This window comes from Streptomyces sp. NPDC001093, assembly GCF_040298985.1.
Taxonomy (GTDB): Bacteria; Actinomycetota; Actinomycetes; order Streptomycetales; family Streptomycetaceae; genus Streptomyces.
Map to the genome: position 1 here is coordinate 1 of NZ_JBEPBF010000011.1, position 111,572 is coordinate 111,572.

A 111,572-nucleotide genomic window follows, 5' to 3' on the forward strand; every position below is an offset into this window, starting at 1 on the left:
GCGCGGCCGGGGCGAGCAGGGCGACGCCGGCCAGGGCCGGCGTCAGCGTCGGGACACGCACGATGAGGGACCCTCTCGTCGGGGACGGGGCGGACGTCCGGCCGCTGTGCGGCGGACATCCAGCCCACTCTGGTGCGCATCCGCGCTCCCCGGCCGGACGAGCCGCTCCGAAGCGGCCGGATGGAGCAAGCATCTGACGCCCCGTGAGGGACGCCGCACAAGGAACCGCAGGTCGAACGGAGGGACATCGGCCGGGCCACGGCAGGAGCAGCGGTGGCCTTCGACAACAGGGGCCGGGGATCCGGGCCCGAGCCGGTCCGGATCCCCCGGCCGCCCGCGTCGGCGCGGGATCGGCGACGACAGCGTGTCCGCGCCACAGGGCATGAACTCCCCTGTCCTCTTGGGCAGTTCAGCCGCAGGGAGCCTCAGCATACGTAACTCCCCGGCGTGGTCACCAGCGCGGGCCCCCAACGGTCACCCGCGCGGGCTCCGATCGGTCACCCACGCGGCCTCGCGCCGGTCACTCGCGCGGCCCTCTTGCCGAGCCGTACCCGCCGCGCCATATTGGTCCGGACCTTTGCGTGATACCCATGCCGCCGTCCCGGGGGAGGCAGAGCCGTGCGACGCGTTCCATGGCCGCTCGTGCCGCTCTGCGGGGCCCTGCTGCTGGTCACGTCCTGCGGCTGGAGCCAGGCCGACGAAGGCGACGAAGGCCGGGCACCCGGCGCTCCGACCGGGGTCACCGCACAGGCGGGCAGTGCCACCAGCGTGCACGTGATGTGGAACGCGGTGCCGGACACCCCCGGTGTCCGCACCTACGAGGTGTATCGCGGCACCACAAAGGTGGAGGACGTGCCGGGTTCACAGCACATGGTGGACGTCACCAGGCTCAGGCCGTCCACCGTGTATGTCTTCACCGTGCAGGCCCGGGACACCGACGGGCGGCTCGGGCCGCCGAGCCGTGCGGTGCGGGCGCGGACACCGGCCGGGGCGCCGGCGGACCGCTCGGCGCCCACCCGGCCGTCGCATCCCGCCGGGCGGGTGCTCGGCGCCCGGGAGGTCCAGCTGTCCTGGGGCGCGTCCCGGGACGACCGGGGCGTGGCGTCGTACGACGTGTACCAGGGCGGGGCGAAGATCCACAGCGTGGGCGGGGACCAGACCGCGACCGTGGTCACCGGACTGCGCCCCGGCACCGGTTACGTCTTCACCGTGCGGTCCCGCGACGCCGCCGACAACCTCTCCCCCGCGAGCGCCCCGGTCCGCCTCACGACCCCGGGCACCGACGACGGCCGGAACACCGCGCCCACCGGTTTCACCGCGAAGACCCACCGGGCCGGCGGGGCGTACTACATCGACCTGTCCTGGGACCCGCCGCGCCTGGACGGGGTGATCACCGAGTACCAGATTCGGCTCGACGGCACCGCGGCGACGTCGCTGGTGTGGGGCGGCACACCACCGACCGGCCGGTCGCGCTACAGCTTCTACGTCGGCCGGTCCGCCGGCGAGGAACACCGGGTGCGGCTCCGGGCACGGCTGCCGGACGGCACGTGGGGCGGCTGGTCGCCGGAGCGAACGGTGACCACGGCAGCCCCGTAGAGGGCGCGGGACCGGGTCGGCAGACGGCTCCGCCATGTGGGCACCGCCCTGCGCCGGACGTGGGACACGGTCACCTGACCGGCCTCCTTCCAGGTGCGGCCGCCCCCGCGGCCACGTTGGCTGCTGCCCGGGCAGCACGGACGTTTCCCGACCCCCGGCGGCGCATGGGACGTACCGCCGACCGTGCCGCCGGAGGCCAGCCCATGCACACCTCGCGACTCCTCGTCCGCTCCGGTCTGGCCCTGGCGGCCGCCGCGGCGCTCCCCGCCGTCCTCGCCGGGCCGTCCGCCGCGGCCTCGGGCATCTCCGTCAGCACCACGGGGTCCGCCGTCTCGGTGGTCACCAGCGCGTGCTCCGAGATCAACGGCAGCTGGGGCAACGCGGCCCTGCTCACCAGCAAGCAGGCGAACTTCGCCCAGGGCCGGCAGGTGACTCTGGCGGGCACGTCCGTCAGCCAGTCCGCGGCCTGGTCGGGAGTGAGCCCGGGGACGTACACCGTGGTCGTGGTGTGCTCCAGCGGGAGCACCGCGGGCACCCAGTCGGTGACCGTCTCGTCCGGCTCCGGGCCGACGATCTCCTCGACGGCCTCACCGAAGACCTCGACGGCGACCTCGTCGACCTCGTCGACCTCGTCCACGGCCTCGCCGGCGCCCTCCCGGGGTGTGCTGGGCGGCCTGGGCGGTGCGGCCCGGGACTACGGCCCGCTGACGCTGGGCATCGGCGCGGCCCTGGTGGGCACCGGGGTCATCGCCACGGGCTGGTACCTGCGCCGGCGTTCGAAGCCGTACCGGCTCTGACGCACCGTCCGCGAACCCGGCTCAGTCGCCCTCGGGCAGTTCGGCGAACTCGGCCAGCGCGTGGGTGAGCCACTGGGTCCAGAAGGTCTCCAGGTCGATGCCGGCCCGCAGCACGAGATGGCGCAGCCGGTCCTCGGGAGCGTCCCGGTCCGGCGGGAAGTCGCGCTTCTCGATCTCCCGGTACTCGGCCAACTGCCGCCGGTGCAGCTCGAGATGGCGGCGCAGGTCCGCGTCCAGGCCCGCCGTGCCGACCACCGCCGCGGCCCGCAGCCGCAGCAGGAGCGTGTCCCGCAGCGGCTTGGGGTCCTGGGCGGCGGCGGTCCAGCGACCCAGTTCGGCACGGCCCGCGGGCAGGACCTCGTAGCTCTTCTTCTGCCCGCGGGCCGGCGCTTCCGTCGGCAGGGCGCGGATGAGGCCCTCGGCCTCCAGCCTCCCCAGCTCGCGATAGATCTGCTGGTGCGTCGCGGACCAGAAGTAGCCGATCGACTTGTCGAACCGGCGGGTCAGCTCCAGTCCCGACGACGGCTTTTCCAGCAGGGCGGTGAGGATCGCGTGCGGGAGTGACATGGCCTCATCCTAGGGATCGCCCGTACGGGGCGGCCTACAGCGCCGCCGCCAGCTCCGTGCCCTGCTTGATGGCCCGCTTGGCGTCCAGTTCCGCCGCGACGTCCGCGCCGCCGATCAGGTGGACGCTGCGCCCGGCGGCGGCCAGCTCCTCGTACAGGCCGCGGCGCGGCTCCTGGCCGGTGCACAGGACCACCGTGTCGACCTCCAGCACCGTGCTCTCGTCGCCGACCGTGATGTGCAGGCCCGCGTCGTCGATCCGGTCGTAGCGGACGCCCGGGACCATGGTCACGCCGCGGTGCTTGAGCTCGGTGCGGTGGATCCAGCCGGTGGTCTTGCCGAGCCCGGCGCCGACCTTGGTGGTCTTGCGCTGGAGCAGGTGCACCTGGCGGGGCGGGGTGGGCCGCTGCGGCGCGGCGAGGCCGCCCGGCGTCCGGTAGTCCATGTCGACGCCCCAGGCGCGGAAGTAGGTCTCCGGGTCCTCGCTCGCCTTGTCCCCGCCGTCGGTGAGGTACTCGGCGACGTCGAAGCCGATGCCGCCGGCGCCGAGGACGGCGACCCGGTCGCCGACGGTCGCGCCGCCCTGGAGCACGTCGAGGTAGCCGACGACGCGGGGGTGGTCGACGCCGGGGATGTCAGGGATGCGCGGGGTGACACCGGTGGCGACCACGACCTCGTCGTAACCGTCCAGGTCGGCGGCGGTGACCCAGGTGTCCAGGCGCACCTCGACGTCGTGCGCGTCGAGCTGGTGGCGGAAGTAGCGCAGCGTCTCGTCGAACTCCTGCTTGCCGGGGACCCTGCGGGCCACGTTGAGCTGGCCGCCGACCTCGCTCGCCGCGTCGAACAGGGTGACGGCGTGGCCGCGTTCGGCGGCGGAGATCGCGCAGGCGAGTCCGGCCGGACCCGCGCCCACGACCGCGACGCGCTTCTTCAGCCGGGTCGGGGAGAGCACCAGCTCGGTCTCGTGGCAGGCGCGCGGGTTGACCAGGCAGGAGGTGATCTTTCCGCTGAAGGTGTGGTCGAGGCAGGCCTGGTTGCAGCCGATGCAGGTGTTGATGGCCTCGGGCGTCCCGGCGGCGGCCTTGGCGACGAAGTCGGGATCGGCCAGCATCGGGCGGGCCATCGACACCATGTCGGCGTAGCCGCCCGCCAGCAACTCCTCGGCCATTTCGGGGGTGTTGATGCGGTTGGTGGTCACCAGCGGCACGGACACCTCGCCCATGAGCTTCTTCGTGACCCAGGTGTAGGCGCCGCGGGGGACGGAGGTGGCGATGGTGGGGATGCGGGCCTCGTGCCAGCCGATGCCGGTGTTGATGATCGTCGCCCCGGCGGCCTCGACCGCCCTGCCGAGAGCGATCACCTCGTCCAGGGAGGAGCCGCCCGGGACCAGGTCCAGCATGGAGAGGCGGTAGATGACGATGAAGTCCTCGCCGACGGCCTCGCGCACCCGCTTGACGATCTCGACGGGGAAACGCGTCCGGTTCTCGTAGGAGCCGCCCCAGCGGTCGGTGCGCCGGTTGGTCTGCGCGGCGATGAACTCGTTGATGAGGTAGCCCTCGGAGCCCATGATCTCCACGCCGTCGTAGCCGGCCTGCCGGGCGAGGCGGGCCGCGCGGGCGTAGTCGTCGATCGTCCGCTCGATGTCCGCGTCGGTCAGCTCGCGCGGCACGAAGGGGCTGATGGGCGCCTGCAGCGGGCTGGGGGCGACGAGGTCCTGGTGGTAGGCGTACCGCCCGAAGTGCAGGATCTGCATCGCGATCCGGCCGCCCTCGCGGTGCACGGCCTCAGTGATGACCTTGTGCTGCTCGGCCTCCGCCTCGGTGGTGAGCTTCGCGCCGCCCTCGTACGGCCGGCCCTCCTCGTTGGGTGCGATGCCGCCGGTGACGATGAGGCCCACGCCGCCGCGGGCGCGGGCCGCGTAGAACGCCGCCATGCGCTCGAAGCCGCGCTCGGCCTCCTCCAGACCGACGTGCATGGAGCCCATGAGCACGCGGTTGGGCAGGGTGGTGAAGCCCAGGTCGAGCGGGGTCATCAGATGCGGGTAACGGCTCATCGGGCCCTCCGTGCGCGGTGTCGTCGCCTCTTGTTGTAGAGGAAGCCAGAGCCTTTATGCAACTAGTTGCACAACTGGCGGGGGTGACACCGGCCACTCTGTACCTACTAGTATGTACATTCAGGAGGAACGAACCGACGCCCCCCGAGAGGACGTACCACCATGCCCTTCGTCCGCATAGACACGCTCGGCACCGACCCCGCCCGCCTCGACGCGCTCGGCCAGGCCGTCCAGGACGCCCTGGTGCAGACGCTCGGCGTCCCGCCCGACGACCGCTTCCAGGTACTGACCGGCCACGACGGCACCACCAGCACCCTGCGCTACGACGACCACCTGGGCCTGCGCAAGGACGACTCGGTGGTCTTCGTGGCCATCACCATGCGCTCGGGGCGCTCCCCGGAACTGAAGCGCGCGCTCTACCGGCGGATCGCCGAGCTGGTGCACGAGCGCACCGGCACCCCGCCGCGCGATGTCGTCGTCACCGTCACCGAGAACGCGCCCGTCGACTGGTCCTTCGGCGAGGGCGAGGCGCAGTACGCCCCGGCCGACGCGGAGCCGGCCGGGGCGTTGCCGTAGTGCGCGGGAGGGTCAGCGGCTGCGCAGGCGCAGATGCAGGTCCCTCTCCTGGTCGCCGGAGGCCGTGCAGGTCTCCTCGACGGTGAACATCGAGTCCAGGGTGTGCCGGAACCGGTCCACCGCCCAGTAGCCGCCCTGGACGTCCGCCTGGACGGACGCGTCGAGGTGGACCGGCGGGCAGCCCGGCCCCCGGGCGTCCGCGACGTCGTACGTGCCGAGCCACACCATCGGCCGGACCTCGTGGAGCTGCTGAGGGATCTCGTCCGCGCCCCGGTCGGAGGCGAAGCAGGAGCCCAGCGCGTCGAAGACGAGGCGGGCGTCCTCCTTGGAACCGCTGATCTCCACCGTGACGGTTTCCGGGTGCGACCGCTCCGTATGTGCCATTGATCGCTCCTTTCGTGCCGCGCCGCGGTGGAAGGGAGTACCCCGTCGAACCGCGTCCATCCCCAGGAAAGCACCACCGGCCGCCCGGCACACCCCAGGTGCGGTCAGCCGCGGGAGAACTTGTACGTCTTGCTGTCCGTCAGGATGCAGAAGCCCGGAGACATCACGATCACGCGCAGGATGCCGGTGCGGCGGTCGTAGTCGATGCCCTCGACCTCGAACGTTCCGGAGCAGGCACTGCGCAGCGGCAGCTGGCGCAGGGCGGTGACATGGCCGCTGACGTCTCCCGAGCCGCTGGGCGGGGCCGACAGGTCGATCTGGAGCAGCGGCTTGGTCATGCCGAAGAGGCTGCCGTCGGGGTCGTCGGAGGAGCACAGCAGGGTGGTGGGGCCGGAGAAGTCGCAGCCCTGGACGTCACGGACGGCGTGGTCCAGGTTGACGTTCGAGACCTGCGGCAGGTTCGCCGAGGGCGAGGTGGAGGGGTTGACGCCGGGGGTCGGGAAGACCAGCAGGCGGTTCATGGTCCCCCACTCGCCCGAGAGCATCCACTGGCCGTCGGGCGAGATCGCGTCCCAGGAGTTGTTCAGGGCCTCGCCGGGGCTCAGCGTGTGGACGTACTCCGACCAGGTGCCGTCGGGCGCCTGCACGCGGTACATCTTCGAGTTGCCGGAGTCCTGCTGGTAGGGCTCGATGTAGTAGCCGTTGTACGAGGCGTCGGGGTCGCCGACGTGGTTCCAGCCCCGGCTGGAGACACTGAGGGGAATGGTGCCGATACCGGTGTACCGGTTGGGGCTGTTCGCGGGGACCTCGACGGAGGTCAGTCCCTGGCTCTCGTCCAGCGGCCGGGCGCGGTCGGAGCCGGTCTCGGTCCAGGTGTCGGCCGCGGAGGCGGACACGGGCGCGGTGAGGGACACGACGGCGGCGGTGGCGAGGGTGACGAGTCCGGCGAGAACTACGTGACAACGTTGCCGGGCGGACGCGGGCATGGCCGACTCCTCGGACGGGATGGGGGCACAAGGCGGGCGGGCGGGAACACTCGGTCGGCGGACAGTCTGGCGTGGCGCGTTAGTCATGTACAGGCCAATGCAGCAACATGAGCGTGAACTCTCCCGGTCCGCCCAGGGGACGTGCAGGATGTCCGGGCAAGCGGTCGGGTCCCGGCGTGACGGCTTCGGCGGACGTGCACCGCTGTGGTGAGAGATGGTGGTGGTAACCGGCGACGGCGTCGGAGAGTCGGGTGTGAACGCGGTGGATCAAGGGGAGTCGGCACGGGGGACGTGCCGTGCGGACGGGCGAAGGCGGTGCATGGCATGAGTGCAGCCGGGGCTCCGGTGACGGCGGGTGGCGAGCCCGTGCGCGGGCCCGTGCGGCCGGGCGGCCTGCTCGACGTGCTGGGCGTGGCGTCGGTGGTGCTGGACACCACCGGCCGGATCGTGCTGTGGAGCCCGCAGGCGGAGGAGCTGTTCGGATACGGCGCGCAGGAGGCCCTCGGCCAGTACGCCGCCCGGCTCATGGTCGACGAGCGGCACTTCGAGCTGGTCGGCAAGCTCTTCGCCGATGTGATGCGCACCGGGCAGAGCTGGGCCGGCGGCTTCCCGATCCGGCACAAGGACGGCAGCACCCGTCTGGTGGAGTTCCGCAACATGCGGCTGCTGGACGACCGCGGTGACGTGTACGCGCTCGGGCTCTGCGCCGACCAGTCGACCGTACGGCGGCTGGAGCAGGACGTGGCGCTGTCCGAGCGGATGGTGAAGCAGTCGCCGATCGGCTACGCCGTCCTGGACACCCAGCTGCGGTACGTCTCGGTCAACCCCGCCCTGGAGAAGATCAACGGGGTGCCGGCCGGTGAGACCGTGGGGCACACCATGCGCGAGGTGCTGCCCATGCTGGACTCCGCGCCCGTGGAGGCCGACGCCCGGCGGGTGCTGGAGACCGGCGAGCCCGTGATCGACAACACGCTGGTCGGCCGCACCCCCGCCGACCCGGACCAGGACCACACCTGGGCGCACTCGATGTACCGGCTCGAGGACGCCATGGGCAACGTGCTCGGTGTGGCGATCTCGGTGGCCGACATCACCGAGCAGCACCGGGCCTCCCTGGAGGCGGAGGCCGCCCGGCGCCGGCTCGCGGTCATCGCCGACGCCTCCGCCCGGATCGGTACGACGCTCGACCTGGACCGCACCGCCTGCGAGCTGGCCGAGGTCGCCGTACCGGAACTCGCCGACGTGGCCGCCGTGGACCTGCTGGACTCGGTGGTGGACGGCCGGCCCAGCACGCTCGGCCCGTCGGAGTCCGCGGTGATCCGGGCTCTCGCGGTGCGCCCGCAGGACGGCTCGGACGCGGTACGGGCCGCCGACCCGCCCGGCCGGATCGCGACGTACGGGCCCGACCGGCTGATCACCGAGTGCGTACGCTCGGCCGAGGCGGTGCTGGTGCCGCAGGTGAAGGACGAGGACCTGCCGCGCATCGCCCGCTCCCCCGAGGCGGCCGAGGTGCTGGGCCGGGCGGGCCTGCACTCGTATCTCGCGGTACCGCTGATCGCGCGCGGCGAGGTGCTCGGCGCCCTGGACCTCAAGCGCACCCGCAATCCGGCGCCGTTCGACGAGGACGACGTCCTGCTGGCCCGGGAGCTGGCCGCCCGCGCGGCCGTGCAGATCGACAACGCGCGCTGGTACCAGAACGCCCGCAACACCGCCCTCACCCTGCAGCGCAGTCTGCTGCCCAGCCGTCCGCCGGTGACGACCGGCCTGGAGGTGGCCTCCCGCTACCAGCCCGCCGGGGCCACCAGCGAGGTGGGCGGCGACTGGTTCGACGTCATCCCGCTGGAGGGCGGCAAGACCGCGCTCGTGGTGGGCGATGTGATGGGCAGCGGACTCAGCGCGGCCGCGACCATGGGCCGGCTGCGCACGGCGACCACCACGCTGGCCGCCCTGGGCCTCGACCCGGCGCTGCTGCTGGAGCACCTGGACAAGACGACGTCGGCCCTGGACCACTCCATTGCGACCTGCATGTACGCCGTGCACGATCCGCATCTGCGGCAGTGCCGGATCGCCAACGCCGGCCATCTGCCGCCGGCCCATCTGCGCCCGGGCCGGCCGCCGGAACTGCTCGACCTGCCGACCGGGGTGCCGCTGGGCGTGGGCGGGATCGCCTTCTCCACCGTGACCGTGGACTTCGAGCCCGGCGACGAGCTGGTGTTCTACACCGACGGGCTGGTGGAGACCCGCCGCCACTCCCTGGACGAACGCCTGGACTTCCTGCTGTCCCTGCTCGACGACCCGGCCCGCCCCCTGGAGGAGACCTGCGACTTCCTTCTGCGGACCCTGCACCACCCCGACAACCACGACGACGTCGCCCTGCTCATCGCCCGGGCGCAGGAACTGCCGTAGCGGGGAGGGGAGTCAGGGCCGTACGCCGATCACCACGTGCGCGGACAGCTCCTCCGACACCGCCAGACGGGCCGTCAGTCCCGCGTCCGCGAAGGCCCGTACGGCGGCCGGTGCCTGGCGTTCGCTGGTCTCGGTCAGCAGGCAGCCGCCCGGTGCGAGCCACTCGGGTGCCCCGGCGGCCACCCGGCGCAGCACGCCCAGGCCGTCGGTGCCGCCGTCCAGGGCGACGCGCGGTTCGTGGTCGCGGGCCTCGGCCGGGAGCAGGGGCAGTTCGTCGGTGGGGACGTACGGCACGTTGGCGGCGAGGATGCCGACACGGCCGCGCAGTGCGGCGGGCAGGGCGTCGTAGAGGTCGCCCTGGTGGGCCCGGCCGTCGAAGGGGGCGAGGTTGCGCAGGGCACAGCGTACGGCGGCCGGGTCGATGTCGGCGGCGTGCACCTCGGCCGGGTCGAGGGCGGCGGCGAGGGCCGCGCCGAGGGCGCCGGAGCCACAGCACAGGTCCACGACGACGCGCGCCCGCGGCGCCTGGGCCAGCGCCTGGTCGACCAGGAACTCGGTACGGCGGCGGGGGACGAACACCCCTGGTTCCACCGTGACGCGCACTCCGTGGAACTCGGCCCAGCCCAGGATGTGTTCGAGCGGGTGCCCGGCGGCGCGCCGTTCCACCATGGAGGCCGCCTCCCCGGGCGTGCTGGCGGTGGCGAGGATCAACTTCGCCTCGTCCTCGGCGAAGACACACCCGGCGGCGCGCAGGGCGGAGACGAGAGCGGCGGGGGAAGAGGAGGACAGGGAACCAGGAGAGGACATGGGGGCCGAAAGCCTTTCGGAGCGCGGGGCTTCAGGGCGCTCTCGCGGTCACCGCTGCCGGTGCACCGTCCGCGACCGGACGCCCACACTACCCCACAGGGGGACGCCGGTTCCGGGCGGGAAAAACGCCTCGCGCGGTGCCGGGCGGGCGGGTACGCTCGCCCCGATGACGACTCACGCCTCGCAGAGATTGGGGGTCCCGTCCGCGCAAGGTGAGCGCTGATGCTCCCTTCCACCGCGTACGGGGATTCCCGGCTTTCCATGTGGCTGCGCGTACGGACGTACGCCGTGCCACCGTCCATGATCGAGCTCGCCACCGGCCGCCGCGCCGCCGGGGACTGGGCCGGTGCCTGCGCCGCCGCCCGGATCGACGTCGACCTCGATCTGCGTTCCGTCGCCCGCGCCCACGGCGGGGAGATCGCGGCCCGGATCCGCGCCGACCTGCGCCGTCTCGCCCCGGACCTGCTGCGCTGGCACATGCCGAGGATCGCGCCCGACGGGCTGCTGCGCCCCGGCCTGACCCTGACGCTGGCCCGGTACGAGCGGCTCGGCCGGGCCGGACCGCTGCACCTGGTGGCCCGTACCCCACCCGCCTGGGCGGACGCCGGCCAGCGGATCAGCCTCGCCCTGTTCGATCCGGCCGACGCGCCCGCCGGCCGCCATCCCCATCCTCGCCCCCACCGCCGCTACCGGCTCGATCTGCACCGGCACCTGTGGGACGCGAGCAGGGCCGGCGAGCTCCACGACCGGTCGGGCGCCGGCGGTCCCGCGCCGCCGGAGCACGATCCGCTGGGTCTCGTCCCGCCGGGACATGGCTGTGCCGTCGGCCGGTGGGCGGCCGAGGCGGGCATCCTGCTGCGCGCCGACGGACACACCGGCTCAGCCTTCGCCGTACGGCTCGGGGGCGGCCGCCGGTTGCTCCTGGCGGTGGCGGCGAACGGGGGCGGCACGCCGGAGCCGATCGAGAACCGGTGCGGAGCCCACCCGCCTGACGGGACCCCGGCCCCGGCCAGGACGCGGCACCATGGCCGACCGCACCACGTCGCCGACGGGCGCAACGCGCCGGATCCGGCCGAATACCCACGCGCGGCGCGGCCGACCGACGGGACGCCAGGCCCGGCCCGGCTCTCACACCGGGTCGCGAACCCTGATGGTGCGCCGCACCTGCGGATCGTCGACGAGTTGCCGCCGGGCGGTCTCTCCGCCGTACCGGTGCTGCCCGAGGCGGCGACCTGGGTGGCGCCGGATCTGGAGTTGCTGCGTGCCGGACTGATCGGCGCGGACCGGCTGCATCCGCTGGTCGCCGCCGCGCTGCTGCCCGGCCCCAGGGCGCCCGGTACGCTCCGCGACCCGGATCCGGTGGAGCGGGCGCGTCAGGTGGAGTGCCGGGGAGCCACGCACCGGATCGGCCTGGTCGACGGTGTCCTGGTACCGCTGGACCACGATCCGGACGAGATCCGGCGCGAGGAGCTGCTGGCCGGGCTCGGCGGACCACCACTGCCCTGTCTGCGGGTCATCGACGAGGCGCACCGGCGTCCCGACTGCCTGGCCGGTGTGCGGGAACGGCTGGACCACGGTGACACCGAAGGCGCCCTGGCCGTGGTCGAAGGGCTGCTGGGCCCCGGCGCGGTGCTGCGCGAGGGGCCGCTGCGGGACGAGCTCACGGCGGCCGCCGAACGGCGCATCGCCTACGGGCTGTACCGGGCCGGTCTGACCGGCCCCGGCGGCACCTCCAGCGGCCCGAGCCGCCGCACTCTCCGAGGCCGCCGCCCCACCCGACGGCAGTCCCGCCCCGTCACTTTCTTCTGAACCTCCCTCTGAACTTCCTTTCTCTTCCGCCCACTTCACACCCACAGGTGATCCCACGTGACTGCTGCCACCGCTCCTGCCTCCCTCGTCCCCCAACTCGACGTCGCCGACGCCCTGTTGGACCTGCTCCGCGACACGACCACCGAACCCCGCTCCGACGTCCGGCTGGAGGCGCTGACCCTGGCCGTGGCCGCCGACCTTCCGGTGCTGCTGTGGGGCGAGCCGGGCATCGGCAAGACGGCGGCGCTGACCCAGCTCGCCGGTGCCCTGGACCTGCCGTTGACCACCGTGATCGCGAGCGTCCACGAACCGTCCGACTTCTCCGGCCTGCCCGTCCTGGGAGACGATCCGGCGGTGCAGGGCGTCCCGATGGCCCCGCCGGACTGGGCGGTGCGGCTCGTGCGGGCCGGGCGGGGCCTGCTGTTCCTGGACGAGCTGTCCACCGCTCCCCCGGCGGTGCAGGCGGCCCTGCTGCGGCTGGTGCTGGAGCGGCGGATCGGCGCGCTGCGCCTGCCGCCCGGGGTGCGGATCGTGGCCGCCGCCAACCCGCGCTCCTCGGCGGCCGACGGCTGGGAGCTGAGCCCGCCGCTGGCCAACCGGTTCGTGCATCTGCAGTGGGCCCACGACCACGACGTGGTCGTACGGGGCCTCGGCGGGACCTGGCCGCATGCGACTTTGCCCCGGCTCGATGCGGGGCGGCTGCCCGAGGCCGTGGCCTTCGCCCGGCGCGCGGTGTGCGAGTTCCTCGTCGCGCGGCCGGGGCTGGTGCACCGGCTGCCGAGCGGGGAGAGCCGGCGGGGCGGGGCGTGGCCGTCGCCCCGGAGCTGGGAGGCGACCCTGCGGCTGATCGCGTTCGCGACCGCCGCGGGATCGGCGCGGGACGTGCTGTCGCTGCTGGTCCGGGGCACCGTGGGGGACGGTCCCGGGCTCGAGCTGCTGGCGAGCCTGGACCGGATGGACCTGCCCGACCCCGAGACGCTGCTCGCCGACCCGGCGGGTGCCGAACTGCCCGAGCGCGGGGATCTGCGGCAGGCCGTGCTCGACGGGGTGGTGGCCGCGGTCCGGGGGCGCCCGGAGCGGGCGCGCTGGGACGCGGCCTGGGCGGTGCTGGTGCGGGCGATGGAGACCGGGGCGCCGGACGTGGTGGTCGTGCCGGCGACCACGCTGGCCTCCCTGCGCCGGGACGACTGGGACGTACCGGCGGCGGTCGAGCGGCTCGCCGGGGTGGTGTCGCTGTCCCGGCGGGCCGACCAGGCCGCCCGGGTCGCCGGGGCACGCCGATGACGGCGGACACGCCCGGCACGCTGGACCTCGGCAAGCTGTTGGCCGCGCGGCTGCACGCGGCCCGCGTCCGGCCGTACCTGGCGACGGCCCTGTTCGCGCTGCGGCCGGTGGAGTCGCGGGAGGTTCCGACGATGGGGGTGGACCGGTACTGGCGGTGCTATGTCTCCCCGGCGTTCGTGGACCGCACACCGCTGGAGGAGCTGGCGGCGGTGTGGGTGCACGAGGTGGCGCATCTGCTGCGCGACCATCACGGGCGCAGCGAGCGGTACGCCCGCGAGCACCAGCTGTCCGGGCCCGCGGAACGGCTGCGGATGAACATCGCCGCGGACTGCGAGATCAACGACGATGTGTACGGCGACGGGCTGGTGGAGCCCGAAGGCGCCGTGACACCGGGGAGGTTGGGGCTGCGGCCGGGTGAGCTGATGGAGGACTACCTGCGGCATTTCCGGCTCGGGCCGCGGCTCGAGCGGCTGGCCTGGCTGGACTGCGGCAGCGGCGCCGACGGGCTGGACAGGGCGTGGGAGCTGGGGCCGGACGGTGCGCACGGGCTGAGCGAGCAGGAGCGGGACGCGGTGCGGTTCCGGGTGGCGCAGGGCATCAAGGGCAGCCCGGGCGACGCACCGCAAAGCTGGCGGCGGTGGGCGGAGGAGGTGTTCCATCCGCCGCAGCCATGGCGTCAGTTGCTGGGCTCGGCGCTGCGGTCGGCGGTCTCCGCGCCGGGTGCGGGCGAGGACTACAGCTACGGCCGTCCGGCGCGGCGGTCGGCCGGGCTGCCCGGTGTCGTCCTGCCGAGTCTGCTGCGACGGCCGCCCCGGGTGTGCGTCGTCATCGACACCTCGGGGTCGGTCAGCGACGCCGAACTGGGCAGCGCGCTGCTGGAGGTGGCCGCGATCTGCCGGGCCCTGGGCGGCCGGCGGGACCTGGTCTCCGTGCTGTCCTGCGATGCCGCGGCCCGGACCGTGCAGCCGCTGTGCCGGACGGAGGGCATCGAGCTGGTGGGCGGCGGCGGGACGGATCTGCGCACCGGGTTCGCCCGCGCGCTGAGGACACGGCCCGACGCGGTGGTGGTCCTGACCGACGGTCAGACGCCGTGGCCGGACGAGCGGCCGTCGTGCCGGACGGTGGTGGGGCTGTTCTCCCGGGCCGGTGGGTCGTACGACGAGGACGATCCCGACTACCTGCCGGACACGCCGCCGGCGTGGGCGCGGGTGGTGACGATCGGGTCGGCGGCGGGATGACACGGCGGGCAGGGGCCCGTCCGACGACGTGCCGGCTGGGAGCCCCGCCCGTCACCGGGCGCGCTCCCTGTCCCCGACGTCATCGGGTCAGACGCCGACCGTCTCCTCGATCTCCTCCTCGGCCTTTTCCTCGGCAGTCCGCGCCGCCTCCCGCCGGGCCGGCAGCACGGCGGGCGTGGCGGTCACCTCGGTCGCGGTCGCGGCGCCGGTGTGGCCGGCCGCGTGCCGGGCCCGGCGGGGCCGCTCGTACAGGGCGGCGATCCCGGTCACGACCAGGCCCACCAGCAGCCAGATGGCGAGGGTCCACACGTTGCGCGCAAGACCGTCCTCGCCGAAGTACAGCAGGCTGCGGACGCCCTCGACGAAGCCGGCGCCGTTCCAGAAGGCGTGCAGCGTGCCGAAGAAGCCGTTTTGCAGCTCGGGCCGGAACAACCCGCCGGAGCTGGTGAAGTTCAGCATCACGAACAGCACCATCATGGTGAGCGTGGTCCACCGCTTCAGGAAGGTGTGCAGGCCGACGCCGACGAAGAGGATGCCGGCCGAGTACAGCCAGGCCAGGCCCCACACGCCCGCGAGGTCGTGGTGGGCGAGGTGGAACACCGGTCCGGCGAGCAGTGCGCCGATGCCGCTGACCACGGCGGAGACACCGAGCGCCAGCAGCGCCCGTACCCGCATCGCGAGGGCGGCGCCCGCGGCACCGAGGGCGGCGACCGAGGCGTAGGAGCCGATGCTGAGGGCGATCAGCAGGAAGAACAGGCCCTGCCCCGTGGGGTCGTCGGCGACCGGCTCGGCCACGTCGGTGACCTTCAGCGGCACGCCCTCCTTGGCCGCGACCGGCGTGAAGACCTTCTCGACCGCTGTCGCGCCCATGTCGGAGGCGGCGCTCGCCACCAGCAGCTCGGGGGCCTTGGCGCTCGGCACGTAGGCGCCGGTCACCTCGCGGGACTTCAGCAGGTCGACGGCGTCGGCGCGGCTCGCGACCGTGCGGACGTCGAGCCTGTCCCCGGCGGTGTCCTTGACCGTCTGGGCGAACACCTTCGCCCGCGGGGCGCTGCCGACCACGGCGACCGGCAGGTGGTGCGGCTCCGGGGTCACGAAGGCCCCCATGTACGCGAGCCCCATGCCCAGGCACATCAGCAGCGGGGTGATCAGGTGCGTGAGCACATGGCGCAGTGCGGGTGACCTCATCGCGCGCGACCTCCAAGTAGTTGGCTTATACAACTCTCACATCAAGTTGTACTATACAACTAGAACGCCGGAGGAGGTATTCCCGTGAGCACAGCGGAGTCGGCCGTCGAGACGATCCAGCGCGAGATGACCATCTTCGCCCGCCGGGCCCGCGCCTCGGCGGGCCGTATGCATCCCGAGCTGTCCCTGGTGTCGTACACCCTCCTCGGCCATCTGGAGGAGCAGGACGGCTGCCGGGCGACGGACCTGGCCGCCCACTACGCCCTGGACAAGTCCACCGTCAGCCGCCAGGTGGCCGCGCTGGAGCGGACCGGGCTGATCGAGCGCCGCCTGGACCCGAAGGACCACCGGGTCCAGGTGCTCCATCTGACGGAGGCCGGCCGGGAGATCCTCGCCCAGGTCACCCGCAGCCGCCGGGCCGCGTTCCGCGAGCGGCTCGCCGACTGGCCGGAGGAGGACCTGGTGCGCTTCGCGGCCTACCTGGAGCGCTACAACGCGGGCCCGGGCGCGGCCGGGGCCGACTGAGCCCTCCGCGGTCCGGCGGCGCTCATGCCACCGGAACCGCGGCCCGCTCGCCGGCCGGCCGCTGCGGGGCGCGCGCCGCGAGGAAGGCCGTACGGCGGCGCAGCCGGAAGCCCAGCGACTCGTACAGCCGGATCGCGCCCGTGTTCCGCGCGCTCGTGTGCAGGAACGGCGTCTCGCCGCGCTCACGGATGCCGTGCGCGACCGCGAGGATCAGCCGGGTGGCGAGGCCCTCGCCGCGGAAGGCGGGGTCGGTGCACACCGCGCTGATCTCGGTCCAGCCCGGCGGGTGCAGCCGCTCCCCCGCCATGGCGACCAGCGCGCCGCCGCGGCGGATGCCGAGGTAGGTGCCGAGCGCGACGGTGCGCGGCAGGAACGGCCCCGGCCGGGTCCGCGCCACGAGGTCGAGCATCTCGGGTACGTCCGCCGGGCCGAGGCGGACCGCCTCCGCGTCCGGCGCGGCGGCGAGACCGGCGTCCACGAGTTGCACGCCGTCGACCCAGAAGGTGACCTCCCAGTCGTCCGGCACCTCGCTGTGATAGCCCGACAGCGGGATCTCCGCGCCGGGGCCGGCCAGCGCGGCCAGGTCCGCCCAGTCCCTCGCGTCCGGTTCGCCGGGCAGTGCCAGCCAGGGAGAGACGTCGACCGGGTAGCGCAGCACGCGGCCGCGCCGCTCGGCGAAGTGGGCGTGCGGACCGGTCAGGGAGGCGAGGGCGGGGTTGTCGAGGACGTGCGGGGCGCCGGCGGCGGGCCCGTCACCGACACCCGCTCCGGCTATGAGACTCACGCGCCCACCTCGATCACGATCTTGCCGAGGGCGTGCCCGTCCTCCACGGTGCGCAGCGCCCGGCCGGCCTGCTCCAGTGGGAAGGTGCGGGTGATGTGCGGCTTCAGGGCGCCGCGTACGGCGAGGTCGGCCACCGCCTCGAGGACGGCGGCGGTGCGGACCCGCTGGACGGGGGCGCCGCCGAGCGCGGTCACGGCCTCCTTCGGCGAACCCGCGGTGACCAGCTTGCCGCGGTCCTTCAGCACGTCGGCGACCGCGGTGAGCACCGGGTCGCCCACCAGGTCGTACACCCCGTCGATCCCGTCCGGCGCGGCGGCCCGCACCCGCTCGGCCAGATCGGGCCCGGAGGAGACGTGCACGGCGCCCAGCGACTCCACGAACTCCCTCTTGCTCTCGCTCGCCACGCCCACGACCCGCAGTCCGAAGGAGTGGGCGATCTGTACGGCCGCGCTGCCGACGCCGCCGCCCGCGCCCGTGACGAGCAGCGTCGAGCCACCGGGCAGGGCGAGCTGGCGGACGCCGTCGTAGGCGGTGGCGGCGGCGACCGGGAGGGTGGCGGCGTCACGGAAGGACAGCGCGGCGGGCTTGTGGGCGGTCATGTCGGCGGCGAGCAGGGCGTACTCGGCGTAGGCGCCCTGGGCGGCGCTGCCGAACACCTCGTCGCCCGCGGCGAAGCCGGTGACCCCGGGGCCGGCCTCCTCGACGACACCGGCGGCCTCGCTGCCGAAGACCGCCGGAAAGACACGCTCGCTCTCGCCTGGGCGGCGGAAGCCCTGGCGCAGCTTCCAGTCGACGGGGTTGACGCCCGCCGCGCGGACCGCGACCAGGATCTCGCCGGGGCCCGGGCGGGGGCGGTCGAGGTCGGTCAGCGCCTCGGTCTCCGGTCCTCCGTGCCGCGTGTAGACGTACGCCTTGGGCATGCTCTTCCCTCGCTTCTCTCGCGCTGTCACCGGTCTACCGGTGCCGGCATCGAGCGCAAAGGAGAAGCGCCGCAGAGCTATTCCCCTGGTCCGAAAACGTTCATACGGCCGCAATCATCCGGCGTGAGGAGCGGAGACCGGGGATGGAGCACGCGGAACGACCCCGTACCGTTGAAGGATGAACGTCACGCGAGGCTTCACGGGCCGCCCCCGCGTCCACAACCCGGGGCTGCCGCCCGGACAGTACGACGCGGGCGAGGACTGGCCCGTCCTGTCCGCCGAGGTCACCCCCGACCTCACGCCGGCCGACTGGTCCTTCCGGATCGACGGCCTGGTCGAACGGCCGCACACCTGGGACTGGGACGAGGCGCACGCGCTGCCGGCATCGGCGTACGACGGCGACATCCACTGTGTGACCGGCTGGTCGAAGTTCGGCGTACGGTTCGGCGGAGTCTCCCTCGACGCGTTCTTCCATGTGGTCCGGCCCCATGTGTCCGCCACCCATGTGGTCGCCCGCTCCCACACCGGCTACACCACCAGTCTTCCGCTCGCCGACGTCACCGGCGGACGGGCCTGGATCGTCTGGGAGTACGACGGCACGCCACTGCCCGCCGAGCACGGTGGCCCGGCCCGGCTGCTGGTGCCCCACCTGTACTTCTGGAAGAGCGCCAAGTGGATCGCCGGGCTCACGCTCCTCGACCACGACGAGCCGGGCTTCTGGGAGGGCAACGGCTACCACGAACGCGGCAACCCCTGGGAGGAGCAGCGGTACTCCGGTGACTGACACAGTGACGACGAACCCGGGCCCCCACGCCGCCCACCCGGAACCGGGACCTCCGTCCGCGCCCCGGGACCCGGCCCCCGGCACCGCGAACCCGGAGCCGACGACTCCCCTCCCGGACACGGCCGCCGGCACCACGGCACCGGAAGCAGGCGCTCGGGCACCGCAGGCGTCCGCGCTCGCCGCGGCCCCGGGACCGGCCGCCGGGACTGTACCCGGGAACCGGAACACGAACATTCCGGCCCCGGCAGCAGCCGCTCCCCCACCGAACGAGCCCGCCCCCACCAAGGCCCCCGCCCCGGATGCGGGCACGCCCACCACGGCCCCGGACCCGGCCGTCCCCGCCGCGCCCCCCAGGGCCGGCGTTCGTGTCCCGCGTTTCGCCGTGCCCGGGCGGATCGCGGTGAGTGAGCAGGTGGCGGCGGTGTGGCAGATCGCCACCGTGGCGGAGGTCAGGCGGGAAACGCCGCGCGCGGCCACGTTCCGGCTGGCGGTGCCGGGCTGGGCGGGGCATCTGCCCGGGCAGCACCTGATGCTGCGTCTGACCGCGCCGGACGGTTATGTGGCCCAGCGCCACTACTCGATCGCGTCGGCGCCGGACGACTCCGGGCACATCGAGCTGACTCTGGACCAGGTGCCGGACGGCGAGGTCTCCGGCTGGTTCCACACGGTCGCCCGCCCCGGTGACACGGTCGAGGTGCGCGGACCGCTGAGCGGTTTCTTCGCCTGGCCGGGCGACCGGCCCGCGCTGCTGGTCGGCGCCGGCTCCGGGATCGTCCCGCTGATGTCGATGGTGCGGCACCACCGCAGGCGCGGTCTCACCGTGCCGCTGCGCATGCTGGTGTCCGCGCGCAGCCCCGAGGAGCTGATCTACGCGGCCGAGCTGGGCGCGGAGACGACGCCGGTGTTCACTCGCAGTGCCCCACAGGGTGAGCCCGTGGGACGTATGGCGGCCGCACATGTGGCGCCGCTCCTGGCCGAGCGGCCTCCCGGTGGGTGGGAGGCCTATGTGTGCGGATCCAACGGGTTCGCCGAGCACGCGTCCCGGCTGCTGGTCGCGGCGGGCCAGCCGGTGGACCGGATCCGGATCGAGCGTTTCGGCTGACCGTCCGGGTCGCGCGCCGGGGCCGTACGCGCGGTCCTGGGGCGCGTGGCTCATTCCGTGCTCCAGGTGGGCTCGAAGTCGCGGCTCGCGGCGTGAGCGAGGTGCTCCGTACGGGGTACGAAACGGGTGTGGACGCTCGTGTGCGTGAGCGGCGGGGGTGACGGGCCGTCTGGACCGGCTCGTCGGCTCTCCGGCTCCGACGGTGCGAGGAGGTGGACATGCGTACCCGGGTGCGTGGCTGGCGCTGGCAGCGCAATCCGCTGCGGCGCCGCTCGGATGTCGTGGAGGCCTGGACGATGCTGATCGTGGCCGTCCTGCTCTTCGTCGTCACACCGCTGGCGGGCGCGGCCGCGGGCCTGCGCGCGCATGACACGGCCCGTGCCATCGCGGCGGCCCAGCGGGCCGAGCGCCACCGGATCCGCGCGCAGGTGATCGGCGCCCCGCCCGAGCGGCTCTCCACCGAGCAGGGCGGGCGCGCGTACGCGTACCGCGCCCAGGTCCGCTGGACCGAGCCCGGCAAGGGGACCCGTACGGCATGGGCCCGGGTGCCGGCGGGCACTCATACCGGTGACACGGTCTCGGTGTGGTTCGACGAGGGCGGCCGCAGTGTCGCGCCGCCGCCGGACGACGCGGCGGTGTGGCAGCACGCGGTGACCGTCGGCCTGGTCGCGGCGGGCGGTACGGCGGCCGTGGTGCTGCTCGGACACGCCGTGGAGCGCCGGATCGCGCTGCGCCACCGGCTGGCGGAGTGGGAACGGGAGTGGGCGCGGACGGGACCGAGGTGGACCCAGCCGCGGGCGTGAGGGCAGGTGCCCGGCCGCCGGGCGGGGGCAAACGCTTACTGGTCAGGTCTCCGGCACCCACGTACGGTGAGCTGACGCAGTCTCCCTTCGCAAAGGTGGTTGTACATGGCCTTGTTCGACCTGCCCCTGGACGAACTTCGCGAGCACCGCAGCGAGTCCACCGAGCCCGAGGACTTCGACGCCTTCTGGGCCAAGACCCTCGAGGAGGCGCGCGAGCACGAGCTGGACGCCCGCTTCGAGCCGGTGGACACCGGGCTGTCGACGGTCCAGGTGTTCGACGTGACGTTCGCGGGGTTCGGCGGCCACCCGGTCAGGGGCTGGCTCCGGCTGCCGGCCGGCGCGGCCGAACCCCTGCCGCTGATCGTGGAGTTCGTCGGTTACGGCGGCGGGCGCGGGCTGCCGCACGAGAGCCTGCTGTGGGCCTCGACGGGCCGGGCGCACTTCGTGATGGACACCCGCGGTCAGGGCAGCGCCTGGGGCGCCGGGGGCGGCACGGCGGACCCGGTGGGCGCGGCCCCGGCGTACCCCGGCTTCATGACGCGGGGCATCGACGCGCCGGAGAACTACTACTACCGCCGGGTGTACACGGACGCCGTACGCGCCGTCGAGGCGGCCCGCTCGCACCCGCTGACCGACTCGGGCCGGACCGTGGCGCTCGGCGCCAGCCAGGGCGGCGGCCTCACCCTGGCCGTCGGCGGTCTGGTCCCCGACCTGGTCGCGGTGGCGCCGGACGTGCCGTTCCTGTGCGACTTCCCGCGCGCGACGACGCTGACGGACCGGCACCCCTACCGCGAGATCGGCCTGTTCCTCAAGACGCACCGGGGCCGCTCGGCGGAGGTGCTGCGCACGCTGTCCTACTTCGACGGGGCCCACTTCGCGGCCCGCGGCCGGGCCCCGGCCCTCTTCTCGGCGGCGCTGGAGGACCAGACCTGCCCGCCGTCGACCGTGTTCGCCGCGTTCAACGCATGGGCGCACGAGGACAAGGCGATCGAGGTCTACGACTTCAACGACCACGAGGGCGGCGGTCCCTTCCACGAGGCGGAGAAGCTGCGCTGGCTGCGGTCGTACGCCTGAGGCGGCGGGCGGGCGTGAGAGCGTGCCGGACACTTCCCTCCGGTCCGACCAGTCGGTACGTTCGGGGCACCCTGGTCGCGGCGTCGCGGCCCGGGTTTCCGGCGACGACGGAGGTCCCATGTCCGCGCACGAGACACAGGTCCACGGCCACTGCGACGCGCGCTTCGCGGCGGTGCGGGAGGCGTTCGGGGACAACTTCCGGGAGCGGGGCGAACTCGGCGCCGCGGTGACGGTGACCGTCGACGGCACCACCGTGGTGGACCTGTGGGGCGGCTGGGCGGACGCGGCCGGCACCCGGCCGTGGCAGCGGGACACGCTGGTGAACGTGTGGTCGACCACCAAGGGCCCGGTGGCGCTGTGCGCGCATCTGCTCGCCGACCGGGGACTGCTCGACCTCGACGCACCCGTGGCCCTGTACTGGCCGGAGTTCGCGGCGGCCGGCAAGGAGAAGGTGCTCGTACGGCATCTGCTGTCGCACCGCGCCGGGCTGTCCGGGCTGCGCGAACCGCACTCCCTGGCGGACCTGTACGACTGGGAGCTGACGACCGCGCGGCTGGCGGCGACCGAGCCGTGGTGGGAGCCGGGCACCCGCTCCGGCTATCACGCGCTGACGTACGGCCACCTGGTCGGCGAGGTCGTCCGGCGGATCTCGGGGCTGCGGCCGGGGGCCTTCCTGGAGCGGGAGGTGACCGGGCCGCTCGGGATCGACTTCACGGTCGGACTGCCGGCGAAGGAGGCGGGCCGGGCGGCCGAGCTGGTGCGTCCGCCGACCGCCTCCCGCGGTGAACAGGCGGCGGTCTTCAGCCAGTTGGTGCCCGCCGCGCTGGCGGCGCTGGCGAATCCGTTGGTCGGCGCGGCCGAGGCGAACACGCCCGAGTGGCGGGCGGCGGAGATTCCCGCGGCGAACGGGCACGGCACCGCACGCGCGGTCGCCGCACTGTACGGCGTCTTCGCCGGGCGCGGTCGCCACGGCGAGCGGCGCCTTCTGTCGCCGGAGGCGGCGGAGCGGGTGCGCGAGGGCCAGGGAAGCTGCCGCGATCTGGTGCTGGGCGCGGGCTTCGAGCGCGAGACCGAGGCGGGGCTCGGTCTGTGGCTGAGCGGTCCGCAGGGATCGTACGGCCCGAATCCGCGGGCCTTCGGTCATGACGGGTTCGGCGGCTCGTGCGGGCTCGCCGACCCGGAGGCGGGCGTGTCACTGGGGTACGTGATGAACCGCATGGGGCCGCGCATCGCCGACGACCCACGGAAGATGGCGTTGATCGACGCCCTGTACAGCGCCCTGTGACGGCGTGATCGCGCGGGCGGGTTTCGGCCGAACCGGCAGACCGCTCTTCCCTCGTGGTTTAGACCAATGCTAAGTGTGGTCGCGCAACGAGCCCGCACGACTACGTCTTGTCACAACAGGAGGGCGCGGCATGGCCCGCACCACCCCGCACGAACCCGCCCTGAGCGACGACCGGCCCCTGTACGGAAGGATCGCGGCGCTGCTCCTCGACGAACTGCGCGCCGGCACCATCCCGCCGGGCGAACGGCTGCCGGGCGAACGGCACTTGGCCGCCTACTTCCAGGTCAGCCGGGAGACCGTCCGGCAGGCGCTGGAGGTGCTGCGGCGCAGCGGTGCCGTCTCCACCGACCGCCGGGGCAGCCATGCCACGCTGCCCGCCCGGCCGGTCGCGACGCCGGGGACGCCGGCCTTCCCGCTGGGCGCCCGCTCGGCGGACCCGTCCGCGGTCGACCGGGCCACGGTGACCTGGGAGGCGCCGCCGGAGGAGCACGCGCGGGCGCTGGGCCTGGCCCCGCACCGGCCCACGCTGGTGCACCGCTACCGGTCGGCCACGCCGGACGGCCGGTCGCTGCGGACGGCGGTGTCGTCGTTCTCGGCGGTGGCCCTGGCCGAGGTGGCGGAGCTGGCCCGCTACCGGGGCCGGGCCGACGGCACCACTCCCGCGCAGCTGCGGCGGGCCTACGACTGGATGCGCAAGGCGGGCCTGTCCCTGCACCACCGCGATTCCATCACCCAGGTCGACGGCGCCTCCTCGGTGCGGGTGACCCGGCGGGTGCACGACCAGTACGCCCGGCCGCTGGAGATCACGGATCTGGTGGTGGACGCCGAACGGGACGCGCTGGTCTACGAGTTCACGCTGCCCGCGGCCGGCTGAGTCCGCCGGGCCACCACCAGCCGGGCCCGTGGGCTGCCGTCGCCGCGCCGCCCGAACTCGGGCAGGGGGTGCAGCTCGACGCTGAACCCGGCCCGGCCCAGCTCGCCGAGCACGCCACCGAGCCGGAAGGCCCGGTAGTACATGACGAACGGCGGCCGCCACAGCGCGTTGCGCACCCGCATCACCGCGTCGAAACCGAGCAGCAGCCAGAAGCCGGCCTGCGTCGGACGGGGCGGGGCGAGCACCGGGAAGGCGAACCGGCCGCCCGGCCGCAGCACGGAGTGGACCTGGGCGAACAGACCTGGCAGTTCGCGCGGCAGGAAGTGACCGAAGGCCCCGAAGGAGACGACGAGATCGAAGGCGGCCGCGAACGGCAGGGCTCGGGCGTCGCCGCGCACCCAGGCGACCTCGGGCCCGCCGCCGGGCCGCACCCGGTGCCGGGCGACGTCCAGCATGCCCGCGCTGAAGTCGACCCCGGTGACGCTCCGGCGGCACAGCCCGGTGAGCACCTCGGCGCCCGCGCCCGTGCCGCAGCACAGGTCGAGTCCGTCCTCGAACGGGCCGAGCGGGGTGAGCGCCTTCGCCACGGACTCCAGGACGTCGTCGGGCGTCCGGAAAGGCGTGTGGTCGAACTTCGGGGCGAGCAGGTCGTACCCGTGCTCGACGGACGACAGCGCCTGTACGGCGAGTTCACGCAGGCCGGGGCCTTCGGGACCGAACATCCCCTCAGCCTAGGGCCACGCGCTGCGCCAGGACCGCGAGCACCCGCTCGCACCAGCGCAGGTTCTCCTCCTCGAAGCCGATCCCGGCCATGAGGGTGAGGTACGGGCCGACCCGGTCGGCGTCGCGGAGGTACTCGTCCTCGGTCCGGCCGCCGAGGAGGCGGCGCTGCACCCGCCGGTAGCGGTCGAGCTTTCCGCGCGCCCAGCCCATGCGCTCCTCGATCAGCGCGCGGGTGATCTCCGGGTCGCCGCCGTCCATCGCCTGGATCTTGATGAGGAGTTCGTCGCGGATGGCGGTGGGCCGCTTCGGCGGCTCGGCGGCGAAGGCGTCCAGCTCGGCCCGGCCCGCCTCGGTGAGCGTGAACATCCGCTTGTTCGGCCGGCGCTCCTGCTGCACCGTCCGGGCCTGGACCAGTCCGTCCTGCGCCAGCCGTTCCAGCTCCCGGTAGAGCTGCTGCGGGGTGGCGGGCCAGAAGTTCGCGAGCGAGACGTCGAACGACTTCGACAGCTCATAGCCCGAGGCCTCGCCCTCCAGCAGGGCTGCGAGGACGGCGTACTTGAGCGACATATGGACAAGGCTAGCAGCCGTTGATTAATCTCATCCGCACCTATTCAATTAATTGACTAAGCTCATTGACTCTGCGAGGTGATCCGATGCACGCGTTCCGCGCCGCGGTCGAGGCCGGCGACATCGATGCGGTCGAGGCGCTGCTGGCCGAGGACGTCGTCTTCACCAGCCCGGTCGTCTTCAAGCCGTATCCGGGCAAGGCGATCACCGCGGCGATCCTGCGCGCGGTCTCCCAGGTCTTCGAGGACTTCCGGTACGTCCGGGAGATCGGCGACCCGGCCGCGCCCGACCACGCGCTGGTGTTCACCGCCCGGGTGGGCGACCGCGAGCTGACCGGCTGCGACTTCCTCCATGTGAACGAGGACGGCCTGATCGACGAGCTCATGGTCATGGTCCGCCCGCTGTCCGGGGCGCACGCCCTCGCCGAGGCCATGGGTGCGCGGTTCGACGAGATCGTGAAGGAGGCGGAGGCACGGTCGGCGTGAGCACACTCCAGGGCGGCGGCCCCGGAGCCGGCCTCCGCGAACCCGGCGTTCGTCCGTCACGAACGCGCCGGGCAGGACCTGAGGGTCAGCCCTTGAGCTGCCCCAGCGTCGCCTTGGCGTCCTTCTTCAGCCAGTCGTCCACGTCGCCGAGCGCGGGCGGGTTCTTGTCCTGGTCGTACGAGGTGAGGTAGGCGCTGTAGCTCATCGTGTACGTCACCCAGCCGTCGCGGACGGCGAGCGTGGCATAGCGGGAACCGCTGCCGGACGAGCCTCTGGTGGTGTCCTGGCTGACCAGGTAGGCCTCGTCGCCGATGCCGCTGACCGGCGAGACGTCGTAACCGGTGTGGCTGTCACCGTAGTTCTTCCACAGGGCCGTGAACTCGGGCCCGGGATCGGTCTTCTTGTGCAGGTCGAGCTGCATGGACAGAAAGGCGTCGGCATACGAGGAGCCCGTCTTCTTCAGGTCCACGTAGCAGTAACCCTCGTCCAATGCCGCGTTCTTGAGGGAGCTCTTGGTCGGCGAGGAGCCGTCCTGGGGGTACTCGTCCTTGAAGGAGGAGTAGTCGGCGCTGGAGCAGAGGTTGGCGGGCGCCGAGTAGCCACGCAGATCCGCGCTGTCGCCCTTGCCGCCGATGAGGAGGACACCGCCCGCCCAGGCGGCGGAGGCGACGACCGCACCTACCGCGGCCCACAGCAGCGCCTTGCCCGCCCCGCCGCCACCGGACGGAGGGACGGGCGGCATCGCACCCCCGAACTGAGCGGCCTGGGCATAGGGGTTCCCCGGCTGCGGCTGACCCGGCTGACCGAACTGGCCCGGCTGTCCCGGCTGACCGAACTGGCCCGGCTGTTCCAGCTGTTGCTGGTCGGTGGGCCGGCCGACCAGCGTGGGCTGGGCGTAGAAGTTGCCCGGCGGCGGCGACTGCGGGTTCGGGTAGGGGTAGGCCGTCGGCTGCGGCGGGACGGCCGGCGCCTGCGCGGGCTGCTGGGGCTGCGGAGCCGGCCGGCCGGCCGGCTGCGGGGGCTGCGGTGGCGTGGACATGTCTTGAACATAGTCTCAGGTTGACGGTCAAGTCCCCCGACGTCCGGGATCGTTATGGTCTGGGGACATCTGATGCGGTTCCATGACCTGACGGACCTGCGCGGAGGGCCAGGGGGACGGTTCCGGCCCCCCCATGTCCACGGCGGCTCGCACCGACGGGCTGGGCGCGGGGTCATGCCGGGGGCCATGGCGTTGACCCGGATGCGATGCGGGGCGCCGGCCGCGCGCAGGCGCTTTCCTGCTCATCACCACCGCGGGCGCGATCAGGTACGCAGTGGCTCAACTTCCCGCTCACGGACTGCAGTTGAGCGCTTCGGCGTTATGGAAGCGCGCCCCGCCAGGGACCGCGGTCGCCGGACGAGCCGTGCGGCCCGGGCGGGAATGGACGCGGGCGGCGTCATGTTGACCGAAGCGAGCGCACGGGTATAGTGCGATCAGCGCGTGTGCGTGTCCCGTCGTACGGACACCGATGCCGCTGTTCTCTCCATCAGCCCCTCGGCCGAGGCTTCCGACCGGCCCGGGCTTCTTCTCTGCACCACCTCGTGACCAGGGCGTTTCCGCCGTACCCGAGGTGCCGTTCCCGCCGCCCGGAGGCAGCTGTCCAGCCTCCCGTTCGCGGCCTCTCCCCCCCCTTCCCACCTCTGCTTCGTTCCGTCCGCGAAAGGACACCCACCATGACCACCACACTCGAACACCCTCCCGTGGCCCGGCAGGCCCCGGCCCCCCGGCTCGTCACCGGCGTCCTCGACATCGACACGCAGGGCAAGGGGCACCTGAGGGGCCCGAGCCTCCTGCCCGCCCCCGCCGACCCGCAGCTCTCCCCGGCCCTGATCCGGCGCCACGGGCTGCGCAAGGGCGACCTCGTCGAAGGCGTACGGGGTGACCGGCGCGCCCTGACCGAGGTCACCCGCGTCGACGGACACGCCCCGGCGGACCTCCGCGGCCGGCGCCACTTCCGCGACCTCACCCCGCTCCACCCGCACGAGCGCATCCGCCTCGAACACCCCGCGTCCGGAGTCGCCGGGCGCGTCACCGATCTGTTCGCGCCGCTCGGCAAGGGCCAGCGCGGACTGATCGTGGCCCCGCCGAAGAGCGGCAAGACGGTGCTGCTCCAGCAGCTGGCCGCCGCCGTGGCCGGCAACCACCCCGAGTCCCGGCTGATCGTCCTGCTGCTGGACGAGCGTCCCGAGGAGGTCACCGAGATGGGCCGTTCGGTGCGCGGCGAGGTGTACGCCTCCACCTTCGACCGGACGCCCAAGGAGCACATCGCTCTGGCCGAGCTGGTCGTCGAGCGGGCCAAGCGCCTGGTGGAGGCCGGCGAGGACGTCGTGATCCTGCTGGACTCGCTGACCCGGCTGTGCCGGGCGCACAACAACGCCTCCGCCGCCGGCGGCCGCACCCTGAGCGGCGGTGTCGACGCGGGCGCGCTGATCGGCCCCAAGCGGTTCTTCGGCGCCGCCCGCCAGGCCGAGGAGGGCGGCTCCCTGACGATCCTCGCCACCGTCCTGGTGGACACCGGCTCCCGCGCCGACGGCTACTACTTCGAGGAGCTGAAGAGCACGGGCAACATGGAGCTGCGCCTGGACCGGGAGGCCGCCGCCCGGCGTCTCTTCCCCGCCGTGGACCTCGACGCCACCGGCACCCGCCGCGAGGAACTGCTCCTGACTCCGGCCGAGTTGACGGCCGTACACGGTCTGCGCCGCGTCCTGCGCTCCCGCGAGGGCGGGCCGTCCGGTCTGGAGACCCTCCTGGAGCGGCTGCGCGCCACCCCCGACAACGCCGCGTTCCTGCGGCAGATCCGGCCCACCCTGCCCGCCGGCTGAGCCCGCCCGGAGGCGGCCGGGTGCGGCTTACGGGTTGCTCGCGTGGGCCGAACGGCCCTTCCAACGCGAGGGATGGCCAACTCGTTCGTACGTTGATCACATGATCAGCGGACTTTCTCATCGGGTGGCCGTTTCGGCCTGTTCCCTGTGCGTGGCGGGCGTGCTGGCACTCACCCCGGCCACCGCCTCCGCCGCTCCCCGTGCCGGGCAACCCGCCCCGCCCGGGCCCGGGGCGGCGATGCCCGGGCCGAACCAGCTCTACCGCTCCGGCACCCTGGTCCGGCCGCACCCGGACGCGCCCGAGCTGCCGGACGTGTCGGCGCTGTCCTGGGTGGTGGCCGACGCCGGCAGCGGGGCGGTGCTGGCGGCGAGCGACGCGCACCGCAAGCTGCCGCCCGCGAGCACCCTGAAGACCCTGTTCGCCCTCACCGTGCTGCCCGCCCTGCCCGCCGGGATGCGGCACACCGTGCGCAACGCGGAGCTGGCGGACATCGGCCAGGGCAGCAGCCTGGTCGGCGTCAAGGAGGGACTCACCTACCGGGTGGCCGACCTGTGGCGCGGGGTCTTCCTCAACTCCGGCAACGACGCCGTGCATGTCCTCGCCTCGCTGAACGGCGGCTGGGAGGCCACGGCCGCCCAGATGCAGGTCAAGGCGCGCTCGCTCGGCGCCATGGACACCCATGTCGTCTCCCCCGACGGCTACGACGCCGAAGGCCAGGTGTCCTCCGCCTACGACCTGGCGGTCTTCGGCCGGGAGGGCCTGCGCAATCCCGACTTCGCCCGGTACTGCTCCACCGCCGAGGCGTACTTCCCCGGTGACGGCTCGACGTACGGCATCAGGAACACCAACCGGCTGCTGACCGGCGCGAACGGCGTGAGCAAGTACCCCGGGCTGATCGGCATCAAGAACGGCTACACCACCAAAGCGGGCAACACCCTGGTGGCCGCGGCCCGCCATGGCGGCCGCACGCTGGTGGTGACCGTGATGAACCCTCAGGTGGGCGGCGGGTTGGCGGTGTACCAGGAGGCGCGCGAGCTGCTCGACTGGGGCTTCGCGGCGGCCGGCCGGGTGGACCCGGTCGGCTCGCTGGACGGGCTGCGCGTCAGGCCGCGGCCCGCGGTGCCGGCCAAACCGGTGGCCGCGGCCACGTCGCAGGCACCGGACGACGGCTCGGGCTGGCCGGGCCCCGCCGTCCTCGCGGGGCTCTCGGGACTCGTCGCCGGCACCGCGGTCGTGGCGCTGCGCGGCGCCGTGGTGGTGGTGCTGCGGGCCCGGGGCAGGCGCACCCCGCGCGACTGACCCGTCGGCAGGCCGAGCAGCAGGCCCAGCGTGATCCAGGTGTAGGTGTTGCTGCCGAGGAAGCCGCCGATGCCGGAGGCGTCGTCGAACCACAGCCAGACCACGCTCGTGCACAGCACCGCGTACAGGGCGCCCGCGATCCGCGGGTGCCCGGCGCGCAGCAGCACGGCGAACGACGGCAGCAGCCACACCAGGTGGTGCACCCAGGTGATGGGGCTGACCAGGCAGGCCGCCGCCCCGGTCAGCGCGAAGGCCGCCGTCCAGTCACCGGCCCGCACCGCCTGACGGGCCCGCCAGGCCCAGACGCACAGGGTGAGCAGGACCGCCGTCGCCCACAGCGGGCGGCCCGGCTCGCCGAGGCGGGCCAGCACACCCTGGAGCGACTGGTTCGACACATAGCCGAGCCGGCCGACCCGGCCGGTGTCCCAGAGCGCCTCGGTCCAGTAGAACCGGGACGCCGGGGGGTCCGCCCAGGCGGCCAGCGCGGTCGCCGCGGCGGCCACGGCCGTCGCGACGCCGGCCGCCCGGCGCCTACCGGCGAGCAGCAGCAGGCCGATGAACAGGGCGGGGGTGAGCTTCACGGCGGCGGCGAGCCCGATCCCGGCGCCCGCCCAGCGCTCCCGGCCGGTCGCCAGCAGCAGGCAGTCCCCCAGGACGAGGGCGAGCAGCACCAGGTTCACCTGGCCGAAGCTGAAGGTGTCCCGCAGCGGCTCGAACAGCGCGAGCAGGCACAGGCACAGCGACCAGCGGTACCAGCCGTGCCGCCGCCAGTCGGGGCCGGCCAGGATCCGCAGGATCACCGCCAGCGCGGCCAGGTTGACCAGCAGGGACGCCGCGATCGCCGACGTACGGTCCAGCAGCGCCAGCGGCAGCATGGCGACCGCGGCGAACGGCGGATAGGTGAAGCCGTACGAGGTGCCCGGCACCTGGTAGTCGTAGATCCGTCCGCCGTGGTGCGCCCAGGTGTGCACGGTGCCGTAGTAGACACGCAGGTCGAAGAAGTCACGCAGCAGGGGCACGGTCGCCGTGAAGACGGTGACCGCGGCGCCGAGGACGAGGACCAGGAGCAGACGGCCCCTGGTCGTACGCGGCCCCCTCACGCCATGCGTCCCGGGGCCGGGGCCTGAGCCGCCTGGTGGGCCTGCCACAGCACGACGACGCCGAGGACCCCGCCGGAGACGGCGAGCACGAGTTGCCCGAGGTCGGCCGGGCCACCGCTCGGCAGCACGGCGAGGGCGAGGACGCCGGCCAGGGCCGCGACCCGGTGCCGTACCGAGGTGCTGGGCGCGGCGGCGGCGATGAGGAACAGGCCCCACAGCACGTACCAGGGGCGGATGGCCGGGCCGAACACGGCGACCGTCAGCAGGCTGAGCCCGAGCGCGTACACCGGCCTGACGCGCAGTCGGAGCCATATCAGCGCTACTGCGACGGCGGTGGCGGCGAGGCCCAGCAGATGCCAGGCCGGCACGGCCAGCGGGGCCAGGCTGCTGCCGAGGTGCTCCAGCAGGGCACCGGTGGCGCGGCCGAGCAGGCTGGTCAGGGCCCAGTTGTGGGGGGAGACCGGGGTGGCCAGGGCGCCGATCCAGCCGTACCCGGTGCCGGCGACGGCCGTGGCGGCGACCGTCGTCACGGCGGAGGCGGCCGCCGCGGTCAGTACGGCCGGCAGCGGGCGGCGGCCGGAGCGGGCCTGGAGGGCCACGACCGCCAGCAGGCCGAGCGCGGCCGGCGCTTTGACCAGGGCGGCCAGGGTCACGAGGACGGCTCCGAGGACACCGTCGGCCGGGCGGTCACCCCGCGCTGCGACCAGGCCGAGCCCCAGCAGACCGAGCATCAGGGCGTCGTTGTGGGCGCCCGCGACCAGGTGCAGCAGGACGAGCGGGTTGAGGGCGCCGAGCCAGAGGGCGGCGGCCGGGTCGGCGCCGCTGTGCCGGGCGAGGCGGGGCAGTGCCACCGCCATCAGGGCCACGCCGAGCAGGGCGACCAGGCGCATGCCGAGCAGGCCTTCGGGCAGTTGGCCGCGGGTCAGTCCGGACAGCGCGGAGGCCAGGGCCAGGAAGGCGGGGCCGTAGGGGGCGCCGGTGTGCTGCCACATCGGGGCCACCTCGTCGGCGAGCGGGCCGCCGAGCTGGGCCGGGCCGTGGGCGTAGACGTCGATGTGGGCGTCGACCATGGCGCCCTGCGCGAGATAGCTGTAGACGTCCCGGCTGAACAGCGGCGGTGCGAGCAGCAGCGGTGCCGTCCACACGGCGAGCACCAGCAGCAGGGCGCGCGGGGTGGGCGGCTGGGGGCCGCGCACCAGGCGGCCGAGGAGCACCCAGGCCGCTATCAGCAGGACGACGCCGAAGTACACGCCGACCAGGCCGAGCGCGGCCTGCGCCGAGGCGGGCGCCAGGAGATCCTGCACGGGCAGGGCACCGGCCGTCTCACCGCCCAGTGCGAGAAAGGCGGTGCCGGCCAGCCCGAGCACCTGGCAGCGGCGGAGATCGACGGGGAATGCCATGGCCAACACTGCTTCAGCGTGTCAACGCCGGGTGGCCGAAAGGCGACGACAGCCCTGCCGGGCGGGGGCGACGATGTAACCGGTAGGTGGGGCGCGTCGGCTGCGGGTGCCGTCAGAACACCGACAGCCCGGTGAGCGTCGTGAAGCGGTCCAGGGCCGCCACCCCCGCCACCGAGTTGCCGCGCTCGTCCAGGCCCGGGCTCCACACGCACAGGGTGCACCGGCCCGGCACGACCGCGATGATCCCGCCGCCGACGCCGCTCTTGCCGGGCAGCCCCACGCGGTAGGCGAAGTCCCCGGCCGCGTCGTACGTCCCGCAGGTCAGCATCACCGCGTTGACCTGCTTGGCCTGGCTGCGGGTGAGCAGCCGGCTGCCGTCGGCGCGGATGCCGTGCCGCGCGAGGAAGCCAGTGGCGAGGGCCAGGTCGGCACAGGACGCGGCGATGGAGCACTGCCGGAAGTACTGGTCGAGCAGGACGGGAATGTCGTTGTCGATGTTGCCGTAGGACGCCATGAAGTGGGCGAGTGCGGCGTTGCGGTCGCCGTGCGTGGTCTCGGAGGCGGCGACCTCCTTGTCGAAGTCGAGTTCGGGGTTGCCGCTCTCGGCGCGCAGAAAGGCCAGCAGCTCACCGGCCGCGTCTCCGGTGCGGGTCTGCAGCCGGTCGGTGACGACGAGGGCGCCCGCGTTGATGAAAGGATTCCGCGGGATGCCGTTCTCGTACTCCAGCTGGACCAGGGAGTTGAACGGGTTGCCGGACGGCTCGCGGCCCACGTGCTCCCAGAGTTCGTCGCCCTCGCGGGCCAGGTCCAGAGCGAGCGTGAAGACCTTGGTGATGGACTGCGTGGAGAAGGGGCGGCGCCAGTCCCCGACCCCGTACACCGTGCCGTCCAGCTCGGCGACGGCCATGCCGAAGCTGCGGGGATCGCAGGCGGCGAGGGCCGGGATGTAGTCGGCGGCCCGGCCGCGGCCGGGCGTGCGCTCGATCTCCTCGGCGATGCGCTCCAGGACCGGCAGGAAGGTGAGGGACGACGTCGTTGTCATGATCACCATTGTGCCTCCGGACCGGCCCTGGGGCCCACTCGCGAACTGGTTGACATCTGCCCGTAACCGCAGGTCAGGCAGCAGGTGCCCCGCTGCCTGCGACGACCTCGGGGCGCAGCAGCTCGGCAAGCCGCTCGGCCGGCAACAGGCCCTTCTCCAGGACCAGTTCGGCCACGCCCCGACCGGTGACGAGAGCCTCCTTGGCGATGTCGGTGGCGGCGGTGTAGCCGATGTGCGGGTTGAGGGCGGTGACCAGGCCGATGGAGTTCTCCACGGTGGCGCGCAGCCGCTCGGTGTTGGCGGTGATGCCGGACACGCAGCGCTCGGCGAGGGTGAGGCAGGCGCGCTGCAGGTGCGTGATGGACTCCGACAGGGAGTGCAGGATGATCGGCTCGAAGGCGTTGAGCTGGAGCTGTCCGGCCTCGGCGGCCATGGTGACGGCGACGTCGTTGCCGATCACCTCGAAGGCGACCTGGTTGACCACCTCGGGGATCACCGGGTTCACCTTGCCCGGCATGATGGACGATCCGGCCTGCACCGGCGGCAGGTTGATCTCACCGAGGCCGGCGCGGGGCCCGGAGGACAGCAGCCGCAGGTCGTTGCAGCTCTTGGAGAGCTTGACCGCGATCCGCTTCAGCACTCCGGACATCTGCACGAAGGCACCGCAGTCCTGGGTGGCCTCGACCAGGTTGGCGGCGGTGACCAGCGGCAGCCCGGTGATCGCGGACAGGTGCCGGCGGGCGGCCTCCGCGTACCCGGCCGGGGCGTTGAGGCCCGTACCGATCGCCGTGGCACCGAGGTTGATCTCATGGATCAACTCGACGGCCTCGGCAAGACGGCTGCGGTCCTCCTCGATCATGACGGCGAACGCGGAGAATTCTTGACCGAGCGTCATCGGCACTGCGTCCTGCAACTGTGTACGGCCCATCTTGAGCACGTCACGGAACTCGACGGCCTTGCGGGCGAAGGCGTCCTGCAGTACGGCCATCGCCCTGAGCAGTCCATGGACCGCGAACACCGTCGCTGTCCTGACGGCGGTCGGGTAGACGTCGTTGGTCGACTGACCGAGGTTGACGTCCTCGTTGGGGTGCAGATACATGTACTCGCCCTTGGCGTGACCGAGCAGCTCCAGCGCCCGGTTGGCCACGACCTCGTTGGCGTTCATGTTGGTGGACGTGCCGGCGCCGCCCTGGATGACGTCCACGACGAACTGGTCGTGCAGCTTGCCCGCCCGGATCTCCTGGCAGGCGGCGACGATCGCGCGCGCCTTCTCCGGCGCCAGCAGGCCCAGTTCCTCGTTGGCGAGAGCGGCGGCCTCCTTGACGGCGGCCAGGGCGTCGATCAGATGCGGGTAGGCGGAGATCGGGGTGCCGGTGATGGGGAAGTTCTCCGTCGCGCGCAGGGTGTGCACACCCCAGTAGGCGTCGGCGGGTACGTCACGGTCGCCGAGCAGGTCGTGCTCACTGCGCGTGGTGGCGGCGGTCATGAGGGTACGGTCCTCTTTCTGAGGTACGGAGGTGAGAGCGCCCCGTAAAGGGCGCGGGGAACTGCGCGATCAACCACAGATGGCCGGCAGCCCGGCGACGACCCGCAGTCCCCATTGGTATGCGGCGAACTACGCGCAGGCAGTGAACGGAACCGGATCGAGCGCACGCACCGCACGCACACAACCCACCGGCTCCCCACCCCCGAGCAACGGCTCTCCGGCGAACTCGGTCAGCAACTCGGGGTCCACGCCCGCACGGGCGAGCGCCGCGGCCGCAACCGGAATCCGCGCCCGATTCGCCCCGTCGGCGATCTTCACCGCGATGGCCCGGCCATCAGGCAGGGCAGCGACCTGCACGCCCTCGAAGCCGTCCTTGGCCAGCAATCCGGGCACGGCCCGCATCAGCGCGGCGACATCGCGCCCCGAGCCGGAGGCCATCTCGGCGTGTGAGCGCATCGCGTCGGCGACCCGGGCCTCGGGCGTGCCGGGGGCGGCCGAGGTGATCCGGGACAGGGCGCGGGCGAGGCCGTGCAGGGAGATGGAGAACAGCGGCGCGCCGCAGCCGTCCACAGTGACCCGGGCGACCCGCTGGCCGGTCAGGTCCTCGACGATCTCCTGGATCGCCTGCTGGAGCGGGTGCCGCGGGTCGAGGTAGTCCTCCAGGGACCAGCCGTTGAGCTGTGCGGTCCACAGCATGGCGGCGTGCTTGCCGGAGCAGTTCTGGGCGAGGCGGGAGGGCATGCGGCCCTCGCGCACCCAGGCGTCCCGGACGACCGGGTCGAACGGCATGTCGGGGACGTTGCGCAGGTGGTCCTCGGTGAGCCCGGCGAGTTCGAGGATGCGCCGGGTGCCGGCGAGGTGCCGCTCCTCGCCGGAGTGGCTCGCGGCGGCCAGCGACAGCAGTGCGCCGTCGAGCGGCAGCCCGGCCCGCAGCATGGCCACGGCCTGGAGGGGCTTGACGGCCGAGCGCGGGTAGAAGGCGGCCTCGATGTCGCCGAGTTGGAAGTCCGCCTTGCCGTCGGCGCCGAGGACGACGACGGAGCCGTAGTGGATGCCCTCGACGACTCCGCCGCGGACGAGGTGGGCGACGGGGGCATGGAGGGGTTCGCGGACGACGGGTGCGTCGGCGGGGGAACTGCTGTACATCACTGCCTGCATCGACGGGTCGGGGTCGGCCGGTACGCGGGTCACGCGTCGGCGCCGGTGGACGTGCGGGATATGCGGGCGCGGATGGCGTACCAGCCCGCGACCAGCGCTGCGACGATCAGCGGCAGACAGAGCACGGTGGTGCGTCCGGCGCCGCCGTCGGCGTACATGAGGACCAGGACGGAGGCGAGGAACGCCAGCGTCACGACTTCGGTCCAGGGGGAGCCCGGCAGCCGGTACGACGGCCGGGTCAGCTCGCCCTTCCGGGTCTTCTGCCAGAACAGCAGGTGACAGAGCATGATCATGCCCCAGGTCGCGAGGATGCCGATCGCGGCGAAGTTGAGGACGATCTCGAACGCGTCGGCGGGGACGACGTAGTTGAGGCCCACGCCGAGGACACAGATACCGCTGGTGAGCAGGATTCCGCCGTACGGGACCTGGCTGCGGCTCATCCGCGCGGTGAACTTCGGGGCCGAGCCGCTCATGGCCATGGAGCGCAGGATGCGGCCGGTGGAGTACAGGCCGGAGTTCAGCGAGGACATGGCGGCCGTGAGCACGACCAGGTTCATCACGTCGCCGGCCGCGGGGATGCCGATGTGCGACAGGACCGTCACGAAGGGGCTCTCGGCGGCGCTGTACGTGTTCCAGGGCATCAGCATGGACAGCAGGACGACGGAACCGACGTAGAACAGGCCCACACGCCACATGATCGAGTTGATCGCCTTCGGCATGATCTTCTCGGGGTTCTCGGTCTCACCGGCGGCCACGCCGACCAACTCGACGGAGGCGTAGGCGAAGACGACACCCTGGATGATCAGCAGCATCGGCAGCAGGCCGTTGGGGAAGACGCCGCCGTTGTCGGTGATCAGGGACGGGCCGGGGTGGTGGCCGTCGACCGGGTGCCGGGTGACCAGCAGGAAGATGCCGATGCACATGAAGACCACGAGCGCGCTGACCTTGACGATCGCGAACCAGAACTCCAGTTCGCCGAATATCTTGACCGAGATCAGGTTGACGGTCAGGACGACCGCAAGGGCGATCAATGCGATCAACCATTGAGGGATGTCCGAGAACATGCCCCAGTAGTGGGTGTAGGTGGCGACCGCGGTGATGTCGGCGATGCCGGTGGTCGCCCAGTTCAGGAAGTACATCCAGCCCGCGGTGTAGGCACCCTTCTCGCCCAGGAACTCCCTCGCGTACGACACGAAGGCGCCGGAGGACGGGCGGTACAGGACGAGTTCGCCGAGGGCGCGTACGACCAGGAAGGCGAAGACGCCGCAGACGGCGTAGGCGATGAACAGGGACGGCCCGGCGTCGGCGAGCCTTCCGCCGGCGCCGAGGAAGAGGCCGGTGCCGATGGCTCCGCCGATGGCGATCATGTTGACGTGCCGGTGCTTCAGGCCTTTGCTGTAGCCGGCGTCTCCGGCGTCGACATGGCCGGACGAGGGGCGCGTCTCGTCTTTGAGGTGCTGCTCGCTCACGCCTCGGGTCCGCCTTCCGTGGGGAGGTCGTCCGTCCGCTGGGGACGCACGATGTCGGTGAGGGTCGTCTCGACGCGGTCCAGGTGGTGGCTCATGGCCTGGACGGCGTCGTGTTCGGAACCGTCGATCAGCGCCTCGACGATGGCGCGGTGCTCGCGGTTGGACTGCTCGCGGCGGCCGCCCAGTTCGTTGAGGAAGGCCGACTGACGCGCCAGTGCGTCGCGGATCTCCTCGATGACCCGGCGGAAGACCGGGTTCTGGGCGGCCTCGGCGATCGCGAGGTGGAAGAGGGTGTCCATCGCGACCCAGGCCGTGGTGTCCGTCTCCCGCTCCATGCGGTCGAGCAGGTGGGCCAGATGGTCCAGGTTCTCCGGGGTGCGGCGCACGGCCGCGTATCCGGCGACCGGGATCTCGATGTGCCGGCGCACCTCGAGCAGGTCGCTGGCCGCGTAGTCGCCGAACGTGGGGTCTTCGACGGCGTTCGCGACGACGAAGGTGCCCTTGCCGGTCCGGGAGACCGTGAGGCCCATCGTCTGCAGCGCGCGCAGCGCCTCGCGCAGCACGGGCCGGGACACCTCGAGGGTGCGGCACAGCTCGGCCTCGGAGGGGAGCTTGTCGCCGATGGCGTACTCACCGCGTTCGATGGCGTCGCGGAGGTGGGCCAGGACCGCTTCCATGGCGCTGATGCGCCGCGGACCCGAGCCACCTGTCTGGCTGTCTGACAGGTTCACGGAGCGATCCTGCGGGTTGCGTGGCAGGGCTGTCAAGGCGTCCCGTAAGGAAACATTCACGGGGTGCGGCGCCTGTATGCAGGCATCCGCACCCCGTGGGTGATCAGGAGGGTTCGGTCAGGCGCTGAGCGTGCCCGTGGCGAGCAGGCCGAGCAGGCCCACGCCGATGACGATCCGGTAGATCACGAAGGCGTTGAAGGAGTGCTTGGCGACGAACTTCAGCAGCCAGGCGATGGAGGCGTAGGCGACCACGAACGACACGATGGTGCCGACGGCCAGCGGGGCGGCGCCGACGCCCGCGCCGAGGGCGTCCTTCAGCTCGTAGATACCGGCGCCGGTCAGGGCCGGGATGCCGAGGAAGAAGGACAGGCGCGTGGCGGCGACGCGGTCCAGGTCCAGGATGAGCGCGGTGGACATGGTGGCGCCGGAGCGGGAGAAGCCGGGGAAGAGCAGGGCCAGGATCTGCGAGCAGCCGACCCACATCGCGTCCTTGAACGACGTGTCGTCCTCACCGCGCTTGTGCCGGCCCATCTGGTCCGCGCACCACATCACGGCGGAGCCGACGATCAGGGAGCCGGCGACCACCCAGAGGGAGCCGAGCGCGCCGTCGATCAGCGGCTTGGCCGCCAGACCCACCAGGACAATCGGGATGGTGGCGGCGATCACCCACCAGGCGAACTTGTAGTCGTGGTGGTAGCGCTCCTCGCGGTTGGTCAGACCGCGGAACCAGGCGGAGACGATCCGCTTGATGTCCTTGAAGAAGTACACGAGCACGGCGGCGATGGCGCCGACCTGGATGACGGCGGAGAAGCCGACGACGGACTTGTCGTCGACGGGGATGCTCATGAGCCCCTCGGTGATCTTCAGGTGACCGGTGGAGGACACCGGGAGGAACTCGGTCACCCCCTCGACTACTCCGAGGACGACGGCCTGACCGACGGAGATGGCGCTCATGGGATCCAGTTCTGAGGAGAGTTGGTCGACATTGTTGTAGACAGTACTTGTTGCACCTGGCGCTCTTGTGAACGCCTAGGCCCACACGGCGGCGGCGAGCGAGACACCGGCGAAGGCGGCGGCGAGCCCCGCCACCACGCTCGCCACGACGTTGGCGGCAGCGTAGAGGCCGGAGCCCGCTTCGGTCAGCCGCAGGGTCTCGTAGGAGAAGGTCGAGTACGTCGTCAGCGCCCCGCAGAATCCGGTGCCGGCCAGCAGCTGCAGATGGGGCCCGGCCGCCCCGGCGGAGAAGGCGCCCGTGAGCAGCCCTAGGATCAGGGAGCCGGTGACGTTCACCACGAAGGTGCCCCAGGGGAAGACCGAGTCGTGACGGGCCTGCACGGCACGGTCGGTGAGATAGCGCAGCGGCGCGCCGATCACGGCCCCCGCGATGACGAGCAGCCAGTTCACAACGACTTCTTACCCTTCGGATCCGTGCCGGCCGGGCCGCCTGTGCGTCCCACGTACCGGACGACCTCGCACTCCTCCAGGGTGACGAGCCCCTCGTCGACGAGTTCGTCGAGTTGCGGCAGGAACGCCCGCACCCGCTCCTCGGTGTCCACGACGACGACCGCCACGGGCAGGTCCTCGCTCAGGGACAGCAGGCGGGAGGTGTGGATGCGGGAGGAGGCGCCGAAGCCCTCGATGCCCCGGAAGACGCTCGCCCCGGCGAGTCCGGCCGCGTGCGCGCGGTGCACGATCTCGGAGTAGAGGGGCTTGTGGTGCCAGGTGTCGTCCTCGCCGATGTAGACGGTCAGCCTGAGAGCCCGGCCGGTGAGTGACGTCATCGCTTCCTCCCGATCAGCACCCGGCGGGCGGCGACCGAGGCCAGCCACACCGCGGCGAGGGCCGCGCACAGCGTCGCGGCGAGATAGACGAGCCCGAGGCCCGGGCGGCCCGCGTCGACCAGCCTGCGGATGTCGACGGCGTAGGTGGAGAAGGTGGTGAAGCCGCCGAGCACGCCGGTGCCGAAGAAGGGGCGTACGAGGCGGTGGGCGGCCCACACGTCGGTGATGAGCACCATGAAGACACCGATGACCGCGCAGCCGATGACGTTGGTGAGGAAGGTCGCCCAGGGGAATCCGCCGGGTGGCGTGGGCCAGGCCAGGGCGAGGCCGTAGCGGGCGCACGCGCCGAGGGCGCCGCCGAGGGCGACCACCGCGACGACGGGCATCTGGGTACGCCACTCGGACCGCCGCCGTGGGGTGGGGCGGACACGGAGGCTCTCGGCTTCCGGGGCTGTCATGCGGTTGCGTCTCCTGTTCGGCCTGCCCCGACGGGTGATCACGGCCGGGCACCAGCGTACCGCCGTGTCAGCGGGCCGCGGTCCGCGCGCAGACCGCGACGCCGGGCTCCCACAGGCTGCCGAGGACGAGGTGGTCCCCGCTCGCGCAGACGCTGGTGACCATGCGGAAGCGGGAGCGGCGGCGGGCGAGGTGCCGGACGGTCCGTCCGGTGTCGTCGAGGGCCACCGCCCCGATCGTCGCGCTCGGGCGGTACGGCGCGTGTACGGCGGCCCGGGCGGCGGCGCCGCGCACGGCGGGCGGGGCGCGGTGCAGGAGGTGCAGCGGTGGGACGCGGGGGCTGGCGAGCGCCACCCAGAGCGGGCCGTCGGGTCCCTCGCGCCAGAGGTTGTCCGGCATGCCGGGCAGTGTGGCGAAGAGGTCGGTGTGCCCGGTGCGCGGGCCGGTGAGGTGGTAGCGGGTGAGGCGGCAGGCTCCGGTCTCGGCGATCACCAGGAAGGAGCCGTCGGCTCCGGCCGCCAGGCCGTTGGCGAACTGCAGCCCGTCCAGCAGGACTTCGGGTTCGCCGCCCTCGGGCGGAAGGCGCAGCAGCCGTCCGGTGCCGGTGTGTTCGACGATGTCGCCGATCCAGTGCTCCAGAGGGTAACGGCGGCTGGAGACGGTGAAGTACACGGTGCCGTCCGGCAGGGCGACGACGTTGCTGCAGAAGCGGAGCCGCTCCCCCGCCACCGAGTCCGCGAGCACGCGGACGGTGCCGGCGGCGCCTTCGGCGGGATCGACGCGCAGCAGGCCGCGTTCCGCGTCGCACACCAGCAGGCCGCCGTCCGGCAGCGGTTCGAGTCCCAGCGGACGACCGCCGGTCTCGGCCAGCACCTCCACACGGGCCGTGCGCGGGTCGCCGACGTCGTGGACGCGCAGGATCCGGCCGTCCTCCACTCCGGTGAGCACGCTGCCGTGACCGTCCACCACGACGTCCTCGGGGCCGCGGGCGCCCAGGGCGACGTGGTGGAGCGGGATCAGTGCCGCAGGCCGGTCCATGGGCTCGGCTCACCACCCCTTCTCGAAGACCCGGGCGACCTCCGCGATGCGGATCTCGTCACGCCGGTAGCAGGTGCCCCAACAGCTGCGGCGGGTGCGCAGCAGGCCGAGCCGGGTGAGGAAGTCCAGGTGGGCGAGGGCGGTCCGGCGGGGCACGCCCAGCTTGGCGGCCACGGCGCGCGCGGTGACTCCCGTCTCGGCGAGGTCGCGGCGGCGGGGCGCCGGGAAGTGGGTCGCCGGATCCTTGAGCCATTCCAGAATCGTCTGCCGCATCCGGCCCGAGGGGGTTCCCATCATCCGTCCGCCTCCGTCCCCGGCCTCCTCGTACGCAGTGTTCCCACTGTGGCCCGGCCGACTCCGTCGCGTCCGGGACTCGGCGGTCGTTGTCCGGTACCGAACGGCCGTACGACCGAGGCGGGTGCATATGACCCTGGAAAATGGGCGCGGACCCGGCCGCCCCTTGCGGCCGGGCCCGTCACCGGTGGTTCAGCGGTGGCTGAACCACGTCATTGAGGACAGCGCCTTGTCGTCGTAGCCGAACAGGGCCTGGTTCTCCCAGCCGTTGCCGGAGGTGGCGTCGGTCGGGTCCCAGCCGTTGCCGGTGACGGCGGTCCAAGTGGCCTCCCAGTAGAAGACACCGAGGCCGCGGTGGTTCGGGACGGCCTCCACGATGCTCGCCACGTCGTTCATCCACTTGGTCTGGCCGGCCACCGTCGCCGGGTAGCCGGAGACCAGCTTGGCGGCGGTGTCGATCTGGTTCTCCAGCGAGTCGCCCTCGGCCAGCGTGAAGGGGTACGCGGTCTCGGCGACGAAGACGGGCTTGCCGTAGCGGGCGGCCGCGTCGTCCAGGGTGGTCTGGAAGTCGGAGAGCGGACCGTGCCAGTAGCCGTAGTACGACAGGCCGATCGCGTCGAACTTCACGCCGCCCGCGACCGCGTTGTCGAAGAACGTCTCGGTGCCGGCCCTGTCCCCGCCCTTGGCCAGGTGCAGTGCGACGACCGTGGAGGAGCTGACCGCCTTGGCCGCGTCGTAGCCCGAGTTGAGCAGACCGGCGAGCCGGCTCCAGTTGGACGTGGATCCCTCGGACCACAGGATGCCGCCGTTGATCTCATTGCCGATCTGGACCATGTCGGCGGTGGTGCCTTGAGCCTTCAAGGCGTTCAACACGTCGTATGTGTGGTTGTACACGTCCGTCTTGAGGTGACTGTATGTGTGGCCCGTCCATGCGGCCGGCTTGGTCTGGGCGCCGGGGTCGGCCCAGGTGTCCGAGTAGTGGAAGTCGACCAGGAGCTTCATGCCCTGCGCCTTGATGCGCTTGGCCATGGCGAGGACGTGCGTCTTGTCGTTGAAGCCGTCGGCCGGGTTCACCCAGACCTTCAGGCGGGCGTAGTTCATGCCGTACGACGCCAGGATGGCGAGCGCGTCGCCGGTGGTGCCGGACGCGGTCCTGTAGATGCCGCCCTTGGCCTCGCTCTTGGCGAGGGAGGAGATGTCGGCGCCGTGGATGGACGTGCCGGTGGTACCGGACGTGAAGGTCAGATCGTCAACGTTGATCCAGTTGCCGGCGTTCGCGTCACTGTTGATGCTGATGGTGCACTGGTTGTTCGTCACCTTGATCGGCGTGACGATACGGATCCACCCACTGGACGAGATGGGCAGATCGGTACGCTGCTCCGGATTCCCGCAATTCTTGAGCGCCATGTACGCGGCGTTCTGCCCACCGCTCGAGCGGACCCACGCGGTCAACGTGTAACTGCCGTCGGTCAGCCCCGACAGGTACTGGTACGTCTCCACCTTGTAGGCCGAGGACGAGTACTGGGTGAGGCGGTAACCGCCGCTGTGGCCGCCCGCCTCGGTGTACGAGGCGCCGGTGTCGCCGTACTCGGACCAGCCGGTGGGGGTGGCCGTGCCGGTGCCGTCGGACTCGAAGCCGCCGTTGGTGAGGGTGCTCGCGGCCTGCGCGGTCTGGGCGGGCAGGAAGGCGAGGGCGAGCCCGGCCGTGAGCGGCAGCAGCAGGGCCCTGGTGGTGCGTCCGGGATGGAACTTCATCGTCCGTCGTCCCTTCGACGTGAACGGGGTGGGGGTCCTCCGGTGGGGCTGGAGGAGAACCCCTCCGCCCACGGCTCTCGTGGCACACGCGGGCGGAGGGGAGCCGGCTCAGCCGTCGAGTCGTACGACCCGGACGGCCCCCGCCGGGACCGGAAGGCGGCCCGCGGCGCGTTCGCCCGTCAGCAGCTCGGTGCCGGGCGTGTCCAGCGGCACCTTGGTGTCGCCGGCGGTGTGGTTGATGGCGAAGAGGTAGGTCCCGGACTCGCCGCTGCGGCGCACCACTTCGACATCGCGGGGCAGGTCGGCACGTGGGGCGATCCGGGCGTCGTCGGCCGCCCGGCCGACGAGTGCGTCCAGGCCCTGGGCGTCGAGGCGGGTGGAGACGTACCAGGCGGTGCCCCGGCCGTGCCGGTGCCGGGTGACGGCCGGGCGGCCCGCGGTGAGCCCCTCGGCGTAGGTCCACACGGTCTCGGCGCCGCACGGCACGACGAACTCCGTCCAGATGTCGCCGCTCAGCTCGGAGCCCTCGGGGCCGGTCAGGCGCACCCGCTCGTCCTTCAGCAGCGGCGAGAACTCCTCCACGGTCAGGCCGAGCACGTCGCGCAGCGCGCCCGGGTGGGCGCCCGGGTGCACGGCGTCGTGTTCGTCGACGATGCCGGAGAAGTACGACACCACGAGCGTGCCGCCGTTGCCGACGTACTCGGTGAGGTTGTTCCCGGCCGCCTCCGTCATCAGGTACAGAGCCGGTACGACGACAAGGGGATAGGCCGACAAGTCGGCTTCCGGGTGGGCGAAGTCGGCCGTGAGGTGGCGGTCGTAGAGGGCCTCGTAGAAGGCGTCGGCGCGTTCGCGCGGGTCGTGGTCCGCGCTGGGGCGCCAGGCGAGGTTCTGCGCCCACCAGGACTGCCAGTCCCACAGCATGGCCACGTCGGCCTCGGTGCGGGTGCCGCGGATCGTGCTCAACGACGCGATGGAGGCCCCGAGTTCGACCACCTCGCGCCACACCCGGGTCCCGGTGCCGCCGTGCGGGAGCATCGCCGAGTGGAACTTCTCGGCGCCGTGCCGGGACTGGCGCCACTGGAAGAACATGGCGCCCTCGGAGCCGCGGGCCACATGGGCGAGCGAGTTGCGGGCCATCTGGCCGGGGGCCTTGGCGGGGTTGCGGGGCTGCCAGTTGACGCCCGAGGTGGAGTGCTCCAGGAGCAGCCAGGGGTCGCCGGCGGCCACCGAGCGGGTGAGGTCCGCCGCCATCGCGAGGTTCACGTGGGTGCGGCGGCCGTCGGTGATCAGGTAGTGGTCGTTGGTGACGAGGTCGACCTCGCGGCCCCAGGCCCAGTAGTCCATGGAGTCGCACTGGCTGAGGGCGGTCATGAAGTTGGTGGTGACCGGGACGCCCGGTGAGAGGCGGTGCAGGATGTCGCGTTCCGCGCGGAAGTTCTCGCGGATCGTGGCGTCGGCGAACCGCTTGTAGTCCAGGGCCTGGCCCGGGTTGCCGACGGTAGGGGTGGCCCGTGGCGGGTTGATCTGCTCGAAGCTCGTGTAGCGCTGGCCCCAGAATGCCGTCCCCCAGGCCGCGTTGACCGCGTCCACGGTGCCGTAGGTCTCGGCGAGCCAGCGGCGGAAGTGGGCGGCGCAGGAGTCGCAGTAGCAGGCCGAGACGGGGACGCCGTACTCATTGTGGACGTGCCACAGAGCGAGCGCGGGGTGGTCGCCGTAGCGCTCGGCGAGCCTGGTCGTGATCGCCGCGGCGGCGGCGCGGTAGTCGGTGCTGCTGTGGCAGATCGCGCCGCGCGAGCCGAACTCGTAGCGCAGGCCCTCGGCCGTGACCGGCAGCGCCTCGGGGTGCGCGCGGTAGAACCAGGCGGGCGGTGCCACGGTGGGCGTGCCGAGGTCGACGCGGATGCCGTGCTCGTGCAGCAGGTCCAGGACCCGGTCCAGCCAGCCGAAGTCGTACTCCCCCGGTGAGGGCTCCAGCAGGGCCCAGGAGAAGATCCCGACGCTCACCATCGTCACGCCGGCCTCCCGCATCAGCCGGACGTCCTCCTGCCAGACGCTTTCCGGCCACTGCTCGGGGTTGTAGTCCCCACCGAAGGCGAGCCTGGTGAGGCCCCTGGGGCTGGTGTCCGGCATGAGTGTCTCCCGCTGGATCGATCATTTGGGAACGTGCACACACAACAGCGGCGGTGCTTTCCCAACATAACCGCACAGCAACAACCATTGACAAGTGTCCAGGATGTTTCTCTACTGTGAACGCTCACAGAAGCATGGCAGGGGCCCTCCAGAAATGAGCACCCAGGTCATGTGAACGTGCACATCTGCATGGCAGGTCCCCGCAGCGGGCGGGGACCCAGGTCAGGGGAGAAACCATGCCGCACACGAAGCGTCGTCGCCTCGTGACAACCGCCCTCGCCGTCGCGCTCGGCGCGACCACCCTCGCCGCCTGCGGCTCCGGGGACGACAGCAAGTCCGGGTCCGGTCCGGTCTCGTTGACGTACTGGACCTGGACGCCCGGCATGGACAAGGTCGTGGACCTGTGGAACAAGGGGCCGGGGAAGAAGGACCGGATCACCGTCACGGTGAAGAAGCAGGCCTCCGGCGACACGCTGGTCACCAAGATCCTCACCGCGCACAAGGCGAAGAAGGCCCCGGATCTGGTGCAGGCCGAGTACCAGGCACTGCCGACGCTGGTCAGCAATGGCGCGCTGGCCGACATCTCCAAGGAAGTCGGCGACGTGAAGGGCAAGTTCGCCGACGGCGTGTGGCAGCAGACCACGCTCGGCACGGACGCGGTCTACGCGGTACCGCAGGACATCGGCCCGATGATGTTCTACTACCGCACGGACCTGTTCAAGAAGTACGGCCTGAAGGTCCCCACCACCTGGGACGAGTTCGCCCAGGTCGCCCGCACCCTGAAGAAGAAGGCGCCGGACAAGTCCCTGACCACCTTCTCCGCCAACGACTCCGGCCTCTTCGCCGGTCTCGCCCAGCAGGCCGGCGCCAAGTGGTGGACCACCTCCGGCGACAAGTGGAAGGTCGCGATCAACGACGCGGCCACCCAGAAGGTCGCCCGGTTCTGGGGCGGGCTGGTCAAGGAAGGTGTCATCGACAACCAGCCGATGTACCAGCCGGCCTGGAACAAGGCCCTGAACACGGGCCAGGAGATCGCCTGGGTCAGCGCCGTGTGGGCGCCCGGCACGCTGACGACGGCCGCGCCGGACACGAAGGGCAAGTGGGCCATGGCCCCGCTCCCCCAGTGGTCCCAGAACCAGGACGTGACCGGCAGCTGGGGCGGCTCCTCCACCGCCGTCACCAGCGACTCCGCGCACAAGGAGGCGGCCGCCAGGTTCGCGGCCTGGCTGAACACCGACCACGACGCCCTGAACGCGCTGGCCAAGGACGGCGGGATCTACCCGGCCTCCACCTCCGCCCAGCTCAGCGGCGCCTTCACCGACCCGCCGGCGTTCTTCGCCCACCAGGCCGACTTCTACACGAAGGCCGCCGACATCGCGAAGACCACGGCGCCCTCCGCGTGGGGCCCGAACGTGAACGTCGCCTACGCGACCTTCAACGACGCGTTCGGCGCCGCCGCCAAGAACAAGTCGGACTTCGTCGCCGCCCTGAACACCATGCAGGACGCCACGGTCGCCGACATGAAGAAGCAGGGCTTCGGGGTTTCCCAGTGACCAGTACCGCAAGCCGGAAGTCGTACGGGGTCAAGGGGGCCCCGTACGCCCACCCGTCTCCCACCACCGCCCTCAAAGGAGCGCTGCGCGCGCCCTACTTTTTCCTTCTCCCCGCCGCGATCCTGTTCGCCCTCTTCTTCGCCCTGCCCATCGGGTACGCGCTCTGGCTCAGCTTCCGCAAGGTGCACGTCTCCGGCCTCGGCCTGGGGGCGGGGGCCCGGAACGAGGTGTGGGCCGGTTTCGAGAACTACACCGACGCCTTCCACGACGGTGAACTGCTGCACGGCGCGCTGCGCGTGCTCGGCTACGGCTGCATCGTCGTCCCGGTCATGCTCGGTCTCGCGCTGCTGTTCGCGCTGATGCTGGACTCCGACACGGTACGGCTCGCCCCGTTCACCCGGCTCGCGATCTTCCTGCCGTACGCCGTCCCAGGCGTCGTGGCCGCGCTGATGTGGGGCTTCCTCTACCTGCCCTCCGTCAGCCCCTTCTCCTACGTCCTCCAGCAGTTGCACCTGCCGCAGCCGAACCTGCTGGACGGCGGTCCGCTCTATCTCGCCCTGTCGAACATCGCGGTCTGGGGCGGCACCGGCTTCAACATGATCGTCATCTACACCTCGCTCCAGTCGATCCCGGCCGAGGTGTACGAGGCGGCCAGGCTGGACGGGGCCACCCCGCTGCAGATCGCGCTGAGGATCAAGATCCCGATGGTGGCGCCCTCGCTGGTGCTGACGTTCTTCTTCTCGATCATCGCGACGCTCCAGGTGTTCAACGAGCCGACGACCCTCCATCCGCTGACCAACTCCGTGAACCTGAGCTGGAGTCCGCTGATGAAGGTGTACCAGGACGCCTTCCACCGCAATGACATCTACTCGGCGGCGGCCGAGGCGACGCTGATCGCCCTTGCCACCCTGGTGCTGTCCTTCGGGTTCCTGCGGGCCGCGAACCGCCGTACCAAGCAGGAGGCAGCAGGATGAGTGCCCTCGCCGTCCACAAGGCCGCGCCGGCCGCCGGCACCACACCCGGTACGGCGCAGGGCCCGCCGCTGCGGCGCCGGATCGCCCTGGTCCCGACGATCACCCTGCTGATCGGCGCGATCTACACCCTGCTGCCGGTGGCCTGGGTGGTGATCGCCTCCACCAAGTCCGGGCACGAGCTGTTCTCCACCTTCACCTTCCTGCCGGGCACCGGGTTCACCCGGAACATCAAGGACCTGAGCGCCTACCGGGACGGCATCTACTGGCAGTGGATGGGCAACTCCGCCCTGTACGCCGGTCTCGGCGCCCTGGTGTCGACGGCCGTCTCGGCGTTCAGCGGCTACGCGCTCGCGACCTACCGCTTCAAGGGCCGGGAGACGATCTTTAACGTGCTGCTCGCGGGCGTCCTGATGCCGCCGGTGATCCTCGCCATCCCGCAGTATCTGCTGCTGGCGAAGGCGGACCTCACGGACTCGTACCTGTCCGTACTGCTGCCCCAGATCCTCTCCCCGTACGGCGTCTACCTGGCCCGGATCTACGCGTCCGCCGCCGTCCCCGCCGATGTGGTGGAGGCCGGGCGGATGGACGGGGCGAGCGAGTGGCGGATCTTCACCCGGATCGCGCTGCCGATGATGATCCCCGGCATGGTCACGGTCTTCCTGTTCCAGTTCGTGGCCGTGTGGAACAACTTCCTGCTGCCGTACATCATGCTCAGCGACGACGAGAAGTTCCCGCTCACCCTCGGCCTGTACACGCTGCTGGAGCAGGGCTCCAACACCCCGGCGCTGTACACGCTGGTGATCACGGGCGCGTTCCTCGCGGTGCTCCCGCTGATCGCGCTGTTCCTGGTGATTCAGCGGTTCTGGAGCCTCGACCTGCTCTCCGGAGCCGTAAAGTCATGACCATGAGCAATTCGGCGGGCCGGCGCAAACCGCCGACGATCCACGACGTGGCGCGCGAGGCAGGCGTCTCGCGCGGCACCGTATCGCGTGTGCTCAACGGCGGGCACTACGTCAGCCCCGCCGCGGCCGAGGCGGTCAACGCCGCCATCCGGAAGACCGGGTACGTCGTGAACCGGCACGCCCGGTCGTTGATCACCGGCCGCTCGGACTCGGTCGGCTTCCTGCTGACCGAGCCGCAGGAGCGGTTCTTCGAGGACCCCAACTTCAACGTCCTGCTGCGCGGCTGCACCCAGGCGCTGGCCGCGCACGACATCCCGCTGCTGCTGATGATCGCGGGCACCGAGGACGAACGGCGGCGCATCACGCGGTACATCACCGCCGGGCACGTCGACGGGGTGCTGCTGGTGTCCAGTCACTCCGGCGATCCGGTCGCCGAGGAACTGCGGGAGGCGGGCGTGCCGCTCGTGGCCTGCGGCAAGCCGATCGGCCTGGGCTCCAAGGTGAGTTACGTGGCCGCGGACGACCGCGACGGGGCCCGGGACATGGTCCGGCATCTGCTGTCGCTGGGCCGGCGCCGGATCGGCGTGGTCACCGGTCCACTGGACACCCCCGGTGGTGTGGAGCGGCTCGCCGGGTACAGGGAGGTGCTGGCCGAGGCCGGCATCGGGGCCGACGAGCGCCTGATCGTCTCCGGGGACTACAGCCGGGCGAGCGGCGAGGCGGGCGCGGAGCGGCTGCTGGCGCAGGCCCCGGACATCGACGCGGTGTTCGTCGCCTCCGACCTGATGGCGCAGGGTGTGCTGGCGGCGCTGCACCGGGCGGGCAAGGGGGTGCCGGATGACATCGCTGTCGGCGGCTTCGACGACTCGCCGGCGGCTACGGCCGCGACCCCTCAGCTCACCACGATCCGTCAGCCGTGGGACCGGATCAGCAACGAGATGGTGCGGGTGCTGCTCGCGCAGATCGGCGGGGAGGACGCGGCGGCGGTGATCCTTCCTACGGAGTTGGTGCGGCGCGCTTCCGCGTGAGCCGCCGGAGCGCTCCACGGGGTGCCAGGAAGTGTCGTCGGGCGTCTGCGGCGCCGCTGTGGCCGGGAAGGTGCTGCACACCGAGTGACCCACGGGGAGCCCGCAACCGGTCAGGATCGAAGAAGCCGGGGCGGGGTCCCCGGTCCTAGCGTGAGGTGCACCGACGGAAAACCCGTCGGGCCACGCACCTCAGAAGGAGACTCCCATGACCGCCGGCGTGCAGACGATCATCTACCCCGTCAAGGACAAGGACGCTGCCAAGGCCCTGTTCACCGCGCTGCTGGGTGTCGAGCCGTACGCGGACCAGCCCTACTACGTCGGTTTCAAGGCCGAGGGGCAGGACGTCGGCCTCGACCCGAACGGGCACGCCCAGGGGCTCACCGGACCGGTGCCGTTCTGGCACGTGACCGATCTCCGCGAGCGGCTCGCGGCCCTGCTGGAGGCGGGCGCCGAGGTGGTCCAGGACGTGCGCGACGTCGGCAACGGCCGGCTGATCGCCTCCGTGAAGGACGCCGACGGCAACATGATCGGCCTCCTCCAGGACCCGGCCGCCTGAGACCCGGCCCCACTCGCACGAACGGCCTTCTTGCACCCGCACTAGTTGCACACTCAACGATTGGCCGGATCGGTGCTACGGTGCGGGTATGGCAGTGAAGACGGCCGACGCCCGGCTCGAGGAACGGTGGCGGGACATCCTCGCCGTACACGCCCACACGATGTGCGAGATCGACCGGGCCCTGCATCCGTACGGGCTGGGCGCCAGCGACTTCGAGGTGCTGGACATCCTGGCGACCGAGTCGCCCGCGCAGGGCGACCAGTGCCGGGTGCAGAACCTGGTCGGCCGGGTCCATCTCAGCCAGAGCGCGCTGTCCCGGCTGATCGGCCGGCTGGAGAAGGACGGGCTGGTGGAGCGCTCGGTGTGCGCGGAGGACCGGCGCGGGGTGTGGGTGGCGCTCACCCCCAGGGGCCGCGGGCTGCACGCCGAGGTGCTGCCACTGCAGCGCGCCGTGCTGGAGCGCATGCTGACCGGCGAGGAGCGCCAGAGCACCGGTCAGGACCACTAGGGCACCGGACAGGACCCTCACAGCACCAGCTCGGCCCCGTCGGGCAGGACCTCCACGCCCTCCTCAGCGGCACGCGCGCGTGCCGGTGACTCCGGGTCGAGCAGCGGGTTCGTGTTGTTGAGGTGCGTGTAGATCCGGCGTGCAGCGGGATGCCGGGCCAGGGCGGCGAGGGTGCCGTCCGGGCCGGTGACCGGGAGGTGTCCCATGGCGGCCTGGCGGGGCCCGGACCGTACCGTCGTGCCCATCTCGTCGGCCGTGTAGAAGGTGCCGTCCAGCAGTACGCAGTCGGCCTCGGAACACAGCTCGTCCAGCTCCGGACTCCAGGCGCCCACGCAGGGCGCGTACACCAGCACTCCCCCGCTGGCGAGATCCTCGACGCGGTACGCCGTCACCCACGGGCCGGCCGGCTCCGGCGCTTGCACCGGCACGTATTTCGGGATCTTCGCGCCCACCGGATGCGCCGTGACCACCAGCCCGCCGGCCAGCACGAACCCGCCGTCGGCCAGGCTGTCCGCCCACTCCCAGGGGGCGTAACGGTCCAGTGCGGCCCGGGCGGGAGCCAGCACGGCGCGGACCGGCGGGGCGGCGTAGACCTTCAGTCCCGCCGCTCCGCGCAGCTCGGCCAGGCCGGTGACGTGGTCGGCCTCGGCGTCGGTGAGCAGGACGCCACGCAGCGGGGTGTCCCGGGGGCCGGGCCCGGGCCACAGCGCCGGCGTGGCGGAGAGCTGGGTGCGCAGATCGGGCGAGGCGTTCAGCAGCCACCAGTCGCGGCCGTTGCCGGTGACCGCGGCGCACTCCTGGGTGCGGGAGGCCAGCTTGCCGTCCCTCGCCGCCGTACACAGGGAGCAGGCGCAGTTCCACTGCGGGAAGCCGCCACCGGCGGCGGTGCCGAGCAGGACGACCCTCACGACCATCGGCTCCTTCACGCGCCGCGCTTTGTCTCTCGCCGGGGATCTTCCCCTCCGGAAGGCCTGTGTCCACCCCTCGGCAGGGGGCAGTTCCAGCCGTCCTCGTACGCGCGCGGCGGAGCCGCATGTCGATACGGCCCCGCGCCCCTGACGGGGCGCTTCCTCACCTGGCCAGCAGAGTGCGCACCCCCTGGGAAGTGAGCGTCAGGGCGTGGGTGGAGCTGCCGTCTATCGCCAGGGAGAGCTCCTCGTCGGGCCACTGGGAGGCCAGGGCGCCGAGGGGGATGAGGCGGTAACGGGAGACGAAGGGCAGGAGCCCGGCCATCTCGCCCTCCGTGGTGAAGACGGGGACGACGGCATCGCCTCCGGGCTGTTCCAGGACGGGCAGGGCCACGGTGGTGGCATCGGCGCCCTCCCCGTCGACCGCGTCGTCCGGCACGGGGACGAGCACGTCACTGTGGGCGAGGACGTCCAGCGCGCTCTGGTCCTCGGCGTTCACGGCCAGCGCGTCCAGCGCCTGCTGGGCCGGCGTCGGCAGGTCGTTCTGTGCGGGTGTCTCCATGGCATGTCCCCAGGTCGCGACGGTCGTACAGGCCACCCGGGGGGTGGAACCGCGCCCGGGCGTGCTCCGCCTCGCGTACCCGGTGGGCCACGGGACATGCGTGAGGATCGGCGGGAGATCCGGTGGTGGCCCGGTCCCGGTGGTGGCCGAAGACGGTGAAAATCCACCGGCAGGGGCCATCGTCGCCCGCGCGGGTCACCCGGGCTCCAGCGTGGCCGCATGCCGATGCAGCCATGGTTCCGCGACGCCAAGATGGGGATCTTCGTCCACTGGGGTGTCTACGCGGTGGACGGCGTCCCGGAGTCCTGGTCGTTCTACACCGGGCAGGTGTCCCATGAGCGGTACATGAAGCAGCTGGACGGCTTCACCGCGTCCCGTTACGAGCCACGTGCCTGGGCGGACCTGTTCGCCCGTGCCGGAGCCCGGTACGCCGTGCTCACCGCGCGCCATCACGACGGTGTGGCCCTGTGGGACAGCGCCCACGGTGGCCTGAACGTGGTGCGCCGTACGCCGGCGGGGCGTGACCTGATCGCCGGGTACGCCGACGCGCTGCGCGAGCGCGGCCTGCGGGTGGGCCTGTACTGCTCCCACTCGGACTGGAACCACCCCGACTACACGAGCACCCGGCACCCCGACCCGGACGAGGATCCCCCGACCCCCGTCGCGCACGCCCGGCCCGGTGACGAGGATCCGGCGGCCCGGGCGCGGTTCCTCGCCAACCGGGACGGTCAGGTCGGGGAGCTGGTGGAGCGGTTCCGCCCGGATCTGCTGTGGTTCGACGGCGAGTGGGAGCGCACCGAGGAGCAGTGGGGCCTTCAGGCTCTGGTCGCGCGGATCCTGGCCGGCAACCCGGAGACGGTCCTCAACGCGCGCATGCTGAGCCACGGCGACTACGCCACCCCGGAGCAGGGCGTGCCGCTCCAGGCACCCGACGGGCCCTGGGAGTTGTGCCTGACCGTCAACGACTCCTGGGGTTTCCAGCACCGCCGTGTACGGCACGGTGGCCGGCCTGCCGCCGGGACATCACTACGGCCCCAGCACCCTGTCGGCCGACCGGCGGACGCTGTACCTCGTGTGCTTCGACGTCCCGCGCGAGACGGTGTCCGTGCGGGGCCTGCGCAACCGGGTGCGCCGGGTGAGCGTGCACGGGACGGGCGCCGAGCTGGGCCACCGGGTCACCGGCGGGCTGCACGAGGTGCCTGGGGTGACCTGGCTGGACGCGCCGGCGGCGGGGGACGTGGACGAGTACGCCACGGTGCTCGCCGTGGAACTCGACGGGGAGCTGGACCTCTACCGGGGGACGGGGCGCACCTGACGCGGGAGCGTCAGCCGAAGGCGAGGGTCAGCTCGAAGTGGACAGTGTCGAGCAGGGTGACGACGTACTCGGCGAAGGAGCCGTCGGCGGCCCGGCCGGTCCACCGCGTCACCAGGAACCACTCCCCCGGCGCGCGCCCGAGCAGCTCCGCCTCCCCGGCGTCCAGCGGCCGTCCGGACACCCGCTGCTCCCCGTGGTCCGGCCGCAGCCCGGCCCGCAGCAGCACCTCGGTGAGCGAGGCCCGGCCGAGGCCCCGGGAGGGCAGCTCGCGGATCCCGGGCACCGGCGGCAGAAGGCTGCGCTCGTACGACACCACCGTACCGTCCGCGACCAGCTCCCGGGTCCGCTCCACGCACACGAACTCGTCCTTCTCCAGGCCGAGTTCGGCAGCCAGGGCCGCGTCGTGCGTCTCGCGTACGGCGAGGGTCCGCACGGTGGTGTCCACGCGCCGCACCGGGCGGGCGCGGGCCCAACGAGGCCGGTCCTCGGGCGGGCGGCCGTCGAAGACGACGTACGAGCCCTTGCCCGTGCGGGTCGCGATCAGGCCCTCCTCGGACAGTTCGGCGAGGGCCGCACGGACGGTCGTACGGCTGACGCCGAACCGCTCGGCGAGGGCGTGTTCGCCGGGCAGCCGCTCACCGGCTCGGCGGGTGCCCTCGCGGATCTCCCGGGCGAGGATCCGGCTGATCCGCTGGTGCTTGAGCGGGACGCCGGTCACGGTCCGGCCTCGGCGAGGAGGTCGTCGACGGTGGTGACCCGGACCAGCGGCCGGTACAGCTCCATGATCTGCAGGGCCTTGAGGTGGGAGTCGTCGTCCACGCCCGCACAGGCGTCCGCGACCACCAGCACCTCGATGCCGGCGTCGGCGGCGGCCAGGGCGGTGGAGAGCACACAGCACTCGGTGCTGACACCGGCCAGGACCAGACGGGCGTCCGGGCCGACGCGGGCGGCGAGCTCCGGGGTCCACTTGCCGAAGGTGGTGGCGTCCATGACATGGCCGGCCAGACCGGCGAACTCGTCGGACAGGTGCCAGAGTTCGGCGTCCGGGGGCTGCAGGGCGAAGGGCCAGGCCTCGTAGTAGGCGCGCCAGGCCCCGGCCGGTTTCCCTGGGGCCAGGAAGCGGGTGAAGGTGACCCGGTCGGCGAAGGCCGGCAGCAGGCTGCGCACACCCGCCACCGCGTCGGCGTAGCGGGGGGTGGCCCAGGGGCTCGCCGGGTCGGCGAAGACGCGCTGCATGTCGATGACGGCGAGGTGTCCGGCGGTCATGGGTGGAGCACCCCCGCGTCGGCCACCGGGCTCGGTGCCTGCGCCTCCTGCGCGCGGACCCGGCCCCGGCCCGTCAGCAGGTGGCCGAGGAAGGCGAGCGCCAGCGCCACCAGGACGCCGAGGTTGGCGTACGCCCAGGCCCCGGTCTTGCCGCCGAGACCGAACGGGCCGAGAAGGTAGCCCTGCCAGGTGAGCCAGCTCGCCGCGGTGTTGGTGACCAGGCCCCAGCCGACGGCCGTGGCGGCGAGGGTGAGGAGCAGGGGCGGCAGGGGGATGTCCCCGTAGCGGCCGTGCGGGCGGTAGAGGTCGCCGTCGTCGTAGTCGCGGCGGCGCAGGGCGAGGTCGGCGAGGACGATGCCGCACCAGGCGGCGATGGGGACGCCGAGCGTGGTGAGGAAGCCCATGAACTGGCCGAGGAAGTCGCCGGCGAAGAACACGATGTACACCGAGCCGGCGATCATCAGGAGGCCGTCGAGGAAGGCGGCCAGGTAGCGGGGCACCGGCAGGCCGGCGGAGAGCAGGGCGAGACCGGAGGAGTAGATGTCGAGGACGGCGCCGCCGACCAGGCCGAGGACCGCGACCACGGCGAACGGCACCAGGAACCAGGTGGGCAGGATCGTGGTGAGCGCGCCGATCGGGTCGGCCGCGACGGCCTTGCTCAACGCCGGCGAGGAACCGGCCAGGAGCAGGCCGAAGACCAGCAGGAGCAGCGGGGCCACCGAGGCGCCGAAGGTGGTCCAGCCGATGACTGAGCGGCTGGACGAACTCCGGGGCAGATAGCGGGAGTAGTCGGCGGCGGCGTTCACCCAGCCCAGGCCGAAGCCGGTCATCATGAACACCAGCGCGCCGATGAACTCCTGCGCGGTACCCGACGGGACGGCGCTGACCGTGCTCCAGTGGATGTGGTCGGCGACGAGACCGACGTAGACGACGGTGAGGACGCCGGTGATCACGGTGATCGCCGTCTGCAGCCGCATGATCAGGTCGAAGCCCATGACTCCGCCGACGACGGTCAGTGCGGCCACGACCACGAGGGCGACGGCCTTGGTCCCGGTGCCGCCGCCCCAGCCGAGGCGGCCGAAGACGGTCGCGGTGGCCATCGTGGCGAGCGCGGTGAGGACGGTCTCCCAGCCGACGGTGAGCAGCCAGGAGATCACCGAGGGCAGGCGGTTGCCGCGCACTCCGTACGCCGCCCGGCTGAGCACCATCGTGGGCGCCGAGCCGCGCTTTCCGGCGACCGCGATGAACCCGCACAGCAGGAACGAGCCGACGATGCCGAGCACGCCGGCGGCGAGGGCCTGCCAGAAGGAGATCCCGAAGCCGAACGCGAAGGCGCCGTAGCTCAGGCCGAGGACGGAGACGTTGGCGCCGAACCAGGGCCAGAAGAGCGTGCGCGGGGTGCCCTTGCGCTCGGCGTCCCCGATGACGTCGAGTCCGTGCGTCTCCACCTGGATCGGGCGGCCGGCGGGTCTTCCGTCGGTGCTGCCGAGCGGGTCCTGCGCTTGCGTCATCGCCGAGCCACCTGCCCTACCTGTCTAGACGTGTCTACTCCGCACGCTAGGAACAGGGTGCCGGGCCGTCAAGGACGGACGCCAGGCCCAACGGCCCCGGCGATACTCGTGGTTCAGCGGTCGAACTCCTCCTGGATCGATGTCCTCGGCTCCTCCCGCAGGTGCTGGGAGAGGCCGGGCTTCCCACCCTCGCGCGCCTGTTCCGCGCGCTGTGCCGCGGTGCGGCCGAGGTCCGAGTCCGGGTCGACCCGTACCGACCTCGCCACGTCGTCGCGGCCCGTGTACTGCTCGGCGGGGATGCCGCGCAGGGCCTTGACGACCTCGTCCGACGCGCCCGCCTGCCGCGCGGCCGTGACCAGGCGTTCCTTGTCGGCCGGGTACGACACGTCCTTCAGCGCCGCCAGCACCTCGGGGACGCTGGTGTGTGCCGTGCTCATGGCGCCTCCTCGTTCGTCGCCTTCCCCGGCGTTCTCGTCCGCGGTGTCCTCGCCCTCCGCCTGGGACGGAGTCGTACGCGGCGGCTGCTCGGTCCGCGACGCCCGGCTCCCGCTCGCCCTCGGCCTGCGACGGGGTGCTCTCGCTCGTCGGGGCCTCCCACACGCGTCCGTGCCGGTTGTCGAAGACACCGAGTACCCGTCCCTCCCGCCTCCCATGACCGGGGAGAATCCATGAATCCGCTGCCGGGCGACGGGGACCTGACCGGTCCCCGCGCAGTATGCGGCGCCGGCGTACGGACCCAGCACCTTCTCACCGCCTGGGGGAGCCCCACGCGTCCAAGGAGATCACCGACCGGATCGACCACCTCGGGAAGAAGCGGTTCCAGAACCCGGCCGAGGTGAGCAAGGCGGTCTTCCGGAACGAGTGACCGGGCGACATGCGTGCGGCGGCCGGGGCACCGGCCGCCGCACGCATGTCGTGTGCCCTGCCTCAGTCCACGGCGCGGACCGTGGGCACGCCCAGTTCGACCGGGCCCTCCGCAGCCTGCGCGGACTTGCACGTGTCGTGGCAGTCCTTCTCCAGGCTGCAGCACAGCGAACAGATCGCGCCCCCGTGGAAGGGGCAGCCGGCCATGTCGGGCCGTTCGAAGCCGGTCGCGCACACCGAGCAGGTCAGGGTGGCCGCCGAGGGCAGCCCGTCGGGTCCGAGCAGCGGCTCGTCCAGGGCGTCCGCGCGGGCGATGTAGTACCTGCCCTTGGTCAGCACGGCGAACAGCGGCGAGAGCACCATGGCCAGGAACAGCGCGACGAAGGGCGAGAACGCCTTGCCGTAGGCGCCGAAGGCGTCGAAGTACGCGGCGATGGACACCGCCGACGCGATCAGCATGGAGCCGAAACCGACCGGGTTGAAGTGGTGGAGATGGGCCCGCTTGAACTCGATGTACGACGGGCTGAGCTTCAGCGGCTTGTTGACGACCAGGTCGGCGACGACCGCGCCGATCCAGGCGATCGCCACGTTGGAGTAGAACCCGAGGACGGTGTTGAGAAAGCCGAAGACGCCGCCCTCCATCAGGGCGAGGGCGATGCCGACGTTGAGGAAGATGTAGACGACGCGGCCGGGGTGACGGTGGGTCAGTCGGGAGAAGAAGTTCGACCAGGACAGCGAACCGGAGTACGCGTTCGTCGAGTTGATCTTTATCTGGGACAGGATGACGAAGAACGTGGCCAGTCCCAGGGCGACGGGCGCGGCGAAGGTCCCGAACCCGTGGACGTACTGCTGGATCGGCTCGTTGGCCTTGGCCAGTCCCACGCTTGACGCGATGAAGAAGGCGAGGAAGGCGCCGCCGATCTGCTTGAGCGCGCCCAGCACCACCCAGCCGGGTCCGGCGCCGAGGACCGCGGCCCACCACTGCCGGCCGTTGCCGGCCGTCCGGTCGGGCATGAAGCGCAGATAGTCGACCTGCTCCCCGATCTGCGCGATCAGTGACAGGGCGACGCCCGCGCCCGCCCCGACCCCGAGCACGCTGATGCTCGATCCGGTGGGCGAGTCACCCGCGAAGTGCGTGAACTCCGCGAATTTTCCCGGCTCCTGGATCGCGATGGACACGAACGGCGCGACCATCAGCACCAGCCAGACGGGCTGGGTCCACACCTGCATCTTCGACAGCGCGGTCATGCCGTACACGACGAGCGGCAGGATGATCAGCGAGCAGACGAGGTAGCCCACGGGCAGCGGTATGTGCAGGCCCAGTTCGAGGGCCTGCGCCATGATCGAGCCTTCGAGGGCGAAGAAGATGAAGGTGAAGCTCGCGTAGATCACCGAGGTCAGCGTCGAGCCCAGATAGCCGAATCCGGCGCCCCGGGTCAGCAGGTCCATGTCGATGGAGTACTTCGCCGAGTAGTACGAGATCGGGATGCCGGTGAGGAAGATGACCACCGCCGCGGTCAGGATCGCCACCATGGCGCTGGAGAAGCCGTGGGAGACGGCGATCGAGCCGCCGATGGCGAAGTCCGCGAGATAGGCGATGCCGCCGAGGGCCGTGGTGGCCACGACGTACGGCGTCCAGCGGCGGAAGGACTTGGGCGCGTAGCGCAGCGAGTAGTCCTCCAGGGTGTCCTTCCGGGCCCACCCGTTGTACGTCCGGCCGCCCGGCGAGGACGGCGGGGCCGGTGGCGCCTGCTGGTCGACGGTCTCCGTCACGGCTGCTCCCTCTTCCTGCGGTCCACCCCGGTGGATCCCGGGGCGTTGCAGGGAAGGGTCGCGCCGCGCCATTACTCCGCCGTTTCGCCGTCTTTACAACGACGGGCAGGATGAGGGAGATCGCCGCTGGTCACGGGGGCGGGGCCGTCGGGTTCCGGGGGGGTTCGTCCTTCTTCCGCCTCGTTCCGGAGCACACCCCCTCCTCGCCCCTGCTGCGCGCCCTGTACGACATCCTGCGCGCCGACCTCGGCAAGCGCGTTCATCGACGTCTTCCGGCGGCGTGGCGCGTGCGGCGGCGGAGCGGTCCGCGGTGAGGATGGCGGGCGGGAGCAGCCGGCTGGGAGGTGGGTATGACGGTGAACCGTATCGGCCTGGTGGTGCACGGCGGCCGCGCCGAGGCCTTGGCCACCGCGCGCGTGGTGCGCGAGTGGTGCACGGAGCACGCCGTGAGATGCGCCGACATCGACGTGTGGCAGGAAGGGGCGCGGCACAGTGCCCGGGAAGAGGTCGACGCGGCGGGCGATCCCGACCTCATCGTCACCCTCGGCGGGGACGGCACCTTTCTGCGCGGCGCCCGGCTGGCGGCCGCGAACGACGCCCTGGTCCTCGGCGTCGACCTCGGGCGCGTCGGCTTCCTCACCGAGGTCCCGGCCTCGGCGGTGCGCGCGGCGCTGGACGCGGTCCGCTCCGAGCGGATCACCGTGGAGAGCCGGATGCTCCTCACCATGCGGGCGTCCTGCCGGCTGGAGGTGCCCGCGCAGATGGAGGCGCTGGTGCGGTACGGCCGTGGGCCCATGCTGCCGCCGCCCCGGGTGCGGGCGGAGTGCGAGGTCGGTGGTGAATGGGGCGTCGCGCTCGACGTCACCGCGCTCAACGACGTCGTCGTGGAGAAGCTCGCCAGGGACCGGCAGGTGTCGGTCGGCGTCTATCTGGCCGGCCGGCTCCTGGCCAGCTACTCCGCCGACGCGCTGCTGGTGGCCACGCCCACGGGCTCCACCGCGTACAGCTTCGCCGCGGGCGGCCCGGTGGTCTCGCCGCGTGCGGAGGGCCTGGTCTTCACGCCGGTCGCCCCGCACATGGTGTTCAACCGCTCGGTCGTGGCCGCCCCCGACGAGGCCATCGCGCTCAGGATCCTCGAACGGTCGGGCCAGGCCGCCGTCAGCATCGACGGCCAGCTGCGCGGTGTACTGAGCCCCGGTGACTGGATCGGCGTGTACGCCGCACCGCGCCGGCTGAAGGCGGTCCGGCTGGGCCCGATGGACTTCTACGGCCGGCTGCGCGAGCGGATGAACCTCACCGACGCGCCTGCCGCGCTCGCGGACGGGGAAGCCGCTCCCCTGTGGCCGGTGACCACACCCCGGCCGGACGACCTGGCCCACCTCGCGCTGCCTCCGGCTCCCGAGGACGGGCATCAGCCGACCTGAGCTCCGGAGACGAACCGCACACGGCGATCCGGGGAGCCCTGGGCACGCCGACCACCACGGCAGTGGTGCGCCGCCCGCCCAGTGATCCACACCACCCCCGGATGCGGACAGGTCATGCCGGTCGCTCGGCTCGGCGGGTCAGAGCTGCCCCCTCCTGGAACCACACCCCGCCGACGGTGACCCGATCGGTCCGCTCCGAGCCGCCGACGACACGGATCCAGCTGTCCACGGTCAGCCCGCGACCGCTGAGCTGTCCAGGCCCGCTCGGCGCCGGATGAGGCGGTGCAGGTGTTCCTGGAGCCGGGCGGTCTCGCCGGGTGGCAGGGGGTGTCCGAGGTCCGGGCGGAGTAGAGCGGTGAGGTTCTGGTGCCGGCGTTGGGCTGCGATGTCCACGGCACGGGTGCCGTCGGCAGCCCTCAGTGTCCGCCAGCCGCCGTACTCCAGCAGCCGCCCGACCGTGTCGGCGGACGCGCCGTGCCATGCGGCCCGGTGCAGGGGCGCGTCACCGCCACGGCCCTCCAGGCGCGCGGAGTTGATCCGGGCCGGATGCTCGTCGAGCACCTCCCGAAGCGGTCCGCCAGTCCCCGTCGCGGGCCGCATCGGCGAGCCGGTCCCGCAGTGCCGCGAACGTGTCCTTGTCTGCAAGTCGGAAAGCCACGAAGACATGTCCCCCGTGGGGCGGGCTCGCGCTCGCCCTCGGTGTCGCCCCGCCCCGGCTCAGTCCGTCGTGGACGACTGCCGCTTCGGCAGCTTCCAGTTCGGTCGCGGGAAGTGGCAGGTGTAGCCGTTGGGGTAGCGCTCCAGGTAGTCCTGGTGCTCGGGCTCCGCCTCCCAGAAGTCGCCCACGGGCTCCACCTCCGTGACCACCTTCCCCGGCCACAGCCCGCTCGCCTCGACGTCCGCGATCGTGTCCACGGCGACACGGTGCTGTTCCTCGTCGCCGTAGAAGATGGCGGACCGGTAGCTGCGCCCGATGTCGTTGCCCTGGCGGTCGCGCGTGGTCGGGTCGTGGATCTGGAAGAAGAACTCCAGGATGTCGCGGTAGCTCGTCACCGTGGGATCGAAGAGGATCTCGATGGCCTCGGCGTGGTCGCCGTGGTCGCGGTACGTGGCGTTCGGCGTGTCGCCGCCGCTGTAGCCGACGCGCGTGGACACCACGCCCGGCTGTTTGCGGACCAGATCCTGCATGCCCCAGAAACAACCGCCTGCCAGGACGGCCCGCTCGGTTCCCACGGTCATCGGTCACTCCCTGAAGCTCGAGCCCGGCGCGGTCACTCGACGTGCCGGTTACACGGTCCCCCAGCCTAATACCGCCCGCGCGCGACCAGCCCTCGCCCCGCACTCCGTACACAGCCGGGCCTCGGAAATCCGGTGGGACCGAGTTGGTCTAGTCCTCTTGACGAGGAGACCCACCGGCGCTTTGGTATGTACCAACTCGGCTCGCACGGCACCACCCCACCACTCCACGCCCGAGGCATCCCCAGAAGGGGCACTGTCATGCACCTGGCAAGACTTGCGTCTTCCGCCTGCGCGCTCGCGCTCGCGGCCACCGGCGCCGCCGTGGCTCTGGCACCGGCCGACAGCGCCGCGGCGGCGGCGAGCAGCGTCTACTCCGTGGCTCCCTACGTCGACATGTCCAACAGTCAGGAGGGACTCCTCGACACCGCCATCACCGGACACCAACTCAAGGCCTACACCGCGGCGTTCGTGCTCGGCGAAGGCTGCAACCAGATCTGGGGCGACACCCTCCCCATCGGCAACGACTCCTACACCGACCCCGAGATGGCCAGGGCGAAGTCCGAGGGCGCGTCCGTCATCATCTCCTCCGGCGGGGCGAGCGGCGAGCCGCTCGCCTGGACCTGCTCCACCCAGAGCAGCATCGACGCCGGATACCAGGCGCTCGTCAACGACTACGGCGTCACCCGACTCGACTTCGACGTCGAGGGCGCCGCCGTCGCGGACACCGCGGCAGCGGCCCGCCAGATGCAGGCGATGAAGGACCTCAAGGCGTCCAACCCCGGCCTGCAGTTCTCCATGACCCTGCCGGTACTGACCAGCGGCCTGACCAACGACGGCGTCAACATCCTCAAGGCCGCCAAGAACGCGGGCATCAGGATCGACGTGGTCAACATCATGGCCATGGACTACTACGCGGGCACGGGCACCGAGATGGGCCAGGGCGCGGTCGACGCGGCCAGGGCCACGCTGGCGCAGATGCAGTCCGTCGACTCCGGTTACACCTACGCCAACCTCGGGATCACCCCGATGATCGGCAAGAACGACGACGGCTCGACGTTCACCCTGGCCGACGCCCGCACCGTGGAGAACTTCGCCGCGCAGAACGGCGTCGGACGGCTCGCCTTCTGGGCCGTCACCCGGGACCAGCCGTGCAGCGGGAGCGCCAACTCGCTGCCCACGTGCAGCGAGATCAGCCAGAACAGCCTCGCCTTCACGGACGCTTTCGTGCCGTACGAGGGCAGCTCGGGCGGTGGGGGCGGAGGCACGACGAGCGACTTCTCCCTGTCCCTGTCACCGGGCTCCGCCTCGGTCGCCCAGGGTGGTTCCGCGACCGCGACCGTCGCCACGGCCGTCACCTCCGGCAGCGCCGAGTCCGTCAGCCTCTCCGCCTCCGGCGCGCCCTCCGGCGTCGGCGTCTCCTTCAGCCCCGGCTCCGTGACGTCCGGCGGCACCTCGACGCTGACGGCGACGGTCGGCTCCTCCGTCGCCGCGGGCACCTACCCGATCACGGTCACCGGGACCGCGGCGGGAGGCAGCCACAGCGCGACCTACACGCTCACCGTCACCTCCGGTGGCGGCGGAGGCGGAGGTGGCGGCGGGGGCTCACTGACCAACGCCGGCTTCGAAACCGGCAGCCCGAGCCCCTGGACCTGCACGGGCGGCAGCTCGGTGGTCTCCAGCCCGGTCCACAGCGGCAGCCACGCCCTCCAGGTCACCCCGAGCTCCAGCAGCACCGGCGAATGCGACCAGACCGTCACCCTGTCCCCCAACCACACCTACACGCTCACCGGTTGGGTGCAGGGCCCCTACGCCTACATCGGGGTCAGCGGCGGCGCCACCGCCGGCACGTGGTCGAACAGCACGAGCTGGAACCAGCTGACCGTCACCTTCACCACGGGCAGCAGCGGAACCGTCACCGTCTACGTCCACGGCTGGTACGGCCAGTCCGACGTCCACGCCGACGACTTCACCCTCGGCTAGGCGCGCCCGGGCCCACCACGCGTGCGGCGCGCCCTCCAGGAGGGGCGGCGCGCCGCACGACGTACTGGCCGATGACGGCCTACCGACGCTCGTCGTGGTGGCTGCCGACGACAGCGGTGCCGCCTCCTCGGCCGTCCAGCTGGTCACGGCCCTTACGGCGCCGACTTCCCGGTGCCGAGGGGGCCCGGTACCCCGCGGCCAGGTACTCATGCCGACGCCGAACCGGGACCACGGACCGCACGCACCGGTGGCGCCGCGGGATCTCCCGTACCGGTGCGGGCCGCTGACAACCCCTCGGGAGTTACCGTGCGCCATGGACCGGCTGCGGCGTCTCCGCCTCGGCGAGCAGTTTCAGGGTTGCCTCGCCCGCCTCCGCCGGGGTCCAGCGGGCGCCCTTGTCGGCGGTGGGGCCCGGGCGCCAGCCCTCCATGACGGTGATGCGGCCGCCCTCGGACTCGAAGACCCGGCCCGTGACCCCCGTGCAGGCGGCGGAGCCGAGCCAGACCACGAGCGGGGAGACGTTCTCGGGGGCCATCGCGTCGAAGCCGCCGTCCTCGGGGGCGGCCATGGTCCCGGCGAAGGTCCGCTCGGTCATCCGGGTCCGGGCGGCCGGGGCGATGGCGTTGACCTGGACGCCGTAGCGGCCCAGTTCGGCGGCGGCGACGAGGGTCAGGCCGACGATCCCGGCCTTGGCGGTGGAGTAGTTGCCCTGGCCCACGCTGCCCGACAGCCCGGCTCCGGAGCTGGTGTTGATCACCCGGGCCTCGGGCACGCGGCCCGCCTTCGACTCGGCACGCCAGTGCGCGGCGGCGTGCCTCAGCGGCAGGAAGTGGCCCTTGAGGTGGACGCGCACGACCGCGTCCCAGGCGTCCTCGTCGAGGTTGACGAGCATGCGGTCCCGCAGGAATCCGGCGTTGTTGACCAGCGTGTCCAGGCGGCCGTAGGTGTCCAGCGCGGTGGCGACGAGGGAGGCGGCGCCCTCGGCGGTGGCGATGTCGCCTCCGTGCGCGACCGCCTCACCGCCGAGCGCGCGGATCTCGTCGACGACCTGCTGAGCCGGTCCGGCGGTCCCGCCGGTGCCGTCGAGGCCCACGCCGAGGTCGTTGACGACGACCTTGGCTCCCTCTGCGGCGAAGGCGAGGGCGTGGGCGCGGCCCAGGCCGCGGCCCGCACCGGTGATCACGGCCACGCGTCCGGTGCACAGTCCGGTCATGGGAAGAGTCCTCTCGTGGGTGTCCAAGAGCCCGTCACTTGTTGACACTTGCCGCGTCGAGGAAGGCGGGGCGCTCTCCTCCGCCATGGACGTGCAGGCTCGCCCCGCTGATGTAGGAGGCCCGGTCGGAGGCGAGGAAGACACAGGCGTCGCCGATGTCGGCGGGCGCGGCGAGTCGGCCGAGCGGGACGGTGCGGCCGACGGCGGCGATGCCGTCCTCGTCCCCGTAGTGCAGGTGCGACAGTTCGGTGCGGACCATGCCCGGGACGACCGTGTTCACCCGCACCCGCGGCGCCCATTCCACGGCCATGGAGCGGGCGAGGTGGTCCAGGCCGGCCTTGGCCGCGCCGTACGCCGCGGTGCCGGGTGAGGGTCGGGTCCCGCTGACGCTGCCGATCATCACGATCGATCCGCCGCCCTGCTGACCGCGCATCACCTCGTAGGCGGCGAGTGAGGCGGTGAGGGGCGCCAGGAGGTTCAGCTCCAGGACCCGGGCGTGCCGTCCCGCTCCGCCCTCGCCGAGCACCCGGAAGGGGGTGCCTCCGGCGTTGTTGACGAGGGTGTCGAGGCGTCCGTACTCGCCCCGCACACGCGCGAAGAAGGCGCCGACCGCGTCGGCGTCGCGCAGGTCGACGGAGAGGAAGCGGGCCGTGCGGCCGGCCGCTTCGAGCGGCTCGTCCGGGGGCCGGCGCGCGCAGGTCACGACGTCCGCGCCGGCCTCGAGGAATGCCCGGGCGATGCCGGCGCCGACGCCCCGGGTTCCGCCGGTGACCACCGTGACGCGTCCGGTGAGATCGATGACCGCCGCCAAAGGACACCTCCCGCAGCGCGCACTCCGCTGCTACCTTCTCGCCTAACAAACGTTTGGTGGAAAGGTAGCTGATCTGCTCATGGGTGTCTCCACCTCCGTCCCCGAAGAAGGCGTCGCCGTCGTCACCGTGGACTTCCCGCCGGTCAACGCCCTTCCCGTGCGCGGCTGGTACGAACTGGCCGCCTGTGTGCGCGCCGCCGGCGCCGACCCGAAGGTCCGGTGCGTGGTGCTCACCGCCGAGGGCCGCGGCTTCAACGCGGGTGTCGACATCAAGGAGATGCAGCGCACGGCCGGGCACGAGGCCCTCCTCGGCGCCAACCGCGGCTGCTCCGAGGCGTTCGCCGCCGTGTACGACTGCGAGGTCCCGGTGGTCGCCGCCGTACAGGGCTTCTGTCTGGGCGGCGGCATCGGGCTGGCCGGGAACGCCGACGCGATCGTCGCCGCCGACGACGCCGTCTTCGGCCTGCCCGAGCTGGACCGTGGCGCCCTCGGCGCGGCCACCCATCTCGCCCGGCTGGTGCCCCAGCACCTGATGCGGACCCTGTACTACACCTCGCGCACCGTCTCCGCCGAGGAGCTGCACCGGCACGGCTCGGTGTGGCGGGTGGTCCCGCGCGAACAACTCCACACGGCCGCACGGGAGTTGGCCCGGGAGATCGCCGCCAAGGACGGGTCCCTGATCCGCCTGGCCAAGGCGGCGATCAACGGCATCGACCCGGTCGACGTGCGCCGCAGCTACCGCTTCGAGCAGGGCTTCACCTTCGAGGCCAACCTCAGCGGTGTCGCCGACCGGGTCCGCGACACCTTCGGCAAGGGCCGCGAAGCCATCGGCACGGACCGGGAGCAGCAGTCGTGAGCAGGGACAAGACGATGACCGCCGAGGAGGTCGTCGGCCGGCTGGACAGCGGCATGACGATCGGCATCGGCGGCTGGGGTTCGCGGCGCAAGCCGATGGCACTGGTGCGGGCGCTGCTGCGCTCGGACGTCACCGACCTGACCGTCGTCTCCTACGGCGGCCCGGACGTCGGCCTGCTCGCCGCCGCGGGCAGGATCCGCACGCTGGTCGCGGCCTTCGCCACCCTCGACTCCATCCCCCTCGAGCCGCATTTCACGGCGGCCCGGCAGCGGGGCGCGCTGGAACTGGTGGAGCTGGACGAGGCCATGTTCATGTGGGGACTGACGGCGGCCGCGCACCGGCTGCCCTTCATGCCGGTCCGGGCCGGTCTCGGATCCGACGTGATGAGGGTCAACCCCGGCCTGCGGACGGTGCGTTCGCCGTACGAGGACGGCGAGGAGCTCGTCGCCGTCCCGGCCCTGCGCCTGGACGCCGCGCTGGTGCACCTCAACCGGGCGGACGTGCACGGCAACGCCCAGTACCTCGGCCCCGATCCCTACTTCGACGACCTGTTCTGCGAGGCCGCCGACGCCGCCTACGTCTCCTGCGAGCGGATCGTGGACAGCGCCGACCTGCTCAAGGACGCCGGGCCGCAGACCCTGCTGGTCAAGCGCGCCTTCGTGAACGGTGTCGTGGAGACACCGAACGGCGCCCACTTCACCTCCTGCGTCCCCGACCACGACCGTGACGAGGCGTTCCAGCGGGCCTACGCGCGGGCCGCCCGCGACCCGGAGACCTGGCGGGCCTTCGCCGGGCGGTTCCTGTCCGGGGACGAGGAGGCGTACCAGGCCGCGGTGGCGGCGTTCCACGAGGAGGAGGCAGGCGCATGAGTGACACCCGTACGACGACGGAGGCGACGCGCGCCGAGTACTGCGTGGTGGCCTGCGCCGAGGTCTGGCGGGACGCGGGGGAGATACTGGCGAGCCCGATGGGCACCGTCCCGACGATCGGGGCCCGGCTGGCGAAGCTGACGTTCTCCCCCGACCTGCTGCTGACCGACGGCGAGGCGCTGCTGATCGGTGACGTCCCGGCGGTCGGTGCCAGGGCCGGGGTGGTCGAGGGCTGGCTGCCGTTCCGGCAGCACCTGGCGCTGGTCGCGACCGGGCGGCGGCACGTGATGATGGGCGCGAGCCAGCTCGACCGGTACGGCAACCAGAACATCTCCTGCATCGGCGACTGGGCCCGCCCCACCCGCCAGCTGCTGGGCGTGCGCGGCGCCCCCGCCAACACCCTCAACAATCCGACCAGTTACTGGGTGCCACGGCACTCGAAGCGGGTGTTCGTCGAGCGGGTGGACATGGTGTGCGGTGTGGGCCACGACCGTGCCGCGGCGGCCGGTCCCTCCGCGTCCCGGTACCACCGCATCGCGGAGGTCGTGAGCGACCTGGGCGTCCTCGACTTCCGGACGCCCGACCGGACGATGCGGCTGCGCTCACTGCACCCCGGGGTCACGGTCGGCCAGGTCGCCGAGGCCACCGGCTTCGCGCTCACGGTCCCGGACGAGGTGCCGTACACCCGGGACCCCACCCCCGGAGAACTGCGGCTGATCCGCGAGGTCATCGACCCGACGGCGCTGCGCGAGCGCGAGGTGCCCGCGTGAGCGACATCACGATCGCCACCCCGCTGACCGAGCTCGTCGGTGTGCGGCACCCCATCGTGCAGACCGGCATGGGCTGGGTGGCCGGCCCCCGTCTGGTGTCGGCCACCGCCGACGCGGGCGCGCTCGGGATCCTCGCCTCGGCCACCATGACGACCGAGCAGTTGCGCGCTGCCGTCCGCGAGGTCAAGTCCCGTACCGGCGCGCCCTTCGGGGTCAATCTGCGGGCGGACGCCTCGGACGCCGCCGAGCGGGTGCGGATCATCATCGAGGAGGGGGTGCGGGTCGCCTCGTTCGCGCTCGCGCCCTCCCGGGAGCTGATCGCCCGGCTGAAGGACGCCGGCGTGGTCGTCATCCCGTCCATCGGTTCCCGGCGGCACGCCGAGAAGGTCGCCGCGTGGGGCGCCGACGCGGTGGTGGTGCAGGGCGGGGAGGGCGGGGGGCACACCGGGAAGGTCGCCACCACCGTCCTGCTCCCCCAGGTGGTCGACGCGGTCGGCATCCCGGTCGTCGCGGCCGGCGGCTTCCACGACGGCCGCGGCCTGGTCGCCGCGCTCGCCCACGGTGCCGCCGGGATCGCCATGGGCACCCGCTTCCTGCTCACTTCCGACAGCACGGTCCCCGACGCGGTCAAGGCCCGCTACCTGGCGGCCACGGTGGACGACGTCACCGTCACGACCAAGGTCGACGGACTCCCCCACCGGATGCTGCGCACCGAGCTGGTCGACTCCCTCGAACGCTCCGGCCGGGCCGGCGCGCTGCTGCGCGCCGTACGGCACGCGGCGTCCTTCAAAGCGCTGTCGGGCATGAGCTGGGCGCGGATGGTCCGCGACGGTCTGGCCATGCGGCACGGCAAGGAGTTGACGTGGAGTCAGGTCCTGCTGGCCGCCAACACCCCCATGCTGCTCAGGGCGTCGATGGTCGAGGGCAGGACCGACCTCGGTGTGATGGCCTCAGGTCAGGTCGCCGGTCTGATCGACGATCTCCCGTCCTGCGCAGAGCTCGTCGACCGGGTCATGGCGGAGGCCCGGGCCACGCTCCGCGGACTGCCCCGGCCCGAGTAGACGACTCCTCGGCGTCAGAGCCGCTCGACGATGGTGACGTTGGCCTGGCCGCCGCCCTCGCACATGGTCTGCAGGCCGTAGCGTCCGCCGGTGCGTTCCAGTTCGTGCAGGAGCGTGGTCATGAGCTTGGTGCCGGTGGCGCCCAGCGGGTGGCCGAGGGCGATGGCGCCGCCGTTGACGTTGACCTTCTCCGGGTCGGCGCCGGTCTCCTTCAGCCAGGCGAGCACCACCGGGGCGAAGGCCTCGTTGATCTCCACGAGGTCGATGTCGTCCAGGGTCATCCCGGCCTTCTTCAGGGCGTACGCCGTGGCCGGGATCGGCGCGGACAGCATCCGGATGGGGTCCTCGCCGCGCACCGAGAGGTGGTGGACGCGGGCGCGGGGTGTCAGACCGTGCTCCCGTACGGCTCGTTCGCTCGCGATCAGCACGGCGGAGGCGCCGTCGGAGACCTGGGAGGAGACGGCGGCGGTCAGCCGGCCGCCCTCGACCACCGGCTTCAGGCCCGCCATCTTCTCCAGGGTGGTGTCGCGCCGGGGACCCTCGTCGCGGGTCACCTCGCCGTAGGGGACGAGTTCACGGTCGAAGCGGCCCTCGTCGATGGCGCGGACGGCCCGCTGGTGGGAACGCAGCGCGAACTCCTCCATGTCGCGGCGGGAGATGCCCCACTTACCGGCGATCATCTCCGCGCCGGTGAACTGGTTGACCGGCCGGTCGCCGTAGCGGGCCCGCCAGCCCTCGGAACCGGCGTAGGGGCCCTGGGTGAGCCCGAGGGGCTCGGCGGCCTGGCGGGTGGCGAAGGCGATCGGGATCATCGACATGTTCTGCACGCCGCCCGCGACCACCAGGTCCTGGGTGCCCGAGAGCACGCCCTGCGCGGCGAAGTGCAGGGCCTGCTGGGAGGAACCGCACTGGCGGTCCACCGTCACGCCCGGCACCTCCTCGGGCAGCCCGGCGGCCAGCCAGCAGGTGCGGGCGATGTCGCCGGCCTGCGGTCCGACGGTGTCCACACAGCCGAGGACGACGTCCTCGACGGCAGCCGGGTCGACACCCGAGCGCTCCATCAGCGCCGTCAGCACATGGGCGCCGAGATCGGCCGGGTGGACGGCCGCGAGCCCGCCGCCGCGCCTGCCGACCGGGGTGCGGACCGCTTCGACGATGTATGCCTCGGCCATGGCCACTCCTTGGGGATCGGTGATGTCTGCGGTGTCAGTGCAAACCCGGCCGGCTCACCGGGTACCCGTACCTTCCGGCCGGGGCGCCCGCGGGGCTCAGGCGTGCTGGCTGCTGACGGACAGGACCTCCCCGGTCAGGTACGAGGAGTAGTCGCTGGCCAGGAAGACGATGACATTGGCCACCTCCCACGGCTCGGCCCAGCGGCCGAAGGCCTCGCGGGCGGTCAGTTCCTCCAGGAGGTCCGGCGTGGTCACCTTCACCAGGTGCGGATGCATGGCGAGGCTGGGCGACACGGCGTTCACCCGCACCCCGTACTCCGCGGCCTCCAGGGCGGCGCAGCGGGTGAGGGCCATGACCCCGGCCTTGGCAGCGGCGTAGTGCGCCTGGCCCCGCTGCGCCCGCCAGCCGATCACCGAGGCGTTGTTGACGACGACGCCCCCGGCGCCCGCCGCCTTCATCCGGCGCAGCGCCGCGCGGGTGCAGCGGAAGGTGCCGCCCAGGGTGACGTCGAGGACCCTGTCCCACTGCTCGTCGGTCATCTCGACCAGGTCGGCGGTCCCGCCGAGTCCGGCGTTGTTGACGACGACGTCCAGGCGCCCGTGCCGCTCCTCCACGAAGTCGAAGAGCGCGCCGACCTGTTCCTCTTCGGTGACGTCGCAGGGCAGTGCCGCGACGCGGTCCGCCCCGAACTCGGCGGCCAGCGCGGCCTCCGACTCCTTGAGCCTGCGGGCGTGGGCGTCGGAGAGCACGACGCGGGCGCCTTCCTCCAGCAGCCGGCGCGCGGTCGCTCCCCCGATGCCGGCGCCCGCGGCGGCGGTGACCACGGCGGTACGGCCCTGAAGGAGGGCGTGGCCGGGAACGTACGGCGGCGGGGGCGTGGTCACGGACGGGCCTCCTTCGGCAGGCCGAGTTCGCGTTCGGCGACGAGGGCTCCGGTCGGCCCTCGACGGCTGACGGGCCGTACGTTAACCTACCAAACACTTGTTAGGGAAGGAGGGCGGATGCCCGCTGCCCGCACCGCGCCCACGGAGCCCGTCGCCCAGAACTCCACCAGGGAGGAGGGCAGCTGATGGACCTCGACTTCTCCGCCGCGGACGACGCCTTCCGCGCCGAGGCCCGCGCCTGGCTCGCCGACCATGTGCCCGGCACTCCACTGCCCTCGCTGGAGACGGCGGAGGGGTTCGCGGCCCACCGGGAGTGGGAGCGCACCCTGTTCGCCGACCGCTGGTCGGTGGTCTCCTGGCCCGAGGAGTACGGCGGCCGGGATGCCCCGGTGCTGCGGTGGCTGATCTTCGAGGAGGAGTACTACGCGGCCGGTGCGCCCGGCCGGGTCAGCCAGAACGGCATCAACCTGCTCGCGCCCACCCTCTTCGAGCACGGCACACCGGAGCAGTGCGCCCGCGTCCTGCCGCCCATGGCGAGCGGCGAGGTGATCTGGGCGCAGGCCTGGTCCGAGCCGGAGTCGGGCTCCGACCTCGCCTCACTGCGCTCCACGGCCGTACGCACCGAGGGCGGCTGGCGCTTGAGCGGCCAGAAGACCTGGTCGTCGCGGGCGGCGTTCGCCGACCGCGCCTTCGGACTGTTCCGCAGCGACCCGGACGCCGACCGGCCGCACCACGGGCTGACGTACCTGATGTTCCCGCTGGACGCGGAGGGGGTGACGGTACGGCCGATCGCGCGGCTCGACGGCAAGCCCGCCTTCGCCGAGATCTTCCTCGACGAGGTGTTCGTGCCCCACGCGGACGTCATCGGCGAGCCCGGCCAGGGCTGGCGGGTGGCGATGAGCACGGCGGGCAACGAGCGCGGGCTCACCCTGCGCAGCCCCGGCCGGTTCACGGCCGCCGCCGACCGCCTCACCGCGCTGTGGCGCTCCGCCGCCGACCCGTCCGACACCGCGCTGCGCGACCGGGTCGCCGACGCGGTCATCGGCGCCCGCGCCTACCAGCTGTTCGCCTACGCGGCCGCCTCACGCCTGGCGGCGGGAGGCTCGATCGGGGCGGAGTCCAGCCTCAACAAGGTGTTCTGGTCCGAGCTGGACATCGCCCTGCACGAGACCGCCCTCGACCTCCTCGGCCCCTACGGCGACCTCGCCGACGACGCCGACGAGGCGCCCGCGCACGGCGGCTGGTCCGAGGGCTACGTCTTCTCCCTGGCCGGGCCCGTCTACGCGGGGACCAACGAGATCCAGCGCGACATCATCGCCGAGCGGCTGCTCGGCCTGCCGAAGGGACGCCGGTGATGCGCTTCCTCCTCGACGCCGAGCAGCGCGATTTCGCCCGTTCACTGGACGCCCTGCTGACGGCGGCGCGCACGCCGGACGTCGTACGGTCCTGGGCCGCCGGTGACACCGGACCCGGCCGGGCGCTGTGGCACAGGCTGGCCGAGGCGGGGGTGTTCGCGCTCGGGATACCGGAGCGTTACGACGGCCTGGGCGCGCTGCCGGTCGAACGCGCCGTGGCCTTCACGGAGTTGGGTCGGCACGCGGTGCCCGGCCCGCTGGTGGAGACGGTCGCGGCGGCGGCCCTCCTGGACCGGCTTCACGACGCGACGACGGCCGCGGCGTGGCTGCCGGGGATCGCCGCCGGCAAGGTCGTCGCCTCGGTGTGCCTGCTGTCCCCCGACCGTCCCTACGCACTGGACGCGGACGCCGCCGACGCGGTGTTCGTCGTCGAGGACGGCACCCTGCGCCTGGCCGAGGCGCACGGCCCCGTACAGCACTCGCTCGACCCGGCCCGGCGGCCGGCCCGACCGCTCGGCGGCACCGTGCTGGCCCAGGGGCCGGCCGTCGCCGCCGCGGCCGCGCACGCCGCCGAGGTCGCGGCGCTGTCCACCGCCGCACAGGCCCTCGGGCTGGGCCGCGCCCTGCTGGACCGGACCGTCGACCACGCCCGCACGCGCAGGCAGTTCGGGGCCGCCATCGGCTCCTTCCAGGCGGTCAAGCACCGGCTGGCCGACACGCTGATCGCCCTGGAGTTCGCCCAACCGCTGGTCCACGCGGCCGCGTTGGCGCTGGAGCGGGGTGACCCCGGGTGCGGGCGCGAGATCGCCGCGGCGAAGGTCACCGCCTGCGAGGCCGCGTACACAGCGGCACGCACCGCCCTGCACCTGCACGGCGCCCTCGGCTACACCGAGGAACTGGACCTGTCCCTGTGGATCCGCAAGGCCCGCGCACTGCGCACCTCCTGGGGCACCCCGACGGCCTGCCGGGCCCGGGTACTCGCCCCCTGACCGGCCGGCCGCTGCCGTCGGGACCGATCCGTCACCGCCGCCATGCTGTCGATCAGTGGTTGGGTTCCGCCCTGCTGATGTCCGCCAGTGCCGAGTGAGGGTCCTCCACGGCCGCCAGGTCACCGAGGCTGACGAAACCGACCGGGCAGCCGCCGTGCTCCACGACGGGGAGCCGGCGCAGGCCGTGCGTGCGCATCAGCTCGACGGCGTGGTCCGTGGTGTCCTCGGGTGTCACGGTCAGCACCGGCGGGCGGCTGCACACCGTGCCGGCCGTGGTGGTGTGCGGGTCCAGCCCTGCCGCGAGCGTGCGCACCACGATGTCGCGGTCGGTGAGCACTCCGAACAGATCGCAGTCGTAGGCGACCAGCACGTCACCGATGTCGTGCTCCCGCATGAGGAGCGCCGCCCGTTCCACCGTGGTCATCGGCTCCACCGCCACCGCGCCGGGCGACATCACGTCACGTATCCGCCGTGTCATCGGGCACCTCCCGGATCCGAGATGGTGAGGCGTACGGCCTCGCCGCCCGCGTAGCCCGGGACGGCGCGGGCAAACCGGCTCGTGCGGTGTCCGCCGCGCACGGTTTCCCGGCGGACGGCGGCCGCACCCGCTGCCCGCACCGGTCGGCGCGGAGCAGACGTGGCGCCGCCGAGCCCGGCGAGTGACGATGGAACCCGAGGGGGGAGTCGCAGAAGGGATCACGGCGGCCATGGTGGGTGACATCAGCGACGAGCTGCGCGCACGGCGCGAGGGCGAGAACGGTCACCGCGCGATGCCGCACACGGCCGACACCCGTCTGCAGGCCTGGGGCTCCACCCGGGAACAGTGCCTGACCGAGGCCGTAGGCGCCATGGTCGAGGCCTTCGCCGATGTGTCCGAGGCGCACCCCACCACGCTGGAACGGGTCCGTCTGGCCCCCGGCGACGATGCGGACCTGCTGGTCGCGCTGCTGGACGAGGTGGTCTACCGGCTCGAGGTGGCGGGCCGGATCCCCGTCGACGTGGAAGCGGAGCCCACCGACGACGGTGGACTGGCGGTACGGCTGTCGCTCGCCGACCTCGGGGACGTCGCCGTCATCGGTGCCGCGCCCAAGGGTGTCTCCTGGCAGGACCTGCACATCGGTCCGGACGCGTACGGATGGTCCTGCACGGTGATCGTGGACGTGTGACCGCGCACGCGCACCCCGTCCACCACCCGCCGGCCACGGACCGTCAGCCCTTCACCACTCCGAGCGGCACCAGCCGGGCGACCTTCCGGCACAGCCCCGCCCCCTCGCTGGCGGCGACGACGGCGTCGACGTCCTTGTACGCCTCCGGCGTCTCCTCCGTCAGGCCGCGCCAGGACTTCGGGCGCGCGGCGATGCCGGCGTGCCGCAGCCGTGCCCGCAGCTCGCTGCCGGTGATGCTGCGCGCGGCCTGATGACGGCTCATGGTGCGGCCCGCACCGTGGCAGGTGGAGTGGAAGGCATCGCCCCGGTCCACGCCGGCGAGCACGTACGAGGCCGTCCCGAGGGTGCCGGGGATCAGCACCGGCTGCCCGAACTCCCTTATGTCCTCGGGTAGTTCGGGATGCCCGGGCGGGAAGGCACGGGTGGCGCCCTTGCGGTGCACGCACAGCCGCCGCCGCTCACCGTCGACCTGGTGCGTCTCGATCTTGGCGAGGTTGTGGGAGACGTCGTACACCAGCGTCAGTCCCGTACCGGCGGTGCGCCGGAACACGCCACGCGCCGCGTCGGACAGCAACTGCCGGTTCGCCCGGCCGTAGTTGGCGGCAGCGGCCATGGCCCCGAGATAGTCCTGCCCCTCGGGCGAGTCCACCGGCGTGCAGGCGAGCTGCCGGTCGGGCACGGAGATGCCGTAGCGGGCCATGGCGCGGTCCATGAGCCGCACATGGTCGGTGCAGATCTGGTGCCCCAGCCCGCGCGAGCCGCAGTGGATCATCACGCACACCTGGCCCTGGCCGATCCCGAAGGCGGCCGCGGCCGGGCCGTCGTACACCTCGGCGACCTGCTGCACCTCCAGGAAGTGGTTGGCCGAGCCGAGGCTGCCCACCTGGCCGAGGCCCCGCTCCCGGGCGCGCTGCCCGACCTGTGTCACGTCCGCGTCGGCCACCGCGCCGCCGTCCTCGCAGCGCAGCAGGTCGCGTTCCTCCCCGTGGCCCTGTTCCACGGCGTAGCGGGAGCCGCCGTCCAGCAGCCGCTCCAGCTCTCCGGGGCCGGTGAGGCGCCACACGCCGCCGGGACCGGCCCCACGCGGAATCGCCCGGTCCAGGCCGTCCATCACCGCGGTCAGGGCGGGCCGGAGCGCGTCGCCGTCGCAGTCGGCGGCCAGCAGCCGCACCCCGCAGGAGATGTCGAAGCCGACGCCGCCCGGCGAGACCACCCCGCCGTCGTCCACGTCGGTGGCGGCGACACCGCCGATGGGGAAGCCGTACCCCCAGTGGATGTCCGGCATGGCGTACGAGGCGGCGACGATGCCGGGCAGCGTGGCCACGTGCACGACCTGCTCCAGGGACTGCTCGGCATCCCGGAGCAGCTCGCGGGACGCGAACACGACCCCGGGCACCCGCATGCCCGCGTGCGGCTCGATGCGGTAGCGGAAGGAACGTTCCTCGACCAACTCCATCGCGGCCTCCGCTCCGGCCCGGCGCCCCCGCGGTCACTGACCGTGCAGCGCGGCGAGCACGTCGTCGTCCGTCAGCTGCTCGAAGTCCTCGTACCACTCCCCTACGGCCAGGAAGACGGTCGGCCGCTGCAGGCAGAGCACCTCGTCGGCCTCGCCACGCAGCAGTTCGGCCGCCTGCGGCGAGCACACGGGTACCGCCAGCACCAGCCGCTCCGGCGACTGCCGGCGCAGCCAGCGCAGCGCCGCCCGGGCGGTCGCCCCGGTGGCCACCCCGTCGTCCACCACGATCACGGTACGGTCCCGCAGCTCGGGCGGCGGCCGGCCCTCCCGGTACCGCTGCTCCCGGCGGTGCAGCTCCGCCCGCTCCCGCTCCACCACGTCGTCCAGGGCCTCCTCGGTCAGACCGAGTTCGTCCAGGGTCCGCTTGTCGAACAGCGGAGGATCGTCACCGGCGAGCGCCCCGACGCCCAGCTCCTCCTGGAACGGCGCGCCGATCTTGCGCGCGACCACCACGTCGAGTGGTGCCTCCAGCGCCCGCGCCACCTCGCGGGCCACCGTCACCCCGCCGCGCGGCAGCGCCAGCACGACCGGATGCGTCAGCGCCCCCGCCTCCTGCCGGATGCGCAGCCGCTCGGCCAGCTCCCGGCCGGCGTGGACGCGATCATGAAACCGCATGCCCAGTCGACTCCTTCCACACCTCCGCCGTGCTCGTCACCGGGCCACGGCGTGCGGTCGTACGACGGCTCGCGTCCGGAAGGTGCGCCTGCTCTCACTCGCACGACCGGACGGGCACGAGGCACCTCCCTCCGGCGCCCCGGCCGGGTACCCGGGCTGCACGCCGTGACACGGGACACGCGCCGGCGTGTCCGCGGCTCCCGGCCCGGGTGCGGAACGGGGAGTATGGAACGGAGGAGCTGAGCGATGGCACGCATTCTCGTCGACGGGGACGACGTGGTCGTACACCTGTCGTGGTGGCACAGGGCGGCCGCCCGCCGCGGTGACGTGCGGGTGCCGCTGACGGCGGTGTGCCGGGTGACGGTCGAACCCGACTGGTGGCGCGCCCTGCGCGGGGTCCGGCAGCGCGGCACCTGGATTCCCGGCGCCTGGTCCATCGGGACGCGCGGGCACGCCGGCGGCACGGACTTCGTGGCCCTGCGGCCCGGCCGACCCGTCGTCGTCGTGGAGCTGCGGCCCTCGGCTCCCTTCCGGCTCCTCGCCGTGTCCATGCCGGACGACGACGCGGCGAGGGCCACGGCTCGACGGCTCGGCCGGACCGCACCGAGGATCGACACCTCCACGCGCTACCGGCAGCCGGTTCCGGTTCCCGAGGAGACCTCCGGCGGGAGCGCCCCTCGCCCCCTGCCCACGGCCGCCGAGAACGGCCCGCGCGAAGAGCGCGCACACTGAGCGACGACGTGTGCCGATCGGAGGGTCGTCGGGTTCGTGCGGCGGGACGGGGGCTCCGGAGGCCGGTTCACCGGCGCACGGACAGCGGGGCAGCACGGTGAAGCCCGCGCCTGCCACGACCGCGGCCCTCACTCCGCGCAGGTCCTCCGAGCAGCACCATGTCGAAGATCCCGTACGTCCACAACAAGCGCGCCGCAGCCCAGGTGGGACCCCAGGTGCGCTAGCGTGCTCTGCACTCGGGTCCGATACGGACAACTCCCCGCCGGGTGGCAGGTGTTCGCCCGGTGGATCAGCCGATGGGCGGTGCGGTGGCGTATGACGACGAAGGTCTCCCTCGCGGACTGGGAGCGTCTGACGTCGCGTGACGTCGCGACGAACGGCATCACTCTGCGCGTCTTCGAGCATGGCCGGCACCGGCCCGGCACACCGCCGGTCGTGCTGTGCCACGGGTTTCCCGAGCTCGCCTTCTCCTGGCGGCATCAGGTCTTCGCCCTGGCCGAGGCCGGACACCGGGTCCTCGCGCCCGACATGCGCGGTTACGGAGGAAGCTCACGCCCACGGGATGTCGAGGCGTACGACGTGCTGAGCCTGTGCGGGGATCTCGCGGGCCTCCTGGACGACGCCGACGCCGAGGACGCGGTCTTCGTGGGACACGACTGGGGAGCGAACGTCGTATGGCACATGGCCTGGCTGCACCCCGAACGGGTGCGTGCCGTGGCCGGCCTGAGCGTCCCCGTCACCCCCCGCTCCCCCGCCCCGCCGCTGCCGATCCTCCGTTCGCGCCTGGGCGACGACTTCTACATGGTGTGGTTCCAGGAGCCCGGAGTCGCGGACGAGGCGCTGGCGCGGAACGTCCGCAGGACGCTCGTCGCACGGGACATCTACTCCGCCGAGTGGGCGTCGCGCGACGAGGCGGAACTCCCGCCACCGCCGTGGCTCGGCGAGGCCGAGCTGGCCTACTACGTCAAGACGTTCGAGGAGACCGGCTTCACGGGTGGCCTCAACTACTACCGCAACATGGACCGCAACTGGGCGCTGACCCGGGAGCTGGAGGGCCGCCCCATCACGCAGCCGTCCTTCTTCCTCACCGGCTCCAGGGATCCTGTCGCGATGTTCATGCCCGCACAGCACCTCGGTGACGTCCTGACCGACCTGCGCGAGCACGTCGTCCTGGAGGGCGCCGGCCACTGGGTCCAGCAGGAGCGCCCCGAGGAGGTCAACGCCGCGCTCCTGCGCTTCCTCGGCTCCCTCGACCTGGCGCGGTGAAACCCGCGGCGCGCGAGGTCTTCGAACGCGATGCGACTGAAGCCCACCGGCGGCACACAGCACCGTCGCGGCCGGTCAGCCGCTCAGTACTTCTGCGCTCCCGCCATGATCGCCTGCCGTATGCGGTGATAGGTGCCGCACCGGCACACGTTGCGGATCTCGTCGAGGTCGGCCTCGGTGATCTCCCGGCCCTCCTCCCGGGCCTGGCGGACCTTGGCGACGGCGGTCATGATCTGGCCGGGCTGGCAGTATCCGCACTGGGCGACGTCGTACTCCAGCCAGGCCTCCTGCATGGGGTGCAGGTCCTTGCCGACGGTGCCGGGCAGGCCCTCGATGGTGGTGATCTCGTCATCGGCGCCGATGTCCTTCACAGGCACCGAACACGGGTTGAACGCCTTGCCGTTGATGTGACTGGTGCAGGCCTGGCAGACGCCGAGACCGCAGCCGTACTTCGGTCCGGTGACACCGAGGACGTCTCTGAGCACCCACAGCAGCCGGACGTCGTCCTCGATGTCGACGGTCACCCGCCGGCCGTTGAGGATGAAGGTGTGTTCGGGCACGTGATCTCCTAGTGGGCGCGGTCGAGTCCGTCGGTGGGGGACGCGGGGATCGGCGGCGTGGTGGGCAGCGGCTCGAAGCCGAGCGGCCCGGTGTGGTTGACCGGGAAGCTGGTCGGCATGCTCCCGGTGGCCCGGCCGTAGGCGCAGGCCACGGCGGCGGCCGCACCCGCGACGGCCAGCTCGCCCGCGCCGCCGGGCTCCCCGGTGGTCGGCGGCATGACGACGATCTCCAGCTCCGGCGGGGTGTTCCACTGCCGGGTGTAGAAGTAGTTGTCCCAACTGCCTTCCAGGAAGTGACCGCCTGCGAGGTGGAGGCCGGAGCTGAGGGTGATGGCGATGCCGTCCATGATGCCGCCCATCATCTGCGCCTCGAGGCCTCGCGGGTTGACCGCCAGGCCCACGTCGACGGCGCACACGACCTTGGTGACGCGGGGGCCGGTGCAGGCGTCGCGGACCGTGCGGCCGGTGGTCTCCGGCCGGCAGTCGATCTCGGCGAGGACGGCGACACAGGCGTGGTACTCGGGATGGACCGCGATGCCCTGCGCCGTCCCGGCGGGCATGCTCCGGCCCCAGTTCCCGACGTCGGCCACCTTGTCCAGGACGGCCCGCGCCCGCTCGTCCTTGAGGAACTCCCTGCGGAACCGGTACGGGTCCCTGCCCATACGCCTGGCCAGCTCGTCCACGACCAGCTCCTGCGCACAGCGCACATTGGGCGAGTAGATGTTGCGCATGGAACCGGTGTTGAAGCCCTTGTCGGTCTCGCCGAGCGACTGGGTGACGACACCGAAGTCGTACGGCGTCTGCTGGCTGAGCGCGAAGATCGTCTCGGAGAAGGTCAGATCACCCACGGGCAGCCGCGCGGCCGCCGCGGTGATGATCTCGCCGACTCCGTGGCCGAAGTCGGTGGCGACGGAGGTGTGCCGCTGGTCGTAGGTGAGCACCTGGCCGAGCGCGTACGTGGCGCGCACCCGCGAGGTGGCCATCGGGTGGGTGCGGCCCTGCCGGAAGTCGTCGGTGCGGTGCCACATCAGCCTGACCGGCTTGCCCATCGCCTTCGAGACCTCGGCGGCCTCAGCCGCGGCGTCGTGGAAGAGCTTCCGCCCGAAGGAGCCGCCGCCGTCGGTGACATGGACCTTCACCGCGGAGACCGGCAGCCCCAGCTGCAGCGCGATCTGCTCCTGGGCGACGACCGGGGACTTCAGGCTTCCCCAGATCTCGGCCGAGTCGTCTCGTACGTCGGCGACGGCACAGTTGGTCTCCAGCGCGCTGTTGCTCGCGAAGTGGAAGGTGAACCGGGCGTCGACCGACCTGGTCAGCAGGTCCAGTGCCGGAAGCGGGAGTTCGGCCCTGCGGAGTTCGTCGCGGATGGTGTCGTCGCTCTGCGCGTCGGCCGTTCCGGGGCCCCAGGAGACCTTCAGCGCGCGCACGGCGTCGATGCACTGACCGAAGGTACGGCCGCGGACGGCGACTCCGGTGGAGACGACCACGACGTCCGTGACACCGGGCATCGCCCGCACCTCGGCGAGGTTCTCCACGGAGCGCACGGTGCCGTTGATCGTCGGCGGCCGGCACACCATCGCCGGCAGGGCGCCCGGGATGTGCAGGTCCATGGCGAACTGCTTGCGGCCCGTCACCGCTTCCTGTGCGTCGATACGCCGCTGCGCGGTGCCGATGACCTGGAAGTCAGCGGCCTCCTTGAGCACGGTGGCGACCTGACTCGTCGTCACTGCGGCTGCTTTTTCGGCGAGTTCGCCGTACGTGAGGCTGCGGCCGGTGGCCGACGAGGTGATGACCCCGGCCCTGGCGGTCAGGGTGTCCAGGGCCTCACCGAGTTCCAGGGCCGCCGCCCTGAGCAGCCTGCCCCGCGCCACCGCTGCGGCCACCCGGATCGGTGTGTAGGTCGAGATCGTGGTGTTGGAGCCACCGGTGAGCTGGTTGAACAGCAGTTCCGGCCGCGCGTCCGCGAGCGTGACCCGGATCCGCTCCAGCGGCAGGTCCAGTTCCTCGGCGATCAGCATGGCACTGGACGTCGTGATGCCCTGCCCGACCTCCGCCCGGGGCAGCGCGAAGGAGGCCGTGCCGTCGCCGTCGATCCGGATGGTGATCAGGTTCGCCGTCGGCAGTGCCGCATCGGTGAGCATGTCGTTGAGGTCGTAGATCTCCGCCGGACCCGGCACGGAGGGCACGACGGCCGACGCCCGGTCCGGCGCGAGCACGGCCTCACCGAGTTCGGCGGCCACCGTCAGCGTCGAGGCGGCCAGCACATACCCGAGGAATCGCCGCCGTCCCATTCCGGCCGTTCCGGGTGCGCCGTCCATACGATCTCCTTCGGTCCGCCACGACTTGTGCACATGCCCGATCCGCGCGACCGCGATGAGACACGCCGTCGGCGATTCCACCGCTCGCCACCGGTTCCGGCCATGGGCGGGGGGCGCGAAAAGGCGCCGCGGGACTGTGCCGGTGCACAGTTCCGCCGGACTACACTGCGCCCGTGACGACGCAGCTGAGGGCCACCGACCGGGTCGTCGACCTGGCCGGCCGCCTGCTGACCGAGGTGGACCGGCTCGCCGAGGACCTCACCGGCGAGATCCTCGGAGGCGAGCACGCGTACGCCGAGAGCACGCCGACCGGCCGGGAACAGTTGCGTGCCATGGTGCGCGACAACCTGTCCACGCTGTTCGCGGCACTGCAGGGGCGGCCCACGACGCTCGAGGCGCCCCGCGCCGCCGGGCGGCTGAAGGCCGCACAGGGCATCCCGCTGGCCGCGCTCCTGCACGCCTACCGGCTGGCCGGCCGCTTCGTCTGGGACCGGCTCCTCGCGACCGCCGTGGACGAGCAGAGCACCGTCCAGCTGCTGCACATGGCCTCCGACATCTGGGCGGCCGTCGACGACTACTCCAGTGCGGCCGCCGACGCCTACCGGGCCGCCGTCGAGGAACAGTCGCGTCGCGACACCACGACCCGGAGCATGATGCTCACCACCCTGCTCGACGGCAGGGCCGGCACCAGTGCGAGCGCATGGGAGATCGCACGCGTGCTGGACCTCGACCGGCAGGGCCCCTTCCTGGTGGTCTGTGCCGAGGTCCACGACGGGGCCGAGCCGCTGCCCAGCGTGCGCGGCCGCCTGCGTGCCGCCGGAATCGGCTCCGAGTGGATTCAGCCGATAGGGGCCTGGGTGGGCCTGCTGTCCCTCCCCAACGAACAGGCCATCGCGCAAGCGGTCGGCCGGCTGTCGGACATCGCCCTGTCCCGGGTCGGGGTCAGCCGCGCCTTCACCTCGCCCGTGAAGGCGCCCACGGCCTGGCGGCAGGCCCAACTGGCCCTACAGTGCCTGCCGCACGGAACCGGCGGCACCCATCTGTACGGCAGCGCGCCGGTGTCGCTCCTGGCGGCCGCCTCCCCCGACATGGCGCAGGAGGTCGCCCGGGCGGTCCTCGGCCCCCTGCTCGCCCTGCCCCCGCGGGAACAGGCGACCCTGCTGGAGACCCTGCACGCCTGGTTCGCCTGCGGCGGATCGACGACCGCGGCGGCCGGGCGGCTGCACTGCCACCGGAACACGGTCCTGTACCGCCTCCACCGCATCGCGGAACTGACCGGCCGCCGGACCACCGACGCGGGGTCCGCCGCCGAGCTCTACATCGCCCTCGAGGCCGTACGTCTGAGCGGCCGGCCGGGGTCACTCGGCCCGCACTGACCGGTCCTCGGCGCCCGGGCGACGGGCGGGCCGGACCGGACGAACCCCCCTGTCTCAAGATCGCCGGTGGCGGGAGGCCGGGCGTACGGACCCCTCTACGATCGGTTTCCCCGCGTGCTCCCGGAACAGAAAGCCGAACCCCTGTGATGGACAAGCGAGTTGTCATCGTGACCGGCGCCGGCTCCGGCATCGGCGAGGCCACCGCCCGGTTGCTGCGCGAGCAGGGGCACCACGTGGTGGCCTGCGGGCGCCGGGTGGAACCGCTGCGGCGGCTGGAGCGGGAGACCGGCGCACTGGCGTATCCGTCCGACGTGGGCGACCCCGACGCCGCCGAGGGCCTCGTCGGTGCGGCCCTCGACGCCCACGGGCGACTGGACGGCGTCGTGCTCAACGCGGGGATCGGACGCGGCGGCACCGTCGGGGACCTGTCGCCGGCGGACTGGGACGAGGTGATGCGCACCAACGTCACCGGTCCGATGCTGCTCCTGCGCGCCGCGATCCCCCATCTGGTCCGGGCGCGTGGCGCGGTCGTGGCGGTCGCGTCGGTATCCGCCCTGCTCAACGGCCCGGGCAACGCCCCGTACGCCGTGTCCAAGGCCGCCCTGCTGTCGCTGTGCCGTTCCGTGGCCGTCGACTACGGGCGCGCGGGGGTGCGCGCCAACGTCGTGTGCCCCAGCTGGGTGAGGACCGAGATGGCCGACCGGCGCATGGCGCGTTTCGCCCGGGAAGCGGGCCTGGAGGACGGCGGTGTGGAGGCCGCCTACGCGGAGGCGACCAGGCCGCTGCCCATGGGCCGGCCGGGCGAGCCGCGTGAAGTCGCCGAGACCATCGGCTGGTTGATCTCCCCTGCGGCGTCCTATGTCAACGGTGCGGTGCTCACCGTCGACGGCGGGGCGACGGCCCTGGATCCCGGGACCCTCGCCTTCGACTTCCACCTCGCACCACGCACCGGCGCGGACCTGTAAAAGCCGGTGCGCGTGTTCGAGCCGGTGGGGTACGTTCCTGCCTGTTCGAAGGGGGAGCCGAAGTGGCGAAACTGAACCAGATCATCGCTGTCGAGAAGGGTGTCAAGAGCAAGTCGCTCCAGGACATCACCGCGGCGCACCACAAGGTGCAGAAGCCGGCGCTGCTGGCCGGCATCTCGCGTACGTACCAGCCGAAGGACGAGGAGGGCGAGCAGCTGCCGCCCGAGTCCACGCGGGTACAGGTGCAGGCCGAGGACGTGCTGCGGGAGATGTCCGCGTCGCTCACCCGGCTGTTCGACGTGACCGCCACCAAGGACTGGGCGAACTGCGCGGCCCGCGCGGACGTCACGGTCGACGGCCGGACGATCGTCGCCGACGTCCCGGTCAGCTATCTCCTCTTCCTGGAGAAGCAGCTCACCGACCTGCACACGTTCGTCAGGAAGCTCCCCACCCTCGACGCCGCCGAGTCCTGGTCGCACGACCCGTCCACGGACTGGTGGAAGACGGACCCGGTGCGCACGATCCGCACCAGGAAGGTCCCCCGCAACCATGTCAAGGCGGAGGCGACCGACAAGCACCCGGCGCAGGTCGAGGTGTACTACGAGGACGTGCCCATCGGGTACTGGACGACCGTGAAGTTCTCCGGAGCGCTTCCGGCGCGGCGCGTGAACGAGCTGGTGGAGCGGGTCGAGAAGCTCCAGCAGGCGGTGAAGTTCGCCCGCGAGGAGGCCAACGGCACCGAGGTCACCGACCAGCGGGTCGGCGACGCGGTGTTCGGCTACCTGCTCGGCTGACGCCGGCACGGGTAGCATCCACGATCGCCCCCGCGTGCGAGCGCGGGGGTGCGCAACAGGCGCGGGCCCGATTGAGGCCTGGTCCGCGTGATGAGCGCAAGCTGACACTGAAGTTCAGCCTGAAGACACGGTGACAGTGAAGGTTCGAGTCCTTCCCCCGGCACAACGCCCACGCCGGGCCGGGGTAGCCCAACATGGCAGAGGCAGCCGTGATCAGTCTCAGACTCTCGCTCCAGTCTCAGCATCGCCGCCGATCGCCGGATCGACGGGGCCGGACGACCGCCGTCGGATGCGAGTTCGACTCTCGCCTGCACCTCTCGCACGGTGCGGTAGTTCAAAGGAAGAACACGACGGCATGATGACTGATCCGTCCTCTTAAACGCCGCCGGCGTGCGCAATTGGGTGGCATCCCCAGGGGCCCGGGAGCTGGATACGACTCCCGGGCCCCGCCACGTTCCTCGCCCCCTCCGGGGCTGTGCGTCGACATCAGGTCTGGGCTCGGGCGATGAGCAGGGCGACGTCGTCCTCACCTCCGGGCGGCCGGAGAACCTCCAGGATGCGGTCGCAGGTGGCTTCCAGATCGTGGCCCCGCGTCGCGGTGAGGGCGTCGAGCAGGGCGTCCAGGCGGGTGTCGATGGGGTCGCTCCGGGTTTCGACCAGGCCGTCGGTGTAGAGGGCCAGTTCGTCGCCGGGACGGAAGGGGATGGTGGTGGCCTCGAAGGCGACCCCGCCGACGCCCAGCGGTGCCCCGGTGGGAAGGTCGAGAAGCCGTGCGGGACGGCCGGCGCGCAGCAGGGCCGGGGGCAGGTGGCCGGCGAGGGATATCCGGCACTGGCCCTGGTGAGGGTCGTAGACGCAGTAGATGCAGGTGGTGATGGTCTGCTCGACCCCCTCGGTCAGGTGGTCGAGGTGACGAAGGGCCTCGGCGGGGGCGAGGTCGACTTCGGCGAAGGCACGGACGGCACTGCGGAGTTGCCCCATGGTGGCGGCGGCCTTGATACCGCTGCCCATGACATCGCCGACGACCAGGGCGGTCTTGTCCCCCTGCAGGGGTATCGCGTCGTACCAGTCGCCGCCGATCTCGTACGTGGCACCGGCAGGCTGGTAGCGGCAGGCAACGTCCAGGCCCGGCAGGTGGGTTGGCGGCTCGGGAAGCAGACTGCGCTGGAGGGTGAGGGCCGTGTGACGCTGGGCCTGGTATCCGCGGGCGTTGTCGATGCAGACCGCGGCTCGAGCGGCCAACTCGCAGGCGAGGAGCGCGTCGTCGTCATCGAACGGTGCGGGGTTCCGGGTACGTTTGAGGTCGAGGGCGCCCAGGACTTCGCCCCGGGCCATGAGCGGCACGGCCAGGTAGGAGTGCACCCCGGCCGTCGCGAGGAGGGAGGCGGCCTCGCCGTGGCGGGCGATGCGCCCGAGGTCCCGACGGGTGGTGTGGGGCAGCAAGACCGGTTGGCGGGTACGCACGCACTGGGTGATCAGGCGGTCGCTGTCGTAGGCGGCGACTTCCCCGGGCGGGTCGGCCGCGTGGACGGCCTCGGTGGGGTGGGCCGCGCTGACGGCGACGGCGCGGAAGAGGGCCGGGCCCTCATGGGGCGCGGTCCGGCCGTCGAGGGCGCTGTCGAGTATGTCCACGGCTGCCACGTCGGCCAGGACCGGTACGACGATGTCGGCGAGCTCGCGCGCCGTGGTTTCCAGATCGAGGGTGGTTCCCAGGCAGGCGGAAGCGCCGGCGATCAGGGCCAGCCGTTGCCGGGCCTGTGCGGCCTCGGCAGCGGCGCGATGCCGCTCGGTGACGTCGATGACGGAGTAGGCCAGGCCCAGCACCCGCCCACCGGAGTCCTCCAGCCGGTAGTACGAGACGGACCAGGCGTGCTCGTGGTCCGGGTCGGCGGGGGGATGACAGACGATGTCGCGGTCCACGACCGACTCGCCCGTCTCCAGGACGCGGCGCAGGCGGGCCTCGGGATCCGTGTCCAGGTAGGTCAGGACCTCGCCGGCCGTCCGGCCGAGACGTTCGGCGGCGGACTGACCGGTGATGCGTTCCAGGGCGGGATTCACGGCGAGGTAGCGCAGGTCCGGGTCCAGAATGGCCAGCCCGACCGGGGACTGGGACACCAGGCGCATGGCCAGGGAGGCATCTCGCTCGACCCGCTCCACGGCCGCCTGGTCGGCCGCAAGGCCCAGGGCGTAGGTGTCACCGAGGTCGTCCAGCAGCCGCATGTTGCGGAACTCCACCAGTCGCGTGCTGCCGTCCTTGTGCCGGATCGGGAAGGCCCCGGCCCAGTCGGCGCCGGACTCCATGACCTCGGCGAAGAGCTTGACCACCTCGTCCCGGTGTTCCTCGTGGACCGTCAGCTCAGCGGCGTACTGCCCCAGCGCTTCCGCCGGGGTGTAGCCGAACAGTTCCTCGGCCTTCGGACTCCAGAAGACCACCTGGCCCAGTGGGTTCAGCACCACCGCGGCGACGCTGAGCAGGTCGAGCAGGCCGCTGGGCGGCGCGGCGGAACCGGCCACCGACCGGCCGGGGCCTGCTCGGGAGGAGTCCGTCGTGCCCATGGTTCCTTGTCCCTCCGCTCGGCGCCTGGGCTCCTGGCCCACCGGCGAGCGTGCTGCCTTTATCCATGGTCGTCCCAGACCGGCGGCCGAGCACGACCGAGCGGCGCGGCCGCTGTGCAAAGCTGGAGTTGATCACGAGCGCCGGGCTCGCTCCTCCGCGTCACGCCCGGACAACGGTGAGCACAGGTGAGTGCAGGTGAGTACCGATGACGGCGAAGTCCGCCGATGCCCCAGAGCCCGGATCATCCCTGACCGGCAACGGGCCCGCTGTGTCCCGCCGGGAGTTCGACGTGCTCTTCGAGGCGGTCCGCACGTGGGGGCGCTGGATGCCGGCCGACCGCGGTGCCTGGAACCGTGTGACCGCGAACCATGTACGGCGGGCCACGGCCGGCGTGCGGTCCGGGGTGGTCGTCCCGCTGGCGCTGCCCTGGAACACCCGGCCCGGCCCCGACAACCGCAGGCCCGCTCTGCACCACATGACCGATCTCGGTGACGTGGAGAGCCCGGAACCCTCCACCCACAAGGACTTCATCGCCGCCGACTACCACGGCAAGGGCGTCACGCACCTCGACGCACTGTGCCACATCGCCTACCGGGGACAGCTCTACGACGGCCGGACCGCCCGCGACGTCGTCGGCACCGCGGGTGCCCGCTTCGGAGCGGTGTCGGCGCTCGGACCGCTCGTCACACGGGGTGTGCTCCTCGACCTCCCCGCCGTCCTCGGGATGCGCTGGCTGGAGCCGGGGCAGGCGGTGCACGCACGGGACATCACCGCCGCGGAGCGGGCGCTCGGTGTGACGATCACCGAGGGTGACGCGGTGCTGCTGCGGTCCGGGCACGTCCGCCGCCGCACGGAGCTCGGCGCCTGGGACCCGGACACGGCGAGCGCGGGCTTCCACGTGGACGCCGTACCGCTGCTGGCGGAGCGTGGTGTCGCGCTGCTCGGTGGGGACGGCGACAGTGACGTACGGCCCTCGCCCGTGGAGGGCGTGCACTCGCCGGTCCATGTCCTGGCCGTGGCCGCGATGGGGGTGCCGCTGCTGGACAACCTCGATCTGGAAGCCCTCTCCGCGGCGGCCGCGGAGGCCGGTCGGTATGAGTTCCTGCTGGTCGTGGCGCCGCTGAACGTGCCGGGCGGGACCGGCTCGCCCGTGAACCCGGTGGCGGTCCTGTGACGAACGAACCGATGAGTCATGCGCATGAAGGATCAGATTCTCCCTGACCGTGAATCTTGCCCCTGATTTCCGTATTCTCATCTATGTCAGATTCGTTCCGGAAAGCGGACTATCGCGAGTGAGGCGCAGCGTGGTTCGGTTCGACGGGGCACCGACTCCGGCGGGGCGTGCGACAGGCGGCACGGGACCCGTTCGTTCGCGTGAGCGTTTTCTGGAGGGTGGGGCGGTCGAAGCGGGCGTGCGTACGGCCATCTCTCATTCGTGGCAGCGCTGCCGGTCCCTGGGGCTCTCGCCGGACCAGTCCGACCTGCCCTTCCGGGAGGATTTCGACACGGAGGCACGGATCATCCGCGCGGCCGTGCCGGTGCTCGACCGGCTGCAGTACAGGTTCGCCGGCAGTCACATGAACATCTCTGTCGCCGACGCGAGCGGAACGGTCCTCCTGCGCCGATTCGGAGAGCCGTCCCTGGCCAGAAGCCTCCCGGCGATCCAGCGCGTGCCGGGGTTCGTGTTCGCCGAGCAGGTCGCCGGCACCAACGGCATCGGTCTCGCGCTGGCGGAACGGCAGCTCATCCGGGTCTACGGCGCCGAGCACTTCGCCGAGCGCTCCCAGGGCAGTGCCTGCCGCGCGCTCCCGGTCCGCGACCCGCTCAGCGGCCGTATCGAGGGCGTCCTGTGCTTCGGCTATCCACGCAGCTTCGACGACCCCGCGCTGGCCACCGTGATACGCAAGGCGGCGCGAGCCATCGAACGGCGGCTGCTCAGCCACAGTTCCGCACGCGAGCGTGCTCTGCTGCGGACGTACCTGGACACCGAGGCCGAAGCCGCCGCCGGCCGGCACCGCACCATGGGGCTGGACGACCTTTCCCTCGGACAGCATCCCCGTGACCGTGCGGTCCTCATGGAGAAGGCCACCGAGTTGATCTCCTGCGGGCAGCGGGCCGCTGTCCATGTCGCCCTGTCCGACGGCCGGAGTGTCACACTGCTGAGCCGCCCGATGACGAGTGCCACCGGGGTGGAGGGAGTGGCCATCGAGGCCGTCCTGCCCGGCGCCGCGCCGCGAAATCTGCTCGTCTCCCCACGGCGTCTCGACGAGTCGCCGGGCTTCCCCGGCGAGCCCGCCGCCTCCCCTGTCGTCCTGACGTCGGGGGCCGTCTCCCTCGCCGCACCCGGTCACGTCGCCGCGGGCGGCAGGAGTGTCGCACCGGTCGGAGCGGAGGACGCTCGCCCTGCCTCCGCGCCCCCGTCGAGAGGGCTGCTGCTCGTGGGCGAGCCGGAGGTGGGACGGCACGCTCTCGCCGCACGACGCCGCCTGGAGCTGCTGTCCGAGGCCAGCACGCACATAGGCACCACTCTGGACGTGCGCCGCACCGCCCAGGAACTCGCGGAGACGGCGGTGCCGCGACTCGCCGACTACGTCACGATCGACCTGCCCGAGGCCGTACTGCACGGCGAGGAGGCCGCCGACCCGCACGGCGACCTGCGCCGCACGGTGGTCCACGGCATCCGCGACGACTGCCCCTTCCATCCGGTCGGCAAGCAGGTCGACTACGGTCCGGCCACGCCACAGCTGCGCTCCCTGACCGGCGGGGAGGCGGTGCTGGAACCGGACCTGAAGGTCGCCGCGGGCTGGCTCGCCCACGACCCCGAGCACACCGAGGAGCTGCTGACCCACGTCCACTCCCTCGTCGCGGTCCCGCTGGTGGCCCGCGGGGTCGTCCTGGGCGTCGCCGCCTTCTACCGCGGCCGGGACCCGGCCCCCTTCGACGACGACGACCGTTCACTGGCCCAGGAACTCGCCGCCCGGGCCGCCCTGTCCATCGACAACGCCCGGCGCTACACACGCGAACGCACCATGGTCCTGGCCCTGCAGCGCAGCCTGCTCCCGCACGGGCTGCCCGACCAGGACGCCGTCGAGGTCGCCCACCGCTATCTGCCCGCCGAATCCGACGTGGGCGGGGACTGGTACGACGTCATCCCCCTCTCCGGCACCCGTATCGGCCTCATGGTCGGGGACGTCGTCGGCCACGGCATGCTCTCCGCCGCCACCATGGGCCGGCTGCGCACCGCGGCACGCAGCTTCGCCGAACTCGACTTCCCCCCGGACGAGGTCCTCACCCACCTCGACAACCTGGTGGGACGCCTGGACCGGGAGGACCCCGACGGAGCGGACATCATCGGCGCGACCTGCGTGTACGCCATCTACGACCCGACCACACAGCGGTGCACCATGGCCCGCGCCGGGCACCCTCCCCCCGCGCTGGTCCGCCCCGACGGCACGGTGTCCTTGGCGGAGCTGCCCGCCGGGCCTCCGCTCGGCCTGGGGGGCCTGCCCTTCGAAGCGGTCGAGACCGACCTCCCCGAGGGCAGCCGGCTGGTCCTCTACACCGACGGGCTCATCAGGGACCGGTACCGCGACCTCGACGGGGCCCTCGACCAGTTGCGCGAGGCCCTGGCCCACCCGGAACACGCGCCCGAGGAGACCTGCCAGGCCGTCCTGAACAGCGTGGCGCCCGCCCACCCCTGCGACGACATCGCCCTGCTCGTGGCCCGCACCCGCGCCCTGGCCCCCGACCGGATCGCCACCTGGGACCTGCAGCCCGACCCGGCCCGCGTCAGCGAAGTCCGCGCAGGCGCCCTGCGCCGGCTGGCCGACTGGGGACTCGACGAAGCCGCCTTCGCCGCGGAGCTGATACTCAGCGAGCTGGTCACCAACGCCATCCGCCACGGCTGCGGACCCATCCGCGTACGGCTGCTCCACCACCGCACCCTGATCTGCGAGGTCTCCGACACCAGCAACACCGCCCCGCACCTGCGCCGGGCGGCCAGCACCGACGAGGGCGGCCGGGGCCTGTTCCTCGTCGCCCAGCTGGCCCGGAGCTGGGGGACGCGCTACCTGCCCCAGGGCAAGGTCATCTGGGCCGAGTGCGGCCTCGACGGCGTCTGAGACCGGCGGCGCCGCTGGCCCGTTGGAGTCACGGAGAGCAGTGAATATCCGAAATCATCCGATATGCCATAGATCGTCCCCCTAGGATCGGTGGCGACCGTTCAGTGGCGACAGTCGGGAAGAACTCGCCAGGCCGACCTCCGGAGATGTCCGTGCACGACCCTCCCGACACCTCTGCGGAACCCCTGGTGCGCATCCGTGGGCTCGCCAAGCGGTTCGGCGGGACCCTCGCGCTGGACGGGGTCGACCTCGACGTCCACGCGGGCAGCGTCCTCGCCCTCCTCGGCCCCAACGGAGCCGGAAAGTCCACCCTCATCAAGGTGCTCGCCGGCGTCCACCACGCCGACGCGGGACAGGTCACGGTGGACGGGCAGCCACTCGGCAGTCATGCCGCCTCCCGCGCCATGTCCTTCATCCACCAGGACCTCGGTCTCGTGGAATGGATGACGGTCGCCGAGAACATCGCCCTGAGCATCGGATACCACCGTCGCGCCGGACTGATCTCCTGGCGGCGCACCCGGGAGCGCTGCGCCGAAGCCCTGCGGCTCGTCGCCGGACACCTCGACCCCGCAACGCCGGTCGCCCGGCTCTCCCCCGCCGAGCGCTCGCTGGTCGCCATCGCCCGAGCCCTGGCCGCCCGGGCGGAACTCGTCGTCCTCGACGAGCCGACCGCCCGCCTGCCCGCCACGGACTGCGCCCGGCTCTTCCGCGTCCTGCACGCCCTGCGCGACCAGGGGCACGGCCTCCTCTACGTCAGCCACCGCCTGGACGAGGTGTACGAGGTCGCCGACGCCTTCGCCGTCCTGCGCGACGGCCGTCTCGTCAGCCACGGCACCCTCGCGGACCACGGCCCGGCCCGGCTGGTCCGTGACATCGTCGGCGAGGAACCGGCCCGCTACCGCCCCGCCACCGTCCCCGCCCGCGGCCCGGCCGCCCTGACGCTCGACGGCGTACGGACCGCCGGCACGCGACCGGTCGGCCTGGAACTCGGGGCCGGGGAGGTCGTGGGCCTGGTGGGCCTCTCGGGCGCCGGGCACATGGACCTGGGCCGGGCCCTCGCCGGTGCCCGGCCCCTGCTCGGCGGCCGAGTGCTCCTCGGCGGCCGGCCGTACCGCCCCCCCACGGTCGCCGACGCCGTCCGCCTCGGTGTGGGCTTCGTGCCCGGTGACAGACAGCGGGAGGGGTGCGCCGCCGAGCTGACCGTACGGGAGAACCTCCTGGCCAACCCGCGTGCCGGAGGCAGGCCGGCGCTGCAGTGGATCGCCCCGCGCCGCGAACGCGCCGAGGCCGCCGAGCTGATCGAACGGTTCTCGGTGCGTCCCCGCGACAGCGAGGCTCCCATCGGCACGCTGTCCGGGGGGAACCAGCAGAAGGTCATGATCGGCCGGTGGCTCCGGGTGGGCCTGCGCCTGCTGATCCTCGAGGAGCCGACCGCGAGCGTGGACATCGGCGCCAAGGCCGCCGTCTACCGTCTGCTCGACGAGGCGCTGGCCGGCGGCCTCGCGGTGCTGCTCGTCTCCACGGACTTCGAGGAGGTCGCGGGCGTGTGCCGGCGCGCCCTGGTGTTCGTGCGCGGGTCGGTGACGGCGGAGCTGAGCGGTCCGGCCCTCACGGTCGCCGGGCTCACCCGGGCGGCATCGGCGATGCCCCCTCCCGGAACCGCGACGGACTCATGACCGCCCCGCCCCCTTCCTCCGCGTCCCCGTCGCGGCCGTACCGACGGCGCCCCGTCGGACACCTCCTCGGCGCCTACGGCCTGCTGGCCCTCACCGCTGTGCTCTTCCTGGTCTTCTCGCTCGCCCTGCCGCGTACGTTTCCCACGCGGGACACGGTCGACTCGATCCTGTCCAACCAGTCGATCCCCGCCGTCCTCGCGCTGGCCGCCATGGTCCCCATCGTGACCGGCGCGTTCGACCTCTCCCTCGGCTACGGCCTCGGTCTGGCGCACGTCATGGTGATGCAGCTCGTCGTCAACGAGCGGTGGCCCTGGCCGTGGGCCTGCCTCGCGGTGGTCGCCGGAGGGCTGGTCGTGGGCGTCCTCAACGGTGTCGTCGTCGAGTTCGGCCGGATCGACTCCTTCATCGCCACCCTCGGGACCGGCAGCATGATGTACGCCGTGACCGGCTGGGTCACGGGCGGCGGCCGGATCGTCCCCGGCCCGCAGGGTCTCCCGGCGGCCTTCACCGATCTGTACGACTCCAGGTTCCTCGGCCTCCCGGTTCCCGCCTTCTACGTGCTCGCCCTCGCGGTCGCCCTCTGGCTGGTGCTGGAGCGGCTGCCGCTCGGCCGGTGCCTCTACGTCGTGGGCTCCAACCCGCGCGCCGCCGACCTCGTCGGCATCCCGACCCGCACGTACACCGTCTACGCGTTCGGTGCGTCGGGACTGATCGTCGGCTTCGCCGGTGTGCTGCTCGCGGCCCAGCAGCAGATCGGCAATCCCAGCGTCGGACTCGACTATCTGCTGCCCGCCTTCGTCGGCGCCCTCCTCGGATCCACCGCGATCCGACCCGGCCGCCCCAACGCCCTGGGCACGCTCGTCGCCGTCGCCGTGCTCGCCGTCGGCCTCACCGGCATCGGCCAGATGGGCGCCGACTTCTGGACGATCCCCCTGTTCTACGGCGGCACCCTCCTGCTCGCCGTCGGCCTGGCCGGGTACTCCGCCCGCCGCCTGCGGACCGGGGCCGCCGCGCCCCGTGACGCGCCGACCCCACCCCCTTGAGCCGTCCTCCCCTCCGCTCACCCCGCCGCGAGGAGCTCTCGTGCACCGCAACCGCAAGGCCGTCCCCGGCGTCGTCACGGCGCGATCGGTCTCCCTCGCCCTGCTGGTGGCGGCAACCGCCCTCGCCGGCTGCGAACGCGGCTCGTCGAACGGCCCCGGGGCCGCCGCCACGGGCCCGAGCGGCTGCCCCGCGGTGCAGGCCGAGGCCCAGGCCGCCGTCACCCGGGCGGAGAAGACCGACGTCCCCTGGAACGGGCCGACCAGTGGCCCCGCCGCGGTGCACGGCAAGACGATCGTCTACGTCGCACAGACCATGACCAACCCCGGAGTCGCCGGCGTCGCACAGGGCGTGAAGGAGGCCGCGAGGGTCATCGGCTGGAAGGTCCGGGTGATCGACGGCGAGGGCACCCCCGCGGGCATCCAGGCGGCGCTGAGCGACGCCGTGGCGCTCAGACCCTCGGGCATCGTCATCGGCGGCTTCGACCCCGACTCGACCTCGCAGCAGCTCGCGCGGGCGACCGCGGCACGCATCCCGCTCGTCGGCTGGCACGCGGTCGCGTCCCCCGGCCCCAGCGGCCACCCCAGGCTGTTCTCCAACGTCACCACCGATGTCGGCGACGTCGCCTCGATCAGCGCGCAGTGGGTCATCGCGCGCTCCCACGGCCATGCCGGGGTGGTCCTGTTCACCGATGCCTCGATCCCCTTCGCCAAGCACAAGTCCGAGCTGATCAGGAAGGCGCTGGCGGCCTGTTCGGGCGTGCGGCTGCTGACGTACGAGAACATCCCGATCCCGGACGCGAGCAGCCGTACCCCCAGGGAGGTCTCGTTCCTGCTCGCCCGCTTCGGGAGCCGTTGGACCGACTCCGTCGCGATCAACGACCTGTACTTCGCCGACGCCGCCCCCGCCCTCCGCGCGGCCGGGACGAAAGGCTCCGGGCCGCCCTTCAACATCGGCGCCGGCGACGGCGACCCGTCCGCCTTCCAGCGCATCGACAGCGGGCAGTACCAGGCGGCCACCGTCCCCGAACCGCTGTCGCTGCAGGGCTGGCAGATCCTCGACGAGTTCAACCGCGCCTTCTCCGGCCGTCCGGCCAGCGGTTATGTCGCGCCCGTCCACATCTCCACGGAGCACAACAGCAAGGGGGCGACGGCCTGGGACCCCTCGGGCTACCGGGAGGCGTACCGGAGGATCTGGGGCACGTGACGGGCGTGGTACGACGACAGGTGGTGACGGTCGGCGTCGATCTGGCCGCCCGTGCACGGCGCACGGCCGTGTGCCGGGTGGTCTGGGGACCCGGTGACGGCCTGGCGGTGGAGTTCGTCGTGCCCGACGCGGACGAGCAGTTGCTCGCTGTGGTCCGGGCGGCCGACAAGACCGGCCTCGACTGTCCCCTCGGCTGGCCGTCCCACTTCGTGGCGACGGTTCAGGCCCACCACCAGGGGGTGCGGCTGCCGCCCCCGGTCCGGTTCGAGGACCGTGCCGACGGGCGGCCCGGTCTGGACGCCCTGCGGTTCCGGCTGACCGACGACCTGACCTGGAAGGCGACGTCACTGCGGCCGCCGCTGTCGGTGTCCACCGACCTGCTGGGGGTCGTGGCGCTGCGTGCGGCCTACCTCATCGATGAGCTCGCGGCATCGGGCGTCCCCGTGCCCAGGGACGGGTCCGGGCCGGTCGCCGAGGTGTATCCCGCCGCCGCGCTGCGGCGCTGGGGGATCCGCCTCAGCGCCAGTTACAAGACCCCCACGCCAGGGGCTCGCGCCGTCCGGGAGCACATCGTCCGCTCCCTCGAGACGGGTCTGGGCCCGGCTCTTCCCGAGGCCGTGCGTGCGCGGTGCGTCGACAGCCACGACCATCTCGACGCCCTGGTCTGCGCCCTGGTCGCCCGCGCCGTCCTGGTCGGGGACACGCTGTGGCCGCGCTCCGCGGAGGAACGCGCGGCCGCCCGTCAGGAGGGCTGGATCCACCTGCCCGGCACGGATCTGGCTGCCCTCCGCCCCTGACGCGGACTTCGAGGCCTGTGACGAGGCCAGTGCTGCGGGGATGGGCCTCAGGGCGTTCCGGTGGTGTCCCCGGAGCGCGGCCAACTGCCGTCGGCCACCGCCGCGGTGACGTACTGCCGGAAGGTGCGGGCGGGGCGCCCGATCAGGCGGGGCACCGTGTCCAGGGGCTCGGTGTCCCCCAGGCCGCGGAGCGCGGCGTAGGAGGCGATGTCCCGCTCGATCGCCTGCCCGGACCGGCCGAGGGAGGTCTGTGCGGCGCGGTAGGCGTCCTCGCTTCCGTGAAACCTCATCGGGTGGCCGGTGACGTCCTCGATGACGGAGCACACCTCGGCGAAGGACAGTGCCTGCGGTCCCGTCAGCTCGTACGACCGGCCGGCGTGCCCGTCCTCGGTCAGCGTCCGGGCAGCCACGGCCCCGACGTCGTCCAGATCCACGAATCCCTGGCGGCAGTCCCCCAGCGGTACCGCCAGCTCCCCGGCGAGGACCGTCTCGCGGAAGGGGCCCTCGTCGAAGTTCTGGTCGAACCAGTCGCTGCGCAGGATCATCCAGGCGACCGCGGACCTCTTGACGGCGTCCTCGGCTTCGAGGAGCCGCTGGTCTCCCATGGTCTCGATCCCGCGACTGGACAGCAGGACGACGTGTTCGACCTCGAGGTCCGCCGCCAGGCCGACGAGGTCCGGGTCGACGGGGATGCCGTCGGGGGCCATCAGGACATGCGGCCGACGCCCCGCAGCGCAGGTTCCCAGGTGCTCCGGTCGTTCCAGTCGAAACGGGTGGCGCTGTGCCGGGACGCGGACCTGACCGGCGCGCCCAGCGCCCGCAGGTGCGCGGCGACGCGTCGGCCCGAGGAGCCGGTGGCTCCGAGGACGAGGATCGGTGGGGTGTCCATGCCTTCCTGAACGACGGCCGCAAGGAGAGGAAACGGCCTCCCGGGCCGGCAGTCGGCGGTGCCCTGACGAGTCCGCCGGCATTCGCCGCGGCACCGCTGCCCGGGTCCAGCCTGAACGGAAGGTGGAGAACGGCGCCTCCACCGCGCGGGCCGCGCGGGGGTGCCGAAGACGGCTCCGCCGGGATCGGCCATCGCCCGGCGACGGCGGCGCCGCACCACCGACCTGTGACCTGCCTCACCCATCGCCGCCCGCCCGGTGCGCGAACCGCCTCACCAGCGCCCTGCGTACCCGTGCGACGCCGCTTGTTGGCCGGATACGTCACTAATCTGTCATTGCAGCCAGTACGGCATCCGATACAGGCTGTGACCGTGTTGGAACGACGTGTTGTTGTGGTGGTGTACGCGGGCGCGATGGCCCTGGACATCACAGGACCGATAGAAGTGTTCGATACGGCGAACCGGCTCCTGGGTGCCTCGGGCACCCCCTACCGGACCGAATTCATCTCCGCCGACGCACCACTGGTGCGCATGAGTTCGGGCATGGTGGTGGAGGCCTCGCCCCTGGAGGCGGGGCAGGGCCCGATCGACACGCTCCTCGTGCCGGGCGGATGGAGTCTCAACGAGGCACTCCGGGACCAGGCGCTCGTCTCCTGGATCGGCCGGGCAGCGGCCCGGTCGCGCAGAGTCGCCTCCGTGTGCGGCGGTTCCTTTCTGCTGGCCGAGGCGGGTCTCCTCGACGGCAGACGCGCCACCACGCACTGGGCGTACAGCGAGGCGATGGCGTGCCGCTATCCGGATGTGACGGTGGACGCCGAGCCGATCTTCGTCTGGGACGGCCCCTTCGTGACCTCCGCGGGGGTGTCGACGGGCATCGACATGGCGCTGGCTCTGGTGGAGGCCGATCACGGTTCGGCGCTCGCTCTGGAGACGGCACGGTTTCTGGTGCTGTTCCTCAAGCGGCACGGAGGGCAGTCCCAGTACAGCGCCGTCCTCGACGCCCAGTTGGCCGACCATCCGCCGATCCGGGCAGCACAGGAGTGGATCCTGGACAACCTGGACAGTCCGCTGCCCGTGGGCGAGATCGCGCGGCAGGCCAACATGAGCCAGCGCAACTTCGCCCGGGTCTTCCGGCGCGAGGTGGGCACGACACCCGGCCAGTACGTCGAGCGGACGCGTATCGCCCGCGCCCGCGAACTGCTGGAGACCACGGACCTGACGATCGGCCAGATAGCCGGCCGCTGCGGATTCGCCACCACCGAGACGTTCTTCCGCTCCTTCGGACGAACCCTGGGGCTCACTCCCCGGGAATACCGGCACCGCTTCCAGGTGATCTCACCGTGCGGCTTCATCGACCGGCACCACGAGCGGGAAGGGAGCCCCGCATGACGACCGAGACCCCGGGATTACGCGAGGCGGAAACGGTTCGCCTGGTCGACTGTCTGGCCCGGGAACTCGCCAGGGCCGGCGTCACCCACGTGTTCGGCGTCGGCGGCGCGAACATCGAGGACCTGTTCGACGCAGTGCACCGCGGCGGCGCCGTACGCGGCGTCGTCGCCAAACACGAGTTCTCCGCCGTCACCATGGCCGACGGATACGCACGGACCACCGGGCGCCTCGGCGTCGTTGCCGCCACCTCGGGCGGTGGGGCGATGAATCTCGTACCGGGCCTGGCGGAGGCGTACGCCTCCCGGGTGCCCGTGCTGGCCCTGGTGGGCCAGCCGCCGACCGGCCAGGAAGGGCACGGGGCCTTCCAGGACTCCAGCGGCAGGGCGGGCTCCTTCGACGCGCGGGAGGTCTTCGCGCCCCTGTCCCGGTTCTGCGCCCGGGTCGATGACCCGGACTCGCTCAGGGAGTTGCTGCCCCGGGCCGTCGCGGCCGCGCAGGCCGATCCACGGGGGCCGGCCGTGCTGTTGCTGCCCAAGGACGTGCAGCAGGCACGGATCCGGGTGCCCGTCCGCGACACGGCTCCGGCACCGGGCGGTCCCGCGACGGCATCCGCGGCACGGTTCGACGCAGCCGCCGTCAGGGCCGTTTCGGACACCCTTCGCGGGGCCGGTCGCGTCCTCGTCATCGCCGGTGAGGATGTCGCCGCCGCCGACGCGCGTGGGGAACTGGCCGAACTGGCCCGGCGCCTCGGGGCATGGGTGGCGGTCACCCCGGACGCCAAGGACGTCTTCGACAACCGTGATCCACGCTTCGCGGGCGTGGCCGGGGTGATGGGCCACGCCAACGTCGAGGAATGTCTGCGCCGGGCCGACCTGTGCCTGCTGGTCGGTACCCGGCTGCCGCTCCTGGCACGCGGCGGCCTCGACCGGGCCCTCGCCACCACCGAAGTCGTGTCCCTCGGTCCCGAGCCACCGTTCGTGGCAGGCACCGCCCTGGGTGGGAACCTGCGGGACACGCTGCGCGCGGTGACCCTCCGGCTGCCGTCGCGCCCCCGCCCCTGCCCGCCGCACACCGGCCCCCTTCCCACACCCCTGCCGGGTCCGCTCCTCCACGCCCGGGAGCGGACCGTCCCCCACGCCCAGGCGGTCGCCGCGGTGGCGGCGGCACTCCCCCAGGACGCACACGTCTTCGTGGACGCCGGCAACGCAGGCGCCAGCGCGATCCATCTCCTCCCGGCACCGCGCCACGGCCGCTTCGTGGTGGCGGTCGGCATGGGCGGCATGGGCTACACCTTCGGCGCCGGCATCGGCGCCGCGCTCGCCACCGGCCGACGCACCTACGTCCTCGCGGGCGACGGGGCCTTCTTCATGCACGGGATGGAAGTGCACACGGCCGTGGAGTACGACGCACCCGTGACGTTCGTGATCTTCAACAACAACGCCCACGCCATGTGCGCTGTGCGGGAGGAGTTCCTCCAGGGCGGCGTCCGCAGCGACGACCTGTTCGCCCGGAGCGACCTCGCCGCGGGAGTGGCCGCCGCCTTCCCTTCCCTGGAGGCCACGGGAGCCGCCGACGCGGCGCAGCTGCGCACGGCACTGCTGCGCGGCAACGCGCGCGGCGGCCCGGCGTTCGTCGCGGTGGACTGCGACCCGCGGGAGATCCCCCCGTTCCTGCCCTTCCAGTCCTTCACCGAAGTCCCCAAAGGCCATGAGAACAAGGAGAGTTCAGATGAGCGAGGAGTCGTCCATGTTGGCTGACATCCCCGGCCTGGTCCGGATCGAGAACGCCGGCAAGGAGGAACTGACCGCCCACTGCATGGAGCTGACCCACGCGGTCTATCCCCACCACCAGGTCTACGGGCAGTACTGCACCATCCACGAGTACGTCGACTGCCCCCCGGAGCAGGCCTACGACTACCTGCGCCAGGGGCACCACCTGGAGGAGTGGACCTGCAGCCTGCGGGACTTCGCGCCCACCGGCACCCCGGGGCTGTGGGTCGGTCACGACCGGCTGGAGGACGACACCAGGATCTACTGCAGGGTGCTGGCGAACCCCGAGGCCATGACCGTGGACTACCACTGCTCCTGGGACCAGGGCGAGAAGCTGTGGATGATCTACCTGATGCGGGTCGTCCCGGCGCAGCTGGTGCTCGACAAGCCGGGCTCGGTGATCACCTGGACCAACTGCCGGCACCCCTACTACGACGCCAACCCGCGCCCCGACCTGGCTCCCCGTCCGGACCGGCCCTGGGTGGGCGACTACTGGGACCTCTTCTACGCAGGGCACACCGTGGAGATGCACAACCTCAAGGCGATCCTGGAACACCGCCACCGGCGCGGCCTGCCGGTCGGTTCGGCTCCGGCGCGGGCGGTGGCGCGGTGACCACGGTCAGCCTCACCGACGTCGCGAGTTACCTGCCCGGCGAGCCGGTTCCCGCGGAGTTCTACACGGACTTCCCCGGAGCCGAGGACAAGCTCCGCAACCATCCCATGTTCAGGGTCCCGCCGTTACGGCACCACGTGGCCAGGGACGAGACCAACGCGGACATGGTCGAGCGCGCCGTACAGCCCCTGATCGAACGGCACGGCGCGGTGGAGATCCGGGGCGTCGACGTGCTGTTGGTGCACAGCCAGTTGCCGGACCTGCCGTTCGTGGGCGCCGGAACCGAGGTGGCCCGGCGGCTGGGCCTGAACCCGGAGTGGCTCGTCGACGTGGCCAACGCGGGCTGCGCGTCCTTCGTGTACATGGTGAAGCTGGCCCGGCAGATCCTCACCACCACCGACGCGAGGACCGCGCTGATATGCAATGCGCAGAGTGCCGCCGGGCAGTGGTTCACCCAGTCCGAGGTGCGCAAGCTCGCCCAGGCGGCGATCCCGGGCGACGGGTGCGGGGTGGGGTACGTGACGAGGTCGGCACGGTCGCCGGTCCTCGACGTGGAGACCCGCCACATCGGCGCGTACGCCGGTGACATGACCGTGGCGGTCGACGACGGTCGCAAGTACTGGGAGCCGGGATCGTCCCAGCTGCGGATCGGGTTCTCCGACGCAAGCGTCGCCAAGGTCCTGGCACGCGGGAACCGTCTCGTCCCCGAGGTGGTCACGGACCTGTGCCGGCGGCTCGGCGTGGCGAGCACCGACATCGACGCCCTCATCACCAACCAGCCCAACCGCACCTTCCTGCGGAACTGGCGAGAGGCGCTGCAACTGCCGGCCGAGCGGCACCTGGACACCTTCGATGTCTACGGGAACCTGTTCGGAGCGGCGATCCCGGTCACCCTGGACCGCGCGATCCGTTCGGGGCAGGTGACGGACGGCGACCTGATCGTGCTCGGGGGATTCGCCCACGCGGGCGACTTCGCCGGTGCCGTCGCCGTTCGCTGGCACGGGGGACGGGACTGAGCCATGGACATCCCCGTGCTGCACCGGCTTGCCCTGAACGAGAGTCCGTATCCCCCGCTGCCCTCGGTGCGTGAGGCGATGCGACGGGCCGTGGCACAGGCCCACCGCTACCCGCAGTTCCACCCCGACGACCTCACCGAACGGATCGCCGCGTGGTGCCGGGTGCCCGCCGACCGCGTCGCGGTCGGCAGCGGATCGGTCGGCGTGGCCCTGCAGTTGCTCCGGGCAGTGGTCCGGCCCGGCGACACCGTGGCCTACGCCTGGCGCACGTTCGACGCCTACCCGCTCCTGGCCACCATGGTCGGCGCCCGAGCGGTCCCCGTGCCCCTGTCGCCGGACGGACACCAGGATCTGGGTGCCCTGCTCGCGGCGCTCGACCAGCGCACCCGCGTCGTGGTGCTGTGCAATCCGCACAACCCCACCGGAAGCCTCGTCACCGCCGGCGCACTGGCGGCGTTCCTGCGTCGGGTCCCCCGACACGTCATCGTGCTCCTCGACGAGGCGTACATCGAGTTCGCCCGTGACAGCGACCTGCCGGACACGCTCACATTCCTGGACGCACATCCCAACCTGCTGGTGCTGCGCACCTTCTCCAAGGCCTACGGCCTCGCCGCCCTGCGGGTCGGCTACGCACTCGGCGCCTCCGGCCTGGTGGCACGGATCCGGCGGCAGCAGCTGCCCTTCGGGATCAACGCGGTGGCAACGGCGGCGGTGAAGGCCTCACTGCGGGCCGAGAGCCAGCTACGCGAGCGCGTGGACACCATCGTGGCCGAACGCGAGCGGCTCCGGGGTGAACTCGTGTCCCTCGGCTGGTCCGTGTCCCCCGGCCACGCCAATTCCGTATGGCTCGCCACGCCCGATCCGGTCGGCGAGGGCGCAGCAGCGCTCACCGACGCCGGTGTCCAGGCACGCCACTACCCCGGCGAGGGACTCCGGCTCACCGTCGGCACCCGGAAGGCCAACGACACCGTGCTGACCGCGCTGGCGGGGCTGAGCGCGCACCGGAGTGTGTCGCGGACGTGAAGCACACCACTGCGGCGGCCGGGCAGGGGGAAGACCACCAAAACCCCTCCGGAAACGCCTGAGGGTGTACCCGGCCAGGCCGAGGCCCGAACCTGTCGGTGGTCCGGGCCCTCGGCGCTGTCTCAGAGGTGGCTGCGGGGTGCGCACAAGTCCCTGCGGACTCCCGCCCTCATGTGCCGACGAGCTTCCGTGGACCGGGGACGGTACGGAAACGGAACGGCTCCGGGTCGCGGCCGGGCTGGATGAACCAGCACTCCCCCGTGCCGTCGCCGGTGACGATCCGCAGCACCGTGTCCGCCACGACCTGGGCCGGGATGATCGGCAGTCTCTGCTCGGAGAGCACGTCGCGCAGCGGATCGATGATCCGCGACTCGGCGAACCCGGGGCAGACGGCGTTGAAGCGCACGTTCTCCGGTGCGAGAGCCGGCCCCAGGGAGCGAGCAAGTCCTACGACCGCATGCTTGTTGGCCGCGTACAGGGGATCGAGCGGTACGGCCGCCAGACCCGCCAGCGACGCGGTCGCCACGATCACCCCTCCACCGCGGGCCCGCAGTGCCGGCAGCACCGCATGGGTGCCGAAGACCACGCCGTCGAGGTTGGCTCCCATCGCGCGACGGTAGCGTGCCAGGTCGAAGTCCTCACCGAGGCCGCATCCGGTCGCCACCCCGGCGTTGAGCAACGCGATGTCGACGCCGCCGCAGTGCTCCTGGGTGAAGTCCACCAGCGCACGGTTCGCGTCCGGGTCGGAGACGTCACAGGCGCGGAAATGACCGCCCACCATGTCGGCCACCTCTCGGCCGCCCCGCACGTCGAGGTCCGCGACCACCACGCGCGCCCCCGCCTCCGCCAGCGTCAGTGCGGTGGCCCGGCCCAGTCCACTGGCACCGCCGGTCACGATGGCGACCTTGCCCCGGAGCACCGCGCCGTGCGTCTGCCCCGGCCGGACTGCGGTGTCCCTCTCGACGGTGGTCATGCCAGCTCCAGGACGAGCTTGCCGACGTTGTCCCCGCGGAAGAGCATCTGCAAAGTCTCGGGGAAGTCGCCTACGCTCCCCCTCACCACGTGTTCCTTCACCTTGATGCGGCCGGTGCCGATCCAGGCGGAGATGTCCTGGGCAGCCTGCGCGTAGCGCTGGGCGTAGTCGAAGACGACGAAGCCCTCCATGCGGGCGCGGCGCACCAGCAGTGAGAGGTAGTTGGACGGGCCCTTGACCGGCGTGGCGTTGTTGTACTGACTGATCGCACCGCAGACCACGACTCGTGCGTGCATCGCCAGTCGCGTCAGGGCCGCATCGAGGACGTCCCCTCCGACATTGTCGAAGTAGACGTCGATGCCGTCGGGGGCCTGCCGGCGCAGCGCCTTCCTGACGTCCTCGGCGCGGTAGTCGATCGCCGCGTCGAATCCCAGTTCGTCGATGAGCATGGCGCACTTCTCCGGCCCTCCGGCTATGCCGACGACCCGGCAGCCCTTGGCCTTCGCGATCTGGCCGGCGATACTGCCGACCGCCCCGGCCGCCCCCGACACCACGACGGTCTCGCCTTCCTTCAGTGCGCCGACGTCCAGCAGACCGAAGTAGGCGGTCATGCCGGGCATGCCCAGCGCGCCGAGATACGTCGAGGGCGGGGCGAGGGAGGTGTCGACCTTCATGGCCCCCTTGCCGTCCGAGACCACGTACTCCTGGACGCCGAACATGCCGACCACGTGATCGCCCGGCTGGAAGTCGGGGTGGTTGGACGCGGTCACCTCGATGACCGATCCGGCACGCATCACCTCGCCGATGCCCACCGGCGGCAGGTAGGAGGGACGGTCGTCCAGCCAGCCCCGCATCGCCGGGTCCAGGGAGATGACGCGCGTCCGGCCCGCGAACCGGCCCGGGCCCGGCTCGTCGACGGACCCTGAACACTCCTGCCAGTCCCCGGGTTTGACCTCGCCCACGGGGCGGGCTGCCAGACGGATCTGGCGGTTGGTCGCAGACATCACGCCTCCTGTTCGTTCACGGCTTCGCCGCAGGGTACCGACCAGTAGGTATGCCGGTGAGTGTGATGTTGGCCATACACGCACAACGCTCGGTGGATCCGTTGGCCCGCGCCCTCAGGGAGCAGGCGGCCGGGAGCCGGGTACGGAGACAGGGGGCATCGGCGGTCGCGCCCGTGGGACCGGGCCGCCTCTGTCGCCGCCTGCCCTCGGGCATCCACCCGGGTCGGTGACGGCGACGGCCGCCAGGAGGCCGATCCGGGACGCCGTTCCGCAATCCTGGTGACGGGCATGGACAGGGCCATGGAACACCTGAGGCTGACGGCGTCGGTGGGCTCCGGCGACGGGTCAGCGGGCCGAGGTGATCGCTCGGATGACAGCCGGGATTCCCGGGCCGGGGCGGCCGGGAAGCCGTGCCACGAGAATCCGCCGGACCTCGGTGGGGACGCCGGCCACGTGCAGCAGGGTCACGCCGTGCGGCAGCACCGGCGACATACGGGACGGGACAGTGGTCACGCCGAAACCGCCGGCGACCAGCTGCAGTTTCGACAGCCAGTCCCTCGTGGTGTGGACGATGCGCGGCCGTCCGGGCAGGCCGGGCCAGACGCCGAGCAGAGGCTCGGCACTCGATGACGGGGCGGCGATCCAGGGGGCGTCGACGAGTTCGTCGACGTGCACCTCGGTGCGACCGGCGAACGAGCCGGTGGCCGGAGCTGCCACGAGCAGTTCGGTGTCCTCCACGGTTTCGATGTGCAGCCGGGGGGACTCGCCGTCCGACGGTCGGTGCGGCGGGCGGGACGTCAGCAAGGCGATGTCGATCGAGCCTGCCCGCAGAGCCCGGAGCAGGCTGGGTGTGGTGCCCTCACGTGTCGTGACCGTGACGGTCGGGCCGGCCGTCGCGAGACGTGTGAGCAGACCCGGCAGGATCACTGCCCCGGCGCTGGGGAAGATTCCCAGCCGTACCGGTTCCGTCTGTGCGGCGGTGCCGGTGAGCTCGTGCTCGGCCGCCGCGACGGAGTCGAGGATCGTGCGGGCGTGCCGGAGCAGGGTCAGGCCGGCGAGGGTGAGGTGCACCCCGTCGAAGCGGCGCTCGAACAGAACGGCGCCCGCACTCCGTTCGAGGGCCGCCGCCTGGCGTGAGACCGCCGACTGGGTGTAGCCGAGCTGAGAGGCCGCCGCGGTGAAGCTCCCCGACTCGGCGACCTGCCGCAGAACCCGTAGAGCCGAACTGGAGAAGTCCATGCGCACTACGCATACCACAGATGCCAGATCGTCGCTTGGCGCATGCCCCTCGCGCTCTTAGCCTCAAGACGGACGATCAAGGAGGCAGCAGATGCGAGCAGCAGTCCTGACAGAGTTCGGTGCCCCGCTCACCGTGCGGGAGTTGCCCGATCCCGTGGCGGGCGGTGGTGAGGTGGTGGTCGAGGTCCTGGCGGCTGGCGTCCTCCCGTACGCCGAGGAGGTCTTCGGCGGCCGGCGGAACTACCCGCTCGAACCCCCGGTGGTCCCCGGTACCGGTGGCGTGGGCCGGATCGTCAGTGTCGGCCCGGACGCCACCCGGTTGCGCGTCGGCGACCTGGTGTGGTGCGACTGCACGGTCCGCTCTCGCGACGATGCGCTGACCCCCGACATCGCGCTGCAGGGCTGGAGCTCCCGCGGCGACGGCGGCGCCAGGCTCGCCCGGCACCTGCACGACGGGGCGTTCGCCGAGCTCATGCGAGTACCCACGGAGAACGTGCACCCCCTGCCGGCAGAAGCGGAGGACGACCCGGCGCGCTGGTCCTCGCTCGGGGTGTACGCCATCCCCTACGGAGGACTGCTGGCAGGCGGGCTGGAAGCCGGCGAGACGCTGCTCGTCAGCGGGGCCACCGGCAACCTCGGCAGCACCGCGGTCGCCGTGGCCCTTGCGATGGGGGCGGGCCGGGTGATCGCGCCGGGCCGCAACCGCGCCGTGCTCGACCTCCTCACCGACCGGTTCGGCTCGCGTGTGCGCCCGGTCGAACTGACCGGCGACGAGGACGCCGACCGTGCGGCCATGTCCGCCGCAGCCCAGGGCCCGATCGACATCGTGCTCGACCTGCTCCCACCCGCAGCGCCCACCTCGACGGTGCGCGCGGCAGCCATGACCGTCCGCGAGTACGGCCGCGTCGTCCTCATGGGCGGCGTCGGCATGCTCGGCGGCGCCGACCTCGCCCTTCCCTACCCGTGGATCATGCGTAACTCGGTGACTGTGCGCGGGCAGTGGGTGTTCCCCCGCGCCGCGAACGTCGGCATGATCCGGCTCATCGCCTCGGGCGCGCTCGATCTCGGTGCCGAACGGGTGCGGACCTTCCCGCTCGACGCTGTCAACGACGCCGTCGAGTACGCCGCCGCGCATGGCGGGCCGTTCGACCGTACCGTACTCACCCCGCCTGCCGGATGATGTCCGCATGCGGCAGGCCACGCAGGTATCCACGTCCCGTGGTGTGTTCCAGGTCGACGCGGATCTGCCAGCGGTCGCGCGTGGTGTCGTATGCCTCGGTGTCGGGGAAGACGCCGTGGGATCCCGGGTCCGGGATGGGCGGGGGCCGGCACGGCGGGTGCGGCCGGCAGGGCCCGTTGCCCGCATCAGAACGTCGCGTCGGTGCGTCTCGTCCTGCCTTTCGCTCCCGCGGTTGGGTAGTGGCCGCCTGCGTCGCCCATCGGGCTACGGATGCGCCGGCCGGGCCGGCGCCGATGGAGGTGCGGTCAGCCGGCGGGCGGCTGCTGGATCTCGGCGGCGGTCAGGACGTGGCTGCCGATGCCCCAGCCGCCGTCGGGCACCTCCTCGACGAGCACCAGTGTGGTGGCGCGGGCACGTTCGCCGTAGATCTCGGTGTACAGGTCGGTGGTGCGGGCGATGATCTGCGCCTTCTGCTGCTCGGTGAGGGTGCCTGCGGGGACCTTGAAGTTCGCGTACGGCATCGGGTTCGCTCCTGCCAGGGTTCGGACGGGTGGGCCGCGGCGTCGTGCGCTCGCCGCCCTCCCTTCCACCATCACCCGGTCTGCGGACGGCAGCCAGGCTGTGCACACCCTGGGGTTGCCGCCCCCTGGTTCGCACGCGTCGTACACGGCACGATGCGGGCATGGACCTTTCCGAACTCGCCGCGTTCCTCAAGTCCCGGCGCGCGCGGATCCGGCCGGGCGATGTCGGTCTGCCCGCCGGGCCCCGGCGCCGGGTACCCGGACTGCGGCGGGAGGAGGTGGCTCAGCTCGCGGGCCTGTCGGCGGACTACTACACCGAGCTGGAGCGCGGGCGCGGCACTCAGCCGTCGGCGCAGGTCCTGGCCGCCCTCGCCCGTGCGCTGCGCCTCGGTGGCGACGAGCGCGACCATCTGTTCCACCTCGCCGAGCGTCCCGTGCCCCCGGCCGCGAGCGGCCTGACCGCGCACATCACGCCGGGGCTGCTGGCGCTCCTCGACCGGCTCGCGGCGACTCCCGCGCAGATCATCACCGACCTGCACGAGACCCTCGTACAGAACGAGGCGGCCATCGCGCTCGTGGGCCGGCAGCCGACCGGGCGCGGGGCCAAGGCGAGCTTCATCCACCGCTGGTTCACCGATCCCGCTTCCCGCACGATCTACCCGCCGGACGAACACCCGCACCATTCCCGGGTGTTCGTCGCCGACCTGCGGGCGGTTGCCGCCCGGCGCGGCCGCGATGCCGAAGTGGACGGTCTTGTGGGTGTGTTGCGGCGGCGTAGCGCGGAGTTCGCCGCGCTGTGGGACACCCATGATGTCGGCCTGCGCCGGTCGGACCACAAGCGCATCGTCCATCCGGCCCTCGGTGTCATCGCGGTGGACTGCAACAGCCTGTTCAGCGAGGACGGACGCCAGCGCCTGCTGTGGTTCACCGCCCCGCCCGGCACCGAAGCCGCCGCGCAGCTGGAACTACTCTCCGTCATCGGTACGCAGGACATGGCGCCGGGGCCCGCGGCGGCGCCGCACTGATCGAGCCGGGCGGAATACGAGCACGGCCACATCCGCCTACGGGCACGCGGGCCATCGAGAGCTGCGGGGATGCCGGGCTCAGGAGGAGGAACGCCGGTCAGCGTCAGCGATGGCACGCGCCCTGTGCCGGAGCTCGAGCGAGACCTGGCCGCGACCCCCACGAGCCCGCGGCAGATGATCCGGGCGCGTGCTCTCACAACGGGCCCAACGGTGCTGAAGGCCACGCTTGATCATGTGAGCGCACTGCGGCAGATGAATTCGGTTGCCACGGGACCCGCGTGCCCGGTGAGGTGAATCCCATGGACGGCGCCACCGAGGAGGAGCAACGAGCGACGGCAGGGTGGGTCCACACGCTCACCAGGCAGTCGGCTCCATGGCACAGATCAGCGGTGCTCGTGGCCCTGATGCTGGCCGCCTTCACCTTCAACACGGCGGAAAGCCTGCCGATCGGCCTGCTGGAACTCATCTCCGCAAGCCTTCGGGTGTCAGTGCCAGTGGTGGGTCTCCTGGTCACCGGCTATGGCGTGACGGTGGCTCTCGCATCTCTGCCGCTCGCCCACCTCACGCGCGCCGTGCCCCGACGTCATGTACTCACAGGACTACTGACCGCGCTCGTCGTGTCCAGCGTCGTCGCGGCGCTGGCCACCTCCTACTGGCTGCTCCTGGTGGCACGGCTGCTGACCGCGCTCGCCCAGGCGCTGTTCTGGGCCGTGACGGGGCCGGTCGCGGTAGGTCTGTTCGCGCCCGAGGTCCGCGGGCGTGTGGTCGGGGCGCTGTCCGTTGCAGGTTCGCTCGCCCTCGTCCTCGGTGTTCCTGCCGGGACCTGGCTGGGCCGGCAAAGCGGCTGGCAGGTGCCCGTCGCCATGCCGGCGGCCCTGGGGCTCGTCTCCCTGGTGACGATCGCCGTTCTGCTCCCGACCTCACGTCCGGAAGAAGAACCCGCCGCCTACGCGACCAGTCCCGACGTCCGGCGGTTCGGAACGGTGCTGGCGGCCGGGACCCTGTCCGCCTCCGGGGGGTTCGCGGGATACACCTACATCGTGAAGTTCCTGGGCGACGTGAGTGGGTTCTCCCCGAGCACGGTCAGCGTGCTGCTCGTGGGTTTCGGGGTCGCCTGTCTGGCCGGGGTGAGCATCACCGGGGCGCTGCTGGACCGCTTCCTGCACTCCGCGCTGCCCACGGCAGTGGCCACGCAGGCGGTGGGCATGCTCGGCTTGTGCGCGCTCGGCACCGATCCGGTGGCGGCGGTGATGTTCCTGGTTCTGATGGGCGGTGCACTCGGGCCGGTGTTCATGGTCACCCAGAACGAGATGCTGCACTACGCGCCCGGCCGCACGGATCTCGCCCTCGCCTCCAACTCCGGCGCCTACAACGCCGGCATCGCAGCCGGCGCCGCACTCGGGGCACTGGTCCTGCCGCTCGCCGGGGTACGGGGCACCTTCCTCGCCGGCGGGCTGCTGACCGTCGGGGCCTGCGCAGTACTGCTCGGCAGCCGGCTGCTACCTGGGAGCCCGCACCAGCCCTCCCGCGGCCCGTCCTCCGCTGACGACCTGCGTTGACGAGACCGAAGTCCTAGAGGACCTGATTCTGAGGCCGGCGGGTTGGGCTGGTCGCTCCTCTGGGGGCTGAGGGGTAGCGAGAACCCTCTGCGGCCCCCGGCCCCGGCGATCGTCGTCGGTGACCGAGCTTGGGGAACGGCCCCGTCGGGTTGCTGAAGTCCGCTGCACCATGGCGAACGCTCCGCTGGTACAAGAGGCACAGGGAAGCTCCTCGTCGTATGTGGTCACCTTCAGCCAGGCTGGAAGAAGGCGAGCATCTTCTGGGCGGCGTCCGGCGACATCAGCAATTCCTGCACGTCCGCGGACATCCGGGCGGCAGCACTGGTGCGTTCGAACATCTCGCGTTCGTATTCTTTGACGGCGGCGGGAAAGTCGTCCGGGCGGGCGGCCAGCGCGAGGCCGAGCAGGGCGCCGTCGAGCAGCGCCATGTTGGCACCCTCCCCCACCGGTGGCATCAGGTGCGCGGCATCGCCAAGCAGCGTGACGCCTGGCGTCGACGGCCAGGTCAGGCCGACCGGGAGAGTGGTGATCGACCGTGGCACGACCGTGTCGTCACAGGCCGCGATCAGTGCGGTGAACCGTGGGTCCCAGCCGCTGAACTCCTCGATCAGCCGTGCCCGGGCAGCGGCTGGGTCGTCGAACGGGATCCCGCTGGTGGCGAACCAGTCCTCGGCGGTGTGGTAGAAGCTGAGGCCGATGCGTACGCGGCCGT

The 111,572-nt window shown here is 72.3% G+C and carries 103 protein-coding genes and 2 pseudogenes (1 of these 105 running past the window's edge); 53 read left to right on the top strand and 52 right to left on the bottom strand.

Going from position 1 to position 111,572, the window contains the following annotated elements; translation table 11 throughout:
* The first annotated feature begins 618 nt into the window (after positions 1-618).
* A complete protein-coding gene (locus tag ABT288_RS08165; protein ID WP_351603999.1) occupies positions 619-1,596 on the top strand; it encodes a fibronectin type III domain-containing protein in 978 nt (325 codons plus the stop codon).
* A gap of 203 nt (positions 1,597-1,799) precedes the next feature.
* On the top strand, positions 1,800-2,393 hold the full coding sequence (locus tag ABT288_RS08170) for a hypothetical protein (RefSeq protein ID WP_351604001.1): 594 nt from the start codon (positions 1,800-1,802) through the stop codon (positions 2,391-2,393).
* Between the two features lie 21 nt (positions 2,394-2,414).
* On the opposite strand, the gene ABT288_RS08175 is transcribed toward ABT288_RS08170, so the two are convergent.
* Positions 2,415-2,960, bottom strand: coding sequence for a PadR family transcriptional regulator (locus ABT288_RS08175; protein WP_351604003.1), 546 nt, complete (start codon positions 2,958-2,960; stop codon positions 2,415-2,417).
* A gap of 34 nt (positions 2,961-2,994) precedes the next feature.
* Complete coding sequence (locus tag ABT288_RS08180; RefSeq protein ID WP_351604005.1) at positions 2,995-5,010, bottom strand: oxidoreductase; 2,016 nt, start codon at positions 5,008-5,010, stop codon at positions 2,995-2,997.
* 162 nt (positions 5,011-5,172) lie between these two features.
* Between ABT288_RS08180 and ABT288_RS08185 the strand changes: the two genes are divergently transcribed.
* Positions 5,173-5,586 (top strand): tautomerase family protein, encoded by a 414-nt coding sequence (locus tag ABT288_RS08185; RefSeq protein WP_351604007.1) that lies wholly within the window; start codon positions 5,173-5,175, stop codon positions 5,584-5,586.
* Between the two features lie 12 nt (positions 5,587-5,598).
* Here ABT288_RS08185 and ABT288_RS08190 read toward each other — a convergent pair whose 3' ends face one another.
* Both ABT288_RS08190 and ABT288_RS08195 read right to left on the bottom strand, forming a co-directional pair.
* Entirely contained in the window at positions 5,599-5,970 is a 372-nt protein-coding gene (locus ABT288_RS08190; RefSeq protein ID WP_351604009.1) for a hypothetical protein, read from the bottom strand.
* A 104-nt stretch (positions 5,971-6,074) separates the two neighbouring features.
* A complete protein-coding gene (locus tag ABT288_RS08195; RefSeq protein WP_351604011.1) occupies positions 6,075-6,956 on the bottom strand; it encodes a hypothetical protein in 882 nt (293 codons plus the stop codon).
* A 324-nt stretch (positions 6,957-7,280) separates the two neighbouring features.
* On the opposite strand from ABT288_RS08195, the gene ABT288_RS08200 reads away from it, so the two are divergent.
* Positions 7,281-9,359 (top strand): SpoIIE family protein phosphatase, encoded by a 2,079-nt coding sequence (locus tag ABT288_RS08200; RefSeq protein WP_351604013.1) that lies wholly within the window; start codon positions 7,281-7,283, stop codon positions 9,357-9,359.
* Positions 9,360-9,371: 12 nt separating this feature from the next.
* Here ABT288_RS08200 and ABT288_RS08205 read toward each other — a convergent pair whose 3' ends face one another.
* On the bottom strand, positions 9,372-10,166 hold the full coding sequence (locus tag ABT288_RS08205; RefSeq protein WP_351604015.1) for a putative protein N(5)-glutamine methyltransferase: 795 nt from the start codon (positions 10,164-10,166) through the stop codon (positions 9,372-9,374).
* Between the two features lie 222 nt (positions 10,167-10,388).
* Here ABT288_RS08205 and ABT288_RS08210 point away from each other — a divergent pair, with 222 nt between their 5' ends.
* From ABT288_RS08210 to ABT288_RS08220, 3 genes are read left to right on the top strand one after another with little or no spacing between them, the layout of a single operon-like run.
* Positions 10,389-11,975 (top strand): hypothetical protein, encoded by a 1,587-nt coding sequence (locus ABT288_RS08210; protein WP_351604017.1) that lies wholly within the window; start codon positions 10,389-10,391, stop codon positions 11,973-11,975.
* Positions 11,976-12,032: 57 nt separating this feature from the next.
* Positions 12,033-13,259: an AAA family ATPase gene (locus tag ABT288_RS08215; protein ID WP_351604019.1), complete on the top strand. Its 1,227-nt coding sequence runs from the start codon at positions 12,033-12,035 to the stop codon at positions 13,257-13,259.
* Positions 13,256-14,497, top strand: a complete 1,242-nt coding sequence (locus ABT288_RS08220) for a vWA domain-containing protein (RefSeq protein WP_351604020.1) — start codon at positions 13,256-13,258, stop codon at positions 14,495-14,497. The genes ABT288_RS08215 and ABT288_RS08220 overlap by 4 nt, the downstream gene beginning before the upstream one ends.
* A gap of 87 nt (positions 14,498-14,584) precedes the next feature.
* On the opposite strand, the gene ABT288_RS08225 is transcribed toward ABT288_RS08220, so the two are convergent.
* Positions 14,585-15,685 (bottom strand): ABC-2 transporter permease, encoded by a 1,101-nt coding sequence (locus tag ABT288_RS08225; RefSeq protein ID WP_351604022.1) that lies wholly within the window; start codon positions 15,683-15,685, stop codon positions 14,585-14,587.
* Between the two features lie 126 nt (positions 15,686-15,811).
* On the opposite strand from ABT288_RS08225, the gene ABT288_RS08230 reads away from it, so the two are divergent.
* Positions 15,812-16,210 (top strand): MarR family winged helix-turn-helix transcriptional regulator, encoded by a 399-nt coding sequence (locus tag ABT288_RS08230; protein ID WP_351604177.1) that lies wholly within the window; start codon positions 15,812-15,814, stop codon positions 16,208-16,210.
* 22 nt (positions 16,211-16,232) lie between these two features.
* Here the strand turns inward: ABT288_RS08230 and ABT288_RS08235 are convergent, their stop codons facing one another.
* Complete coding sequence (locus tag ABT288_RS08235; RefSeq protein ID WP_351604179.1) at positions 16,233-16,985, bottom strand: GNAT family N-acetyltransferase; 753 nt, start codon at positions 16,983-16,985, stop codon at positions 16,233-16,235.
* A 5-nt stretch (positions 16,986-16,990) separates the two neighbouring features.
* A complete protein-coding gene (locus tag ABT288_RS08240; RefSeq protein ID WP_351604024.1) occupies positions 16,991-17,914 on the bottom strand; it encodes a quinone oxidoreductase family protein in 924 nt (307 codons plus the stop codon).
* Between the two features lie 178 nt (positions 17,915-18,092).
* Between ABT288_RS08240 and ABT288_RS08245 the strand changes: the two genes are divergently transcribed.
* The 6 genes from ABT288_RS08245 to ABT288_RS08270 all read left to right on the top strand — a co-directional run bounded on the left by ABT288_RS08245 (position 18,093) and on the right by ABT288_RS08270 (position 23,836).
* Entirely contained in the window at positions 18,093-18,698 is a 606-nt protein-coding gene (locus ABT288_RS08245) for a sulfite oxidase-like oxidoreductase (RefSeq protein ID WP_351604026.1), read from the top strand.
* A 382-nt stretch (positions 18,699-19,080) separates the two neighbouring features.
* Positions 19,081-19,800 carry a ferredoxin reductase gene (locus tag ABT288_RS08250; RefSeq protein ID WP_351604180.1) on the top strand — a complete coding sequence of 240 codons (720 nt, stop codon included), beginning with the start codon at positions 19,081-19,083 and terminating at the stop codon, positions 19,798-19,800.
* A gap of 218 nt (positions 19,801-20,018) precedes the next feature.
* Positions 20,019-20,603, top strand: coding sequence for an Rv1733c family protein (locus ABT288_RS08255; protein WP_351604028.1), 585 nt, complete (start codon positions 20,019-20,021; stop codon positions 20,601-20,603).
* Positions 20,604-20,708: 105 nt separating this feature from the next.
* On the top strand, positions 20,709-21,677 hold the full coding sequence (locus tag ABT288_RS08260) for an acetylxylan esterase (protein WP_351604030.1): 969 nt from the start codon (positions 20,709-20,711) through the stop codon (positions 21,675-21,677).
* Positions 21,678-21,795: 118 nt separating this feature from the next.
* Complete coding sequence (locus ABT288_RS08265; protein WP_351604032.1) at positions 21,796-22,962, top strand: serine hydrolase domain-containing protein; 1,167 nt, start codon at positions 21,796-21,798, stop codon at positions 22,960-22,962.
* 130 nt (positions 22,963-23,092) lie between these two features.
* Positions 23,093-23,836 carry a GntR family transcriptional regulator gene (locus ABT288_RS08270; protein ID WP_351604034.1) on the top strand — a complete coding sequence of 248 codons (744 nt, stop codon included), beginning with the start codon at positions 23,093-23,095 and terminating at the stop codon, positions 23,834-23,836.
* On the opposite strand, the gene ABT288_RS08275 is transcribed toward ABT288_RS08270, so the two are convergent.
* Positions 23,806-24,558, bottom strand: coding sequence for a class I SAM-dependent methyltransferase (locus ABT288_RS08275; protein WP_351604036.1), 753 nt, complete (start codon positions 24,556-24,558; stop codon positions 23,806-23,808). The two genes, ABT288_RS08270 and ABT288_RS08275, sit on opposite strands and share 31 nt — an antisense overlap.
* Before the next feature lie 4 nt (positions 24,559-24,562).
* Positions 24,563-25,126, bottom strand: coding sequence for a PadR family transcriptional regulator (locus ABT288_RS08280; protein WP_351604038.1), 564 nt, complete (start codon positions 25,124-25,126; stop codon positions 24,563-24,565).
* 86 nt (positions 25,127-25,212) lie between these two features.
* On the opposite strand from ABT288_RS08280, the gene ABT288_RS08285 reads away from it, so the two are divergent.
* The gene (locus tag ABT288_RS08285; RefSeq protein WP_228622380.1) at positions 25,213-25,611 is read left to right on the top strand and encodes a nuclear transport factor 2 family protein; all 399 of its coding nucleotides are present in this window, start codon (positions 25,213-25,215) and stop codon (positions 25,609-25,611) included.
* A gap of 85 nt (positions 25,612-25,696) precedes the next feature.
* Here ABT288_RS08285 and ABT288_RS08290 read toward each other — a convergent pair whose 3' ends face one another.
* Positions 25,697-26,650, bottom strand: coding sequence for a hypothetical protein (locus tag ABT288_RS08290; protein WP_351604040.1), 954 nt, complete (start codon positions 26,648-26,650; stop codon positions 25,697-25,699).
* 674 nt (positions 26,651-27,324) lie between these two features.
* Here ABT288_RS08290 and rho point away from each other — a divergent pair.
* The gene (gene rho, locus ABT288_RS08295; RefSeq protein WP_351604042.1) at positions 27,325-28,473 is read left to right on the top strand and encodes a transcription termination factor Rho; all 1,149 of its coding nucleotides are present in this window, start codon (positions 27,325-27,327) and stop codon (positions 28,471-28,473) included.
* Between the two features lie 238 nt (positions 28,474-28,711).
* Positions 28,712-29,407: pseudogene (locus tag ABT288_RS08300) on the top strand (D-alanyl-D-alanine carboxypeptidase family protein); the annotation flags it as partial.
* A 59-nt stretch (positions 29,408-29,466) separates the two neighbouring features.
* On the opposite strand, the gene ABT288_RS08305 reads toward ABT288_RS08300, so the two are convergent.
* From ABT288_RS08305 to ABT288_RS08375, 15 genes are all read right to left on the bottom strand, one after another.
* Positions 29,467-30,873 (bottom strand): glycosyltransferase family 87 protein, encoded by a 1,407-nt coding sequence (locus tag ABT288_RS08305; protein ID WP_351604044.1) that lies wholly within the window; start codon positions 30,871-30,873, stop codon positions 29,467-29,469.
* The gene (gene mptB, locus ABT288_RS08310; RefSeq protein ID WP_351604046.1) at positions 30,870-32,273 is read right to left on the bottom strand and encodes a polyprenol phosphomannose-dependent alpha 1,6 mannosyltransferase MptB; all 1,404 of its coding nucleotides are present in this window, start codon (positions 32,271-32,273) and stop codon (positions 30,870-30,872) included. Before mptB ends, ABT288_RS08305 begins: the two co-directional genes overlap by 4 nt.
* 112 nt (positions 32,274-32,385) lie before the next feature.
* Positions 32,386-33,324, bottom strand: coding sequence for a glutaminase (locus tag ABT288_RS08315; RefSeq protein WP_351604048.1), 939 nt, complete (start codon positions 33,322-33,324; stop codon positions 32,386-32,388).
* A 64-nt stretch (positions 33,325-33,388) separates the two neighbouring features.
* Positions 33,389-34,801: an aspartate ammonia-lyase gene (aspA, locus tag ABT288_RS08320; RefSeq protein WP_351604050.1), complete on the bottom strand. Its 1,413-nt coding sequence runs from the start codon at positions 34,799-34,801 to the stop codon at positions 33,389-33,391.
* A 129-nt stretch (positions 34,802-34,930) separates the two neighbouring features.
* Positions 34,931-35,947 (bottom strand): asparaginase, encoded by a 1,017-nt coding sequence (locus tag ABT288_RS08325; protein ID WP_351604182.1) that lies wholly within the window; start codon positions 35,945-35,947, stop codon positions 34,931-34,933.
* 41 nt (positions 35,948-35,988) lie between these two features.
* Positions 35,989-37,428, bottom strand: a complete 1,440-nt coding sequence (locus tag ABT288_RS08330; RefSeq protein ID WP_351604052.1) for an amino acid permease — start codon at positions 37,426-37,428, stop codon at positions 35,989-35,991.
* A complete protein-coding gene (locus tag ABT288_RS08335) occupies positions 37,425-38,159 on the bottom strand; it encodes a FadR/GntR family transcriptional regulator (protein ID WP_351604054.1) in 735 nt (244 codons plus the stop codon). The genes ABT288_RS08330 and ABT288_RS08335 overlap by 4 nt, the downstream gene beginning before the upstream one ends.
* A 117-nt stretch (positions 38,160-38,276) precedes the next feature.
* A complete protein-coding gene (locus ABT288_RS08340) occupies positions 38,277-39,113 on the bottom strand; it encodes an undecaprenyl-diphosphate phosphatase (RefSeq protein ID WP_351604056.1) in 837 nt (278 codons plus the stop codon).
* A gap of 75 nt (positions 39,114-39,188) precedes the next feature.
* Entirely contained in the window at positions 39,189-39,563 is a 375-nt protein-coding gene (crcB, locus tag ABT288_RS08345; protein ID WP_351604058.1) for a fluoride efflux transporter CrcB, read from the bottom strand.
* Positions 39,560-39,940 (bottom strand): DUF190 domain-containing protein, encoded by a 381-nt coding sequence (locus tag ABT288_RS08350; protein WP_351604059.1) that lies wholly within the window; start codon positions 39,938-39,940, stop codon positions 39,560-39,562. The genes crcB (ABT288_RS08345) and ABT288_RS08350 overlap by 4 nt, the downstream gene beginning before the upstream one ends.
* Complete coding sequence (crcB, locus tag ABT288_RS08355; RefSeq protein WP_351604061.1) at positions 39,937-40,398, bottom strand: fluoride efflux transporter CrcB; 462 nt, start codon at positions 40,396-40,398, stop codon at positions 39,937-39,939. The genes ABT288_RS08350 and crcB (ABT288_RS08355) overlap by 4 nt, the downstream gene beginning before the upstream one ends.
* Before the next feature lie 67 nt (positions 40,399-40,465).
* Positions 40,466-41,434 (bottom strand): SMP-30/gluconolactonase/LRE family protein, encoded by a 969-nt coding sequence (locus ABT288_RS08360; protein ID WP_351604062.1) that lies wholly within the window; start codon positions 41,432-41,434, stop codon positions 40,466-40,468.
* Positions 41,435-41,443: 9 nt separating this feature from the next.
* Complete coding sequence (locus ABT288_RS08365) at positions 41,444-41,731, bottom strand: ArsR family transcriptional regulator (RefSeq protein WP_351604064.1); 288 nt, start codon at positions 41,729-41,731, stop codon at positions 41,444-41,446.
* A 189-nt stretch (positions 41,732-41,920) separates the two neighbouring features.
* Entirely contained in the window at positions 41,921-43,483 is a 1,563-nt protein-coding gene (locus ABT288_RS08370) for a glycosyl hydrolase 53 family protein (RefSeq protein ID WP_351604066.1), read from the bottom strand.
* 108 nt (positions 43,484-43,591) lie between these two features.
* On the bottom strand, positions 43,592-45,613 hold the full coding sequence (locus ABT288_RS08375; protein WP_351604068.1) for a beta-galactosidase: 2,022 nt from the start codon (positions 45,611-45,613) through the stop codon (positions 43,592-43,594).
* Positions 45,614-45,849: 236 nt separating this feature from the next.
* Here ABT288_RS08375 and ABT288_RS08380 point away from each other — a divergent pair, with 236 nt between their 5' ends.
* The 6 genes from ABT288_RS08380 (at position 45,850) to ABT288_RS08405 (ending at position 51,134) form a co-directional block, all read left to right on the top strand.
* Complete coding sequence (locus ABT288_RS08380; RefSeq protein WP_351604070.1) at positions 45,850-47,166, top strand: ABC transporter substrate-binding protein; 1,317 nt, start codon at positions 45,850-45,852, stop codon at positions 47,164-47,166.
* Positions 47,163-48,140, top strand: a complete 978-nt coding sequence (locus tag ABT288_RS08385) for a carbohydrate ABC transporter permease (RefSeq protein WP_351604072.1) — start codon at positions 47,163-47,165, stop codon at positions 48,138-48,140. Before ABT288_RS08380 ends, ABT288_RS08385 begins: the two co-directional genes overlap by 4 nt.
* Complete coding sequence (locus ABT288_RS08390; protein WP_351604074.1) at positions 48,137-49,042, top strand: carbohydrate ABC transporter permease; 906 nt, start codon at positions 48,137-48,139, stop codon at positions 49,040-49,042. Before ABT288_RS08385 ends, ABT288_RS08390 begins: the two co-directional genes overlap by 4 nt.
* Positions 49,039-50,070, top strand: coding sequence for a LacI family DNA-binding transcriptional regulator (locus tag ABT288_RS08395; RefSeq protein ID WP_351604076.1), 1,032 nt, complete (start codon positions 49,039-49,041; stop codon positions 50,068-50,070). The genes ABT288_RS08390 and ABT288_RS08395 overlap by 4 nt, the downstream gene beginning before the upstream one ends.
* Positions 50,071-50,275: 205 nt before the next feature.
* On the top strand, positions 50,276-50,626 hold the full coding sequence (locus tag ABT288_RS08400; RefSeq protein WP_351604078.1) for a VOC family protein: 351 nt from the start codon (positions 50,276-50,278) through the stop codon (positions 50,624-50,626).
* 88 nt (positions 50,627-50,714) lie between these two features.
* The gene (locus ABT288_RS08405) at positions 50,715-51,134 is read left to right on the top strand and encodes a MarR family winged helix-turn-helix transcriptional regulator (RefSeq protein WP_351604080.1); all 420 of its coding nucleotides are present in this window, start codon (positions 50,715-50,717) and stop codon (positions 51,132-51,134) included.
* 17 nt (positions 51,135-51,151) lie between these two features.
* On the opposite strand, the gene pqqB is transcribed toward ABT288_RS08405, so the two are convergent.
* Complete coding sequence (pqqB, locus tag ABT288_RS08410) at positions 51,152-52,042, bottom strand: pyrroloquinoline quinone biosynthesis protein PqqB (protein WP_351604082.1); 891 nt, start codon at positions 52,040-52,042, stop codon at positions 51,152-51,154.
* A 163-nt stretch (positions 52,043-52,205) separates the two neighbouring features.
* Positions 52,206-52,604: an SseB family protein gene (locus ABT288_RS08415; protein WP_351604084.1), complete on the bottom strand. Its 399-nt coding sequence runs from the start codon at positions 52,602-52,604 to the stop codon at positions 52,206-52,208.
* 219 nt (positions 52,605-52,823) lie between these two features.
* Between ABT288_RS08415 and ABT288_RS08420 the strand changes: the two are divergent.
* Positions 52,824-53,919: pseudogene (locus tag ABT288_RS08420) on the top strand (alpha-L-fucosidase).
* A 10-nt stretch (positions 53,920-53,929) separates the two neighbouring features.
* Here ABT288_RS08420 and ABT288_RS08425 read toward each other — a convergent pair.
* The 5 genes from ABT288_RS08425 to ABT288_RS08445 form a co-directional block, all read right to left on the bottom strand.
* Entirely contained in the window at positions 53,930-54,637 is a 708-nt protein-coding gene (locus ABT288_RS08425) for a GntR family transcriptional regulator (RefSeq protein ID WP_351604086.1), read from the bottom strand.
* Positions 54,634-55,185 (bottom strand): cysteine hydrolase family protein, encoded by a 552-nt coding sequence (locus ABT288_RS08430; protein WP_351604088.1) that lies wholly within the window; start codon positions 55,183-55,185, stop codon positions 54,634-54,636. Before ABT288_RS08430 ends, ABT288_RS08425 begins: the two co-directional genes overlap by 4 nt.
* On the bottom strand, positions 55,182-56,696 hold the full coding sequence (locus ABT288_RS08435; protein WP_351604091.1) for a purine-cytosine permease family protein: 1,515 nt from the start codon (positions 56,694-56,696) through the stop codon (positions 55,182-55,184). Before ABT288_RS08435 ends, ABT288_RS08430 begins: the two co-directional genes overlap by 4 nt.
* A gap of 113 nt (positions 56,697-56,809) precedes the next feature.
* A complete protein-coding gene (locus ABT288_RS08440) occupies positions 56,810-57,133 on the bottom strand; it encodes a DUF2795 domain-containing protein (RefSeq protein WP_351604093.1) in 324 nt (107 codons plus the stop codon).
* 490 nt (positions 57,134-57,623) lie between these two features.
* A complete protein-coding gene (locus ABT288_RS08445; protein ID WP_351604094.1) occupies positions 57,624-59,333 on the bottom strand; it encodes a purine-cytosine permease family protein in 1,710 nt (569 codons plus the stop codon).
* A 110-nt stretch (positions 59,334-59,443) separates the two neighbouring features.
* Here ABT288_RS08445 and ABT288_RS08450 point away from each other — a divergent pair, with 110 nt between their 5' ends.
* Together ABT288_RS08450 and ABT288_RS08455 are read left to right on the top strand one after the other, a co-directional pair.
* Positions 59,444-59,647 carry a hypothetical protein gene (locus ABT288_RS08450; RefSeq protein ID WP_351604096.1) on the top strand — a complete coding sequence of 68 codons (204 nt, stop codon included), beginning with the start codon at positions 59,444-59,446 and terminating at the stop codon, positions 59,645-59,647.
* Positions 59,648-59,683: 36 nt separating this feature from the next.
* Positions 59,684-60,757, top strand: a complete 1,074-nt coding sequence (locus ABT288_RS08455) for an NAD(+)/NADH kinase (protein ID WP_351604098.1) — start codon at positions 59,684-59,686, stop codon at positions 60,755-60,757.
* A 231-nt stretch (positions 60,758-60,988) separates the two neighbouring features.
* Here ABT288_RS08455 and ABT288_RS08460 read toward each other — a convergent pair whose 3' ends face one another.
* Both ABT288_RS08460 and msrA read right to left on the bottom strand, forming a co-directional pair.
* Complete coding sequence (locus tag ABT288_RS08460; RefSeq protein ID WP_351604100.1) at positions 60,989-61,318, bottom strand: ankyrin repeat domain-containing protein; 330 nt, start codon at positions 61,316-61,318, stop codon at positions 60,989-60,991.
* Positions 61,319-61,474: 156 nt separating this feature from the next.
* Entirely contained in the window at positions 61,475-61,996 is a 522-nt protein-coding gene (gene msrA, locus ABT288_RS08465; RefSeq protein ID WP_351604102.1) for a peptide-methionine (S)-S-oxide reductase MsrA, read from the bottom strand.
* Positions 61,997-62,254: 258 nt separating this feature from the next.
* Between msrA and ABT288_RS08470 the strand changes: the two genes are divergently transcribed.
* Positions 62,255-63,976 carry a carbohydrate binding domain-containing protein gene (locus ABT288_RS08470; RefSeq protein ID WP_351604104.1) on the top strand — a complete coding sequence of 574 codons (1,722 nt, stop codon included), beginning with the start codon at positions 62,255-62,257 and terminating at the stop codon, positions 63,974-63,976.
* Between the two features lie 301 nt (positions 63,977-64,277).
* Here the strand turns inward: ABT288_RS08470 and ABT288_RS08475 are convergent, their stop codons facing one another.
* Together ABT288_RS08475 and ABT288_RS08480 are read right to left on the bottom strand one after the other, a co-directional pair.
* Entirely contained in the window at positions 64,278-65,189 is a 912-nt protein-coding gene (locus ABT288_RS08475; RefSeq protein ID WP_351604106.1) for an SDR family oxidoreductase, read from the bottom strand.
* A 34-nt stretch (positions 65,190-65,223) separates the two neighbouring features.
* A complete protein-coding gene (locus ABT288_RS08480; RefSeq protein ID WP_351604108.1) occupies positions 65,224-66,000 on the bottom strand; it encodes an SDR family oxidoreductase in 777 nt (258 codons plus the stop codon).
* Positions 66,001-66,079: 79 nt separating this feature from the next.
* Here ABT288_RS08480 and ABT288_RS08485 point away from each other — a divergent pair, with 79 nt between their 5' ends.
* From ABT288_RS08485 to ABT288_RS08500, 4 genes are read left to right on the top strand one after another with little or no spacing between them, the layout of a single operon-like run.
* Entirely contained in the window at positions 66,080-66,856 is a 777-nt protein-coding gene (locus ABT288_RS08485; protein ID WP_351604110.1) for an enoyl-CoA hydratase family protein, read from the top strand.
* A 14-nt stretch (positions 66,857-66,870) separates the two neighbouring features.
* Positions 66,871-67,725, top strand: coding sequence for a CoA transferase subunit A (locus tag ABT288_RS08490; RefSeq protein ID WP_351604183.1), 855 nt, complete (start codon positions 66,871-66,873; stop codon positions 67,723-67,725).
* The gene (locus tag ABT288_RS08495; protein ID WP_351604112.1) at positions 67,722-68,495 is read left to right on the top strand and encodes a CoA-transferase subunit beta; all 774 of its coding nucleotides are present in this window, start codon (positions 67,722-67,724) and stop codon (positions 68,493-68,495) included. The genes ABT288_RS08490 and ABT288_RS08495 overlap by 4 nt, the downstream gene beginning before the upstream one ends.
* 11 nt (positions 68,496-68,506) lie before the next feature.
* The gene (locus ABT288_RS08500) at positions 68,507-69,556 is read left to right on the top strand and encodes an NAD(P)H-dependent flavin oxidoreductase (protein ID WP_351604185.1); all 1,050 of its coding nucleotides are present in this window, start codon (positions 68,507-68,509) and stop codon (positions 69,554-69,556) included.
* 14 nt (positions 69,557-69,570) lie between these two features.
* Here the strand turns inward: ABT288_RS08500 and ABT288_RS08505 are convergent, their stop codons facing one another.
* Both ABT288_RS08505 and ABT288_RS08510 read right to left on the bottom strand, forming a co-directional pair.
* Positions 69,571-70,728: an acetyl-CoA C-acetyltransferase gene (locus ABT288_RS08505; RefSeq protein WP_351604114.1), complete on the bottom strand. Its 1,158-nt coding sequence runs from the start codon at positions 70,726-70,728 to the stop codon at positions 69,571-69,573.
* A 96-nt stretch (positions 70,729-70,824) separates the two neighbouring features.
* Positions 70,825-71,613 (bottom strand): SDR family oxidoreductase, encoded by a 789-nt coding sequence (locus ABT288_RS08510; protein ID WP_351604116.1) that lies wholly within the window; start codon positions 71,611-71,613, stop codon positions 70,825-70,827.
* A 185-nt stretch (positions 71,614-71,798) separates the two neighbouring features.
* Between ABT288_RS08510 and ABT288_RS08515 the strand changes: the two genes are divergently transcribed.
* Both ABT288_RS08515 and ABT288_RS08520 read left to right on the top strand, forming a co-directional pair.
* Entirely contained in the window at positions 71,799-72,968 is a 1,170-nt protein-coding gene (locus ABT288_RS08515; RefSeq protein WP_351604118.1) for an acyl-CoA dehydrogenase family protein, read from the top strand.
* Complete coding sequence (locus ABT288_RS08520; RefSeq protein WP_351604120.1) at positions 72,968-73,957, top strand: acyl-CoA dehydrogenase family protein; 990 nt, start codon at positions 72,968-72,970, stop codon at positions 73,955-73,957. The genes ABT288_RS08515 and ABT288_RS08520 overlap by 1 nt, the downstream gene beginning before the upstream one ends.
* 52 nt (positions 73,958-74,009) lie before the next feature.
* On the opposite strand, the gene ABT288_RS08525 is transcribed toward ABT288_RS08520, so the two are convergent.
* On the bottom strand, positions 74,010-74,435 hold the full coding sequence (locus ABT288_RS08525; RefSeq protein ID WP_351604122.1) for a CBS domain-containing protein: 426 nt from the start codon (positions 74,433-74,435) through the stop codon (positions 74,010-74,012).
* 229 nt (positions 74,436-74,664) lie between these two features.
* Here ABT288_RS08525 and ABT288_RS08530 point away from each other — a divergent pair, with 229 nt between their 5' ends.
* Entirely contained in the window at positions 74,665-75,123 is a 459-nt protein-coding gene (locus tag ABT288_RS08530; RefSeq protein WP_351604124.1) for an archease, read from the top strand.
* A gap of 43 nt (positions 75,124-75,166) precedes the next feature.
* Here ABT288_RS08530 and ABT288_RS08535 read toward each other — a convergent pair whose 3' ends face one another.
* Positions 75,167-76,579, bottom strand: coding sequence for an RtcB family protein (locus ABT288_RS08535; RefSeq protein ID WP_351604126.1), 1,413 nt, complete (start codon positions 76,577-76,579; stop codon positions 75,167-75,169).
* A gap of 33 nt (positions 76,580-76,612) precedes the next feature.
* Positions 76,613-77,254, bottom strand: coding sequence for a phosphoribosyltransferase (locus ABT288_RS08540; RefSeq protein ID WP_351604128.1), 642 nt, complete (start codon positions 77,252-77,254; stop codon positions 76,613-76,615).
* 246 nt (positions 77,255-77,500) lie between these two features.
* Between ABT288_RS08540 and ABT288_RS08545 the strand changes: the two genes are divergently transcribed.
* Both ABT288_RS08545 and ABT288_RS08550 read left to right on the top strand, forming a co-directional pair.
* Complete coding sequence (locus ABT288_RS08545) at positions 77,501-77,986, top strand: hypothetical protein (RefSeq protein WP_351604129.1); 486 nt, start codon at positions 77,501-77,503, stop codon at positions 77,984-77,986.
* Between the two features lie 315 nt (positions 77,987-78,301).
* Positions 78,302-79,252 carry an alpha/beta fold hydrolase gene (locus tag ABT288_RS08550; RefSeq protein ID WP_351604130.1) on the top strand — a complete coding sequence of 317 codons (951 nt, stop codon included), beginning with the start codon at positions 78,302-78,304 and terminating at the stop codon, positions 79,250-79,252.
* A gap of 83 nt (positions 79,253-79,335) precedes the next feature.
* Here ABT288_RS08550 and ABT288_RS08555 read toward each other — a convergent pair whose 3' ends face one another.
* On the bottom strand, positions 79,336-79,812 hold the full coding sequence (locus ABT288_RS08555; RefSeq protein ID WP_351604131.1) for a (2Fe-2S)-binding protein: 477 nt from the start codon (positions 79,810-79,812) through the stop codon (positions 79,336-79,338).
* Positions 79,813-79,820: 8 nt separating this feature from the next.
* Positions 79,821-82,130 (bottom strand): molybdopterin cofactor-binding domain-containing protein, encoded by a 2,310-nt coding sequence (locus ABT288_RS08560; RefSeq protein WP_351604133.1) that lies wholly within the window; start codon positions 82,128-82,130, stop codon positions 79,821-79,823.
* A 173-nt stretch (positions 82,131-82,303) separates the two neighbouring features.
* Here ABT288_RS08560 and ABT288_RS08565 point away from each other — a divergent pair, with 173 nt between their 5' ends.
* From ABT288_RS08565 to ABT288_RS08575, 3 genes are all read left to right on the top strand, one after another.
* Positions 82,304-83,506, top strand: a complete 1,203-nt coding sequence (locus ABT288_RS08565; protein WP_351604135.1) for a PucR family transcriptional regulator — start codon at positions 82,304-82,306, stop codon at positions 83,504-83,506.
* Positions 83,507-83,649: 143 nt separating this feature from the next.
* The gene (locus ABT288_RS08570) at positions 83,650-84,471 is read left to right on the top strand and encodes an SDR family NAD(P)-dependent oxidoreductase (RefSeq protein ID WP_351604137.1); all 822 of its coding nucleotides are present in this window, start codon (positions 83,650-83,652) and stop codon (positions 84,469-84,471) included.
* A 62-nt stretch (positions 84,472-84,533) separates the two neighbouring features.
* Positions 84,534-85,265, top strand: coding sequence for a DUF7873 family protein (locus ABT288_RS08575; protein WP_351604139.1), 732 nt, complete (start codon positions 84,534-84,536; stop codon positions 85,263-85,265).
* A gap of 486 nt (positions 85,266-85,751) precedes the next feature.
* On the opposite strand, the gene ABT288_RS08580 is transcribed toward ABT288_RS08575, so the two are convergent.
* Positions 85,752-87,821 (bottom strand): SpoIIE family protein phosphatase, encoded by a 2,070-nt coding sequence (locus tag ABT288_RS08580; protein ID WP_351604141.1) that lies wholly within the window; start codon positions 87,819-87,821, stop codon positions 85,752-85,754.
* Between the two features lie 206 nt (positions 87,822-88,027).
* On the opposite strand from ABT288_RS08580, the gene ABT288_RS08585 reads away from it, so the two are divergent.
* The 6 genes from ABT288_RS08585 (at position 88,028) to ABT288_RS08610 (ending at position 96,663) form a co-directional block, all read left to right on the top strand.
* Complete coding sequence (locus ABT288_RS08585; RefSeq protein WP_351604143.1) at positions 88,028-88,996, top strand: cyclase family protein; 969 nt, start codon at positions 88,028-88,030, stop codon at positions 88,994-88,996.
* A gap of 130 nt (positions 88,997-89,126) precedes the next feature.
* Complete coding sequence (locus tag ABT288_RS08590) at positions 89,127-91,943, top strand: SpoIIE family protein phosphatase (protein WP_351604145.1); 2,817 nt, start codon at positions 89,127-89,129, stop codon at positions 91,941-91,943.
* A 146-nt stretch (positions 91,944-92,089) separates the two neighbouring features.
* Positions 92,090-93,619 (top strand): sugar ABC transporter ATP-binding protein, encoded by a 1,530-nt coding sequence (locus tag ABT288_RS08595; protein ID WP_351604147.1) that lies wholly within the window; start codon positions 92,090-92,092, stop codon positions 93,617-93,619.
* Positions 93,616-94,662 (top strand): ABC transporter permease, encoded by a 1,047-nt coding sequence (locus ABT288_RS08600; protein WP_351604149.1) that lies wholly within the window; start codon positions 93,616-93,618, stop codon positions 94,660-94,662. The genes ABT288_RS08595 and ABT288_RS08600 overlap by 4 nt, the downstream gene beginning before the upstream one ends.
* Positions 94,663-94,702: 40 nt before the next feature.
* Entirely contained in the window at positions 94,703-95,866 is a 1,164-nt protein-coding gene (locus tag ABT288_RS08605; protein ID WP_351604151.1) for a substrate-binding domain-containing protein, read from the top strand.
* Positions 95,863-96,663, top strand: a complete 801-nt coding sequence (locus tag ABT288_RS08610) for a DUF429 domain-containing protein (RefSeq protein ID WP_351604153.1) — start codon at positions 95,863-95,865, stop codon at positions 96,661-96,663. Before ABT288_RS08605 ends, ABT288_RS08610 begins: the two co-directional genes overlap by 4 nt.
* A 47-nt stretch (positions 96,664-96,710) precedes the next feature.
* Here the strand turns inward: ABT288_RS08610 and ABT288_RS08615 are convergent, their stop codons facing one another.
* Complete coding sequence (locus tag ABT288_RS08615; RefSeq protein WP_351604154.1) at positions 96,711-97,370, bottom strand: Rossmann-fold NAD(P)-binding domain-containing protein; 660 nt, start codon at positions 97,368-97,370, stop codon at positions 96,711-96,713.
* Positions 97,370-97,552, bottom strand: coding sequence for an SDR family oxidoreductase (locus tag ABT288_RS08620; RefSeq protein ID WP_351604155.1), 183 nt, complete (start codon positions 97,550-97,552; stop codon positions 97,370-97,372). The genes ABT288_RS08615 and ABT288_RS08620 overlap by 1 nt, the downstream gene beginning before the upstream one ends.
* 369 nt (positions 97,553-97,921) lie before the next feature.
* On the opposite strand from ABT288_RS08620, the gene ABT288_RS08625 reads away from it, so the two are divergent.
* From ABT288_RS08625 to ABT288_RS08645, 5 genes are read left to right on the top strand one after another with little or no spacing between them, the layout of a single operon-like run.
* A complete protein-coding gene (locus tag ABT288_RS08625; RefSeq protein WP_351604156.1) occupies positions 97,922-98,938 on the top strand; it encodes a GlxA family transcriptional regulator in 1,017 nt (338 codons plus the stop codon).
* Complete coding sequence (locus ABT288_RS08630) at positions 98,935-100,695, top strand: thiamine pyrophosphate-binding protein (RefSeq protein WP_351604157.1); 1,761 nt, start codon at positions 98,935-98,937, stop codon at positions 100,693-100,695. Before ABT288_RS08625 ends, ABT288_RS08630 begins: the two co-directional genes overlap by 4 nt.
* Positions 100,685-101,320 carry a DUF8713 domain-containing protein gene (locus ABT288_RS08635; protein WP_351604158.1) on the top strand — a complete coding sequence of 212 codons (636 nt, stop codon included), beginning with the start codon at positions 100,685-100,687 and terminating at the stop codon, positions 101,318-101,320. Before ABT288_RS08630 ends, ABT288_RS08635 begins: the two co-directional genes overlap by 11 nt.
* Positions 101,317-102,336: a 3-oxoacyl-ACP synthase III family protein gene (locus ABT288_RS08640; RefSeq protein WP_351604159.1), complete on the top strand. Its 1,020-nt coding sequence runs from the start codon at positions 101,317-101,319 to the stop codon at positions 102,334-102,336. Before ABT288_RS08635 ends, ABT288_RS08640 begins: the two co-directional genes overlap by 4 nt.
* Positions 102,337-102,339: 3 nt before the next feature.
* The gene (locus tag ABT288_RS08645; RefSeq protein ID WP_351604160.1) at positions 102,340-103,359 is read left to right on the top strand and encodes a histidinol-phosphate transaminase; all 1,020 of its coding nucleotides are present in this window, start codon (positions 102,340-102,342) and stop codon (positions 103,357-103,359) included.
* A 169-nt stretch (positions 103,360-103,528) separates the two neighbouring features.
* Here the strand turns inward: ABT288_RS08645 and ABT288_RS08650 are convergent, their stop codons facing one another.
* The 3 genes from ABT288_RS08650 to ABT288_RS08660 form a co-directional block, all read right to left on the bottom strand.
* Positions 103,529-104,332 carry an SDR family NAD(P)-dependent oxidoreductase gene (locus tag ABT288_RS08650; RefSeq protein WP_351604161.1) on the bottom strand — a complete coding sequence of 268 codons (804 nt, stop codon included), beginning with the start codon at positions 104,330-104,332 and terminating at the stop codon, positions 103,529-103,531.
* Positions 104,329-105,336, bottom strand: coding sequence for an NADP-dependent oxidoreductase (locus ABT288_RS08655; protein ID WP_351604162.1), 1,008 nt, complete (start codon positions 105,334-105,336; stop codon positions 104,329-104,331). Before ABT288_RS08655 ends, ABT288_RS08650 begins: the two co-directional genes overlap by 4 nt.
* A gap of 345 nt (positions 105,337-105,681) precedes the next feature.
* Positions 105,682-106,575, bottom strand: coding sequence for a LysR family transcriptional regulator (locus ABT288_RS08660; RefSeq protein ID WP_351604163.1), 894 nt, complete (start codon positions 106,573-106,575; stop codon positions 105,682-105,684).
* 91 nt (positions 106,576-106,666) lie between these two features.
* Between ABT288_RS08660 and ABT288_RS08665 the strand changes: the two genes are divergently transcribed.
* Entirely contained in the window at positions 106,667-107,755 is a 1,089-nt protein-coding gene (locus tag ABT288_RS08665; protein ID WP_351604164.1) for an alcohol dehydrogenase catalytic domain-containing protein, read from the top strand.
* A gap of 305 nt (positions 107,756-108,060) precedes the next feature.
* On the opposite strand, the gene ABT288_RS08670 is transcribed toward ABT288_RS08665, so the two are convergent.
* Complete coding sequence (locus ABT288_RS08670; RefSeq protein WP_351604165.1) at positions 108,061-108,276, bottom strand: 4-oxalocrotonate tautomerase family protein; 216 nt, start codon at positions 108,274-108,276, stop codon at positions 108,061-108,063.
* Positions 108,277-108,437: 161 nt separating this feature from the next.
* Between ABT288_RS08670 and ABT288_RS08675 the strand changes: the two genes are divergently transcribed.
* Entirely contained in the window at positions 108,438-109,301 is an 864-nt protein-coding gene (locus tag ABT288_RS08675) for a helix-turn-helix transcriptional regulator (protein ID WP_351604166.1), read from the top strand.
* Positions 109,302-109,705: 404 nt separating this feature from the next.
* A complete protein-coding gene (locus tag ABT288_RS08680) occupies positions 109,706-110,860 on the top strand; it encodes an MFS transporter (RefSeq protein ID WP_351604187.1) in 1,155 nt (384 codons plus the stop codon).
* Positions 110,861-111,090: 230 nt separating this feature from the next.
* Here the strand turns inward: ABT288_RS08680 and ABT288_RS08685 are convergent, their stop codons facing one another.
* Positions 111,091-111,572, bottom strand: partial view of an FAD-dependent oxidoreductase gene (locus ABT288_RS08685; RefSeq protein ID WP_351604167.1) — the 3' end only. Its footprint extends 628 nt past the window's final position; the window shows 482 of its 1,110 coding nt (coding positions 629-1,110); the start codon falls outside the window, past its right edge; its stop codon occupies positions 111,091-111,093.

Excerpts from the sequence above, each read along its gene's own strand:
- ABT288_RS08170 (WP_351604001.1), top strand. The coding sequence starts at position 1,800 with ATGCACACCTCGCGACTCCTCGTCCGCTCCGGTCTGGCCCTGGCGGCC.
- ABT288_RS08175 (WP_351604003.1), bottom strand. The coding sequence starts at position 2,960 with ATGTCACTCCCGCACGCGATCCTCACCGCCCTGCTGGAAAAGCCGTCG.
- ABT288_RS08180 (WP_351604005.1), bottom strand. The coding sequence starts at position 5,010 with ATGAGCCGTTACCCGCATCTGATGACCCCGCTCGACCTGGGCTTCACC.
- ABT288_RS08185 (WP_351604007.1), top strand. The coding sequence starts at position 5,173 with ATGCCCTTCGTCCGCATAGACACGCTCGGCACCGACCCCGCCCGCCTC.
- ABT288_RS08190 (WP_351604009.1), bottom strand. The coding sequence starts at position 5,970 with ATGGCACATACGGAGCGGTCGCACCCGGAAACCGTCACGGTGGAGATC.
- ABT288_RS08195 (WP_351604011.1), bottom strand. The coding sequence starts at position 6,956 with ATGCCCGCGTCCGCCCGGCAACGTTGTCACGTAGTTCTCGCCGGACTC.
- ABT288_RS08200 (WP_351604013.1), top strand. The coding sequence starts at position 7,281 with ATGAGTGCAGCCGGGGCTCCGGTGACGGCGGGTGGCGAGCCCGTGCGC.
- ABT288_RS08205 (WP_351604015.1), bottom strand. The coding sequence starts at position 10,166 with ATGTCCTCTCCTGGTTCCCTGTCCTCCTCTTCCCCCGCCGCTCTCGTC.
- ABT288_RS08210 (WP_351604017.1), top strand. The coding sequence starts at position 10,389 with ATGCTCCCTTCCACCGCGTACGGGGATTCCCGGCTTTCCATGTGGCTG.
- ABT288_RS08220 (WP_351604020.1), top strand. The coding sequence starts at position 13,256 with ATGACGGCGGACACGCCCGGCACGCTGGACCTCGGCAAGCTGTTGGCC.
- ABT288_RS08225 (WP_351604022.1), bottom strand. The coding sequence starts at position 15,685 with ATGAGGTCACCCGCACTGCGCCATGTGCTCACGCACCTGATCACCCCG.
- ABT288_RS08230 (WP_351604177.1), top strand. The coding sequence starts at position 15,812 with ATGACCATCTTCGCCCGCCGGGCCCGCGCCTCGGCGGGCCGTATGCAT.
- ABT288_RS08240 (WP_351604024.1), bottom strand. The coding sequence starts at position 17,914 with ATGCCCAAGGCGTACGTCTACACGCGGCACGGAGGACCGGAGACCGAG.
- ABT288_RS08245 (WP_351604026.1), top strand. The coding sequence starts at position 18,093 with ATGAACGTCACGCGAGGCTTCACGGGCCGCCCCCGCGTCCACAACCCG.
- ABT288_RS08255 (WP_351604028.1), top strand. The coding sequence starts at position 20,019 with ATGCGTACCCGGGTGCGTGGCTGGCGCTGGCAGCGCAATCCGCTGCGG.
- ABT288_RS08260 (WP_351604030.1), top strand. The coding sequence starts at position 20,709 with ATGGCCTTGTTCGACCTGCCCCTGGACGAACTTCGCGAGCACCGCAGC.
- ABT288_RS08265 (WP_351604032.1), top strand. The coding sequence starts at position 21,796 with ATGTCCGCGCACGAGACACAGGTCCACGGCCACTGCGACGCGCGCTTC.
- ABT288_RS08270 (WP_351604034.1), top strand. The coding sequence starts at position 23,093 with ATGGCCCGCACCACCCCGCACGAACCCGCCCTGAGCGACGACCGGCCC.
- ABT288_RS08275 (WP_351604036.1), bottom strand. The coding sequence starts at position 24,558 with ATGTTCGGTCCCGAAGGCCCCGGCCTGCGTGAACTCGCCGTACAGGCG.
- ABT288_RS08280 (WP_351604038.1), bottom strand. The coding sequence starts at position 25,126 with ATGTCGCTCAAGTACGCCGTCCTCGCAGCCCTGCTGGAGGGCGAGGCC.
- ABT288_RS08285 (WP_228622380.1), top strand. The coding sequence starts at position 25,213 with ATGCACGCGTTCCGCGCCGCGGTCGAGGCCGGCGACATCGATGCGGTC.
- ABT288_RS08290 (WP_351604040.1), bottom strand. The coding sequence starts at position 26,650 with ATGTCCACGCCACCGCAGCCCCCGCAGCCGGCCGGCCGGCCGGCTCCG.
- rho (WP_351604042.1), top strand. The coding sequence starts at position 27,325 with ATGACCACCACACTCGAACACCCTCCCGTGGCCCGGCAGGCCCCGGCC.
- mptB (WP_351604046.1), bottom strand. The coding sequence starts at position 32,273 with ATGGCATTCCCCGTCGATCTCCGCCGCTGCCAGGTGCTCGGGCTGGCC.
- ABT288_RS08315 (WP_351604048.1), bottom strand. The coding sequence starts at position 33,324 with ATGGTGATCATGACAACGACGTCGTCCCTCACCTTCCTGCCGGTCCTG.
- aspA (WP_351604050.1), bottom strand. The coding sequence starts at position 34,801 with ATGACCGCCGCCACCACGCGCAGTGAGCACGACCTGCTCGGCGACCGT.
- ABT288_RS08325 (WP_351604182.1), bottom strand. The coding sequence starts at position 35,947 with ATGTACAGCAGTTCCCCCGCCGACGCACCCGTCGTCCGCGAACCCCTC.
- ABT288_RS08340 (WP_351604056.1), bottom strand. The coding sequence starts at position 39,113 with ATGAGCGCCATCTCCGTCGGTCAGGCCGTCGTCCTCGGAGTAGTCGAG.
- ABT288_RS08350 (WP_351604059.1), bottom strand. The coding sequence starts at position 39,940 with ATGACGTCACTCACCGGCCGGGCTCTCAGGCTGACCGTCTACATCGGC.
- crcB (WP_351604061.1), bottom strand. The coding sequence starts at position 40,398 with ATGACAGCCCCGGAAGCCGAGAGCCTCCGTGTCCGCCCCACCCCACGG.
- ABT288_RS08360 (WP_351604062.1), bottom strand. The coding sequence starts at position 41,434 with ATGGACCGGCCTGCGGCACTGATCCCGCTCCACCACGTCGCCCTGGGC.
- ABT288_RS08365 (WP_351604064.1), bottom strand. The coding sequence starts at position 41,731 with ATGATGGGAACCCCCTCGGGCCGGATGCGGCAGACGATTCTGGAATGG.
- ABT288_RS08370 (WP_351604066.1), bottom strand. The coding sequence starts at position 43,483 with ATGAAGTTCCATCCCGGACGCACCACCAGGGCCCTGCTGCTGCCGCTC.
- ABT288_RS08375 (WP_351604068.1), bottom strand. The coding sequence starts at position 45,613 with ATGCCGGACACCAGCCCCAGGGGCCTCACCAGGCTCGCCTTCGGTGGG.
- ABT288_RS08380 (WP_351604070.1), top strand. The coding sequence starts at position 45,850 with ATGCCGCACACGAAGCGTCGTCGCCTCGTGACAACCGCCCTCGCCGTC.
- ABT288_RS08390 (WP_351604074.1), top strand. The coding sequence starts at position 48,137 with ATGAGTGCCCTCGCCGTCCACAAGGCCGCGCCGGCCGCCGGCACCACA.
- ABT288_RS08395 (WP_351604076.1), top strand. The coding sequence starts at position 49,039 with ATGACCATGAGCAATTCGGCGGGCCGGCGCAAACCGCCGACGATCCAC.
- ABT288_RS08400 (WP_351604078.1), top strand. The coding sequence starts at position 50,276 with ATGACCGCCGGCGTGCAGACGATCATCTACCCCGTCAAGGACAAGGAC.
- ABT288_RS08405 (WP_351604080.1), top strand. The coding sequence starts at position 50,715 with ATGGCAGTGAAGACGGCCGACGCCCGGCTCGAGGAACGGTGGCGGGAC.
- ABT288_RS08415 (WP_351604084.1), bottom strand. The coding sequence starts at position 52,604 with ATGGAGACACCCGCACAGAACGACCTGCCGACGCCGGCCCAGCAGGCG.
- ABT288_RS08430 (WP_351604088.1), bottom strand. The coding sequence starts at position 55,185 with ATGACCGCCGGACACCTCGCCGTCATCGACATGCAGCGCGTCTTCGCC.
- ABT288_RS08435 (WP_351604091.1), bottom strand. The coding sequence starts at position 56,696 with ATGACGCAAGCGCAGGACCCGCTCGGCAGCACCGACGGAAGACCCGCC.
- ABT288_RS08440 (WP_351604093.1), bottom strand. The coding sequence starts at position 57,133 with ATGAGCACGGCACACACCAGCGTCCCCGAGGTGCTGGCGGCGCTGAAG.
- ABT288_RS08450 (WP_351604096.1), top strand. The coding sequence starts at position 59,444 with ATGAGGGAGATCGCCGCTGGTCACGGGGGCGGGGCCGTCGGGTTCCGG.
- ABT288_RS08455 (WP_351604098.1), top strand. The coding sequence starts at position 59,684 with ATGACGGTGAACCGTATCGGCCTGGTGGTGCACGGCGGCCGCGCCGAG.
- msrA (WP_351604102.1), bottom strand. The coding sequence starts at position 61,996 with ATGACCGTGGGAACCGAGCGGGCCGTCCTGGCAGGCGGTTGTTTCTGG.
- ABT288_RS08470 (WP_351604104.1), top strand. The coding sequence starts at position 62,255 with ATGCACCTGGCAAGACTTGCGTCTTCCGCCTGCGCGCTCGCGCTCGCG.
- ABT288_RS08475 (WP_351604106.1), bottom strand. The coding sequence starts at position 65,189 with ATGACCGGACTGTGCACCGGACGCGTGGCCGTGATCACCGGTGCGGGC.
- ABT288_RS08485 (WP_351604110.1), top strand. The coding sequence starts at position 66,080 with ATGGGTGTCTCCACCTCCGTCCCCGAAGAAGGCGTCGCCGTCGTCACC.
- ABT288_RS08490 (WP_351604183.1), top strand. The coding sequence starts at position 66,871 with ATGACCGCCGAGGAGGTCGTCGGCCGGCTGGACAGCGGCATGACGATC.
- ABT288_RS08495 (WP_351604112.1), top strand. The coding sequence starts at position 67,722 with ATGAGTGACACCCGTACGACGACGGAGGCGACGCGCGCCGAGTACTGC.
- ABT288_RS08505 (WP_351604114.1), bottom strand. The coding sequence starts at position 70,728 with ATGGCCGAGGCATACATCGTCGAAGCGGTCCGCACCCCGGTCGGCAGG.
- ABT288_RS08515 (WP_351604118.1), top strand. The coding sequence starts at position 71,799 with ATGGACCTCGACTTCTCCGCCGCGGACGACGCCTTCCGCGCCGAGGCC.
- ABT288_RS08520 (WP_351604120.1), top strand. The coding sequence starts at position 72,968 with ATGCGCTTCCTCCTCGACGCCGAGCAGCGCGATTTCGCCCGTTCACTG.
- ABT288_RS08525 (WP_351604122.1), bottom strand. The coding sequence starts at position 74,435 with ATGACACGGCGGATACGTGACGTGATGTCGCCCGGCGCGGTGGCGGTG.
- ABT288_RS08530 (WP_351604124.1), top strand. The coding sequence starts at position 74,665 with ATGGTGGGTGACATCAGCGACGAGCTGCGCGCACGGCGCGAGGGCGAG.
- ABT288_RS08535 (WP_351604126.1), bottom strand. The coding sequence starts at position 76,579 with ATGGAGTTGGTCGAGGAACGTTCCTTCCGCTACCGCATCGAGCCGCAC.
- ABT288_RS08540 (WP_351604128.1), bottom strand. The coding sequence starts at position 77,254 with ATGCGGTTTCATGATCGCGTCCACGCCGGCCGGGAGCTGGCCGAGCGG.
- ABT288_RS08545 (WP_351604129.1), top strand. The coding sequence starts at position 77,501 with ATGGCACGCATTCTCGTCGACGGGGACGACGTGGTCGTACACCTGTCG.
- ABT288_RS08550 (WP_351604130.1), top strand. The coding sequence starts at position 78,302 with ATGACGACGAAGGTCTCCCTCGCGGACTGGGAGCGTCTGACGTCGCGT.
- ABT288_RS08560 (WP_351604133.1), bottom strand. The coding sequence starts at position 82,130 with ATGGACGGCGCACCCGGAACGGCCGGAATGGGACGGCGGCGATTCCTC.
- ABT288_RS08580 (WP_351604141.1), bottom strand. The coding sequence starts at position 87,821 with ATGGGCACGACGGACTCCTCCCGAGCAGGCCCCGGCCGGTCGGTGGCC.
- ABT288_RS08585 (WP_351604143.1), top strand. The coding sequence starts at position 88,028 with ATGACGGCGAAGTCCGCCGATGCCCCAGAGCCCGGATCATCCCTGACC.
- ABT288_RS08595 (WP_351604147.1), top strand. The coding sequence starts at position 92,090 with ATGTCCGTGCACGACCCTCCCGACACCTCTGCGGAACCCCTGGTGCGC.
- ABT288_RS08600 (WP_351604149.1), top strand. The coding sequence starts at position 93,616 with ATGACCGCCCCGCCCCCTTCCTCCGCGTCCCCGTCGCGGCCGTACCGA.
- ABT288_RS08615 (WP_351604154.1), bottom strand. The coding sequence starts at position 97,370 with ATGGCCCCCGACGGCATCCCCGTCGACCCGGACCTCGTCGGCCTGGCG.
- ABT288_RS08620 (WP_351604155.1), bottom strand. The coding sequence starts at position 97,552 with ATGGACACCCCACCGATCCTCGTCCTCGGAGCCACCGGCTCCTCGGGC.
- ABT288_RS08630 (WP_351604157.1), top strand. The coding sequence starts at position 98,935 with ATGACGACCGAGACCCCGGGATTACGCGAGGCGGAAACGGTTCGCCTG.
- ABT288_RS08635 (WP_351604158.1), top strand. The coding sequence starts at position 100,685 with ATGTTGGCTGACATCCCCGGCCTGGTCCGGATCGAGAACGCCGGCAAG.
- ABT288_RS08645 (WP_351604160.1), top strand. The coding sequence starts at position 102,340 with ATGGACATCCCCGTGCTGCACCGGCTTGCCCTGAACGAGAGTCCGTAT.
- ABT288_RS08650 (WP_351604161.1), bottom strand. The coding sequence starts at position 104,332 with ATGACCACCGTCGAGAGGGACACCGCAGTCCGGCCGGGGCAGACGCAC.
- ABT288_RS08655 (WP_351604162.1), bottom strand. The coding sequence starts at position 105,336 with ATGTCTGCGACCAACCGCCAGATCCGTCTGGCAGCCCGCCCCGTGGGC.
- ABT288_RS08660 (WP_351604163.1), bottom strand. The coding sequence starts at position 106,575 with ATGGACTTCTCCAGTTCGGCTCTACGGGTTCTGCGGCAGGTCGCCGAG.
- ABT288_RS08665 (WP_351604164.1), top strand. The coding sequence starts at position 106,667 with ATGCGAGCAGCAGTCCTGACAGAGTTCGGTGCCCCGCTCACCGTGCGG.
- ABT288_RS08670 (WP_351604165.1), bottom strand. The coding sequence starts at position 108,276 with ATGCCGTACGCGAACTTCAAGGTCCCCGCAGGCACCCTCACCGAGCAG.
- ABT288_RS08675 (WP_351604166.1), top strand. The coding sequence starts at position 108,438 with ATGGACCTTTCCGAACTCGCCGCGTTCCTCAAGTCCCGGCGCGCGCGG.
- ABT288_RS08680 (WP_351604187.1), top strand. The coding sequence starts at position 109,706 with ATGCTGGCCGCCTTCACCTTCAACACGGCGGAAAGCCTGCCGATCGGC.